The 115,343-nt window shown below is 54.7% G+C and carries 89 protein-coding genes and 1 tRNA gene (2 of these 90 only partly in view); 53 read left to right on the top strand and 37 right to left on the bottom strand.

What is annotated here, in order from left to right:
- A protein-coding gene (locus BQ8290_RS14245; RefSeq protein WP_108791390.1) for a TonB-dependent receptor domain-containing protein crosses the window boundary here: on the top strand, positions 1–1,286 show its 3' portion. Its footprint begins 952 nt before the window's first position; only the last 1,286 of its 2,238 coding nucleotides appear in the window; the start codon falls outside the window, past its left edge; it ends in the stop codon at positions 1,284–1,286.
- 197 nt (positions 1,287–1,483) lie between these two features.
- Here BQ8290_RS14245 and BQ8290_RS14240 read toward each other — a convergent pair whose 3' ends face one another.
- From BQ8290_RS14240 to BQ8290_RS14220, 5 genes are all read right to left on the bottom strand, one after another.
- Complete coding sequence (locus BQ8290_RS14240) at positions 1,484–2,155, bottom strand: septation protein IspZ (protein ID WP_108791388.1); 672 nt, start codon at positions 2,153–2,155, stop codon at positions 1,484–1,486.
- Positions 2,155–3,081, bottom strand: a complete 927-nt coding sequence (gene ftsY / locus BQ8290_RS14235; RefSeq protein WP_108791386.1) for a signal recognition particle-docking protein FtsY — start codon at positions 3,079–3,081, stop codon at positions 2,155–2,157. Before ftsY ends, BQ8290_RS14240 begins: the two co-directional genes overlap by 1 nt.
- Positions 3,078–4,268, bottom strand: coding sequence for a MiaB/RimO family radical SAM methylthiotransferase (locus BQ8290_RS14230; RefSeq protein WP_337661443.1), 1,191 nt, complete (start codon positions 4,266–4,268; stop codon positions 3,078–3,080). Before BQ8290_RS14230 ends, ftsY begins: the two co-directional genes overlap by 4 nt.
- Complete coding sequence (dapF, locus tag BQ8290_RS14225; protein WP_108791384.1) at positions 4,265–5,086, bottom strand: diaminopimelate epimerase; 822 nt, start codon at positions 5,084–5,086, stop codon at positions 4,265–4,267. Before dapF ends, BQ8290_RS14230 begins: the two co-directional genes overlap by 4 nt.
- An 82-nt stretch (positions 5,087–5,168) precedes the next feature.
- Positions 5,169–6,803, bottom strand: a complete 1,635-nt coding sequence (locus BQ8290_RS14220) for an EAL domain-containing protein (protein WP_108791382.1) — start codon at positions 6,801–6,803, stop codon at positions 5,169–5,171.
- A gap of 231 nt (positions 6,804–7,034) precedes the next feature.
- On the opposite strand from BQ8290_RS14220, the gene BQ8290_RS14215 reads away from it, so the two are divergent.
- Complete coding sequence (locus BQ8290_RS14215; RefSeq protein WP_108791380.1) at positions 7,035–7,457, top strand: EVE domain-containing protein; 423 nt, start codon at positions 7,035–7,037, stop codon at positions 7,455–7,457.
- Positions 7,458–7,472: 15 nt separating this feature from the next.
- Here the strand turns inward: BQ8290_RS14215 and BQ8290_RS14210 are convergent, their stop codons facing one another.
- A complete protein-coding gene (locus BQ8290_RS14210; protein WP_108791378.1) occupies positions 7,473–9,158 on the bottom strand; it encodes a thiamine pyrophosphate-dependent enzyme in 1,686 nt (561 codons plus the stop codon).
- Between the two features lie 133 nt (positions 9,159–9,291).
- On the opposite strand from BQ8290_RS14210, the gene BQ8290_RS14205 reads away from it, so the two are divergent.
- Entirely contained in the window at positions 9,292–9,558 is a 267-nt protein-coding gene (locus tag BQ8290_RS14205; protein WP_337661442.1) for a hypothetical protein, read from the top strand.
- A 25-nt stretch (positions 9,559–9,583) separates the two neighbouring features.
- Here the strand turns inward: BQ8290_RS14205 and BQ8290_RS14200 are convergent, their stop codons facing one another.
- A complete protein-coding gene (locus BQ8290_RS14200; protein WP_108791376.1) occupies positions 9,584–10,969 on the bottom strand; it encodes an MFS transporter in 1,386 nt (461 codons plus the stop codon).
- Between the two features lie 147 nt (positions 10,970–11,116).
- Here BQ8290_RS14200 and pgsA point away from each other — a divergent pair, with 147 nt between their 5' ends.
- Positions 11,117–11,725: a CDP-diacylglycerol--glycerol-3-phosphate 3-phosphatidyltransferase gene (pgsA, locus tag BQ8290_RS14195; RefSeq protein ID WP_108791374.1), complete on the top strand. Its 609-nt coding sequence runs from the start codon at positions 11,117–11,119 to the stop codon at positions 11,723–11,725.
- Between the two features lie 77 nt (positions 11,726–11,802).
- On the opposite strand, the gene BQ8290_RS14190 is transcribed toward pgsA, so the two are convergent.
- The 5 genes from BQ8290_RS14190 to rnd form a co-directional block, all read right to left on the bottom strand.
- Complete coding sequence (locus tag BQ8290_RS14190; RefSeq protein ID WP_108791372.1) at positions 11,803–13,767, bottom strand: sulfotransferase; 1,965 nt, start codon at positions 13,765–13,767, stop codon at positions 11,803–11,805.
- A gap of 74 nt (positions 13,768–13,841) precedes the next feature.
- Entirely contained in the window at positions 13,842–16,511 is a 2,670-nt protein-coding gene (locus tag BQ8290_RS14185) for a TonB-dependent receptor domain-containing protein (RefSeq protein ID WP_108791370.1), read from the bottom strand.
- Between the two features lie 354 nt (positions 16,512–16,865).
- Positions 16,866–18,572 (bottom strand): BCCT family transporter, encoded by a 1,707-nt coding sequence (locus tag BQ8290_RS14175; RefSeq protein ID WP_337661441.1) that lies wholly within the window; start codon positions 18,570–18,572, stop codon positions 16,866–16,868.
- A 115-nt stretch (positions 18,573–18,687) separates the two neighbouring features.
- Positions 18,688–19,584: a LysR substrate-binding domain-containing protein gene (locus BQ8290_RS14170; protein WP_108791366.1), complete on the bottom strand. Its 897-nt coding sequence runs from the start codon at positions 19,582–19,584 to the stop codon at positions 18,688–18,690.
- 12 nt (positions 19,585–19,596) lie between these two features.
- Positions 19,597–20,847, bottom strand: a complete 1,251-nt coding sequence (gene rnd / locus BQ8290_RS14165; protein WP_108791364.1) for a ribonuclease D — start codon at positions 20,845–20,847, stop codon at positions 19,597–19,599.
- 191 nt (positions 20,848–21,038) lie between these two features.
- Here rnd and aspS point away from each other — a divergent pair, with 191 nt between their 5' ends.
- The 9 genes from aspS to BQ8290_RS14120 all read left to right on the top strand — a co-directional run bounded on the left by aspS (position 21,039) and on the right by BQ8290_RS14120 (position 29,025).
- Positions 21,039–22,835, top strand: coding sequence for an aspartate--tRNA ligase (gene aspS, locus BQ8290_RS14160; protein ID WP_108792458.1), 1,797 nt, complete (start codon positions 21,039–21,041; stop codon positions 22,833–22,835).
- A gap of 101 nt (positions 22,836–22,936) precedes the next feature.
- Positions 22,937–23,941 carry a tetratricopeptide repeat protein gene (locus BQ8290_RS14155; RefSeq protein ID WP_108791362.1) on the top strand — a complete coding sequence of 335 codons (1,005 nt, stop codon included), beginning with the start codon at positions 22,937–22,939 and terminating at the stop codon, positions 23,939–23,941.
- 82 nt (positions 23,942–24,023) lie between these two features.
- Positions 24,024–24,782: a hypothetical protein gene (locus BQ8290_RS14150; RefSeq protein WP_337661440.1), complete on the top strand. Its 759-nt coding sequence runs from the start codon at positions 24,024–24,026 to the stop codon at positions 24,780–24,782.
- 88 nt (positions 24,783–24,870) lie between these two features.
- A complete protein-coding gene (locus BQ8290_RS14145; protein WP_108791358.1) occupies positions 24,871–25,107 on the top strand; it encodes an acyl carrier protein in 237 nt (78 codons plus the stop codon).
- Positions 25,108–25,303: 196 nt separating this feature from the next.
- Complete coding sequence (fabF, locus tag BQ8290_RS14140; RefSeq protein WP_108791356.1) at positions 25,304–26,563, top strand: beta-ketoacyl-ACP synthase II; 1,260 nt, start codon at positions 25,304–25,306, stop codon at positions 26,561–26,563.
- 4 nt (positions 26,564–26,567) lie between these two features.
- Complete coding sequence (mltG, locus tag BQ8290_RS14135; protein ID WP_108791354.1) at positions 26,568–27,551, top strand: endolytic transglycosylase MltG; 984 nt, start codon at positions 26,568–26,570, stop codon at positions 27,549–27,551.
- 11 nt (positions 27,552–27,562) lie between these two features.
- Positions 27,563–28,093 (top strand): 2'-5' RNA ligase family protein, encoded by a 531-nt coding sequence (locus BQ8290_RS14130; protein ID WP_108791353.1) that lies wholly within the window; start codon positions 27,563–27,565, stop codon positions 28,091–28,093.
- Between the two features lie 64 nt (positions 28,094–28,157).
- Entirely contained in the window at positions 28,158–28,814 is a 657-nt protein-coding gene (locus BQ8290_RS14125) for a cyclic nucleotide-binding domain-containing protein (protein WP_108791352.1), read from the top strand.
- A gap of 134 nt (positions 28,815–28,948) precedes the next feature.
- Positions 28,949–29,025 (top strand) — tRNA-Met (locus BQ8290_RS14120).
- A gap of 664 nt (positions 29,026–29,689) precedes the next feature.
- Here the strand turns inward: BQ8290_RS14120 and BQ8290_RS14110 are convergent.
- Positions 29,690–32,722 (bottom strand): tetratricopeptide repeat protein, encoded by a 3,033-nt coding sequence (locus BQ8290_RS14110; RefSeq protein WP_108791351.1) that lies wholly within the window; start codon positions 32,720–32,722, stop codon positions 29,690–29,692.
- Positions 32,723–33,039: 317 nt separating this feature from the next.
- On the opposite strand from BQ8290_RS14110, the gene BQ8290_RS14105 reads away from it, so the two are divergent.
- The 3 genes from BQ8290_RS14105 to BQ8290_RS15295 all read left to right on the top strand — a co-directional run bounded on the left by BQ8290_RS14105 (position 33,040) and on the right by BQ8290_RS15295 (position 37,359).
- Positions 33,040–34,326, top strand: a complete 1,287-nt coding sequence (locus BQ8290_RS14105) for a YadA-like family protein (RefSeq protein WP_108791350.1) — start codon at positions 33,040–33,042, stop codon at positions 34,324–34,326.
- A 264-nt stretch (positions 34,327–34,590) separates the two neighbouring features.
- Positions 34,591–35,643: a TIR domain-containing protein gene (locus BQ8290_RS14100; protein ID WP_108791349.1), complete on the top strand. Its 1,053-nt coding sequence runs from the start codon at positions 34,591–34,593 to the stop codon at positions 35,641–35,643.
- 192 nt (positions 35,644–35,835) lie between these two features.
- Entirely contained in the window at positions 35,836–37,359 is a 1,524-nt protein-coding gene (locus BQ8290_RS15295) for a tetratricopeptide repeat protein (protein WP_108791348.1), read from the top strand.
- A gap of 76 nt (positions 37,360–37,435) precedes the next feature.
- Here BQ8290_RS15295 and BQ8290_RS14090 read toward each other — a convergent pair whose 3' ends face one another.
- Positions 37,436–38,188, bottom strand: a complete 753-nt coding sequence (locus tag BQ8290_RS14090) for a cistern family PEP-CTERM protein (protein WP_337661439.1) — start codon at positions 38,186–38,188, stop codon at positions 37,436–37,438.
- 365 nt (positions 38,189–38,553) lie between these two features.
- On the opposite strand from BQ8290_RS14090, the gene BQ8290_RS14085 reads away from it, so the two are divergent.
- The 7 genes from BQ8290_RS14085 to BQ8290_RS14055 all read left to right on the top strand — a co-directional run bounded on the left by BQ8290_RS14085 (position 38,554) and on the right by BQ8290_RS14055 (position 45,717).
- Complete coding sequence (locus BQ8290_RS14085) at positions 38,554–39,066, top strand: tyrosine-type recombinase/integrase (RefSeq protein WP_108791346.1); 513 nt, start codon at positions 38,554–38,556, stop codon at positions 39,064–39,066.
- Between the two features lie 177 nt (positions 39,067–39,243).
- Positions 39,244–39,723 (top strand): MarR family transcriptional regulator, encoded by a 480-nt coding sequence (locus BQ8290_RS14080; protein WP_108791345.1) that lies wholly within the window; start codon positions 39,244–39,246, stop codon positions 39,721–39,723.
- Positions 39,720–40,475, top strand: a complete 756-nt coding sequence (locus BQ8290_RS14075; RefSeq protein ID WP_108791343.1) for an enoyl-CoA hydratase-related protein — start codon at positions 39,720–39,722, stop codon at positions 40,473–40,475. The genes BQ8290_RS14080 and BQ8290_RS14075 overlap by 4 nt, the downstream gene beginning before the upstream one ends.
- 14 nt (positions 40,476–40,489) lie before the next feature.
- Complete coding sequence (locus tag BQ8290_RS14070) at positions 40,490–40,900, top strand: DUF4345 family protein (RefSeq protein ID WP_108791341.1); 411 nt, start codon at positions 40,490–40,492, stop codon at positions 40,898–40,900.
- Positions 40,854–42,068, top strand: a complete 1,215-nt coding sequence (locus tag BQ8290_RS14065; protein ID WP_337661438.1) for an L-dopachrome tautomerase-related protein — start codon at positions 40,854–40,856, stop codon at positions 42,066–42,068. The genes BQ8290_RS14070 and BQ8290_RS14065 overlap by 47 nt, the downstream gene beginning before the upstream one ends.
- Before the next feature lie 352 nt (positions 42,069–42,420).
- Positions 42,421–44,475: a winged helix-turn-helix domain-containing protein gene (locus BQ8290_RS14060; protein ID WP_108791337.1), complete on the top strand. Its 2,055-nt coding sequence runs from the start codon at positions 42,421–42,423 to the stop codon at positions 44,473–44,475.
- Positions 44,476–44,721: 246 nt separating this feature from the next.
- A complete protein-coding gene (locus BQ8290_RS14055) occupies positions 44,722–45,717 on the top strand; it encodes a hypothetical protein (RefSeq protein ID WP_337661437.1) in 996 nt (331 codons plus the stop codon).
- 271 nt (positions 45,718–45,988) lie between these two features.
- Here BQ8290_RS14055 and BQ8290_RS14050 read toward each other — a convergent pair whose 3' ends face one another.
- Positions 45,989–47,842 carry a M1 family metallopeptidase gene (locus tag BQ8290_RS14050; protein ID WP_337661436.1) on the bottom strand — a complete coding sequence of 618 codons (1,854 nt, stop codon included), beginning with the start codon at positions 47,840–47,842 and terminating at the stop codon, positions 45,989–45,991.
- Positions 47,843–48,176: 334 nt separating this feature from the next.
- A complete protein-coding gene (locus tag BQ8290_RS14045; RefSeq protein ID WP_337661435.1) occupies positions 48,177–49,454 on the bottom strand; it encodes an alpha/beta fold hydrolase in 1,278 nt (425 codons plus the stop codon).
- Between the two features lie 167 nt (positions 49,455–49,621).
- On the opposite strand from BQ8290_RS14045, the gene BQ8290_RS14040 reads away from it, so the two are divergent.
- Entirely contained in the window at positions 49,622–50,266 is a 645-nt protein-coding gene (locus BQ8290_RS14040; protein ID WP_108791331.1) for a TetR family transcriptional regulator, read from the top strand.
- A gap of 38 nt (positions 50,267–50,304) precedes the next feature.
- Entirely contained in the window at positions 50,305–52,860 is a 2,556-nt protein-coding gene (locus BQ8290_RS14035) for a TonB-dependent receptor domain-containing protein (RefSeq protein WP_108791329.1), read from the top strand.
- A 346-nt stretch (positions 52,861–53,206) separates the two neighbouring features.
- On the opposite strand, the gene BQ8290_RS14030 is transcribed toward BQ8290_RS14035, so the two are convergent.
- Positions 53,207–54,370 (bottom strand): SRPBCC family protein, encoded by a 1,164-nt coding sequence (locus BQ8290_RS14030; protein WP_108791327.1) that lies wholly within the window; start codon positions 54,368–54,370, stop codon positions 53,207–53,209.
- An 858-nt stretch (positions 54,371–55,228) separates the two neighbouring features.
- Between BQ8290_RS14030 and BQ8290_RS14025 the strand changes: the two genes are divergently transcribed.
- The 3 genes from BQ8290_RS14025 to BQ8290_RS14015 all read left to right on the top strand — a co-directional run bounded on the left by BQ8290_RS14025 (position 55,229) and on the right by BQ8290_RS14015 (position 57,296).
- Entirely contained in the window at positions 55,229–55,570 is a 342-nt protein-coding gene (locus tag BQ8290_RS14025; protein ID WP_108791325.1) for an MAPEG family protein, read from the top strand.
- A gap of 89 nt (positions 55,571–55,659) precedes the next feature.
- Positions 55,660–56,184, top strand: coding sequence for a DUF1330 domain-containing protein (locus BQ8290_RS14020; RefSeq protein WP_108791323.1), 525 nt, complete (start codon positions 55,660–55,662; stop codon positions 56,182–56,184).
- 62 nt (positions 56,185–56,246) lie between these two features.
- A complete protein-coding gene (locus BQ8290_RS14015) occupies positions 56,247–57,296 on the top strand; it encodes a haloalkane dehalogenase (protein WP_108791321.1) in 1,050 nt (349 codons plus the stop codon).
- A 421-nt stretch (positions 57,297–57,717) separates the two neighbouring features.
- Here BQ8290_RS14015 and BQ8290_RS14010 read toward each other — a convergent pair whose 3' ends face one another.
- Positions 57,718–58,827, bottom strand: a complete 1,110-nt coding sequence (locus tag BQ8290_RS14010; RefSeq protein ID WP_108791319.1) for a GTP-binding protein — start codon at positions 58,825–58,827, stop codon at positions 57,718–57,720.
- A 5-nt stretch (positions 58,828–58,832) separates the two neighbouring features.
- Positions 58,833–60,062: a GTP-binding protein gene (locus tag BQ8290_RS14005; protein ID WP_337661434.1), complete on the bottom strand. Its 1,230-nt coding sequence runs from the start codon at positions 60,060–60,062 to the stop codon at positions 58,833–58,835.
- A gap of 564 nt (positions 60,063–60,626) precedes the next feature.
- Between BQ8290_RS14005 and BQ8290_RS13995 the strand changes: the two genes are divergently transcribed.
- The 6 genes from BQ8290_RS13995 to BQ8290_RS13965 all read left to right on the top strand — a co-directional run bounded on the left by BQ8290_RS13995 (position 60,627) and on the right by BQ8290_RS13965 (position 66,389).
- Positions 60,627–61,310, top strand: a complete 684-nt coding sequence (locus BQ8290_RS13995; protein WP_337661433.1) for an ABC transporter ATP-binding protein — start codon at positions 60,627–60,629, stop codon at positions 61,308–61,310.
- The gene (locus BQ8290_RS13990; protein ID WP_108791313.1) at positions 61,307–62,599 is read left to right on the top strand and encodes an ABC transporter permease; all 1,293 of its coding nucleotides are present in this window, start codon (positions 61,307–61,309) and stop codon (positions 62,597–62,599) included. Before BQ8290_RS13995 ends, BQ8290_RS13990 begins: the two co-directional genes overlap by 4 nt.
- A gap of 3 nt (positions 62,600–62,602) precedes the next feature.
- Complete coding sequence (locus BQ8290_RS13985) at positions 62,603–63,184, top strand: DUF3299 domain-containing protein (protein WP_337661432.1); 582 nt, start codon at positions 62,603–62,605, stop codon at positions 63,182–63,184.
- 627 nt (positions 63,185–63,811) lie between these two features.
- Positions 63,812–65,239, top strand: a complete 1,428-nt coding sequence (locus tag BQ8290_RS13975; protein WP_108791307.1) for a serine hydrolase — start codon at positions 63,812–63,814, stop codon at positions 65,237–65,239.
- Between the two features lie 273 nt (positions 65,240–65,512).
- Entirely contained in the window at positions 65,513–65,914 is a 402-nt protein-coding gene (locus BQ8290_RS13970) for a hypothetical protein (protein ID WP_108791305.1), read from the top strand.
- Positions 65,915–66,080: 166 nt separating this feature from the next.
- Complete coding sequence (locus tag BQ8290_RS13965) at positions 66,081–66,389, top strand: hypothetical protein (RefSeq protein WP_337661431.1); 309 nt, start codon at positions 66,081–66,083, stop codon at positions 66,387–66,389.
- 42 nt (positions 66,390–66,431) lie between these two features.
- Here BQ8290_RS13965 and BQ8290_RS13960 read toward each other — a convergent pair whose 3' ends face one another.
- On the bottom strand, positions 66,432–67,304 hold the full coding sequence (locus tag BQ8290_RS13960) for a LysR family transcriptional regulator (protein ID WP_108791301.1): 873 nt from the start codon (positions 67,302–67,304) through the stop codon (positions 66,432–66,434).
- A 102-nt stretch (positions 67,305–67,406) separates the two neighbouring features.
- Between BQ8290_RS13960 and BQ8290_RS13955 the strand changes: the two genes are divergently transcribed.
- Both BQ8290_RS13955 and BQ8290_RS13950 read left to right on the top strand, forming a co-directional pair.
- A complete protein-coding gene (locus BQ8290_RS13955) occupies positions 67,407–68,342 on the top strand; it encodes a sterol desaturase family protein (RefSeq protein ID WP_108791299.1) in 936 nt (311 codons plus the stop codon).
- Entirely contained in the window at positions 68,342–68,953 is a 612-nt protein-coding gene (locus BQ8290_RS13950; RefSeq protein WP_108791297.1) for a hypothetical protein, read from the top strand. Before BQ8290_RS13955 ends, BQ8290_RS13950 begins: the two co-directional genes overlap by 1 nt.
- Positions 68,954–69,048: 95 nt before the next feature.
- On the opposite strand, the gene BQ8290_RS13945 is transcribed toward BQ8290_RS13950, so the two are convergent.
- The 4 genes from BQ8290_RS13945 to BQ8290_RS13930 form a co-directional block, all read right to left on the bottom strand.
- On the bottom strand, positions 69,049–69,909 hold the full coding sequence (locus tag BQ8290_RS13945) for a hypothetical protein (protein WP_337661430.1): 861 nt from the start codon (positions 69,907–69,909) through the stop codon (positions 69,049–69,051).
- A 198-nt stretch (positions 69,910–70,107) separates the two neighbouring features.
- Complete coding sequence (locus BQ8290_RS13940; protein WP_108791293.1) at positions 70,108–70,356, bottom strand: hypothetical protein; 249 nt, start codon at positions 70,354–70,356, stop codon at positions 70,108–70,110.
- A gap of 44 nt (positions 70,357–70,400) precedes the next feature.
- Entirely contained in the window at positions 70,401–70,757 is a 357-nt protein-coding gene (locus BQ8290_RS15290) for a MerC domain-containing protein (protein ID WP_443112326.1), read from the bottom strand.
- Positions 70,758–70,837: 80 nt separating this feature from the next.
- The gene (locus tag BQ8290_RS13930; protein WP_337661429.1) at positions 70,838–71,440 is read right to left on the bottom strand and encodes a DUF1826 domain-containing protein; all 603 of its coding nucleotides are present in this window, start codon (positions 71,438–71,440) and stop codon (positions 70,838–70,840) included.
- A 389-nt stretch (positions 71,441–71,829) separates the two neighbouring features.
- Here BQ8290_RS13930 and BQ8290_RS13925 point away from each other — a divergent pair, with 389 nt between their 5' ends.
- Complete coding sequence (locus BQ8290_RS13925; RefSeq protein WP_108791287.1) at positions 71,830–74,832, top strand: hypothetical protein; 3,003 nt, start codon at positions 71,830–71,832, stop codon at positions 74,830–74,832.
- A 111-nt stretch (positions 74,833–74,943) separates the two neighbouring features.
- On the opposite strand, the gene BQ8290_RS13920 is transcribed toward BQ8290_RS13925, so the two are convergent.
- On the bottom strand, positions 74,944–78,576 hold the full coding sequence (locus tag BQ8290_RS13920; RefSeq protein ID WP_337661428.1) for a hypothetical protein: 3,633 nt from the start codon (positions 78,574–78,576) through the stop codon (positions 74,944–74,946).
- Between the two features lie 672 nt (positions 78,577–79,248).
- Between BQ8290_RS13920 and BQ8290_RS13910 the strand changes: the two genes are divergently transcribed.
- Positions 79,249–80,058, top strand: coding sequence for a DUF5522 domain-containing protein (locus tag BQ8290_RS13910; protein WP_108791281.1), 810 nt, complete (start codon positions 79,249–79,251; stop codon positions 80,056–80,058).
- Between the two features lie 61 nt (positions 80,059–80,119).
- On the opposite strand, the gene BQ8290_RS13905 is transcribed toward BQ8290_RS13910, so the two are convergent.
- The 3 genes from BQ8290_RS13905 to BQ8290_RS13895 all read right to left on the bottom strand — a co-directional run bounded on the left by BQ8290_RS13905 (position 80,120) and on the right by BQ8290_RS13895 (position 82,751).
- Positions 80,120–81,142, bottom strand: a complete 1,023-nt coding sequence (locus tag BQ8290_RS13905; RefSeq protein ID WP_337661427.1) for a hypothetical protein — start codon at positions 81,140–81,142, stop codon at positions 80,120–80,122.
- Entirely contained in the window at positions 81,118–82,062 is a 945-nt protein-coding gene (locus BQ8290_RS13900; RefSeq protein WP_108791277.1) for a tetratricopeptide repeat protein, read from the bottom strand. Before BQ8290_RS13900 ends, BQ8290_RS13905 begins: the two co-directional genes overlap by 25 nt.
- Positions 82,063–82,223: 161 nt before the next feature.
- Positions 82,224–82,751: a cyclic nucleotide-binding domain-containing protein gene (locus BQ8290_RS13895; RefSeq protein WP_108791275.1), complete on the bottom strand. Its 528-nt coding sequence runs from the start codon at positions 82,749–82,751 to the stop codon at positions 82,224–82,226.
- 51 nt (positions 82,752–82,802) lie between these two features.
- On the opposite strand from BQ8290_RS13895, the gene BQ8290_RS13890 reads away from it, so the two are divergent.
- The 5 genes from BQ8290_RS13890 to BQ8290_RS13870 all read left to right on the top strand — a co-directional run bounded on the left by BQ8290_RS13890 (position 82,803) and on the right by BQ8290_RS13870 (position 88,975).
- Complete coding sequence (locus BQ8290_RS13890) at positions 82,803–83,540, top strand: SDR family NAD(P)-dependent oxidoreductase (protein WP_108791273.1); 738 nt, start codon at positions 82,803–82,805, stop codon at positions 83,538–83,540.
- Positions 83,537–84,205, top strand: a complete 669-nt coding sequence (locus BQ8290_RS13885) for a TVP38/TMEM64 family protein (protein WP_337661426.1) — start codon at positions 83,537–83,539, stop codon at positions 84,203–84,205. The genes BQ8290_RS13890 and BQ8290_RS13885 overlap by 4 nt, the downstream gene beginning before the upstream one ends.
- A 157-nt stretch (positions 84,206–84,362) precedes the next feature.
- Positions 84,363–85,553 (top strand): acyl-CoA dehydrogenase family protein, encoded by a 1,191-nt coding sequence (locus BQ8290_RS13880; protein WP_108791271.1) that lies wholly within the window; start codon positions 84,363–84,365, stop codon positions 85,551–85,553.
- A gap of 220 nt (positions 85,554–85,773) precedes the next feature.
- The gene (locus BQ8290_RS13875; protein WP_108791269.1) at positions 85,774–87,318 is read left to right on the top strand and encodes an ATP-binding protein; all 1,545 of its coding nucleotides are present in this window, start codon (positions 85,774–85,776) and stop codon (positions 87,316–87,318) included.
- A complete protein-coding gene (locus BQ8290_RS13870) occupies positions 87,305–88,975 on the top strand; it encodes a response regulator (protein ID WP_108791267.1) in 1,671 nt (556 codons plus the stop codon). Before BQ8290_RS13875 ends, BQ8290_RS13870 begins: the two co-directional genes overlap by 14 nt.
- On the opposite strand, the gene BQ8290_RS13865 is transcribed toward BQ8290_RS13870, so the two are convergent.
- Positions 88,969–90,396 carry a WecB/TagA/CpsF family glycosyltransferase gene (locus tag BQ8290_RS13865; RefSeq protein ID WP_108791265.1) on the bottom strand — a complete coding sequence of 476 codons (1,428 nt, stop codon included), beginning with the start codon at positions 90,394–90,396 and terminating at the stop codon, positions 88,969–88,971. The genes BQ8290_RS13870 and BQ8290_RS13865 overlap by 7 nt on opposite strands.
- A gap of 279 nt (positions 90,397–90,675) precedes the next feature.
- On the opposite strand from BQ8290_RS13865, the gene BQ8290_RS13855 reads away from it, so the two are divergent.
- From BQ8290_RS13855 to BQ8290_RS13840, 4 genes are read left to right on the top strand one after another with little or no spacing between them, the layout of a single operon-like run.
- Positions 90,676–91,941 (top strand): oligosaccharide flippase family protein, encoded by a 1,266-nt coding sequence (locus BQ8290_RS13855; RefSeq protein ID WP_337661425.1) that lies wholly within the window; start codon positions 90,676–90,678, stop codon positions 91,939–91,941.
- Between the two features lie 11 nt (positions 91,942–91,952).
- Positions 91,953–92,894, top strand: coding sequence for a glycosyltransferase (locus tag BQ8290_RS13850; protein WP_108791259.1), 942 nt, complete (start codon positions 91,953–91,955; stop codon positions 92,892–92,894).
- Between the two features lie 21 nt (positions 92,895–92,915).
- A complete protein-coding gene (locus BQ8290_RS13845; protein WP_108791257.1) occupies positions 92,916–93,902 on the top strand; it encodes a glycosyltransferase in 987 nt (328 codons plus the stop codon).
- On the top strand, positions 93,899–94,903 hold the full coding sequence (locus BQ8290_RS13840) for a glycosyltransferase (RefSeq protein WP_108791255.1): 1,005 nt from the start codon (positions 93,899–93,901) through the stop codon (positions 94,901–94,903). The genes BQ8290_RS13845 and BQ8290_RS13840 overlap by 4 nt, the downstream gene beginning before the upstream one ends.
- A gap of 321 nt (positions 94,904–95,224) precedes the next feature.
- Here the strand turns inward: BQ8290_RS13840 and BQ8290_RS13835 are convergent, their stop codons facing one another.
- The 3 genes from BQ8290_RS13835 to BQ8290_RS13825 are packed head-to-tail and all read right to left on the bottom strand — an operon-like array spanning position 95,225 to position 99,137.
- On the bottom strand, positions 95,225–96,505 hold the full coding sequence (locus BQ8290_RS13835; protein ID WP_108791253.1) for an O-antigen ligase family protein: 1,281 nt from the start codon (positions 96,503–96,505) through the stop codon (positions 95,225–95,227).
- Positions 96,460–97,893: a hypothetical protein gene (locus tag BQ8290_RS13830; protein ID WP_108791251.1), complete on the bottom strand. Its 1,434-nt coding sequence runs from the start codon at positions 97,891–97,893 to the stop codon at positions 96,460–96,462. The genes BQ8290_RS13835 and BQ8290_RS13830 overlap by 46 nt, the downstream gene beginning before the upstream one ends.
- On the bottom strand, positions 97,890–99,137 hold the full coding sequence (locus BQ8290_RS13825; protein ID WP_337661424.1) for a polysaccharide biosynthesis/export family protein: 1,248 nt from the start codon (positions 99,135–99,137) through the stop codon (positions 97,890–97,892). Before BQ8290_RS13825 ends, BQ8290_RS13830 begins: the two co-directional genes overlap by 4 nt.
- A 251-nt stretch (positions 99,138–99,388) precedes the next feature.
- On the opposite strand from BQ8290_RS13825, the gene BQ8290_RS13820 reads away from it, so the two are divergent.
- Positions 99,389–99,919: a heme NO-binding domain-containing protein gene (locus BQ8290_RS13820; RefSeq protein ID WP_108791249.1), complete on the top strand. Its 531-nt coding sequence runs from the start codon at positions 99,389–99,391 to the stop codon at positions 99,917–99,919.
- The gene (locus BQ8290_RS13815) at positions 99,919–101,364 is read left to right on the top strand and encodes a sigma 54-interacting transcriptional regulator (protein WP_108791247.1); all 1,446 of its coding nucleotides are present in this window, start codon (positions 99,919–99,921) and stop codon (positions 101,362–101,364) included. The genes BQ8290_RS13820 and BQ8290_RS13815 overlap by 1 nt, the downstream gene beginning before the upstream one ends.
- An 80-nt stretch (positions 101,365–101,444) precedes the next feature.
- On the opposite strand, the gene BQ8290_RS13810 is transcribed toward BQ8290_RS13815, so the two are convergent.
- Genes BQ8290_RS13810 through BQ8290_RS13800 form a run of 3 tightly spaced genes read right to left on the bottom strand, consistent with a single transcriptional unit; the run spans position 101,445 to position 105,394 of the window.
- Positions 101,445–102,527, bottom strand: coding sequence for an S-methyl thiohydantoin desulfurase domain-containing protein (locus BQ8290_RS13810; protein ID WP_108791246.1), 1,083 nt, complete (start codon positions 102,525–102,527; stop codon positions 101,445–101,447).
- On the bottom strand, positions 102,524–104,101 hold the full coding sequence (locus BQ8290_RS13805) for a hydantoinase/oxoprolinase family protein (protein ID WP_337661423.1): 1,578 nt from the start codon (positions 104,099–104,101) through the stop codon (positions 102,524–102,526). Before BQ8290_RS13805 ends, BQ8290_RS13810 begins: the two co-directional genes overlap by 4 nt.
- Positions 104,102–105,394: a cytosine permease gene (locus BQ8290_RS13800; protein ID WP_108791243.1), complete on the bottom strand. Its 1,293-nt coding sequence runs from the start codon at positions 105,392–105,394 to the stop codon at positions 104,102–104,104.
- A gap of 185 nt (positions 105,395–105,579) precedes the next feature.
- On the opposite strand from BQ8290_RS13800, the gene BQ8290_RS13795 reads away from it, so the two are divergent.
- From BQ8290_RS13795 to BQ8290_RS13785, 3 genes are all read left to right on the top strand, one after another.
- Complete coding sequence (locus BQ8290_RS13795) at positions 105,580–107,571, top strand: S9 family peptidase (protein ID WP_337661422.1); 1,992 nt, start codon at positions 105,580–105,582, stop codon at positions 107,569–107,571.
- Between the two features lie 126 nt (positions 107,572–107,697).
- Entirely contained in the window at positions 107,698–109,446 is a 1,749-nt protein-coding gene (locus BQ8290_RS13790) for an amidohydrolase family protein (RefSeq protein ID WP_108791242.1), read from the top strand.
- A 57-nt stretch (positions 109,447–109,503) separates the two neighbouring features.
- Positions 109,504–110,961: an MFS transporter gene (locus BQ8290_RS13785; RefSeq protein ID WP_108791240.1), complete on the top strand. Its 1,458-nt coding sequence runs from the start codon at positions 109,504–109,506 to the stop codon at positions 110,959–110,961.
- Here the strand turns inward: BQ8290_RS13785 and BQ8290_RS13780 are convergent.
- Both BQ8290_RS13780 and BQ8290_RS13775 read right to left on the bottom strand, forming a co-directional pair.
- Positions 110,958–112,265 (bottom strand): HD-GYP domain-containing protein, encoded by a 1,308-nt coding sequence (locus BQ8290_RS13780; protein ID WP_337661517.1) that lies wholly within the window; start codon positions 112,263–112,265, stop codon positions 110,958–110,960. The genes BQ8290_RS13785 and BQ8290_RS13780 overlap by 4 nt on opposite strands.
- A gap of 186 nt (positions 112,266–112,451) precedes the next feature.
- Entirely contained in the window at positions 112,452–114,425 is a 1,974-nt protein-coding gene (locus BQ8290_RS13775; protein WP_108791236.1) for a DEAD/DEAH box helicase, read from the bottom strand.
- 296 nt (positions 114,426–114,721) lie between these two features.
- On the opposite strand from BQ8290_RS13775, the gene BQ8290_RS13770 reads away from it, so the two are divergent.
- Positions 114,722–115,343, top strand: the 5' portion of a protein-coding gene (locus BQ8290_RS13770) for a TIGR03084 family metal-binding protein (protein ID WP_108791234.1). The gene runs 188 nt beyond the window's last position; the window shows 622 of its 810 coding nt (coding positions 1–622); the start codon lies at positions 114,722–114,724; the stop codon falls past the right edge of the window.

The raw sequence follows: 115,343 nt of genomic DNA, 5'->3' as shown, positions 1-115,343 counted from the left end.
TTTTCGGCGTTACGGTAGAAGCCAACTGGGAAGTTGGTCCAGGGACCCTGACATCTGTGTCCAATTATCGGGATACAACTGATTTCAACAACAACGACACAGACGGCACGCCCGCCAGTTTCTTTGAAACATTGCGTGAAACGCCGCACGAACAGTTCTCGTCTGAATTGCGCTATGATTGGGACGTGAATGAGAACATCGATGTCATCGCAGGTGTCTTCTATTTCCGGCAGGAATTCTTCCTCCAGCGTGACACGTTTCTGGATATTACCAACACCGGCACCGCCACTGAGCTGCGGTCGCAGGGCGGCCAAACACATCGAAACTATGCAGCCTTCGCGCAAATTGATTATGAATTGACGGACCGATTGAGTTTGAGCTTAGGTGGTCGCTACACCTATGAAGAGAAAGAGTTTTTCTCCTCGCTCTTCCAGCCAGTTGCCCTTGGTATCGCGCCGAGAATCAATCTGAATGATGATTGGTCGAACTTCGGACCAAAAGTTGGGCTAGACTACCGCCTAACCGATGACGCGCTTATCTACGGCACATTTTCCAGAGGCTTCAAAAGCGGCGGCTTTAGTGTGCGCGGATCGACTGCAACCGCGCTGGGGCCGTTTGATGAAGAATCAGTCGATGCATTTGAGATCGGTTTGAAAGCCGATTGGTTCGACAACCGGCTGCGCACCAATATCGCGTTTTTCCAGAGCAATTATGACGATCTCCAACGGACCGTTATCCGGTCGTCGACCGATCCGAACAACCCGCAAGAGACAATCACGGACAACGCAGCCAATGCCACGGTCAGAGGTATAGAGATGGAGCTGACTGCAGTTCCAATCGATGGCCTGCAAATTGACTTCTCAATGGGCTACATTGATGCTCAATATGATGAATTCTTAGCTGATCTGAACAATGACGGCATTGTGACCGATAATTCCGCATTGCCGCTCTCACGGGCGCCAGAATGGACCTTGGGTGCTGGCGTTTCTTACAATGCCGATCTGGGCGATGCTGGTCAGCTAACGTTCCGCGGCGATTGGATCTATGTTGATGAGCAAAACTTGCTCGCCAATGGTGCCGCTATCGGCGAAATTCCGTCTTACAATGTGCTCGATGCGAGCATCAGATGGGATTTGCCCGATGACCGGTTCCACGTGACGGCATTTGTTAAGAACCTGAACGACGAGATTTTTGTGACGTCGCTGACAAACGTGGCTGCTCTGTTTAACTTCAATCAGATCAGTCCGCCGCGCCGCTACGGCATCACTTTCGGCTTTGAGCTTTAACGGCCCAGCCATTGCCATTTTTGGTGATATGAACTCTCCACGCCAATGCCTACGAAGTAGGTTGGCTAATTTATCGGAAATTGGTGCTCTCTTTCCGATATCACTCTGACTTGGGCGGGCCGCCATGTGCGTTCCGCCCATTTCTTTGTGCGCGATGTATGTCCGCTTTCACCCCCAATACTGGACCTTAAAACCGATCAATCCGCTGCCTTGTCTGCTGCTTCATCCCCGTCATCCAGACCAATATCCAGCCCATGTTTGAGCAGCATGGGGATGTTGGCGAAGGTGAACAAGAACGTCAGCGGTAAGAACACCCAGAGCTTTGCCCAGAGCCAACCTTCAAAATCCATTTGTGCCACCAGCACTTCGTTCAGGCCTGCGAGGATCAGGAAAAAGATCCCCCAATTGCGCGAAAGCTTAAGCCAACCTGCGTCATCGAGTCCTTCAAATGCCGCTTCCAAAAGGATTTTGAGCAATGCTCGGCCCATGAAGAAACCGATGAGCAACGCCACACCAAAGCCGGAATAGATGATGGTCGGTTTGAGTTGCACAAAACGCGGCTCTCCAAAGAAGATTGTCAGCGCGCCAAAGCCTACGATCAACGCGGTTGAGAACCACAACATCGGCGACACTTTGCCGAGCCGCCATTTTGAAATGATGAGCGCGGCAATTGCTGCGACCATGAACGCGCCGGTGCCGCGGATTATTGCTGCGATCTCTCCGGCGGGGTTAGGGTCTTCGGGGGCGTAATAACGATAGACGCCTAGAAACACCAAAAGAGGTCCATAGTCGACCGCCACACTAAGCCAACCTGATCCGGCTTTCTTGGCGTTGCTGGGGGCTGCCTCGTTTTTTACGTCTTGGGACATTACGCCACTCCTGCAATCACGCGTGCGACCAAATCCGGATCGAACGGACGCAAATCTTCCATTTTCTCACCCACGCCAATGGCATGGATCGGCAAACCATATTGTTCGGCCGCAGCGACCAAAACGCCGCCACGCGCGGTCCCATCAAGTTTCGTCATGATAAGGCCGGTCACGCCTGCGACCTCCTTGAACACATCGATTTGGGAAAGGGCGTTTTGACCGTTGGTCGCGTCCAAGACGAGAACAACGTCATGCGGGGCTTCTTCGTTGAGTTTGCCAAGGACGCGGCGGATCTTCGCCAGCTCTTCCATCAATTCTTTCTTATTTTGCAGCCGGCCAGCGGTGTCGACAACCAGAGCATCGATCCCCGTGTCAGTCGCCTGTTTAACAGCATCAAACACGATCGAGGCCGGATCGCCGCCCTCGGCGCCGCGCACAATGTCGACACCGGCACGTTCGGCCCATGTTGCCAATTGACCAATGGCTGCGGCACGGAATGTGTCACCCGCCGCGAGTAGGACGCCGTAATCGTCTTCGGTGAACAGATGCGCGAGCTTGGCGATTGTCGTTGTCTTGCCCGACCCATTTACACCAATCACTAGGATCACCTGAGGGCGAGGGAATGCCGTCACTTCCAAAGGTTTTGCAACCGGACGCAGGATCTCTGCGATTTCGGCGGCAACGGCTTCTTTCAGCTCGGTCGGCGTAATCTCCAAGCCAAAGCTTTTTTCCGAGAGTTTCGCACGAATACGTCCCGCAGCCGCCGGGCCAAGATCGGAGACAATCAAGGCATCTTCGAGATCGTCGAGCGTTGCATCATCAAGCCGCGTAGAAACGCCGGTAAGGTTGCTACCAATCCGTTCCGACGTCTTGCGAAATCCACCGAGGACCCGGTCGCTCCAGCTTCCTGTGGTGCCAGAACTCATCGCAACAACCCTCCTTCGATTGACCGAATTTCGATATCGACCATCGCACCGGCCGGTGTGTCTTTGGGCAAATCAACCCGCGCATAATTGGGCGCATAGCCGGTGCCATCGCGTTCGGAGAGGACAGGTAGAATTTCTCCCACAAGGCCGTCTAGCCATTGCGTGCGCCGCTGCGCGACCGCTTGTCTCAATTCGGCCGCACGCGCCTTGATGATCCCGCGCTCAACTTGCGGCATCCGCGCGGCAGGAGTGCCAGGACGAGGGGAGTAAGGGAAAATGTGACCGTGGACGATGTCCAGTTCCTCGATGATGGATAGATTTGCGGCATGATGGTCATCCGTTTCCGTCGGAAAGCCGGCGATCAAGTCGGCACCGATCGCGAGATCGGGACGACGCGCCTTCAGATCATGAACCAATGCCACGGCATCATTTCGGCTGTGTCGCCGTTTCATCCGCTTCAAGATCAAATCATGCCCATGCTGTAGCGAAAGGTGCAAATGGGGCATCAACCGCGTCTCGCTCGCGAAAAGTTCAAACAAATTGGGATCGATCTCGATCCCATCGAGTGATGACATCCGCAAACGGTCCAACTCGGGAAACGTCTTAAGGACAGCGCCCACAAGATCACCCAATGGCGGCGTGTTGGGCAAATCATGGCCCCAACTGGTCACATCGACGCCCGTCAAAACGACTTCGCGCGCGCCCAATGCCAAATGGTGCTCTACTTCGCGCAAGACGCCTTCGATTGTCATCGATCGGCTTGTCCCGCGCCCTTGGGGGATGACGCAAAAGGTGCAGGCGTGGTCACACCCATTTTGAACAGCAATAAAGGCGCGCGTCCGGGTGGGCGGCGGCGGGGCCACGGGCAGCGGCACGTTCCAACTGCGAGGGTCCAATTTTGATGCGTTGGCGATCAGGCCATCGACTTCGGGCATATTGGCGATTTGATCGCGTTCAATATCTGCCGCACATCCGGTTACGATCAAACGAGCATTGGGGCGCGAACGGCGCGCTTTGCGGATTGCTTGCCGTGTTTGGCGCACGGCCTCAGAAGTAACGGCGCAGGAATTGACGACGACAACATCTCCAGCATCCGCCAACATCGCTTTCATCCGTTCGCTTTCGGCGATGTTCAACCGACAACCCAGCGAGATAACCTCCGGCGTGACCGTGTCCGAATTGCTCAAGCGAAGTCATCCCATTCGAACGATCCACGATACGCTTCGGTGGCCGGGCCTGTCATGAGGATGGAATTGTCATCACGCCATTCGATCACCAAATCCCCGCCGGGTAGGCTAACCGTTGCAGAGCGACCGACCAAGCCGCGCTTCATGGCTGCGATCGCGGTTGCGCATGCACCCGTCCCGCATGCCCGCGTCAGTCCGGCACCGCGCTCCCACACATTAAGGCGCAGATGATTGTCTCCGACGACGCTGGCCACGTTGACGTTGATGCCTTCGGTGAACAACGGATCGTTCTCAATCTCTGGCCCAATCTGGCCGAGTTTTACGGTGTTGGTATCCTTCGTGAAAAACACGACGTGGGGATTGCCGACATTGACTGCCATCGGTGCATCAAGATCGCCGCTTTCATCGGACCAGCTCACTGGCATGTTCAACGTGTCCATTGCGAATGCCAGAGGGATCTTGTCCCATGCAAATTCTGGTGCGCCCATATCCACGCTTGCGCCGCCTTCTGCGGGTTCAAGGGTAATGGCGCCGCCGGCCGTTTCGATCTGGGCGCGTTCGCCGTGCAATAGGGCCACAGCCCGTGACGCATTTCCACACGCTTCGACTTCGCCACCATCAGAATTGAAGATGCGCATTTTGAATGCGTGACTGTCGCTTTCTTCGAGCAGGATGAGTTGGTCGCACCCAATGCCTTCGCGCCGATCGGCCAGTGCACGCGCAAGGCCGTTCGTCATCGGAGGCAATGCAGTTTCTCGCGCATCAAGCACGATGAAATCATTGCCCAGACCGTGCATCTTGATGAAGGGAACGCGCATGTTCGAGCATGTATGCATGCAGGCGGGTTCCGTCTAGTGCTCTGGTGACTGAAAAGTCCGCCAATCAGTACCCAGATGCGGCCTATTCGTTCACCGTTTTCGGGAGGGGCGCGTCTGTGTCGATCGATGGCGTGGTACGTGAGGGCGCGAGAACCAATTTTCCAGCGAGAGCCAAGCGTTCTCTGACCTGTTCACTGCTCTCAGGCTTGCCGTAGAGGTACCCTTGTCCTTTGAGCTTGCCCATGGACTTCAAAGCTTGAAGGATCGCTTCGTCTTCGATCCCTTCTGCTGTGATTGGCAAGTTCAAGCCCCGTCCAAGCGAAACGATCGCATCGACAATTTTCGAACTGCCGCTCGGCTCTTTGAGTTCGCTCACAAAACTACGGTCAATTTTTAGCCGGTCAAACGGCAATGTCCGCAATTGTTCGAGCGATGAATAGCCCGTGCCAAAATCATCCAAGCTTATGCGGACGCCTTGGTTGCGAAGACTGGTAATGATTGAGCGGACCGTGCCGATGTTTTCGTGCAGGCAGCTTTCGGTGATCTCAACTTCTAATCGCTGCGCGGGGAAGTTGTGGGTGACCAAGAGCTTGAGCAGCTTTTGTGCAAACCAAGGGTCGCGCAATTGGATCGGCGAAATGTTGATCGACAATGTGAGCGAGTCTTCCCAACTGCCCGCGTCGTTCAAGGCCTGATCCAGCAGTTGATCGGACAATTGCGTGATAAGGCCTATTTCCTCCGCGATCGGAATGAATATCTCTGGGCTTACCAAGCCCATCTGCCGCGTCCGCCACCGTGCGAGCATTTCAAAGCCGACCAACTCGCCAGAGTCGAGATCCACCTGTTGTTCGTAGAATGGAACAAATTCGCCATCGGCAACACCGCGACGGATCCCCGCTTCGAGTTCGTTACGGAAACGCAGTTCGTTTTCCATTGTGGGCTCGAACCAAAAATATCGGTTCTTTCCCTGTTTCTTCGCGGTGTACATCGCGATGTCGGCGCGCTGCATCAACGCATCGTGTTCGCCCAATTCAGGGGCAAAGCCCGTGTCGTCGTGATCGGTGGAAACCCCGATTGAAATAGTGGCTTCGATCGTCACATCATCGTGTTGAAATGGCCTTGCCATTTGTTCGAAAACGCGGACGATCAGGTCGTCGATGCGATCACGATTGACCGGTTCATATGACGCAACAAAGGCAAATTCATCTCCGCCCAAACGCGCAAGATTGGCATCTTTGGGCAATTGATCTTTGATCCTCTTGGTCAATTCAACCAACACAGAATCTCCGACAGAATGCCCGTGCATATCATTGATTTGCTTAAAGTTATCGAGATCGATCATGCAATAGGCAATGGCGTAACCACGCGCATTTGCATCCGCTCTTAATGTGTCGGTCGCCGTAGCCATGCTGCGACGGTTCAGGCAATTTGTCAGTGGGTCAATTTCGGCCAGCTCGCGCGCCAGCCCTTCTGCACGCCGACGTTCGCTGATTTCGGCCTGAAGCTCGCGATAGCGGCGCCATCCGAATATGATCAAAACGACGTTGAGCAACAACGCATTGATGAGCAGATGATCAGGAGCAGTGCCATCTGAAAAGACGGCATCGATGGCCTTGGGTAAGACAGAGCTGCCTGTGGCAACGAAGAGGATGATCGCAGCGGTTGCGATACCCAATGCGACCAAGTCGCGATCTGCATTTCCGAGTTGTCTTGCCACTTATTCGTCCGCCACCGATTGCTTTCCCCGTCTCATGCTCCACGTTCGCGCGCGTGTGCTGATTGATTTTGCATATGGGTTAGTCCGCTAAAGATAGCGTTAATTGCTTGGGAAATTATAGACCTAGGGGCTGGAAGCCCGCGCCGCGGGGCGATAGACATTGACCTAACAATTGCGGCAAAAATTCCGACTAGAAAACCGCATGACCTGACCCGATCAAGGAGAGCGCCTGTGACCAACAACCGCCCCAATTACTGGTTGGTGAAATCCGAACCGTTTAAATACAGTTGGGATGATCTTGTCGAAGAGGTTGAAGGCACATGGGACGGTGTACGCAACCATTCCGCAAAGCTGAATTTGCGTTCGATGACCGTCGGCGATGAGTGCTTTTTCTATCATTCACGCGAAGGGTTGGAGATCGTCGGCATTTGCGAGGTGTCGGTCGATGGGATTATGGATCCAACCGATGAGACGGGCAAATGGGACGCGGTTAAGGTCAAACCAAAGCGTAAATTTGATAACCCTGTTTCGCTTAAGCAGATCAAGGCAGAGCCCCGGCTTGCGGAATGTGAATTGGTCCGGTTGTCACGGCTTTCGGTCGCGAAAATCAGGCCTGATGAATGGGACCTCATTTGCGAAATGGCGCAGGGGTAACCCGCGAAAGGCGACCTAAGCTTTTGCTCTTAGACCGCTAATCGTCGCGCCGCTGGCAGCCAGTTGCTCAACGTCAATCTTCATATGGATCAATCGAAGACCTGCGCGGTCCTTCGCTTCCGATAAAGCGTCTATGAATTCTTGAGTTGTGTTTGCGGTTGCGCTCCACCCGCCAAAAGCGGCGCCCAATGCAGCGAAATCGGGGTTTGCCAAATGCGTGCCAGAAACACGCCCTGGATATTCGCGCTCTTGATGCATGCGAATTGTTCCGTAGGCGCCGTTGTCCACGACAAGGACCAAGAGGTTAGCGCCGTGTTGCACGGCGGTGGCTAACTCCTGACCGTTCATTAGGAAATCGCCATCCCCCGCGACCGCGACAACTGTGCGATCGGAATGGCGCAATGCTGCGGCAACGCTGGCCGGTACACCGTACCCCATTGCCCCTGCGGTTGGCGCTAACTGGCTGGGATAACCCGCGTATCGCCAGTACCGATGCCACCATCCGGCAAAGTTCCCTGCGCCGTTGCAGATGATCGTGTCACTTGGCAGCGCACTCCGCATGAATGCCACGCACGCCGCCATGTCGAGCGCGGGCGGGGCCGAAGAAGGTGCGTGCGTTGCCCATTCTTCCCAGTCTTGATGCGCTTCTTTTCCCGCATCAAACGGGATGATGCTCAAATCTTCCCACAGGGCGGCGGCTTCTGCGAATTCATCCACGCCTGCAGCAATGGCGAGATCCGCGCGATAGACGCGATTCAATTCATCAGGATCAGGGTGCACGTGGATCACGCTTTGATCAGGATGATCTAGGGTGGGGAACGCATAACCATCGGTGGTCGCTTCTCCCAATCGCGCGCCAACCGCGAGAATGAGATCGGCGTCTTTCACGCGCTGAACCAATGTGGGGTTGGGGCCATAGCCAAGGTTTCCGGCATAAACTGGCGATCCGGGATCGATAGCGTCTTGGCGACGGAAGGCTGTGGCGACGGGAAGCCCGATGGATTCGGCAAATTGTTGAAAGTGATCGCGCGCTTTGGCGTTCCAACCCGCGCCGCCAATTATGGCGATGGGGCTGGCGGCGTCTGCGATCATGGCGAACATGGTTTGCACGGCATCTGGGCACACCGATTGCGCGGGGCGTGTTACCAATGGACGCGGCGCGAGTGTGCTATCCACAAGGTCGCACAACATATCTTCGGGTAGGGCAATCACAACGGGGCCGGGACGGCCGCTGATGGCGACAGAATAGGCGCGGGCAACATATTCGGGAATACGGGCAGGGTCATCGATCCGAGCCGCCCATTTGCAGATCGGGCCAAAGAACGCTTCAAAATTGATTTCCTGAAACCCTTCGCGATCGCGCATCGGGCGCGCGACGTCGCCGACAAAAAGAATCATCGGCTGCGAATCTTGATGCGCCACATGCACACCGATGCTGGCATTGGTTGCGCCGGGACCGCGCGTGACGAATGCGACGCCCGGGCGACCGTCATCTGCCGCACCCATCGCACCATCCGCGCACGCCATAAAGGCCGCGCCGCCTTCCTGGCGACAGGTGACCGTTTCAATGTCGGTCCGTTCGTGGAGAGCATCGAGAACGGCAAGAAAACTCTCGCCCGGTACCGTAAACACCCTCTGCGTGCCTTGTTCAGACATGCAATCGACCAACAATTCGGCGGCGGTTTGAGTGGATTGAGTCACGCTGTTGATTCTCCCGTTAAGCGGGCGCTTAGGTCCAATAGAGATTAACCACAACCCGGGCTTACTGTCCCTTTTTTGGGCAGGGGATAGGAAGCGCTGGGCAAGAGTTAAGAAATCGTTAACTCATCATCGCATGACCTATGCGACACTTACCAGCGAACATGTGGTGCGGCCAACATATCAGGCAGCCAGCAACCCGGGTGCCAAACGTCGGCGGAGCCTCGTTCTTACCGATGAACGCGCGCGTCATCCATTTCGTGCCAATTTACCGCCGCATGTGCGCAATGATCTTCACAATATTCCGGCGGAAAGCCTTTGGCGGCTAACGACCGACGATGTTCGCGGTTTTGCCAGCACCTATGTTGCTGCAACCGCTGCCATCCTCGTTTTTATTATGTGAAACGATGGAAATGGCTGCGTTAGACTTAGTTGCTCGACGCCGCTCTTTCCGCCTGTAGCAAGCGCCAGCCCAGCCACGCGGCCACGACCGACATGGCAGCGGCGAACAGCAATTGATCGACAACCAGTATACCGAACGATGTTAGGCCTATCGCAATCCCCGACCCCACAACCATCGCAAGAGAATTGACGATGTTGTTGGATGCGATTGTGCGCGATGCGGCGTCGTGCGCGCATCGAGTCGTCAGAAAAGCGTAGAGCGGCACCACGAAAAATCCGCCCGCCGTGGAAATGCCAAGAAGCATAAGAGACAGCGGGACGGCCAAGGGTTCCAATATCCATGTCTGAACCGGCAGCAATTCGCCAGCTTCATTTGGGATCCAAGCTTTCGCCACGAGGTAAAAGCCGACGAGGAAAAACCCCATCATAATCACTGAAAGCGGGGAGTAGCGGGCGGAAACTTCGCCTTTTAAAAGAGCGTTGACCCCAACCGATCCAATCGCGATCCCGACGGAAAAAATGACAAGGAACAGGCTTGCGACCTCTTTGCTGGCCAGCAATTGGTTTTTGGCAAGCGGCGGGAATTGAATGAACAAGACCGCGCCAATGGTCCAAAAAAAGCTGATCGCGACGATCGACAACCAGATTTCGCGATTGTGCATGGTTTCACGAACCAATTTCCAACTCATCACAATCTGATCCGCAACCGCAACAGCCGGGTAACCGATCCAGCGCAGGACCCGATTGTCGACCGTGCGCGCATAAGGTTCAAGCAGTGGGTAGTGCATCTCGTAATCGCTTTGCGGCGGGGCGTCGGGCACCGAAAGACTTACGAAATATCCCGCGATCGCGGTCAAAACGATCAAGATGATCGCCACCTCAATTGCGATAAAACCGGCAAGGATCGTTCCGGCCAAGATGGCGATATATGTTCCGGCTTCGACCAATCCTGTTCCGGGAAGAACCTCTTCCTTTTTAAGATGTTGCGGAAGAATAGCATATTTGATGGGACCCAAAAATGCTGATTGTGCCGCGGCCAAAAATACCACGAACAACAAAAGTGGGATGGCGATTGTGTGAACCGCAATCCCTTGCCAAGCCATAAACAGGCCAATCGCCCCTAGCGACGCCCAGCCAATTTCGCACAATTTGACGATGCGAATGATTCGGGCCTTGTCATGCGTATCGGCCAATTGCCCGGCCAATGCCGACATGACGACAAACGGAACGATAAAGATCACCGACGCAAGGCCGCTAAAAAGCGCCTCTTGTTGTTCGTCATTGTAGACCGAATAGACCACGAACAGGACCAGAGCGGTCTTGTAGAGGTTGTCGTTAAACGCGTTGAAAAACTGCGTTACCATCAAAGGCAAAAAGCGTTTTTGGCGCATAAGATGCGTCGAAGTGGTCATACGAATAAGCGGCGCCCGGCAGTTTCCCCTAGGTCACTGACATAGCGATGACTGAGGCGTTCACAAGCTTTCTCGACACCATCATAATAATAGTGTGATCGATAATGTTTTGATTGCGGCCCGGACGCGCTAAGGCGGTTCGTAGCTATGTTGACGCTGCCAAACATTTTGACGCTTTCGCGAATTTTCGCGGTTCCTCTGCTCGGGTTCTTCCTTTGGTGGCCCGATTGGCAATTGGGGTATGCGATAGGGTTCGTCCTATACACCCTGATTGCGGTCACCGATTATTTCGATGGCTATTTGGCCCGGGCACAAGGGACCGTGTCGAAATTGGGCATATTCCTCGATCCGATCGCGGATAAGATCATGGTCGCATCGGTCATCTTGATCTTGACGGCGCAGGGATACTTGCGGGGGCCATATGTCGGGGACATGCATGTCATTGCAGGGACGGTGATCCTTATTCGAGAAATCGCCGTGTCGGGCTTGCGCGAATTCTTGGGCGGCATTCAGGTGTCAGTTCCAGTTTCAAAACTGGCCAAATGGAAGACTACGTTCCAATTGATCGCACTTGGCGCTTTGATTTTGGGCGGTGCGGTGCACGGCCAACCGTGCCAAGCCCCTAGCGCCGATTGCCAGACTATCGCCGAAAGCTGGATCCATGTCGTCGGATTGGGCAGCCTTTGGGCGGCGGCCGTTTTGACCTGTGTGACAGGCTGGGATTACCTGCGGGTCGGATTGAAACACATGGAGTGACCGGTGATCCTGGACGGGATTTCTCTCCAATCGCTTATGGTTCTGCCTTCGACTGAAGCGATTAGAATTGTAGGGTTTTAAACCTCATTGCCCAATGCGACCTTTAAGTCGTCCAACCAAGGTTCAAACGGCTTCCAAGCATCTTGCCCCTTGCGATTGATCGGTTCGCGCACTTGTTCGCTGGACGCGGTCCGCACAGCTCGATCTGTTTTGTGGAATGCGAGGCATTGTTCTTCGAATGGGACCTCCAAGAAATCCAACATTCGCCGCGTTTCCCCTTCCAAGTCGTCGAGCACATCCTCGTGTTGAACGCGAAGCACTTTGCCGGGCAAAACAGCGTCCCAATGCGTCATCAGTTCGACGTAGTCGGAATAATATCGCCCAATTTCGGTTAATCCATAGGTGAACTCCTGCCCTTCGGCGAAGAGTTGTTTGAAGCCGGAAAAGCAGCAATCCATCGGTGCTCTGCGGGCGTCGATGATCTTTGCATTGGGCAATATCAAATGGATCAGGGCGATATGCCGGAAATTGTTCGGCATTTTATCGATAAAGAAGGGTGCGTCGGCGCGATGGATGCGGGTGTTTTCAATAAAGTCTTGACCGAATTTGGACAATTGATCTGCATCCAAGTCATGCAGGATTTCTGGGTAGCGTGAATGGCCCGCTTTGCGTCCGCGCAGTCGATGCGCCAGCGCAAGAATATTGGGCAATTCCAAGGTTCCATCGATTTGTGAATGGCTTGCCAAAATCTGTTCAAGCAATGTCGAACCCGCGCGTGGCAGGCCCAAGATGAAAATCGGATCAGGTGCGTCAAAGCCGGCATCTTTGTGCTTTGCAAACAATTCGGCGTCGCACACGTCGCGTTGCTTTTGCAGTTCATTCGTCATTGCATCGGCGCTGTAGCGGGTTTGCGCCCGCTTCAATGCGTTGCCTTCGTTGTAGCATGCAAAACTTGCTTCGAAATCGCCGGCGTCCTCATACGCTTTAGCCAGCGCAAAGTTGAGATGCACTCGATCCATAAACGCCAGGTCACCGCGAGTGATCTGTTCGCGCATGGCATCCAATTCTGATGCATCAAAGCGGTAGGTTTTTAGATTAGCGAGGGCGTAATATGCATCTCCATGGCCGGGCTTTGATGCGATGGCCGCGCGATAGCTTGCTTCGGCCTCGGCTCTGTCGCCCTTGGTTTTCAAGGCGTGACCGCGGCTGGTTAGACTTGCGGGATCACCCGGAATTTTGTCCAGCACACTGTCGAACAATTCTAGGCCGCGATCATAGTCACCCGTTTGAATGCACTCGATCGCCAATCGAGATTGAAATAGGGCATTGTTGGGGTCGCGGACGTACAGTTTCTCGGCTTGTTCGCGGGCCTCGGCGGATTTTTGACGGCGGCGCAGCGCGTCGATGTAGTCAAATCGCAATTGAATGTCATCGGGCGCAAACGTCACGGCGCTTTCAAGCAGAAATTCCGCATCATCGAGGATCCCAAGTTCGATCCCGATTTTTGCAAGCAGTCGCATCCCTTCGATGTTTTTCGGGTTCTGACGCAGGAAATGTCGACAAATCTCTTCGGCGCGGATCAAACGCCCTTCGGCCAAGTGGTTGGTGACCGCGATTAATTCTCTAGGGAGACTGGAAAGCCGTTGGAGTTGGGCGTTGGCGGTGGCGGCTTCTGATGTCAGACCGGCAGCTTGGTGCAATCGGGCTTGTTCGCGCCAACTGGCCTCCAATCCGGGATTGAAGCGCGTTGCGCGGATGAAAGCATGAAGCGCGCCGGCGGTGTCACCCTGCGCCAGCGACAGGTGCCCTTGTTCCTGCCATGCCCGACCATATTCGGGCATCGCGTTGTGGAGCGATTTTAGATAATCGGCCGCGTCGCCCATTCGTTTGAGATACCGCGCCGCAACGGCCGCCATATACAACGCTTCGCCATCGGATGGATTTTCCACCAACAATGCGCGTGCATGGGTAAGGCCGGCTTCGAATTGCCCGGATTGCAGCGCGGATTGCGCTTGTTTTAATTGTTCTTCGCGGCTTGCCATTGATCTGCCTTAGACAGCAAAACGGCGGGAGTGAACACACGCCACTCCCGCCGCTTTGAATGTTTGCGTTCGGCTTAGTAGCTGAACGAGACCCGTGCGCCGATTGTGCGCGGACGGTTGGTGATGATGCGTTCGCGGTCATTACCAAAGATGCCGGAGACTTCTGCGCGTTCGTCGGAGAGGTTCTCACCGAAGATTTCAAAGCGCCATTGCTCCGCAACCACGCCCACCGACAGATCGAACAAGGTGTAGCTGTCGAGCTTGATCTTGTTGATTTCAATGATGTCGGTGAATTTCGAACCCGAATAGGTCATTTGTGGTTGGATATACGCCTCAAGACTGTCCGACAGATCCCATTCGTAACGTGCACGAATGTTACCTTGGAAGCCCGGAGCATAGGCAAGTTCTTCGCCTTCGATCACGTCAGTCGTTGGAATCAAGACTTCGGTGATCTCAGTGTCGAGGATTGAGAACGCACCCGAAATCGAAAGACCCGGGGTGGAATACGGGGCAATCGTGAAGTCGGCTTCAATACCATAAATCTCTGCATCCGCCGCGTTGGAAGAGAAGAAAAGGTTGGTGATCGATGGGTCAAAGATCTGCGTTTGCAGGTTTGAAATGTCCACGAAGAAGGCCGATCCGTTGAAACGGAATTGACCATCAATCAGGTCCATTTTCCAACCCAATTCGTAGTTCTTCACTTCATCGGTTTCGACTTCGAATGGTACAACAAAGCCGGTGCCTGGTGCCACGGCGCCGCCAGGACGGTTGAGAAGACCCGGACGGAAACCTTCCGAATAGGTTGCGTAGAACAACAGATCCGGGGTTGGCGTCAAAGTGACGGTGCCTTTGTAGATCAGACCATCGGTTGATGCGGTGTCTGGCGCTCGCACAGCGTTGAACACTTGTTGTGCTTGCGTTGCAGAAAGACCTGCAGCCTGGATGTCAGCGAGGCTGTCATCGAGGTCAAAGGTTTGACGCAAAGCCGGGTTGCACGAGCCGATAAAGGTGAATTGACCATCGCCGTTGTAAAGGTCGCTGATGTCGGTTCCGAATGCGTTTTGATCGGTTCCGCCAGAGTTACAGAACGAACCGTTGGCACTGCCTTCGAAATCGACTTCGACGTCGTAATAACGCGCGCCGAGTGTGACGGTGAGCAAGTCTGGCACAAGGTCGAAGGTTGCTTCGCCAAAGATACCGTATTGTTCATCCGTCCGGCGAATATCGTTGCGGAAGATCGTCGATGCAGGGAATGGTCCCGGATCGGAAACAAAGCCCGTTGTTTGCGGGAAGTTTGCCGGGAACGGACCGAATGGTTGTGCGATTGTGTTGCCAGGATAGGCGAAATCGACGCGCTCTTCGAGGCTTAGGTCGGAATAGAAACCGCCGCCTTGGAACCGGATGCGCCAGTCATCAGGAGTGCTGAAGCGTAGTTCCTGTGTGAACACTTCGGTTTTCGAGAAAGAGTTCACGAACAGGTTTGGTGCCTGACATGTACCGGTTGGGTTGTTGCCCGCACCGGGATAGCTGACCGATCCATCACAGATATAATACGGCAGATATTGGCCGGCAAACAGATAGTCGGTGTAGTCGGCGCGCTGATCGCTTTCGCGATTGGTGTATGCACCGGTGTAGACGACATCAAGCATCGCGATCCGTCCTTCGACGGTCCAGCTTGTGTTGGAGAAATCGTCTTCAAGGCTGTCTGTTTCGAAACGTTCGATCTCAAGATCATCAAGCCCACCCAGTTCAGGATCGGCAAAAAAGACGCCGTCCGATTCAAGGCTCTGGCGTTGATGCGATACGTTGACGGTCCAATCGGGTGTGATTTCCCAAAGGGCACTGACCCGGAAACCGGCATATTGCGTGTCATTGAAATCGTCTTCAGCGATCCCGGAATTGTCGGCATCAAGGAAGGTAACGCCGGAAAGGTCGGCCGTGGATTGGAAGCCGGCACGGTTCGCGTTGACCGGAACACCGTTTTCACGAACAAATCCTTCAGGACGGAACCGCGCGCTCTCTGTAAGATTGCGAGTGCCCTGAACGTTGTCGATGTAGCCGCCTTGATCGTCGAGATAGGCAACCGCGCGCAATGCGAACGTTTCCGTGACGGGGACGTTGATCATCACTTCGCCTTGATAACTCGCTTCGCCACCGCGGGTGAACGACACGCCAGCCGATGCCGCAGCATCATAACCGGAAAGATCAGGTTTGTTGGTGATCAAGCGTACAACGCCCGCTTGCGAGCTGGCGCCGAACAATGTGCCTTGCGGTCCCGACAACACTTCGATCCGCTCAAGGTCAGCGGCGTAAACGTCGAGGTTACGGCCTGGCTGCGAAAGCGGTTGGTCGTTGAGGTAAAGTGCAACGTTTGGCGCAAGACCCGCAACACCAGCGACGGTGATGTTTGGTGTGGTTGAGGCAAGACCGCGAATATAGATCGTGCTTTGACCCGGACCGTTGCCGCCAGCGGTAACGGTTGGGATTTGGTCGAGGTAGTCCTCAAATGTATCGATGTTCAATTCGTCGAGTTGTTCTGCGCCGATGGCAGAAACAGAGACAGGAACGTCTTGAAGGTCTTCGCTGCGACGTTGCGCGGTGACGACGATTGTACCGACGCCACCCTCGCGGACTTCGGGGGCCGCTTCAGATTGAACGGAGGTGTCTGCTGTTTGAGCCATAGCAGGTGATGCAATTGCGACCGCGAGTGCGCCAATCGACGCCCCGCTTATGTACTTTGACATTTAATGCCCCTTTGAGCTTTCTTCAGGGTCGCGATGCGGAACTGCATCAGCGTTTACCCAAGAAATGCGCGCGCGAAGATAAAACCTTGCGGTGCACGGGCGGGCATTACCAAGCGGTCAGCTTGGTGGCCACAGTCAAACTGTTAGTTTTCAAGATGGTCTGTTGCCTTGTTGCAGAATAACAACACGGAAGTTTTTCTGAATTAAATCTGTAGTAATAGGAATTCTTACTTATTTAATCCTGAAATATACTTTTATTTATACTGCGAACCTGAAGGTTTTGTCCAATGATACTCAAATCTATATAAGTGCAACCTTCTTTGTACTTGTATAGGTCGGTGTTGCATAAAGTCATCAAGTCGTGGCTTGATCCTCTGCCCACTCCAAACACGCCTCTTCCGTTGTGGGAACGCCATGGCGTTTGCGGATCAGATCGAACACGACAGCCTTCAAGATGGATACGCACATCAACGTCACCACGACCGAGAATGGCAAAGCGCCGATAATCATGGTGATCCTGATCGCCTCGATACCGCCAAGGATAAGCATCGATCCCACCACAAATGAAAGCGCAACACCCCAAAACAAGATGTGATAGCGGCGGGCACCTTCGTCTTCGCCTGCGCCATTGATCGTGTTGACGATCAAAATCGCGCTGTCGACAGATGTAATGAGGTACGTCATCAAAAGGATGACGACGAGCACGGAGACGATGAATGCGGCCGTTGGGTTCAACAATACAGCAATGGTCGCATACAACTGATCAGAGATGCCTGTTTCAAGGATGCGCCCTTCGGCAACACCGCTCAATTCCAAATCGATGGCTGTTCCGCCGGCCAAACCCATCCATAAAAAGCACATAAGCGCCGGGACGAGCGCAACGCCAAAGACATATTCGCGGATCGTCCGTCCGCGCGAAATGCGCGCTATGAACATGCCAACAAACGGGGCAAATGCGATCCACCACGCCCAATAAAACACCGACCAATCTAGCTGCCATTGCACCAAAGCGTCTGCGCTCTCGCTTCCGTCGCTGGTGAACAATGTGAGTGAATTGACCGGCAGGGTGACGACGTAGTCCCAAATGCCAACGCCCAGCAATTTCAGGCCATACAGTCCCGATCCAGCCACTGCGAACAATGCAAGCAGGCCAAATGACAAACCCATATTGATGTTGGACAGCCATTTGATCCCGCGGCCGACCCCGGATAGCGCGCTAACGGTGGACGCTCCCACCAAAACGAGCAGTGCAACAACAATCGCTGTGGCGGATGCCGTCATGGTGCCATCGGAACCTTGAACCATCAACCAATCGCCGAAACCAATACGATGTAATCCGGCGACAAATTGTTGAACGCCAAGGCCCATCGTCACTGCGACGCCCAAAATTGTTGCTACTACAGCCACAATGTCGACAAGATGGCCCGACATTCCCGACATAGATTTGCCGAACAATGGGACAAGGCTGGATCGGATCGTCAAAGGCAATCCACGGCGATGCGCAACATAACCGATCGCCAATCCGACTAAGGAATAGGTGCACCATGCGCCAAAACCCCAATGCAGGAATGTCCACATATAGGCTGATCGAACGGCTTCGGGGGACGCGGATTCGATGGTGCCGCGAATGATGTCTGGATTGTTGGCAAAATGCGCCAGAGGTTCGCCAGTTGAATAAGTCAGCATCCCGATGCCAATTCCCGCGCCAAAAAGCATCGAGAACCAAGAAAAACGTGAAAATTCTGGCTTTTCGTCCGGGGCACCAATCCGCAACGAGCCCGCTTTGGGATACAGCGCAAGTGCACCGCACACCAGAATCAGCACCGCCACCAAATAGATGTACCATCCGCTGAACGATGAGATGATCGTGGAATTCGCGATTTTGAGCGTTTCCATCGCGCGTACAGGGAAGAATATCGCCCACATGATGATCAGCGAAACGATGATCTTGCCGGGAATTGTTACTTCGCGGCTGAACCCGTTGTAAAACCCGCGATCATGCGTGGGTATCGGCAAATCGACGACTGGCGGATCGATTGGCAGGTCGGCCTCATTGGGCATGGTAGAATGTGAGATTGGTTTTCCCGAAATTTTCTAGTTTTGGATGCGTGTCTTACCGAATGGTAGTGCGCTCAACCGCCACCATAGGGTGTTGCATCGAGGATGCAAATGCGGGCTATCCAGCCTTCAGCTCATCTGCAAGCAGACGGAAATCCGCTTCTCTTGGTGAATTTTTGCGCCACACCAAGACGATTTTGCGTTTTGCAGTCTCGCTTTGAACTGGGCGGGCGACGACTTTCGTGTTCGCCAAAATTCCCGCTTCAATCGCCATTTCGGGTAACATGGTCAGGCCCAAATCATTGTCCACCATCTGAACCAATGTGTGCAGACTCGTTCCGATCATGCTGGCGCTGGCACGCAATTCGCTGCGGTTGCAAGCGGCTAGAGCGTGATCGCGCAGGCAATGACCATCCTCCAACAACAACAACCGCCCTTGGTCGATCATTTCTGGCGGGATCTGTTCGGGCGGGTCGCGCGGATCATCCTTGGGAAAGGCCACGAACAGGGCATCATCGCTGATGTGTTCGTATTCAACATCCCCGGTGTCAAAGGGCAGGGCAAGCAGCACACAATCGACGCGCCCGTGTTGAAGCGATTCGATCGCATCCTGGCTGGTCTCTTCCCTCAACATCAGCTGCAAATCGGGCCGTTCTCTGCGCAGGCGCGGCAATATTCGCGGGAGCATGAAAGGCGCGATGGTCGGGATCACGCTCATACGCAATTGACCCGAAAGTGGTTTGCCAGCGGCTTGGACCAGATCGGACAATTCTTCGGCTTCGCGCAGCAAGCGATTGGCCTTTGCGACAACGGCGTCGCCCAAAGCGGTAAAGCGGACAACTCTGCGAGAGCGTTCGACCAACGTCACACCCAAAAGCGATTCAAGTTCGCGGATGCCCGCCGACAAAGTTGATTGCGACACAAAGCTTGCATCGGCGGCCCGCCCAAAATGACCCTGTTCGTGCAAAGCTACCAAGTATTGAAGCTGTTTGATGGTGGGCAGATAGGTGCTCATCGCATGAAGGGCCTATTCGGACGCCTCTTCTGAAACTTCCTCGGGAACATCCGCTGGCGTCTCTTCGGGAATCTGCGATTCCTGCATGCTGGCCTGCATATCATCGATATGGGTCATCGAAAGCTTACCGCCTTTGACTGCAAAGCCTGTGCGACCTTCGACCAATTCAAGCGCGTCTTTGCCGAAGACATCATAGCGCCAACCGTCCAAAACTTTTAGGTCGCGAACACCTGCGGCCAAAGCCTCCAGCTCATCCGCGCGGGTTAGCAATCGTGCCGCAACGTCAATTTCTCTGGCGCGAATTTTCAGCAACAATTTGAGAAGATCAGCGACCAATGCGCCCTCTTTGCCAAGCGGTGCGCCGCGCTTCATTTTTTCGGGCATTTCCGATTTGGGCAACGGCTCTGCATCCTCAATCACTTTGAGCAGGCGTTTGCCGATATCGTTGTCTTTCCAAGCATTTGAAAGGCCGCGCACTTTCGCCAGATCGCCTTGTTTCTTAGGCGGATGAGAGGCGATGTCGGCCAAAGTTTCATCGCGCATGATGCGACCGCGTGGGATATTTTTGTGCTGGGCTTCGCCTTCGCGCCATGCCGCAAGCGCTTTCAATCGGCCCAAAGCTTGTGGATTGCGGCCCGGCTGGCGGATGCGTTTCCATGAGGTTTCCGGATCGACTATGTAGTTGGATGCGTCGGCGAGCTTTTCCATTTCGGCATCAAGCCACGCGCCGCGTCCGGTTTTGATCAATTTCTTGAGCATTTTCGGGAATATCACCGAAAGATGCGTGACGTCGCCAATCGCATATTCGATCTGACGATCGGTGAGAGGGCGGCGGCTCCAATCGGTAAAGCGTGCCCCTTTGTCGACTTGGATGCCCAACCAGTGATCGACCAGATTCGCATAACCGATTTGCTCCGACTGGCTGATCGCCATCATTGCGATCTGTGTGTCGAAAATAGGGAAGGGGGTCTTGCCGGTCAGATTGACGATGATCTCGACATCTTGACCGCCGGCGTGGAAAACTTTGAGGACGTCATCATTCTCACACAACAGATCGAGCAGCGGCGTTAAGTCGATGCCGTCCGCCAAGGGATCGATCGCGGCGGCCTCTTCTGTGTTGGCGATTTGTACCAAGCACAATTCTGGCCAGTATGTGTTTTCACGCATGAATTCGGTGTCGACTGCCACGAATTCGGATTTTTCCAGACGCTCGCAAAGATCGGCAAGCGCGTCGCTGGTTGTAATCAGGTCATGTATTTTCATTTTTCTTCTTATCGTTGTTGAGCGGAGTGCCGCTCGCGGGGCGATTGTAAAATCTGCCCCAAGAATGGAGAGGTTAGCACGGCTGTATTACCGTGCTCAGGCCGCCTTTAGCGCGATCAATGCCGTTAAGGAAAGCCATTCGTTGCGTCGCCACGCTTGCCCAGCCTGCGCAAACCGCTATGAGCGCGCGCATGCATCAATATCGCTCTCATACATGCGCCGCTCTCAACGCTGAGAATGTCGGCGACTCCGTGCGCCTCTCAGGCTGGATCCACCGCAAGCGCGACCACGGCGGCGTGCTCTTTATCGACCTGCGTGACCATTATGGCATCACACAGGTTGTAGCCGATGAAGATTCGCTCGCTTTGCCGGTCTTGGAAAAATTGCGTTCCGAATCGGTCGTGACGATCGATGGTGAGGTTAAGTCGCGCACGCCAGAGACGGTGAATGGCGATTTGCCGACTGGCGCGATCGAAGTGTTCGCACGCTCCATCACTGTTCAAAGCGCGGCCGAAGAATTGCCGATGCCAGTCGCTGGTGAACAGGAATATCCTGAAGACATCCGATTGAAGTACCGCTTTCTCGATTTGCGGCGCGAAACGATGCATCGGAACATCGTGCTGCGGTCCAAGGTCATCACATCTTTGCGCCAGCGGATGGTCGATCAAGGTTTCACAGAATTCCAGACACCGATCCTTACGGCGTCTTCGCCAGAGGGCGCGCGCGATTTCCTCGTGCCCAGCCGGATGCACCCCAACAAATTCTACGCGCTTCCCCAAGCGCCGCAGATGTTCAAGCAAATGTTGATGGTCAGCGGTTTCGATCGTTATTTCCAAATCGCGCCATGTTTCCGCGACGAAGATCTGCGGGCCGATCGCAGTCTGGAATTTTACCAACTCGACCTCGAGATGAGCTTTGTGACGCAAGAAGACGTGTTCCAAGCTTTGGAGCCGGTTCTTGCCGGGACGTTTGAGGAATTTTCGGGCGGCTTTAGCGTTACGCCATCGGGCAGCTTCCCGCGCATCCCGTATGCCGAAGCGATGTTGAAATACGGCAGCGATAAACCGGATTTGCGCAATCCGTTGATTATCAGCGACGTAACCAGTCATTTCGAAAAATCGGGCTTTGGCCTGTTTGAAAAAATCGTTGGCGGTGGCGGCGTCGTTCGCGTTGTTCCTGCACCGAAGACCAATGAAAAGAGTCGCAAGTTTTTTGACGACATGAACAACTGGGCGCGCGGCGAAGGGTTCGCCGGGCTTGGCTATGTCACTCGCAAGGGCGGTGAATTTGGCGGTCCGATTGCTAAGAACCACGGCCCAGACCTCATGGCTGAGCTGTATGACGAATTGGGCCTTGGCCCTGATGACGGTCTGTTTTTCGCGGCTGGTAAAGAAAAAGATGCAGCAAAACTCGCGGGGGCCGCACGCACGCAAGTGGGCGAACAGCTTGGACTGATCGAACAAGGTTGCTTCAAATTTTGCTGGATCGTCGATTTCCCAATGTATGAATGGGACGAAGACGCGAAGAAGGTCGATTTCTCGCACAACCCATTCTCCATGCCACAAGGCGAGATGGAGGCGTTGGAAACGATGGATCCTCTCACCATCAAAGCGTGGCAATATGACATCGTCTGCAACGGTTACGAATTGTCTTCGGGCGCCATTCGGAACCACCGTCCCGACATCATGTACAAAGCATTTGAACTTGCCGGATACACGAACGACGATGTTGACCGCGAATTTGGCGGCATGATCGAAGCGTTCAAGTTGGGCGCGCCGCCGCATGGCGGATCGGCACCGGGCATTGATCGGATCGTCATGCTCCTCGCGGGCGAAGAAGCCATTCGCGAAGTGATCGCTTTCCCAATGAACCAAAAGGGCGAAGACTTGATGATGAGCGCGCCTTCGAAAGCGGAGCCTGCTCAATTGCGAGAATTGCATTTGCGTTTGGTTGAGCCTCCTAAGAAAGAGGGCCAGCCGGGCGGCTGATCCTTGGTTTTCTTGCCAGACCCTTGGCAAGACATTCACAGGCGATACATTGCCGCCCAAGCATTCTTGTGTTCAACAGACACAGAAGTTCGGGGGCGGTAATGAGTTCTTTGAAGAGGAGCGCGGCGCGCGCCTGCCTTGGCGGTACGGCGTTGTTTGCGACATTGCCGATGGCGGTGGGCGTCAATGCGGAAACGATCCAAACGCGCGGCGTTTACGCTGCCGATGCATCTATTCCAGCGGACGTCCAATTGATCCTAGTTGATCGTTTTCGCGGCGACTTGGGTCAGGATGTCGAACTTGCTCTAACCAACCTTTTGGATGGTGTGGTCATTCGGGGTGAACATTACTTCGACCTCATCACACCTGGTGCTTTGCGCACGGCGCAGGTTGAAGTCGAAGGGCAGGACGGAACATTCACGACGCGCCCATTGGTTGCGGATGCCGAATTGCGGGGCGCCGTGCGCAGCGAAGAGTTCGACCGCCGCATAGAACCCAGAATTAGGCGGGAATGCGTCGCCCGAGATGACGATGGCGATTGCACCGAACGCCGCGAAGTGCGCATTCCATGCCGTGAGCTGACCGTTAGGGTCGATCCCAGAATCGTATTGACCGGAATGGATGGGCGACAATTCTATTCGTATTCATCGGCGCAATCTCAATCGGAACGCTACTGCGCGGAAGACGGATCTCTCCCTTCCAGTTTGGAAATGGCGAACGGTATGGTTGATCGGATCGTCGACGAAATTCGGCGGGATTTGGCGCCAGTCGAAAGCGTTCGAGATATTCGAGTTATGGAAAGCCGGCGAGATTTACGTAGAGAAGACCGAGGCGCCTTCCGCGATGCAGTGCGCGCCACGGAAAGCGACGTAAAAGCGGCTTGCACCGGGTTCTTGGCGTTGGAGGAGACGAATCCAGACAATGTCTCTGTTCTGTTCAACATTGGGCTGTGTTTTGAACGTAATGCGGAATTGAACGACGCGGCAGACTATTACAGCAGAGCTCTCAGCATTGATCCTGGACGCGATTACCCCACACGAGGAATGAATCGTGTGAACAGCAGAAGCCGGGCTGAGGCGGATTTGGCGCTGCGCGAAAATCTTTGATGGTGGGCGATGAAACCCCTTTGTGGTTTTGAACGAACACTCCTTCGTGGCTCACAATATCATCTTCTCAAGGCGGTCTTTCTTGGTTGCGTCACTTGTTACAGGCGGGACGAGTGTGCCCTTGATCGGATGCGATGCAGCGGAAACGTCGAAGACGAACCTTACCCAAGTGTATGTTTTGGGCACAATCCATTCGAATCATGTGGATAGCGAGACCTATTCGTTGAACGTTCTGGAATCGGCCATTCGTGCAGCGTCGCCCGATATTGTGCTGACCGAAATCCCGCCAGATCGCATAAATCAGGCGATTACTTCGTTTCGCGAGACCGGCGTTGTGGATGAACCACGGACGCAGGTTTTCCCCGAATACACCGATGTGATGTTTCCACTGAGCTGTGAAATGGGTTTTCGGATGGTTGGAACGGCGGGGTGGACGCGCAAAATTGCGGATGATCGAAGGGTGGCATTGGAGCGTATCCGAACCGATCCATCGCGTTCGAGAGAGTGGGCGGACTATCGCAATTCGCAACGCGAATTCATAACAAAGCTTGCCGGGCGAGGTGATGATCCGCGCTTCATTCACACGCAAGAATTCGATGATCTTATTGAAAATTCGCGATATTATTATCAGGAATACTTCGACGATGATTTGGGTGCGGGCGGCTGGACGCAAATTAATCGCGCGCACACCGAATTGATCAATGCAGCGCTCGATTCGATCAAGGGTCAGGGCCTAACGGCGCTCATCACATTTGGAACCGCGCACAAATATTTGATCCATCGGGCCCTTGCCAACAGGGCGGATGTCGAGGTGAAAGACGCCGCTGCGCTCTTCAACTGAATTCGATAGTGCATCTTGACTTGCGCTCTTTCGAACCGACCTTTAGGGCCTCAATGGTATTTTTAACCCCAATGTAAGAGGGACAAACATGAGCGATACTGCCGACCGCGTGCAGAAAATTGTCGTCGAGCATCTCGGCGTCGAAGGTGACAAGGTCACCCAAGAAGCAAGCTTTATTGATGATCTGGGCGCTGACAGCCTCGACATCGTCGAACTGGTTATGGCTTTCGAAGAAGAATTCGGCGTGGAAATTCCCGACGATGCTGCTGAGAAAATCACAACCGTTGGCGATGCGACCAAGTTCATCGAAGAGAACAAAGGTTAAATTGAAGGGCCTTTTTCGGCCCACAGCCGCCTCTTGCGCTGTTGCGCTTGACGGCTAACCCACAGGCCCGAGCCCTGCTTTTTAGCAGGGTGCGGGCCTGTAGCGTTTGTGGACCTCGTTTTCTGACGTTCAATCCCATTGGCTTTGGCTGATGAAACGGTCCATCCTGCGCACACAATTCGAAAGGGATATTTGAATGCGCCGCGTAGTTGTCACCGGACTTGGTCTTGTCACTCCACTTGGGGGCGACGTTGAGACCTCTTGGAAAAACCTGATTGCGGGCGAAAACGGAGCTGGGCAAATCACCAGCTTCGATCCTGAGGGGCAGAAATGCACCATCGCATGCGAGGTTAAAGACAAGGATCACCCATGGGGTTTTGACGCCGACAAGCGCGTCGATCACAAGGTTCAACGCCAAGTCGATCCCTTTATCGTTTTCGGCATTGATGCCGCTGGTCAGGCTCTCGAAGATGCCGGCCTAACCGATATGACGGACGCCGAAAAAGAGCGGACCGGTTGCTCAATTGGCGCGGGCATCGGCGGATTGCCCGGAATTGAACGCGAAAGCATCGTTTTGAAAGATCGCGGACCGGGCCGGGTGTCTCCGCACTTTGTTCATGGCCGCTTGATCAATTTGGTCACCGGACAGGTTCAGATCAAATATGGATTTATGGGCCCTAATCATGCGGTCGTTACCGCATGTTCAACCGGCGCGCATTCCATTGGTGATGCCGCGCGCATGATCATGATGGACGATGCCGACGTGATGTTGGCGGGCGGCGCGGAAAGCACCGTCAATCCGTTGGGTATCGCTGGCTTCGCTCAAGCGAGGGCGCTCAACACAAGTTTCAACGACCGACCAACAGAGGCCAGCCGCCCCTATGACAAGGACCGCGAAGGTTTCGTGATGGGCGAAGGTGCGGGCGTTGTCGTTCTAGAGGAATATGAGCGCGCCAAGGCTCGTGGTGCGAAAATCTATGCCGAAGTAACCGGTTACGGCCTTTCGGGCGATGCGTACCACGTCACAGCGCCGCATCCCGAAGGGAAGGGCGCAGAGCTCGCCATGCGTATGGCATTGAAGAAATCCGGTTTAGGACCGGGTGATATTGACTACGTCAACGCCCATGGGACCAGCACGATGGCCGACACAATCGAATTGGCAGCAGTGAAACGCGTTTTGGGCGATGATCTAAGCGGTGCTTCGATGAGCTCAACCAAGAGCGCGATTGGGCACCTTTTGGGAGGAGCAGGGGCGGTTGAAGCTGTCTTTTGTATCCTTGCTATGCGCGACGGGGTGGTTCCACCCACGCTCAATTTGCACAATCCTGATGATGGCACCGAAGGCATTGACCTCGTGCCCTTGACCGCCAAAAAACGCGAAGTGCACGCGGTATTGAACAACAGCTTCGGGTTTGGCGGAACCAACGCCTCGATTGTCATGCAAAAGGTCGATTGATCACATGAGAAGGCCCTTGCGGCTGTTTGGCTGTCTTGCCGGATTTGTACTGGCGCTTGTTGCGGCGGCGGCTTTGCTGCTGGGTGGGGGAGTGTTGGGTGAAGCAACGATTAAGCAAGAGACCCCATTCCTGATTCCAGCTGGGTCAACGCTCACATCGGTTGCGGGAAATTTGGAAACCGCCGGTCATATTTCGTCGGCAGACGGGTTTTTGTTGCGCGCGCGTTTGTTTGGATCCTCCGATCCCATTCAGGCGGGCGAATTTTCGCTATCACCCGACATGTCGCAAGGGGATATCCTAGCCGCTTTCCAATCCGGTGATGTGATCCGCCGCTTTGTAACCATCCCCGAAGGCATGCCGTCGGTGTTGGTTTGGGAACGGTTGATGGCGGAGGAATTGCTGACCGGCGAAATTCCAGTTCCGCCGGAGGGGTCGATACTGCCGGATACTTACGCGTTTGAAAGAGGGCAAGATCGCGCCGAATTGGTCGAACAGATGCAGGGCACCATGGATCTCTATTTGGCCGAAGCATGGGCAGAACGATCCGACTCAATCGCGGTGGACACGATCCGCGAAGCACTAATTCTGGCGGCCATTGTCGAGAAAGAGACTGGGACACCCGAAGAACGCAGAACGGTGGCTGGATTGTATTCGAACAGACTGCGCACAGGCATGATGCTTCAGGCCGACCCCACGATCATCTACCCCATCACGCAAGGCAAGCCGTTGGGCCGCCGCATTCGCCAATCAGAGATTGCAGCGGTGAATGGGTACAACACTTACACCATGTTGGGCCTTCCAAGCGGCCCTATCACCAATCCGGGGCGGGAAAGCATCGCCGCCGTTCTTAATCCAGAGCCACACGATTATGTGTTCATGGTTGCGGATGGCACAGGCGGTCATGAATTCAACGCGACATTAGAAGGGCATAACGAAGCCGTGGGTCGTTGGTTCGAATTGCGTCGGCAGCGCGGCGAGATGGAATAGGGCCACATTGCGTGCCGACCCCATTTATCCTCACGGCATCACTGCCACCGAAAATTCAAAATTGGGCGGAGCACCTTCGTCAGGAACACTATCCGGCCCACCGCAACCACCTGCATGCACATGTGACGCTGTTCCATTCATTTGCCCCGTCATTGGTGGATGAATTGGTTGATTGGCTGCCGTTGATTGCGCGCGAATTTGTTGCCCCCCAGGGCGCTGTTTCGGGTCTGTTAGATCTGGGAACGGGTACGGCGATCGCGCTGCGCAGCGAACAACTGCTCACGCTGAGGGAAATGATCGCCGAACATTTCCATGGCAGTTTGACGGCTCAAGATCTGTATGAGCCGCGACCACATATTACCATTCAAAATAAAGTGACAAAACGCGAAGCACACGCGCTTCAAGCCGATCTGCGATCAACAATCGAAGAAAAGATAGCATGGGGAAGCTTTGTCTTTCCGCGACTTGAGTTGCACTTATACAAGGGCGGACCTTGGGAGTTGGTCAAACACATTCCTTTCAGGGGCAAGGAGCGCTTGTAGACTGCGCCTATTTGCGTAGATAGGGCAGCATTGATCGACCGAATTGGGGTAGGGGACATTCGGCATGAGCGTATGGATTGCGATTTTCGGACTTTTGTCCGGCTTGGTGTTGATGGCGTCGATGATACCCCATCAAGTTCGCCATATCCGTTTGTTGAGCCTCGTGGCTGGCGTGCTTGGCATTGTCTATTTTGCTTTGTCTGAAGGATTGGGCGCTGGGCTCGCTTTCACCACCGCCTATGTCCTTGTGAATATCGGCAGGCTGTTTGAACTGCGTCGCCGGGCACGTGATGGGATGATGACGCGCGAAGAACGCGAATTGTTCGATCATGTGATGCAAATCGAAGAGCCTGCGCAGCAAAGTCGGCTTCGAGATTTGATGATCTGGCAAGATGTGGGCGTCGGTTCGCAATTGATCACACAGGGAGAGGCGGATCCGCCCCTAATTTATATTGCGAGCGGGCGTGCAGAGATTGAGCGTGATCTTGCCATCGTAAGCGAGTGTGGCGCAGGCGAATTTTTGGGTGAGATGAGCCACGTTTCGGGTGACCGGGCTAGCGCCACGGTAACCGTAACGCAGGACATGCGTATGGCGCGTCTGGATCGCGACGCTTTGGGGCAATTGGCGCGCGGATTGCCAGAGGTTGGCAAAGCTTTGGACCGCGCGTTCAATCGCAGCCTTGCGGTTAAGGTTCTTCGGATGAACGAAAGCTCACGATAGGTTCTGACGACTTGCCCAAAAACTTGGCTTGACCCAAGCTAAGCAGGGTCCTAAACGCGCCGCTCATCACAGCCCATTTGGCCGTTGATGATTGCGTCACATCGACCGGACAACACCCGTCGATTGCCTTTCGGGGCGGAGTAGCTCAGCTGGTTAGAGCAGCGGAATCATAATCCGCGTGTCGGGGGTTCAAGTCCCTCCTCCGCTACCAAATTTCGATTGTGTTACCTGAAAACGGACCGCTGGCTTTCGGCCCAGTTGCGGATGTTAGATTTTAGCCTGCAAATAACCGTTCAATCCGGCCAAACAAACACCGTTCGCAGATCGCAATTCGAAAGTTCCTCGCCTTCTTGGAAAAGGCGCACTCGCTCAATTGCTGCGCGTTGCTCAATCGTGAAGCTATGGGGGGATTCAAAATATGCGGCTCCTTGCCGCCCGTTCCATATCTCTATGGTATACTTCCCGTCTCGCTTTTGTTCAGCAAAACGACCGGGACTCCCGTCAGATGCCTCGACGACAAGTCGACCTCTCGGACGACTAGCCCAACCAATCCCAGGGACAACCAGGGAACCGGAAGCGCCATCCCATCGGAAACTACCGCCATGTATGCCACCCGTCAGCGTCGTAATTGTCTCGTCTGGCTGCAAATCAATGATGGGGGAAAAGCCGCAAAATCTGGCCGGTCCTTCAAGCTCTGACGCTGCGGCTGGTCCAGCCACCATGCAGAACAGAAGTAACGTGAATGGGACAGCCTTTTGCATGGCATTGAGACTACCCGTTACGATGTCCACTTCCCACCCCAATTGCGGATATTCGCAGATGCATTCCTGCGACCAAGGTTGATCGCGCTGCGTAAAGTTGAGCGATTGCCCTAACTAGCGCCAATTGCCCATGATAACGAACGGAGCCCAGAAATAGGGCTCTGCGTAATCTTGCGAGGTAATCATCTGCATCTGGGCTTCTCTGATGGCGCCAGCTTTCGACAGGTCGTCGCGCAACAATCCTTGGTAGAAATTGCGCATCATATCGGGCGTCGCATCGTCTGAAACCTGCCACAAAGTCGCAATGACGCTGCTCGCACCCTTGTTTTGAGCAAGTGCGCCAAACCCTTCGAGTTCCATTCCGGTTCCACCCGCGCCCAGCGCCGTTTCACACGCTGAGAGGGTCAGCAATTCTACCCCGTTAAAGTCGTATCGGAAGGAACGATTTATCGCTGCGATTGAGATGCGGTTGCCATCCCCAAGGACAAGATATGATGACGCCTCGTCACCGGGCATCAGTTTGAAATGCGTTGCGATGTGAAGCACCGATGGAGGGGAGAGCATCACATCTTCAAAACTGGCTCTGGAGAACCCGTCATCAAGGAAATACTGCCCAGGCAAAATGCCGGGCTCATTCTCGGAGCCGATTACATACTCAAGCTCCTTGGGAACGCTGGGCAAGGGGCTGAACCCCTCGATCGCGAGGCTTAACCCGAACCCTTGCGCATTCGATATCGGGCCGGGCTCATCATAGCGGGTGTTGGCCGCAGGGGTGTAGAGCGCAAGTTCATAGCGCTCAGTGAGATAGGTTTGGCCATCCCACAATGCGGCAAAAGGCAGATACCGGATCTGACCCTGAAGGTTAAGCATGAGCGTTTTCGTATTGGCCGCGCGAAGCTCATCCTCGATCGGCGCGACAAGCCAATCGTGGAGCTGCCCCAGCGGCTCACGCAGTTCCTGATTGCGCTCTTCGACATCTAGGAATTCGTATATCCGCGCCTGATCGATGACCTCTCTTGCATCAAAGATGGTGTTGAACAGATCCCTGCGCGAAACGGGGACTTCCTGATGTACGAAAGTCTCTCCCGTTATGAGAAAAAGGTGCAGGCTTTCCTCGAAAGCTACTGCCTGAAGGAGTGCGACATCTGGGCCGATATTTTGGAGTAGCCGGCTTGCCATGCGTGATTCTTCGAGCGCGAGCGCGCGCGTTTCGTTTGCCACCTCTTCGCTGTCAAAGGCTTGCACTTCCGCTGTCCAAGCAGCGATCAAACCAAAGAACGCCTCGTAAGCATCGCCATGTGCAGCGTTGAGATCGGCCAATTGCTGCTCTTCGAGGGCAGAAAGAGGGCCCTCACGGCGTTTTTCAACAAGGGTAGATCGTTCCATTGCAAGTCGGTTTGGCGTCTCCACCCATTCTGAAAGCTGTGCCTGCCACGCGCGTTCTTGTTCGCTCAGTGCCAGCTCTTCTCCGGGTTCGGCCGCGCCTGCCCCGCGAACGAAGGCGGTGTATTCGACATCCTTCAACAGCCGCCCGACCAGTTCCGCTTCTCCAAAGCGTCCCAGATCGACCAGAATTTCCTGCAAGGTGAGGTAACTCGCTTGATGTTTGTCGAGGAAGGAACGCTGCGTCTCGCGATCGAGATCGGACATGTTCTGACGCACGCCTTGAAGCGAGTTGACTGCTTTCTTGAAGAAAAATACCGCTTTGGACGGGAAGTTCTCTCGTTCCAAAATTGCATGCCCAATTGCACTGTAGCTGTCGGTAAGGGCGGGGTGGTGCTCGGTCAGGACCACCATGCGTGCGCTTAACACGCGCCAATGCAGAGCTTCCGCTTCGGATAGCCGGCCCTGAAGTTCGTAGAGCCTTGCAAGATCGTGTGTGATATTCAGAGTTTGTGGGTGCATCTTGCCGAACACCGCCTCGCTTGTGGCGACGCCTCTTGCAAATAGCGCCTCTGCCTCGACCAGCTTGCCCGACGCGCGCAGAACCTCGGCAAAGTCGGCAAGAGTTACGAGCGTGTTGGGATGATCTTTGCCGAACACGTTTTCCTGCAAGGAGAGCGTATCACTGTAAAGTGATGCAGCGTTTTCGAGCTGGTCCATCTCGCGATAGACCCCTGCAAGATTGGCCATCGCAATCAGCGTGGTTGGATGTTCATCACCTGATAAACGCCTCTGGCTGGCTAACATCCGGTCAAACAAAGCCTCACTTTCTTCAAAGCGGCCCTGTTCCTTGTAGAGGACGGCTAGGTTGTTAAGCACTTCGAGCGTTTGCGGGTGCTCGGCTCCCAAACTCTCCTCGCGGGCTGATAAAACGCGCAGATACAGCGGCTCTGCTTCGCCGAAGCGCGCTTGCCTGCGATACAGCAGCCCGAGGTCGTTGAGCACCATCAATGTTCGCCGATCGTCGCTGCCGACACTACGTTCATACCCGTCACGCGCACGCAGCAGGAACGGTTCGGCTTTGCGATATTGGCCTTGCAGCATGTAAAGCCGGCCAACAGCGTTCAGCGATGAAATCGTGTTGCGATGGTCAGGCCCGCGAAGACGTTCATCCGCTTCGAGCAGACCCAGGACCATCGGCTCTGCTTCGGAATACCTTCCCTGAAGTTGGTAAAGACCAGCAAGGTTGAAGCGGACCGCCAGTGTATGGCGATGATCGCTGCCAAGAAGCCGCTCTCTTGCTTCCAAAGCGCGCAGATAGAGCGTTTCGGCCTGTTCGTATCTGGCGTTATCCCGATAGAGGCCTGCCAGCCGATTGATCAGCGAAATTGTATCGAGATGCTCGGGGCTAAATTCGCGTTCACGGATGGCCAAGACTCTGAGGAAAAGGGTTTCTGCCGGGGCAAAGCGTTCAAGCGAACGATACAGTCGCGCAAGCTTTTCCATTGCCTCCAGCGTGTCGGGGTGCCCTTTGCCAAGAAGTCGTTCGCGCAGGCTTATCGCGGCATCCAAGCTGGAAATGGCGCCGTCGAATTCCCTTTGTTCGATAAGGGTTTGCGCGTTTTCAATCAGGCACGAAGCGACGCCTAGATCTTCATGCGATGAATCGACCTTGCAAGCAGATGCCGCGACCTCAGTATCGCTCGACATCGCGCTGGTTGAAATCAGAATAAGCGCAAGCGCGCCTGTGATCCCTGCTTTCATTACGCTCGCCCCCCCCAAGCAGTGCCAATGTCGGCAATCGAATGCCCAATTTTTAGCTCTCGTTGTGCGACTGCCGCTCTCGAATTTTGCAATCCAATCTCAAAAACCTTGCGAACGTACCTTACGCACACGCGAAGGCGCAGGCAAACCTCTTGAATTTGCTGGTCTCAAGCAATGTGCATTTTTTATTGGAAAAAAACTGTCCTCTTTCTGGACGGTGCGCCCGGTTACATATTTCGGTGCAGGCGGGTCTGGTAAGCGCGATCAATCACGCCTCAGTGTTTTTGACGCTGCGCCGGCATTCAAGGACCGATACTATGCTCAAGCTCTTACTCATTGCATCCTGTGGTGCCTTTGCGATAGCCGCGCCTGTGTCAGCGCAGTCAATCGACTATGATTTCAGCAAATTTCAATCTGTCGAGGGCGCGGATGAAAGCGGCGAGGCGCTTTTGCCGGATGAAGCGATCGCTGCTTCGATCCCGGCACTTGATGTGCTGGAAACACGGCCCCAAGCCAATTCACCGATAATCTCTAACAACGCCAAGGGCAGCGGATCAGAAATCCTAAATAACACCGATGGTGGCGGCGGTGACGGCGGCGACGGTGGTGATGGTAGCGGCGATGACGATGATGATGATGATATGCGAGAGCCGATCACAGTCGCGGACAACAGCGGTGCTTTGTTTGACTTCGGCCCCAACGGCGAAGGCGCAGTCCAGATCGAATTGAGCGGAGCAAACGGAGATGCTGCGATTGGCATCGGCCGGCTTAACAGTGCCACCGGTGATGCATCCTTGGCGATCGGTTTCCGCAACACAACACAAGATATCGGCAGCGTTGCAATGGGCGCGAGAAATACAGCGGCCGGTGATGGTGCTCTCGCCATCGGTGCAGACAATTCCGCCAACGGCGTCGGCAGCGTTTCGCTGGGCGCAGACAACATTGCCAACGGAGAGGGTGCCGTCGCCATTGCAAGCGGTGCCCAAGCAAATGGCGAAGGCGCGGTTGCGCTTGGCAATGACGCTGTTGCAAGCGCGGATGGCGCTGTCGCGATCGGTCCGGGCGCTATCGCCGATGAAACCAATCTTATTGCGCTTGGAAGCTCTATCGGGCGAGTGCGCGTTGCGAGCATTCCATCTGAACTGAGCCGCGCTGCCCAACAAGGCGCGCTTAGCCTTGTGACGACCGATGCGTTCGGCAACCTTGCTTCGCTGAGCATTGACCCGAATGGGCTTGTTGGCCTGCAGGACCGGTTGGGAGGTATTGAAGGTCGGTTGGATGGCGCCGAAGGCCGGTTGGACGGCTTGGACAGCCGCCTCGACGGCGTTGATGGACGATTGGGCGCACTTGAGCTTTCGAGCGCACGCAACCGTCGTTACGCAAGCGGCGGCATCGCGGCTGCAATCGCATTGTCGGGCACGACGATCATTCCGGACAAGGATGTGTCGATGTCGTTCAACCTTGCGAATTTTGACGGAGAGCAGGGCTTCTCGACCTCAATCGTGACCAGAATTACCGATGAGGTCTATATCTCTGGCGGTGTGACCGGCTCGACTGTCCGCGGGACCACGGCTGGCAGGGTCGGATTGTCCTTCGGTTTCTAGATCTGGCGGGGCAGGGGGCAGCGATCTGCCAAGCCGATGATATGCGCGCCATTCTTTGAGCTGTCGTAGAATATTGTTGCTGCATCTATGTAGGGACATCCACCAGCCATTCCCGCCTCAATCATAATCCGCGTGTCGGGGGTTCAAGTCCCTCCTCCGCTACCAAACTTAGCGTGACCCGCTCTTTGCGCTACTCGCACCTGCCCCTGCTTGATTGACATGCAACTCTAGGAAGTCGATGCTCCAACAAAGGGGTATTGCGAAGTGGCTATTGGAGAAGAAGATAGTCCCTCTTGCGTATTCATTAGCCACCACAGCAGCAAGGCTGATGAAGCTAGGCAGCTGAAAGCCGCCCTTCACGACGCAGGCATCTCGGGTTGGATGGCACCCGACGATATCGGACCGGGCATGGCTTTTGACGAAGCCATCGTGGACCAGATTAAGCGATCAGATGCGGTCATCTTAATGCTGTGTGAGCGCGCGGATCAATCCCGCCATGTCAAACGTGAGCTAATGATAGGGGAGGACAACAAATGTCCGGTTTTTCCTCTCAGGCTTGAAGATATTATCGCAAAAGGCCTCACATACTGGCTTCAAGATTATCAGTGGCTCGATTGGATCGACCGCTCCAACGAAAACACAAATCGCCTTGCAAATGACATCCGGCAACAAATTGACCGGAAATCAGGCCAAGGAGAGGACTCTCTGTACCCGCGCAGCATAAATCGAGTGGCCAAATCTGATGACCCCGTCAGGAATCCAACTGAAAAGCGCGAGCGGCACGCTGTCGGCTGGAGTTCCACTTGGGTCAAAGCGGCAGGTTTTCTGGCATTGGTAGGCGCCGGATTGACAATATGGTTTCAGGTTCAACCGGGCGAAGATGTAACGCCGCTAGAACCTGGCAGTTGGGAGTTGGGAGTGAGATATGACTCCATTGAGGCTCCCAGCGCGCCAGCCATCCTCCGACCAGGAATTCTCGCGGCGTTGAACAATTACAACATGAATCACACCGTTTGCTTCTCTTCCGAACTGTCGGCCGAACCCAGCCTGGTCATGTTAAGAACGCTCAATCGCGGAGAATTGGGGTATGATTGCCGCGTGACCGAATCCATCTTTCAAGATGGTGCTATCAAGATGCGAGCATTGTGTGAGAGCCCAGAATTCGAGATCGAAGAACCCATACAGGTATCAATGGAGGGCACGTTTTCACGCACTACGGTGGACGCGGAGATATCCACTAGATCACAAAGCGCGACTTTAGGGACGTTAGAAGCTTTTGGCACCGTGCGCTTTCGCCGTGTCGGGCATTGCCGTTAGCGTCGATGTTCTCGTTTGAGTCATAATCCGCGTTTCGGGGGTTCAAGTCTCTCATGTTCGGCCAGCCGTATTTGCATTCCCAGCAACTCTGTGTGCAGGCGGTCAATACCGTTGCGGGCGGATGAGCTCACTCTTCGACAGACATTAGCCGATTTAGAAAAAATTGTAGTTATTGGGCTAACTCTTGCAGCCATGAAGATTGTTAGCCGTCCATTCTTGAGCGTTTCGCTTGTCGCCGCTTTGAGTGCTTGCGCGCCTGCGCCTGAAACTCTTTTTGCAGATGGGAAGGCTGCGTTTGAGGCTCATGAATACCGGACCGCCTGGATCCTTTTAGAGCAGGCCCTAGATCAGCGCCCCAACAACACTGAGATGCAGTTTCTCCTTGTGGAGAGCTTGCTCAAGCTTGGTGATGGTGAGCGGGCCAATTTGAACCTTCGAGAAATATCGCCGGAAATGCGCGATCAGGAACGCTTCAGGCTCTTTCAAGCCGAAGCGGATGTCTTGCGCGGGCGGTTTGATGAAGCACTGGCCGGCATTGAGAATATGGAGAGGGCCTCCGCACATCGCCTCAGAGCGCTCGCGCATATTGGTAAGCGTGACATGGAAAGTGCGGTGGAAAGCTTCGAGTCTGGAATGAAGCTGGAGCCGGCTTCTCCGCTCTTGCTTGCAACATATGCCCGATTTGAATTTGAACGCGGCAATTGGAACATTGTGGATGAGCTTTCCAGTGAAGCGCTCGAACTTGAGCCGCAGCTCATCGATGCCTTGTTGATCCGAGCGGAGCTTCTTCAGCGCCGTAATGAGCTGCCGCAAAGCCTCGCTGCGTTCGAAAGAGTTATTGCCATTCACGGATCCAATTTTGAGGCCCGGCTCGGTAAGGCGCGCGTCTTGGCTGAGATGGGGATGGGGCAGGAAGCGCTTGAAATTGCGAAACGCCTTCAGGCTGAGCTGCCCGATTCCCCTGAGGTCGCGGCAATTCGAGCTGGCGTTGCGGCGCAAAGTGCCGATTGGGAAACCGTGCGCACCACCTTGCAGCCTTTTGAAAGAAATCTGCCGCAGATGCCGGACGCGGCGATCCTCTATGCGGAAGCGTTGATCGAACTTGGACTGCCGGGCCAAGCGGTGATCTATTTAGCCACGCAATTTGAACAGCAACCAAGCTGGCGTAAGCTGCGAGTGCTTTATGCCACTGCGTTGAGCGAAAGCGGCAACCCCAATGATGCTGATGCGGTGCTAAGCCCACTGGCCGCGAGACCCGATGCGGCGCCGGATGAGTTGCGGCTTGCGGCTGAGATTGCTGATCGTGTGGGCGCTTCGGATGCGGCGCGTTTGGATCGGCGAAGCGAGGCTCCGACGCCAGAATGGGTAGGGGGTCAGATTGCGCAGGCAGACCGGGCTTTGCGCAATCGCCAATGGGTGCAGGCGGAAACAGCCTATCTTGGCATCATAGAGCGCCTTGGACCCAGCAACGCGATGGTTCTCAACAATCTCGCCTTTGCACAAGGCGAATTGGGCAAGACAGAACAAGCCTTGGAAAGCGCGCTGGCTGCTGCACAATTGGCTCCAACCAACGCATCCATCTTGGATACAGCCGGAACATTGCTGATCGCGAATGGGCAGTCTGCACGGGGAATTGAGATGCTTCGCGAAGCCGAGAAGCTCGCGCCGGATAATCCTGCGATCAAGCGACATCTCGCCGAAGCCGAAGCCACTTGATCCGCGCCACAACGAAAAAGGGACCCGGACATTGTCCGAACCCCTCTTAGGATTGCAACAATTTTAGGTTGCGCGACTAAGCGCGAGAGGTTGTAAGTACCTCATTTCGAATCGGAAAAGCGACCTTACGCTGCTGCGAAAAAAGCTGGCGTGGGAAAAAGAGCGCCGCCAAAGCCACCGCCAAGATCAAGAGCATGCCTGGTGCGGGCACGTCTGTACCGCCACTCGACGTTGAGCTGGCCACTTCACGTCCACTGGCTGATGTTACGCCATCAATCCCGTCGATCGATTGGTAGCGCACAAAGAAATCATCAAGCGTCAAAGCTGCAATGGCACCGCCGAAATCCAGCGAAAGTGTGCCCGCTCCGGTGTTGCCATCGAGCACTCCACCTGAGCCGCCGCCGGCGCAGCTGTTCGTATCGGAGCCCAAAAAGCACACATCAACGCGGCCAATTCCATTGGGGAAATTTCTGTCTAGATTGCTGAAGCTGAACGCCCCGGTGCTATCTGCTCCGACGATTTCAGGGTCCGTATTGAAAGCAAAGCTAGAAATGCGCGAGGATACCGCATCGCCCGTCGCACCAGTGTTGGTTAGCGAATAATCAAAGTTGTAGACCCCGTTCACGATGCTGTTCAAGGTCAGCTCAAGTTGGCCTGAGAGGCCATCGAGCGCTGGGCCGCCATCGACGAAACCATCGAAGCTAATGACAAAATCTTCGCCAATAGTGTTTCCATCTAGCAGGATGGGTTCTGCTGCCGCAGGTGCAGATAGGCCAATGCCCATGGCCGCCGCGAGTGTCGCAACCGACTTGCTTAGAAATTCCATCATCCTATCTCCGTGCAGATTTGCTTAATGCGAGATGCCTGATGATTGCTTTCCTGAATAGGATCACAGCCGGCCTGTCTCAGATTGGCACGGGAAGGGGAGCGACGTGCTTGGATTGGTCATCCACCGGAGGCCATCCACGATTTAGTCCATCGGTTTGCTGCAAAACGCACTTAGACGTGCGGTCATCACTGGAAGCGGGTCGCGTTTCGAGCTTGCAGGTGTGCTCAGATGCGAGCCAAAAGCCGCAGTGTTTCAACCTGCATCTGAAGCGGTTCCGGCACTCCAGCCCGGCGCAGAGCACGAACCCCATGCGACCGAGCGAGGACATTCGACTTCGCTGGAATAACGCTTAACAGGTTGAGCGAATGCGCATGTCAGAGCTACGAGGACTTACATGGGACGCAATCGACTTCGAGCGCTGCATAATTACCGTCAGGAGGCGTGCTGATCGCTATTGTGAGATGGGCAACACAAAAAGCAAGTCAGGCCGACGTGAAATCCCGATGGGGCCGGGGCTGGCCAAGGTGTTGAAGAATTGGAAGGTCGCTTGTCCGAAGGGTGAGCTTGACCTTGTCTTTCCCAATGGTGTGGGGAACGTCGAGACGCACTCGAACATCTACAACCGCATATTCACGCCGCTGATGGTGAAGTGCGGCATCGCGGATGGGGAGGGCAAGCTGCGCTTTTCGCTCCATGCTCTCCGCCACGCTGCTGCATCGCTGTTCATTGAGCAAGGATGGCCACCGAAGCGCATTCAAGTGATGCTGGGCCACTCGTCGATCACCATGACCTATGACGTCTATGGGCACCTGTTTCATGATCCCGCGAAGGACGTGCACCTAATGGGCGAGATGGAGCTAGGGCTGCTGGCTGCTTAGCAGCCCAACAGCCTAAAAGCTGACATTCCGCTCACGACCCAGTAGCTGCCGTGCCCATGACCGAGCATCTCCTGCATAGCACTGTTTAAGCGAATGACAGGCCGGCGCCCAATCCAGACTTGCGTCATTCAATTATTTCGCATACGAATTAATTATAGTTCATACACGAAATAACTTATGACCCATAAATCACCTCGCATCTTCCACCTGCTTCAGCAGGCGCACAGCGCTCTTTTCCGCGCTGCTGACCGGTTCTGGCGCAAGGAAGAGGGCTTATCAGCATCGCAGCAAGCTGTGCTGTTCGTTCTGTCCAAGGAAGACGGATTGCCCATCACACTGATCGCGGATCAATTGAAGATGGGAAAATCAAGCCTTACCGGATTGGTAGATCGCATGTCCGAGCGCGCGCTTGTTCGCCGCGAAGTGAGCGCGAAAGACGGACGAGTGCAGCTCGTCTACATAGAGCCAAAGGGCAAGGCGCAGGTCGAACAATCCCTGTTTCGCGTCAAGCGATACAATGAACGCTTATTGGATTCCTTTTCACCTGACGAACAGAAAGTGATCGAGCGCTTTCTCACCCATGTCGCGCACAATGCTGAGGATATAATCAGCGACGCCTCCGAACGGAGCGATGCTAAAAGAAAGGAAGAACTGTGACTGACCTCGTAGAATGCTCCCAATCAGGCCGAGTGCTGACAATCACGTTTGATCGTGAACCACAGCTCAATGCTCTCACGCATGACATGTATGCGGCAGTCGCCGACGGATTGGACCTGGCTCAGACTGATGAAACCATACGGGCAGTTGTCATCACCGGCAAAGGCGAAGCTTTTACAGCGGGAAACGATCTGGGTGAATTTGCCAAACCTATGCCCGCAGGCAAGCCGCCTGTTGTCCGGTTCCTCGAAACTTTGCGAGATATTGAGATTCCCGTCCTCGCGGCAGTAAACGGGCCTGCCGTGGGTGTTGGCCTGACGATGTTGCTTCATTGTGATTTGGCGTTTGCCAGCGAGACAGCGACTTTTAGCGCGCCGTTCACTCGGGTTGGTCTGGTACCCGAAGCGGGCTCATCGTTATTGCTACCGCAAGCAGTCGGGATGGCGATGGCGAACGACATTCTACTAGCAGGGCGCACGCTTGATGCGGATCAAGCGTTGTCTGCGGGACTAATATCGCGCGTCTTCAAAACTGAAGAATTGCTCGCCAGTGCCGCCTCGACAGCACAAGATATGGCTGATCTTGCGCCCAACGCCATGAAGAAGTCGAAGCTGCTGGTTCGATCTTCAAGAGATCTTGTTATCAAGCAAATGGCTGACGAATCCCGCCATTTTGCTGACCAACTGAAATCGCCCGAATTCACAGAGTCTGTCGCCGCCTTCTTAGAAAAGCGCTCACCTCAATTCAGCTAAGCCGGAGAACCTTCATGTTTCAACGCGTTGTTTTGGTGCTCGGCATCATCGTCGCCACCTATATCTCCGTGAGAGCGCTGACCGCCCCACAAGACGTGCTGTCGAACTTTGGTCTGGTTGTTGAAGGTGCAGATGGCCGCAATGAAATTCGGGGTCAGTATGGCGGGTTCTTTGGCGCGGTTAGCCTCGCGCTGATCGCTTGCCTTTTCGATCGTCTGCCAAGGCGATTTGGTCTGGGACTGTTGCTGGTCACAGTTGGCGGTGTGCTGTTTGGACGCATTGCCAGTTTGCTGATCGAAGGGCCGACAATCTGGGCGAGTTACTCGACAGGGATCAAAACCTTTATTGTCCTCGATATTGTCATTGTCGCTCTAACGCTTGCAGCGCTGCGACAGCCTTCAGCACCAACAGAAGACGCCGGATAGGGGCATAAGAATGTTGAAATGGACGCTTCGCCTGGCCATCATTCTGATTGTTCTTCTGATCATCTTTCTGGTGGCGTTCCGGCTGCGGTTCGGTGGCGGCGAATATTATCCAGATATCAGCAGCTCTCCCACAATTGCGGCCGAGCGAATATCGGCGCCGATCCAGCTGCCGTTTCCACCGGGAATGGTCACGAGCTCTCCCGACGGACGAATTTTCTATACCTATCACATGCTTCACCAGCCAGAACGCTTTGCCGATGCGACGGTCTTTGAGTGGGTCGATGGCGCAGGAGTGCCTTTCCCCAATCAAGCTCTGCAAGCCGAGTTTGAAGGCGCTATGGGTATCACCGTCGATCAGCAAAAGCGGCTATGGATCATCAAGCCAGGTGCTTTGGAAGGAAAGCGAACCCGGTTGCTCGCATTCGACATGGAAAGCGGGCAGCTCGCGCTCGACCACACGTTTGCCGAAGGCGAAGCAGGTTTCGCACAGGATATGCGGGTCTCTCCCGATGGGAAAACCGTCTTTCTGGCGGATACTGGCCTGTTTGAATTCACCGAGCCCGGACTCATCGTCTTCGATATTGAGAGTAAAACCGCGCGCACGGTCCTAGCAGGGCATCCAACGGTCAGCCCGCAAGGGTGGCTGATGCGCAAAACCGATGGCGATCCCTACAAGCTGGCGTTTGGTCTGCTTAGCTTTGTCGTTGGCGTTGATGGTATTGCGATCACCCCGGACGGCGAAACTCTTTACTACGCGACCATGTCTCATGACAGTGTCTACAAGATCCCAACGGCCGCCTTGCTTGATGAAAGCCTGAGTGAGAATGACCTGGCCAATACCATCGAGTTTGTGGGCAAAAAGCCGCTGAGCGACGGCATCGAACTAACTACTGATGGTGACATCATCATCACGGATGTCGAAAACGGAGGTCTCGCAAGATTGTCGCCAGACGGCACGTTTTCCACATTGACTAAGGACAGCGCCGTTGACTGGGCGGACAGTGTTACCGTCGCGCCTGACGGCGCCATTTGGTTTACTGACAGCCGCCTGACTGATTTGATCGACCAATTTGCTGTTCCCTCGGATGAAGCCGAAATGAAGGATAAGGGCCCTTATGCGATCTATCGGATTGCGCCACTTCAGGAAGCCAATGCAGGCGAAGACTAAGCCGAGCAAAAAAGAAACCGCTCTGAAATTGCTTCCGCCTTCACTCCCACAATCTGTCGCAGCGCGGCCATGTAGCGTGTTCTGCTAGCCGACTGGCAGCTAGATTAGTTTTCACGCTGAGAGCGGTCTTTCTGGCAACGACCCATTCGCTGCCGCTATCGGTATTCAGAATGGGTTTGTTCAAGCGTCTTTCTTGAACTCTCTTGTCAGACGCTTGTTGAAACTAAAGAAATAGTTGTAGGAGAATGCTTCAGAAGAGGCTGGCTAAGGGCCTGGGGTGGAACAAACAAACCTGAATGAGATCGGCATAGTCCTTGCCGAGACGGAAGATTTCCGAGCTGGACGAGCTCTAATGTCACCAGCGAGATGTGAAATCCGTGACGGTGAACAGGTATTCCGTCTGCAACCCCGCGTTATGCAGGTCCTAGTGCTGCTCCATTCGCGTAAAGGGCAGGTCACCACGAAAGAGGATTTGATCCTTCATTGCTGGTATGGTGCAGCGGTTACAGACGATTCCATCACCCGCGTGATCTCGCAATTGAGAAAGCTGTCCAAGGATTTGGGTGGAGACGTGTTTGCGATCCGCACCATTCCCAAGGTCGGCTACGCGTTTGAGCTTGGGGATATCGTCATTGAGGACGGTGAGGATCAAGGCGTTGCATCCGATCAGCCAGTGCAAGATGCGCCGCGTAGCAATTGGCGTCCTGCGCTTCTCGCCATTCCGCTTGTGATTGTAGCGTTGGTGATTGGCTGGTGGCAATTTGGCGCACGTGACGCTTGGAGCTTTGGCACCTTGCAGCCGCTCAACCTTGAAGGTGACATTCAATCGCACCCCGCGGTTTCCGCTGACGGGTTGTTTATCGTCTATTCCGCGACCCGGGGCAGCGACAATCGCGATCTGTGGATGGCGCGCTCAACTGGCGGTGTTGCAACCCGGCTGACCACGCATCCCGATATCGACCATCAGGCCGCTTTTTCGCCTAGCGGTGATAGGCTTGTGTTTGTGCGAAGCACTTTTGATGATGCGGCGAGGCCGTGCCGGATCATCGTCTTGGACTTGTCTGATCTTCGCGAGACAATTGTTTCGCGTTGCAAGAGTGCCAGTTTCAGAATTTCAACCCCGGCATGGAGCCCTGATGAAAAGTCGCTTTACCTCAGCGAAGCCGTAACCGCATCGCCGGATTCGGTGATCCGGCTGGTCGAACTTGATCTGGAAACGGGCGAACGCACGCCCTTAACCGAACCGCGCGAAGCGATCCGGGGGGATTATGATCCAAAAATCTCACCCGACGGCACAAAACTGATTTTCAGGCGCGCGACGGATTTTCGTTCTGGCAAGCATTTCATGCTGGATCTGACGGACAATTCACTGGTCAAATTGACCGGGGAAGGTCGTTTCAGAGTTTACGAATGGACGCCTGATGGTGAGCAAATCCTATTGCTGGCGCCTGATGAGGGCGCGGGCCTGACTGCCTATACTGCCGAGGGTGAGCTAATCGAGCAAAGGTCCTCGGGCCTGCTGCACCCACTGTTGCGCATGTCACGCGGCGACAATCTCTTGGCGGCAGAGGTGTCGATCCAAAGTTCAGTAATCATCGACCAACGCGGCGGCAGTACCACCGAGCTTGCCTCTGCTAGAAACAACCAGCGGTTGTTGACGATCTCTTCGCAAGATGTGCTCGCATTCATGACCGCGGATGAAGAGAGTTCGACAGTCTGGTTAGTGGAAGATGGCTCACCGCCGCGCCGATTTGTCGATCTGCCCTCGATCAATGTACTGACATGGTCGCCCGATGGTACGGAACTCGCTTATGCAACGGTTGAGGGCGATAAGCTGGGTGTCATCAATATAAATGATGAAAAGCCGCGTGAGATGGCATGGGATGGCCGTATAATTGGCTCAATGGCGTGGAACCCGGATGGGCAATCGCTGATCTTTGCCGTCCAGACAGACGCTCAATGGCACTTGTGGACTGTTCCTGCGAGTCTTGAATCACAAGCTAACCAATGGAGCGCCCCCGGATGGTGGGCTGTGCGGTCAAACAGCAATGCGATCTTTGCAACGCGCGCTGATGAGCCAGGCATTTGGCGCATGTCGCAAAGCGGCGAACCCATCGATCAGTTCGAGACAACCTTTGCCAGTGGCCAGTCGATCGGCCGCACGATTGATACGCGCAATGGTTTTGTGGTGACTGAGACGCAAGTTTTCTTCCATCGCAACGGCGCCGATGTGGGAGCAAACGGTTCGATTATGGCAATGCCCATCGGGGCTGGTGACTCGGCTGTCAGACAAGTCGAACTGGAAGATGCTTTCTCCGACTTCAGCGCCGGACAAGACGGCAGGATTGTCCACGCCAAGAGGCTGCGTGACCACTTCATCGTTACTCTCCAGCTGGAAGAGCGATAGACAAGGGCACAATTGCCGCATCTCAGCTTGGCGCTTGGGTTGACCGTAAGTATCTGCTTACAAGTAGCTTCTTGATTTCTCAGGGCCTGATCGGGAATTAATCAGAAAAAGATCAGCCTGTGATCGGGACAGTCTGCTGATCCAAGAATAGCCATGGCCTCCTCTACCAACCAAGGGGGCAATACAATGAAACTTACATCAACTTCACTTCGACATGCGATGCTGCTGAGCGCAGGAATCGCATGCATGGCCATCGCTGCACCGGCTGCGGCTCAGTCGACCAGCTCTGTTACGCAAGGCGGCGCTACTAACGCGGCAACTGTGACTCAGATTGGCTCAAATACATCGGACATCACGCAGTCCGGCACCAATGGCGTCATCTTTGCCGACCAAGACGGTGCAGACCAAACCTCGGTCATCGACCAGTCCAGCGTCGCTACTGATCCAGCGGTGATTGCCGGGATTGACGTTATTCAATCTGGCGCGGGCAACTCTTCGACCATTACCATGTCTGGCACCTATGATGACACGTCGACGGACTCTACTTTCAATGGCGCTCGTCTCATTAACTCGTCGCCAGGAGCGCTCGTCAACCAATTCGGAAACGACAACACCTTGTCGATCAACCAATCTGGCATTGATGCTTTTCCAAGCGTTTTTCAGACCGGTGACCGGAACGATGCCAGCATCGTTGAAGGCGGAGACACGGGTACGCCGTTCATCCAGCAAGTGGGTAACGACAATATCGCTTCCATTTCGAGCTTTGCCATCCATGAGGCGATCAATGTAGGCGCCGTCTTCCAAATCGGAAATCGCAACACGGCGAGTTTCTCCCGCAATGGCACGACAACGGGCGGTGCACCGTTTGACTTCAACCTGACCATCCAACAGATCGGCGAGGATAACATCGCCGATGCCACGCAATCGGGCAACAATGATCTGGCTGTTATCGATCAAATCGGAAACGGCAACGTCGCCAGCATGGTCCAGAGCGCAGGGGGGGATGGCAACTCCCTGACTTCGAACCAGACCGGACTGAACGGATCATCACTGGTGACACAGGCAGGCCTGTCCAATGTGGCGACGCTGATGCAATCCGGCGAAAGCAACGCCTCCACCATCCTTCAGGACGGCGCATCGAACTCAGCTTTGGTTACACAAGGCGGCATTGGCGACACGTCGTTTGTATCGCAAACGGGTCTCTCCAACACAGTGACTGTGAACCAAAACTCAGCCCCCTAATCGCATCGATATTTGGGTGCGTTGGGGAACCGGGGAGGCGTCTTGGCGCGTCCCCGGTTTTGCAAACCAAAAGAGATGTCGGATTTCGCTCCCAAAAAGCGGCGCTAAATTTGTAGTAAACATTATCCCGAAAGCGGTCTGGCAGCTTTGCCACCTAATCTAAGAAAAGCGGCTGGTCGGCAAACAGCCCAACTCTAGGCATTTGGGCGTGAGTTCAGCCTCTCCTGACTCTCCCAATTTGAGGCAAAGGAAGTCAGTCAGACAGCACCGTTTACGAAGGCGCTTCATATTGAAGTGTCTCGTCCACATTGCCACGTGTATAGGCGTGATAACCACTCCGCGTTTCAGCATAGATGCGCTGAGCGATCGGTTTGCCCCAATCTGTTTCGTTGAGTGCTGTGAACAATGGGCTGACAAACTTATTTCGACCCACCCTGGCTAAAAAGCGCTCGGCTTGCGGGACAGCGGGATCGTATTCGTTGCTCAGAGCCGCCTCCAGCCAAAGGAACAGCACTTCATTGTTGGCAGTTTGCGAAAGCCCCAAGGTGGTATCGAGGGCCAAGAGTTGCTCGCCTGACAATTCTTGCGGGATTTCGTCTAGGAAGCGTCGCTGTTCCGCAGCGGTCCAGCCGCGCCAAGCATCGGCATCGGGAAGCGTTCCCGCGCCCGCATAGGCAGAGATCGCGCCGTCCACTTCGGCAAAGGCTTCGCTGTCAGGCTTCCAAGCGTTTTCCGGAAGGCCCGTGCCATAAACCCATTCGTCGAGCATCAATCGGTTTTCCAGTTCATCATCATCGCCGATCAGTTTTGCGCGCAGATCGGCTAGGAACATCTCGGACGTCACTGGCTCGAATGCGTGAGAGTCAAACCATTGGGTAAGCCAGGCATCGAACTTTTCGCGGCCGATGATATTCTCCACGGTGCGCAGGAAGACAGTTCCTTTGTCATAAATCGCGAAACCACTCGTATCGAAAGGACTTATTGTATCGGGGGTACGCATAGCTGTGGCGGGATTATCCGCACCTGAATCGTCGATGCCGCCGACCAAGCCGGCATAGCTGAGAGCATATTCCTGCTCGGCGCGCTCTTTCCCATAGACTTCCTCGACGATGCGGTTCTCGAAATAGGAAGTGACACCTTCGTTGAGCCAGCCATCGCGCCAGCTCGAATAGGTGGTCAGATTGCCGGACCAGCTGTGTGCGAGTTCATGGGCAACCAGCCCATTGTTAGAGCGATCGCCTGCAATGAATGTCGGCGTGAGAAAGGTCATCACCGGGTTTTCCATCCCGCCATAAGGGAAGGCTGGCGGGAGGACGATCATGTCATATCGGCCCCAGCGATAGTCGCCAAACAGCGCAATTCCGGCGTCGATCATCGCTTCTGTATCGCCAACTTCTTGCGCAGCAGCTTCGATGACTTCGGGTTCGGCCCAGACACCTGAACGCGGGCCAAGCTCGCGAAATTCAATATTCCCCGCTGCAATGGCAATCAAATACGGAGGAACTGCGTTGTTCATCACGAAGCGAAAGTCGCGGCGGTTTCCGTCCTCTGCTTCGGGATCACCCTGCAGCACACCGCTCATGACGACATTGAGGGGTTCAGGCGCCGAGATGGTCGCCTCCCATGTCTGGCGAATGCCGGGGCTGTCCTGAGTGGGAATCCAGGTGCGATTGTTGATCGCCTGCCCCTGGCTGAAAAGGAATGGATGTTCGCCGCCAGCTGTCTGCTCAGGGCCTAGCCACTGCAAGGCCTCGGCCTCCGGGGCTGACATATATTCGACCACAATGCGGTGCGTTGGAGCGAGTTCTCCCTCTGTAAGTTCGGAATTTCTTTCAAGTTTCTGAGCCGGAAGCTGGATGGTCAAGGGTTCACCCTTACCCTCAGCTGTCTCGCCAAGATTAAATTTCAAAGCATTGCCAGCCTCATCAGTGACCGCAGAGACACGAAGGCCGTTGGAATCGAGGATAATCTCGCTTGCCTCTGCCGCCGCCAGGATATCCAGGGTGGCCGTCCCGCCGATCGTGTTCGCATCGAAGTCCATCGCCAGATTAAGGTCAATATGCGTAACGCGCGCCTCTTGCGGCTTCGCAAAGGTCTGATCATCAGATGCTTCTTCACTTGTCAATATCGGTGCAATTTCGCCCCGTTTGTCCGTGTCCTGCGAGACCAGGTCGCCGCAACCGGCCAGGAGGAACAAAAACGGTAACACAAGAAATGAGACATAAGCGCGCATCGGGATTTCCTGACCAGTGAGTATTTGGGTAGAACTACATGATAAGAAGCGGGTTGCCAGCCTCTGATCTGATACACTGTCCCGGTTAGCATTCGAAAGACTGGAGAATTAGAGATGCATTTGCAGGTCTGCTGTTGCAGCCCGCACAGCCATAATTAGACATCCCGCTCCCGGCCCAATTGCAGACACTACGAATTCTATCATTGCGAGGCATTTTTCCCTTAGTTTAGGTCGGCATTTGAAATGGCAGACTATCGCAATTGCCTGCAATGTCCTCACCAGCAAATGCTGTTCGAACGAAGGGTATAGAATCCTTGGGCGAGTAGGGTACCACTTCTCGGTGGTTGAGCTCAGGGTAAAGAACTGAGGTTACGCTGGTTCCCGCATCGCATAAGTCGCGTGCCAAACTGGCTTGCATCCGTGGCGGCGTATCTCTGTCACGACCACCGGTGCCAAGGAATACAGGCGCGTCGACTTTGAGTGTCGGATAACCCATTCGCGCGAATCCCTGCCGCAAGGCAATGCTGGGGGTCTGCGAGAAGCTTTTGCGTCTGGTCAGCTGAGCATCGCTAACCAGAGACTTTATCTCTGCGTAACACGCATCGCTCACCCTGCTAGCAATCGGCCATGCTTCATCCGTGATGTAATCGCGCATCACAAACGAGGCATCAACCTGCTGCACCAGTGTCATAGCCAAGAAGGTATAGCCAAGCAGCGGATCGATACGGTCAGGTTGCTGCAGCCTTTCAAGGAATTGCACAACCTGCGGCGTGAGATACGGCGCGCCAGTGGCAACAACGGCAACAATGTTGATCTCAGGCGCATAGGTTGCCGCATAATCAGCCGTTGCAATTGCAGCGCTTGCTCCTTGCGACTGCCCGAAAAGCGCGACTTTATCCGAGATGGGAAAGTCACCAGAAGTGACTGCGCGGATGATATCAAGATTACTGTAAGCAGCGGGGCGCGTGGCGAGATAGGGGTGCGTTCCTTTGGTGCCAAGCCCCTGATAATCGCTAGCGACCACCGCATATCCTTCGGCTAGAAACCGGTTGAGGTAATCCTCATCCTGCGCCTGACGACCGTTCCATGACGGTGCGCAAATGTCGGCTACACCAACGGTGCCGTGAGTCCATGCCATCAGCGGCCAACCGCCCTCTGGTGCCTCCCCTTTAGGCAGATAGAGGGCGCCGGAAACAGGCAAAATGGCCTCTTCATCACCTTTGCGCATCAAACCATCAGTCGCGGTGTAAAGCAGCCGAAGGTTCGTACCAGCGTTGTCTAGCGACTGTTTCGCTTCCAAGGCTTCCTGACGCAGCAACTTTCCAGGACCTTCGGAAATTGGCCCAGCAACTTGATAGAAATCTGACAGCTTGCTGTCACCAACGGTTGCGGGGTCATATGCGCTGACATCAGAGATTGGTGAAGCGGCGTCTTGTGGCGGCATGGTAGAACACCCTGCGAGCGCAGCCGCCATTCCCAACAGGGCAAATTGAGTGAGTTTCATGTCGGACTTTCTCCCAAATTACAGGCCGGTTTGTTCAAGCCGTCTTTACATATCTCACACGACGCGCCATAAAACCCGAACATGCGTTCGCTTTTGTGGGTCGAAAGCAGAACAAGTCAAGTTGATCTTGAAAAGGCCGGTCGTCGAAGGGGAGAGCGAGACTGACAATGGAAGTGCATCCTTTTCCCAAAACAACAGGTGGGCGGCGGAAACCGACCCAGGCTCGAGCTATTGCGAGCCGTGCGGCTATTGTGGACGGTGCAAAACACCTTTTGAGTGATCAAGGTGTTGCCGAATTCAGCATGCGGAAGCTGGCTCAGACATCAGGCGTTGGTCTGGGGACGATCTATGACTATTTCCCAAGCTGGACTGATATCGTGCGCGTCCTACTTGAAGAACGGTTTGCGTTGCGCCGAGAGATTTTGGCCCTCACACTAAAAGACATTTCGAGCGAGGATGGTCTGGCTGTGTTCGTCCCTGCCTACCTGAAACGCCTTTCTCGAAAAGGTTTTTGGCAAAGATATGACTCGCAGTTGCGCGCTGCCGCGTATGCTGAACCCGCTTTGGCGCAATTGTTTGAGTCACAAGAAGATCAGATCGCGCAAAGCTATGTCAAAGAGATGCGGCACGCAGGGTCAAAATGGGCCGATGCTGCGCTGTTGCAAATGGCTCAAGCCAATATGAGCGTTTCGCAAATGCTAGCAGAAAATACAGATCGAAAACCGGAGGAGCAAGACCTCCAGTTGATAATGGTCGCCAATATGATCTTGGCGAATTTGAAGATGGCGTTGAGACCGCTAAAGACCAATTAATAGGCGCAAAGCCTAGTGTTTAAAAGGGAGAGAAAATAATGAGAAAAATCGCAGGACTTTTGACCGGGTTGGCATGCTCAACCGTGATGATGCCAGTGGCGGCATTCGCCCAGGATAACGATCAGCCAGAAGTTGAGACCGATGACAGCGTCATCATCGTGACGGCAACCCGTCGGGCGCAAGACGTGCAGGATATTCCTGTGGCTGTGACCGCCGTCAGCCCCGTTCAGCTGGAACGGCAGGGCGTCACAAATGTCACCCAAATCTCGCAAGTCTCACCCAGCTTTTCTACGTCCAACGCGCAAAACACCGCGGGCACTAATGTGCTGCGCATTCGTGGTGTCGGCACGACGTCCAATAACATCGGTTTTGAGTCTGCAGTCGGCATCTTCATCGACGGCGCATACCAATCGCGCCCCGGTGTCGCGCTCTCCGAATTCGTTGACATTGAGCGCGTTGAAGTTCTGCGCGGCCCGCAAGGGACATTGTTCGGTCGCAATACATCTGCTGGTGCGTTGAATATCACGACAAAGCGTCCTGACCTTGATGAGTTTGGTGGCTTTGTGAATGCAAGCTACGGCAATTTTGACCTTTACAGCATGCAAGGAGCTGTGAACGTTCCGATTGTAGAAGGGACATTAGCCGCGCGCGTAACGGGCGCCTATCGCAAACGCGATGGCTTCGTCACTGTCGTCAATGAGACAGGCGTAATCGGCGACTCAAACGAACTCGACCAATTCCTGATCCGCGGTCAATTGGGCTTTGAAAACGACGCTGGCCTAAGGGTTCGCTTGATCGGCGACTATTCCGAGATCAACGGAAATTGCTGCGCCCCGGTTGAACTACTGCAATCGGGATTAGAAACTGGCGGCGTGTTCGGGCTTGCAGGATTGGGCGCGACCGGCGGTAATTTCCAACCGATCGTCAATGCAAATGCGTTCGACAATGGCGCAGCTGAAGACATTTTGGATGCGCGCGTTGCATCGCAAAGCTTCGTGCCGACAAATGCGCTCGATCAATGGGGCGTAACGGCAGAGATTGAATTCCCGATCAGTGACAGCGCAGATATTATCTACATCGGTTCGTACCGGCAATTTAACGCTGCTAGCACCTCGGATTCCGATTTCACAGCGCTTGATCTATTCAATGTCGGCACGCAGGCAGGTTCACAGCCCAACGGCACCAACATCGACACGCTGACGCAAGAATTGCGGATTCAGGGTGAGGCGTTTGGCGGATCATTGGAATGGATGGTCGGCGGCTATTTCTCCGACGAATCCATTGACCAAATTGCGACCTCAACCTTGGGGTCACAGTGGGATCAATTCATTGGCGCGTTGCTCTTGCCATCGACGGGCGGCGCATTTGGCGCTGCTCCGCTGACTTTGTTCTCTGGCGGGATCAATCCTGCTGGGACAAGCTCCAGCAACCGCTTTACGCAAGACAGCACCAGCTGGTCGCTGTTCACGCATAACACTTTGGAAGTGGCGGACGGTTTGAAATTGACCATCGGGCTTCGGTATTCCGACGAATCCAAAGATGGCGGTTTCGATCAAATTGATTCCACTCCGGGCGCTTGTCCGGCGATTGTGAACAATATTCTGGGCGCTCCTGCTGCGGGTGCTCCGGGAATACCGGGTGCATTGGTGCCGACGATCTTGATCACAGCGTGCTTCCCATTTGCTGCACCGGCCGACTTGCCTGGGGCTGCGTTCTTGCCGCTGCCGCGCACATTCGACACCAACTTTAGCGATGAGGAATTGATCTACACCGGTAAGGTCTCCTACGAATTCGCAGCCCCGATCAACGTCTATGCCAGCTTCACACATGGATATAAGTCAGGCGGCATCAACTTGGATGCAACTGCTGCGATTGGAGGAGGCGACCCGCGGTTCGCATCAGAAGAAGTCGATGCCTATGAGCTCGGTTTCAAAGGGCGCTTCCTCGACAATGCAGTAACGCTCAATGTTGCGGCCTTCCATGAAGAGTTTTCGAATTTCCAAGTGCTCGAATTCACCGGCGCTCAATTTGAAACATTCAACGTCCCGGTTGCTGAGTCCACTGGTCTGGAGATTGAATCTGTCATTCGGCCAGATAGCAATCTGACCATTACCGGCGGCTTGACCTATGTTGAGGCACGCTATCCGAGTGATTGCGCGACGGCATCAGATGCTTTGCGGGTGCAGAACCTGTGCGGTAATCCGCTGACGAACGCGCCAGAGCTGGTTGGTATTTTGGGGGCAAACTACACCAATGATATTGGCGATAACCTGTCCTTTTTCCTCAATGGTCAGGTCCGCATGGAAAGCGATCGCCGTACGTCGACGCAGCCTTCTACGCCGCCTACGACTGCCGCTGATTTGGGCAATACGCCGCTGCTGCCGTTCGATATCCAAGATGGCAGCGTCAATGTAAACCTGCGCGCAGGTATCGGCGACATTGATGATGCTTGGGGCATTGAGCTGTGGGCGACCAATCTCACAAACAACACCACACGCGGCGTTACCTTCAGCACGACTTTGCGGTCCGGCTCTCGTTCGGCCTTCCCGCAAGAACCGCGCATGTATGGCGTAACGCTTCGTGGTCAATTCTAAACGGGATCGGTTCTAACCCCATCTCTTCACGGGGTTATGAAACTTGGCGGGTGGCCTTCGGGCTGCCCGCCATTTTTGCTTTTGACGCAGCGCAATATGGGTGAGCTGCACTGTACAAAATGAAACGAGGCCACATTGCCATGGCCGCTCCCACTCCCAAGAGTGGAAGCAGTACTGTGCCGTCCATCATGCCAAGAGCAAACCGCGACGCGAATTCACGTCTACATAGACGCGTCTACCGACCAATCCCGTTGGAATCATAATCCGCGTGTCGGGGGTTCAAGTCCCTCCTCCGCTACCAAACTTTCGGACAGTCTGGCAGATCCCGTTAGCTTGATGGGTTCGACTAATTGGTGGCGATGTCCAGTTCGTGCGTTAGCGCTGAATGGAACCGCGCAATTGCGCTTTCATACAAGCCGAACTCCAGGAAATCATTGGCTTCGCTTTTCAGCCCGCGCTGCGCCGATAGGACGATATTGCGGTCTTCGATCGCGCCAATTGCGGCGAATTCCTGCCCCTTGTGAACTTCATCCAGGGCATCGCTCCCCTCCTCAGCCGCAGACAGAAGGAACATATGCTGGCGGGTAAGATCAAGCCCAATTGGCTCAATCACAACGACCTGCATGCAATCAGGGAAAGTGGAGATTATGACATTAGGATAGAGGTGATAAACTAGGGTGGCGCGCCCATTGATTGACCATTGTGATCTGGGTTTGTCACGTAGGCCTTCGATCGCTTGATAAGGAAAGGTGATGCGGCTGTTTTTACCGAAAGCCTCGACCACAGTCAGATTGTCATATTGAAGCGGAAAGAACGTCGTCTGGTGGGTGGACCGGATGTGGTAACCTTCAAGCGCGCTTTCTAAATGGAGCTTCCAATTCGCCTCGATCTCCAAGGCTTCTGATTTGATAACACGGTAGTCGTCTGGGATAATGTTTGGGGTATCGCAGGGCTCATGTTCGTCAGCTTTTCCTTCATCCTGCCTGACAAAAACCAGTCCGTTTCGCTCCAAGCATTCCAATGGAACCAGACCGCGCGTGTTCTTTTCAAGACCAGGAAATCCTGCGCGATGCGGGACACTGCGGAGCGATCCGTCAGTGCCATACGACCATCCATGATAAGGGCAGACAAACACGCTGGTACAGCCCTGACCCTCTGCGACTTGAACGCCTCTGTGGCGGCAAGCATTGCGGAAGGCGCGAACCGTGCCGTCCGCGCCTTTGACCGTGATCACAGGGACACCAGCGGTATCTCTTGCGATGTAGTCCCCTGACTTTTGCAATGCGGCTGATGGACAGAAAACAATCCAACGCTGCTTTAAGAGGTTCAATTCTGCGTCGAGGCGACGGGCCGAACGATAATTTGCTGTCGGCTCCTTCCAGGTCGCGGTTCCATAATCGGTGGACTGATTGTCGATGTGTTCGAAAATACGATCAATGATAGCTTCATCGGGCATCAAGGCATTGTGGGTTGTCTTCTGACCCGATTTAGAAGTTTCACCTGATGTCATCTATTTTCCTTTGATCTAGCCGCGCAGCATAAGAGGGTCAGCTCATACTCGGATCAAGCAAATTCGTGGGCCAACGATGCCATTTGCCCCTTCTTGGGGCTTCTCTTGGTCTCTAACATGTCGATCCTAATTTGGATGACATATCTCTAGAACACGCGTTTACGCGCTGGTTCCGTTGGAATCATAATCCGCGTGTCGGGGGTTCAAGTCCCTCCTCCGCTACCAAATCTCTGGTTTTAAAGGGCAAATTGCGAATTCAAGGAATTTTCCGTTTTTGCTGAGTCCTTCGACGCGCTGAGGACACTTGTGACAGAGCTATTTCCCGCCATCCACTTAGACGTTGTGAAAGCGACCTCTACATTAGTTCGATCTGATTTTTCGGCGCTCAATGGCTGCTATGCGCCCCAGTTTGCGACGTTCGATTTACTCGAAGCAATGTCCAAAAGCAGCCGTCAGTCCTTTGTCGCGCAACGTCTGGAGTTGGGGGCGGAAGCGGACCAAGAGAACATTCGATCCACCCCAGGGCACCTCCTGCCGGGTCGGTCTCGAGGTTCAGACCATTGAAACCCTATCAGCTCAAAACAAAACCTGGGAAGTTGTTCTCGACCTCGTGAGCCAGCATCGCATGATAATTCGGATTGCCGCCGAAATATGCCAGGAACTGTTTCGGCCGGTGTGCTGCGTGAAGCGGAACCAATGTTTCAGGGCATCCGCCAGCAACAAGACTAGGTCTCCGGGTATGGCGCATTAATGCACCAGCTAGGTGCGCAATGGCCTCGTGACATCGCATTAATGCACCTCCACCAATGCTCATGAATTCTGGCCAAAGCGAATAGGGGCCAAGGGAAAAGAGGCAGCATGGTTTATCCATACACCGCGGCGCTGGTCGGTGCATTCCTATATATCCTTCAGCAAGGGCTGATGATGAACACTGGCGCATATCGCGGCAAGGCTGGGATTGGTGTCGGGTTTGGCGATGACCGTCACCTTGAGCGTAAGATCCGGCGGCACGGCAATTTGGCTGAGAGTGCAGCCGTCTTTATTGTTGTTTTGGCATTGACTGAAATGTTGGTTGGCACTGGCTCGGTCGTGATTGCCTTTGGCGCTGTGTTTGCGATGGCACGGGTTTCCCACGCATTCGCGTTCAACTCGCTCGGCGGCTCGCACGAGAAGAGCGAAAGCACGCGAAAGTACCTATAGGCTCGGATGCTAGGCGCGGTTTTCAGCGGGCTAACCGGTATCGCGCTCAGCCTGTTCCTCATTTGCTCGATCATCACTGGAGCACTAAGATGAATTCTACGCGTTACATTCTGACAAGAGCCGGTATCGCGTTCGCGACATTGCTCGCTTCCGCACCTGCGCTCGCTCAATCTGATCCGCAAAACGAAGCCTCAGCGGTCTATGTCAATTCCACCCCGGAGGCTTATGCGGCGATGCAGCAACTCCCGGCTGATGAGCCAATCTTGATGCTCAACCTCATACGTTTTAATGACCAAGCCGAATATGAAGAGGGCAATGAATTTGCCGAAAAGGGATGGACAGGTGAACAAGCCTATGCCGAATATTCTCGTTTTTCCGGCCCCATTGCACAGCGTGTCGGTGGCACTGTTGCGTTTGCTGGCCTTCCGCAATTGACGCTGATTGGCCCTGATGACGAAGAATGGGATGTTGCCTTCGTCGTCGCCTACCCTGATCTTGGCAGTTTTCTGTCATTGGTAAGCGACCCGGTGTACCAAGAACATGCCTTTCACAGACGCGCCGCTGTCGCAGATTCGCGGCTGGTTCGCATAGCATCTCTCCCTATGCCGCAATAGCAGACCGCGCGATCCCAATTGGGCAAGGTAGACCAGTCAAGAATTAGAAAGATGAAGCAGAAATGTTCAAACGTATATTAATCGGTCTAGCTCCGCTCTTGGTCATCGCGGCCGGGGCGGTTTTCCTGGCGCAGCCTTCAACCGAATGGACCCCCGGCGAGGTCGTTCGAACCCCTGACAGCCAGTTTGAGAACCTGCCCGACTACAATTTTGAGCCCAACTACACAGAGGTAGCAGGCTATAGAATTCACTATGTCGATGAAGGGCCAAGGGATGGTGAGGTCATTCTGCTCATGCATGGCCAGCCATCATGGAGCTACCTTTACCGCCACATGATCCCCCTGCTTAGCGAGGCAGGCTACCGCGTCATTGCTCCGGATAATGTAGGGTTTGGCAAATCCGATAAGCCGGTCGATTGGTCATCTCACACCTATCAAATGCATGTCGATGTGATGACAGGTTTTGTGGATGCGATCGAAATTGAGAACGCCACCTTGTTTGCGCAGGATTGGGGCGGCTTGATTGGGCTTCGCGTCGTTGAACAACGACCTGACCGTTTCGCTCGAATAATGATGTCCAACACGACCTTGCCCGCGGCAGGCGGTGTCCAGGGTTGGCTTGGCTATCCGTTATTCCGTTTGTCAGTCTGGGGTGAAGGCGATGTGCAGGAGCTCAATTTTGATGACGAGGATTTTTCCTTCGCAACATGGGTCGCCTATGCACGGACGAGCGATGAATTCGACTTCGCGGTGCTATTCCAGAACGGCACTTCGCGCGGGATGTCAGAGGCGGAACTTGCCGGATATGCCGCGCCATTTCCAACCGAAGAGACGATGGCTGGCGTTAGAATGTTCCCAAGTTTGGTCGCGAGCCAGCTTAGACAAAACCAAACGATCATTGATGAGTTTTACGCCAATTGGGACAAACCTCTCATCACCGCCTTTGGAACTGATGACGCGATGATGGCTGGGCGCGATAAACAATGGCAGGAGCAAGTGCCGGGCGCAGCGGGACAGGCACATAGCCTGATTGAGGGCGGCGAGCACTTCATTCAAGAGGACAAGCCAGAAGAGCTAGCCGAGCTGCTGGATCAGTTCATTAGATCGAACTAGCTTAGAGAAATGCGTATCGCATAAGTCATTGTCAGTGCGGCAAAAGCATATTGGAGAGCCCGTCCTGCAGGTTGGCTGTTCAGGAGAAAATGCCAAGAAGGTGGCCCTATCTCTGCTCCCACCCCCAGAAGTGGACGCTGCGTTGGGCTATCCGCCATTCCAAAAGCAGACAGATGACGACATTTTCGCGTCTACGTAGACGCGTCTACCAGCCGTTTCCGTTGGAATCATAATCCGCGTGTCGGGGGTTCAAGTCCCTCCTCCGCTACCAACCCTCTGATTTTACAGGGGTGTTTTGGAGCTCAAGCCAATTTCAGTATTTGTAGCTTCATCCGAGGCGCTGCGGACACTTGCGACAGAGCATTCTCCCGCCATCCACTTAGATATTCGAAGAGCGACTGCTCAATAGCCGTTCGTAGCCCTAAAGGGCCTCAACCGCCCCAACGAGACGCGCGCTTTCGTACTTGTCCATCACAAAGCCGAGCGCATTGCGCAGATCGCCCTCTTCAATGTCGCGTAGGATGAACACGATTCGCGATCGCCGGTCATCGGACGGCCATTCGGCAAGCATCGCCGGTGGGTGCCAGATGTGCTGGACGCCGTGGATCACCAGCGGTTTGTCGATGCCGATCAGGTTGATAAGCCCTTTTACTCGCAACATGTTTACGCCGTTTAGCATAGTGAGTAGGCCGAACCATTCATCGAACACCTCCGCTGGCAACGCCTCGTCTAGCGTGAGGCACACCGAGCTGATCCGATCATCGTGGCGGTTTACGTCATGGGCGTGCCCATGACCATGATATCCATGGTGACTATGATGATGCGCGTGATCTACGAAGGCCTCTTCCTTGAGCCACGCGATCACCTGCTTACCCTTCAATTCTGGGTTGAAGCTGGCGCCGCCAAGCAGCTCCTCTAAATCATCCTGCTGATCGGCCACAGACATGATCCGCGCCGCAGGGTTGATGGTGCGGAGACGCGTTCGCAGAGCGATCATCGCCTCAGGGGACGCCAATTCAGTCTTGCTGATCAACAATGTGTCCGCGACCGCCGCCTGCTTTAACGCCTCTGGCTGAGCATCAAGCGTCGCATTGCCGTTCACTGCATCCACCAGTGCGATGACCTCAGCCAAACGATAGGTTTCGATGAGCGTCTTATCTGCCATCACCGTGTGAACAATCGGAGCAGGATCAGCTAGGCCCGTCGTCTCAATTATGACCCGGTCAAACCAACGCTTCCCATCGCGAGCATAGCGCCACGGCGCGTCTTTCAGCGTCTTTTGCAGATCGCCTTTGATAGTGCAGCACAAGCACCCGCTCGCCATCTCGATGATAGTGTCGTCTTCATTGCTGTGCGCGACGAGATCGTGATCGAGACCGATTGAGCCAAACTCATTGATGATCACCAACGCATTCGACAGCGCGGGATCGCGAATAAGGCGGTTGAGCAGCGTCGTCTTACCAGCGCCGAGAAACCCCGTCAGCAAGGTAACCGGCACGAGGCCCTGAGAATTGTTCGCCCGCTCAGGCATTTGGCTCAAGCAGTCTGCAAGACTTGCTCAGCCTCGCCCCATGCCGGGAATGGATCGTCGAGACCGCTCCACGCGTCTGGCGTGAATTCTTCAGCAGCGATTAGACAGCCATCAAGCGCCTTGATGATCGCAGTTTCGTCCATTCCTATGCCTATAAACACCAATTCCTGACGCCTGTCGCCCCAAACCGGGTCCCAGTGTTTCAGGACAAACTCTTCAAAGCTGCCATCTTCGGGCCAGCGGTTCTTTGGCACCGCCGCCCACCACCGTCCCATACGGCTCACACTTTTCTGCCGCCCGGCCAGCGCCATTTCGCCGAGAAAATCAGTACGGGTGGCTAGCCAGAAATGTCCTTTGGCGCGGATGACATTGTCCAGTGCCTCGCTGGTTAGAAACCTATAGAAAGACGCCGGATCGAACGGTTTACGAGCGCGATAAACAAAGCTCTCCACGCCGTATTCTTCGGTCTCGGGGCGGTGGCTGGCGTAGTCATAGAGCTCTTTTATCCAGAGCGGGTGCTCCTCGGCCTGCTCTTCGTCGAACAAGCCGGTATTTAGGATCGTGTCGAGCTCAACCTTGCCGTAATCTGCCTCAATTATCCGCGCATCACCGTTTAAGGATGCGGCAACTTTCTTGACCATGGCCAATTGCTCTGCACTCACCGCGCTCGCCTTGTTCACGATGATGACGTCTGCGAATTCGAGCTGTTCAACCAGCAAGTTGACGAGGCTTCGATCATCCCCTTCACCAGCAGTTTCTCCGCGCGTAGAAAGCAAGTCGTCGCTGGAATAGTCGGCGAGCAAATTCACTGCATCGACAACTGTTACCATCGTATCGAGCCGCGAGACATCACCGAGGCAATCGTCATTTTCATCGCGGAACGAAAAGGTTGCGGCGACCGGCAAGGGTTCGGATATTCCCGTGCTTTCAATCACCAGATAATCAAACCGTCCATCTTCGGCGAGGGTGCGGACCTCTTGCAGCAAATCATCACGCAAGGTGCAGCAGATGCAGCCATTGGTCATTTCTACCAATGTTTCTTCGGAACGGGAGAGTGCGGCTTCCCCGCCGCGTACAAGGTCTGCATCGATATTCACTTCGGACATATCGTTGACGATGACCGCAACGCGCTTTCCCTCTCGATTGGCCAGGATGTGGTTGAGCAAAGTTGTTTTGCCCGCTCCTAGAAAGCCGGAAAGAACAGTAACAGGCAGACGTTTGTCGGATTGAGGCACAGGCGTTCCAATCATGTTTCGCCGAACGGGTCAGAGACCACGAGCAAGGGAGTGCAAAGCGCATTGCAAAGGCGCGGCATTGGGGGTAGTCACGCATTCACGAAATGATACAACATCACATAACCTCTAGCCATGGATAGACAATGCTGCAAGCCCGGCGATCAAATGACCGGCGAAAACGGCGCAGGTCCAGTGAAACGGACGCGCTCGTCCTCGCTCATATTTCAGCGCCAGAGTTTCCAATGACCGCTTACGAGATCGTGAGGGCGTCCGGTGAAACGGGCGAACGCCTTCTGCCCATACAAGTCTATCGAAGTTTAGAGCGGCTTATGCGCAATCGGCAGGTTGAACGGATCGCGACAATCGGTGCTTTTGTTCCAGAAGCTGGGGCAAAATCGCTTCATTTCCTTTGCATTGAATGCGGCACACATGACCCAGAAGACGCAATCGAAGCGCACCGTCTGCTTGATGCAATCTGCAAATCGAACCGCTTTGCACCCCGAGAAATCCATTTAGAGATTAGCGGGCAATGCAGCCGGTGTGCTGGATGACTGAATCAGGCTCATGACAGGCAAGCCAATGCAGCTTTGTGTTCGCGGTGTCGGATTGTCCTATGGCGACCGGCCGGTGCTCCGCGATGCCAGTTTCACACTTGAACCGCGCGGGCGCTCGCTTTTGCTTGGACCCTCGGGATCGGGCAAATCGAGTTTGCTCAACATCATTTGCGGATTGCAAACGCCGAACACCGGAGAGGTCGCGTTGGGCGAGCATCTGATCGCCTCTACAACCAACAAAGTGCGCCCAGATGCGGTGCGCAAACGCCATATGGGCATCATTTTCCAAACCCTTCGGCTTGTTTCGGCGCTGTCGATCCGGGCAAATCTACTTCTGGCACAGCGGCTTCAAACTGGGGCGGTTGACCCGGCTCTGGTCGATGCGACGCTTGAACGACTAAGCATCTCTGGTCGCGCCAAAGCACGCCCTTTCGAATTGAGCCAAGGTGAGGCTCAAAGAGCCGCAATTGCCCGGGCGGTGATTGTCAAACCATCCATCTTGATCGCAGACGAACCGACTTCCGCACTGGACCACGAGAACACGCGCATCGTTGCACGGCTTCTTATCGAAGCGGCTGGAGAAGCAGGAGCGAGCCTCTTGATCGCAACGCATGATGACAGGCTCTTGCCCTACTTCGAAAACACACTGAAATTGGCGGATGGCAGATTGATTCACGACGGTGTGGCCGCATGATCTCGCTCGCTCTCGCTTATCTCCGGGACCGTCCTCTGACAACCGTACTCAATGTGTTGTTGCTCGCGATCTCTGTCGCATTGCTCGTGCTGTTGCTGCAGTTCGGCAATCAAGCCAGCGAACGGTTTGAGCGTGATGCAAGCGGGGTCGATCTTGTGGTCGGTTCGAAAGGATCACCGATGCAGCTAATCCTTTCCAGCATATTCCACATTGATCAGCCGACCGGCAACATCCCCTTAAGCAGCCTCAATCTGCTGCGCCGCAATCCAGCGGTCGCGCGGGTGGTCCCCTTGGCTTTGGGTGACAATTTTGAGGGGTACCGAATTGTCGGAACTGATGGCAGTTTCAACAATCTCTATGCCCTTGAGCTTTCGCAAGGCGTGACATTCGATGCGCCGATGCAGGCTGTGCTTGGTTCAACGGTCGCTGAAAATACCGGCGCGGGACTTGGACAAAAGTTCATCGGCAATCATGGGTTCGGCACCGCCGAACAGGGCATGCAGGGCCACGATCATGCGCCGTTCGTAACAGTAGGCATTCTCGCGCCAACCGGCACCGTTGTCGATCGGTTGATACTGACACCTTATCAAAGTGTGTGGGATGTCCACGGGATCGAACACGAGCATGATAGCAACGATTCTGCGACTGATGATCACCCGCACAACCATGAGCCTGCGGCAACAACTGCTCTTACCGCTGTGTCATCGCCTCACGCTACTGTTCAGTCGAATAGGTCCGACTTAGAGCCAGAACTCACCGCGTTGCTCGTCACTTACCGCAATGCATCCGGTGCCATCCGCATCCCTGCGTTGATTAACCGCCAGACCGAAATGCAAGCCGCCGTTCCCGCCACTGAAACTGCGCGCCTGTTTGAACTACTCGGTGCCAGTATTGAAGGGATACGGGTGTTTGCTTGGCTTCTTGCCATGACGGGCGGGCTCGCCATCTTTGTCGCACTGCTCAATATGGTGCGCAGTCGTGAGAGCGACCTTGCCTTGTTGAGGGTAATGGGCGCGAGCCGACTACAGGTTTTCGTCACGGTCATTATCGAAGGTGTCGCCACTGCGGCTCTAGGCGCTATCACGGGCTGGTTGGGTGCGCATGTGCTCATTTCCGCCGCACGCGCAAACTTCGCACAACTTGCAGACCTCGGCCTCAGGACATGGACACCCATAGCGGGTGAAATGCTGCTCATCGCGGCGGTTCTTGCAATCGGCGCGTTGGCTGCGCTCATTCCTGCTCTGCGAGTGTACCGGATAGACCCAGCCCGCATTCTGGCGAGGAGCTAACACATGAAACGAAGGGAGTTTATGGAAGTGACGTTATGGAGGGTGTGCCTGCTGGTTCTTGTGTCGCTAATTGGGGTTCACATCTATGCAGAATTCACGCCCCAACGTGCGACTGCACTGCCTTTGGCTTTCTCCACGCAGGCCAAAGCCCAGTCCCCCGACCCGAAGACCGGACGAGAGATTGAGGACATTTGGCAGCCCGCTGCAACCCCGCGCGGGGGTATTTCATGGTCAGTGCTCGAAGCGACAGGTGAAACGACGCGAACCGACGCAGAAGGCTACATAGTTTCGCGCCCACGTTTTACCTCGCAAGTCCGCGAACTTGAAGGGAGGCGGATCAAAGTCGCTGGTTGGATGATGCCATTGGATAGTGCGACAACGCAGCGGCGCTTTGTCCTTTTGGCCTATCCGCCCGGATGCCCATTCCACTTCCACGCGGCCCCCAATCAATTCATCGAAGTGATTGCAGCAACGCCGTTTCCAACCAATGAAACAAATGTATTCACAGTCAGCGGAGTGCTGGAGTTGACCGGACAGGATGAGAGCGGAATATTCTACAAGCTGACCGCCGCGCGGCCGGGCTGACATGAGCGCCGTAGCCAGACCATTTTGGCAACTGCTGTGAAGTTGTTCCGACGAAGTCCGCGAAATGCATGGCCAGCGACGACTCAAATTGCTTGAAGCTAATGTCTGCTTTCACCTCCAAGAGCCGCCCATTATAGCGTTGCAATCGCCGCTTATCAGCGGTCTGTCCGCTTAGTCCGGTCGTTACCGAAAAGCCGACCGACTGGTCACGACCCATAATCGGACGGGAGGCAAAGACTTAGGATATTTCTCTGCGACTCCACGAAATTCGGTCTATGATGATAGACATGAGCTTTTCACCTACACGATTTCTAGTCTTCTCGATTGTCGGCCTGCCGATTGGGTTTATTTTGACGGCCCTTGGTTTTGCGGTTTCAGAACGAGCTATTGTCGCGGGACAGATATTTCCTTGGGCGCTCGGTCTAGCCGTTGTCGTTGGCCTTCTTGGAGCGTTTTGGAAACAGCCTGACTAGCGTCCGTTCCCGACCCAATGAATGGACCATGAGTTTCGGCTTTTTAAGCGAACACAAGTGACGCGTCAGCCCTCTGAAACCAAGTGCCTTTTGTACAAAGGTATTTCGCCAGCTCGCACAAGCACCTAAGATAGCTCCTTCAAGGGGATCAAGCATGCGATTTGGAAGGGTGCTAGCGGCTCTAGCGTTTATTGCTTCGGGATTGTCCGCCAGCACAGTAAGCTCTGAGATTGACGCGTTCATCGAGACAGAGCTTCCAAACAGCGCGGCACCGGGTCTCGCCTATGCGCGGGTAGAGAACGGACAAATTACTGCAAAGGGGTCTGGCGAACACACAAAGGGTTCGAGCGAGACAGTTACATCCGATACTCTCTTCCCTATCGGTTCGGTCACAAAAAGTTTCACTGCGCTTGCCATCATGCAGCTGGAAGAGGCCGAAAAGCTCAAGCTGGACGACCCGGTCTCGCAACATTTGCCAACCTTTGCCGGAGGCCCCGCGAGTGCAGTGACGCTGCGCCAGCTTCTCAATCATACCAGCGGCTTTTCAACCGTTCAGGGAAACAGTCAACATGGCAACGCTGACACCTCAACGCTCGGTTTAGTGGAGTACGCAGGACAACTTGCCCAAGCCGCACCCGTACATCCAGCAGGTGCGGTTTGGGAGTATTCCAACGCGAACTATCAGATTCTGGGCGCGGTGATTGAGCAGGTGAGCGGGGAGAAGTACGCCGACTATATCGAACGTCACATATTTGAACCTATTGGCATGACAAGCAGCTTGGTGGTTATTGGCCCTGATCCTTCTGATCGAGTGACCGGACATCGCCCCTGGTTTGGCGGTGTCCGCGCCTCTTCAAGCGGAGATGGGGTTCCGATCAACGCACCAGCTGGTGGAATCGTTGCTAGCGCTCAGGACATGGGACGCTATCTCGCTATGTGGCTCAGCGGCGAGGACGATATTGTCACGGCCAACACAAAGGCGATGATGATTACATCTTCTGGTCCCGCCTCGCCCTCGTACGGCTTGGGTTGGTCAATCGATACGCAGCGTGGAACCGCCTATCACACGGGCCTTGTGCCCGGAGGCGAAACGCTCGCCTCGTTCAGCCCTGATGAGGGGAAAGGCGTGGTGGTAATGGTCAACGCTAATGGCGGGTTGGGTTTTGCTGATACCTGGTATCTTATCGGCGGCGTCGGTGCGCGGGCCATGGGTCAGGCCCATGAGGATGATGGATCGCGATGGGGGCCGCGAGTGGCCTATCTCTCGATCGTGATCCTTCCGCCCCTCTTTGTACTCCTTGCGACCTTCTCCTGGAGGGGGCGGTCGGCTTTGCGCGCTAAACGAGAAAGCGTGCCGGGCAAGATGAGTCTCTGGTTTCCGGTCGTGGCCATGCTTGGTCTTGCTTGGTTCGTTATCGCTCTGCTGCCGAGTGTTTTTGGGGGTTCTATTGCAACCCTTCAGCTCTACCAACCCGACTTCGCGTGGTGCCTGATCGCGACAGCAACACTGGCACCAGCATGGGCGGTGTTTCGGTTAGTGCTTGCATACTCAGGCGGCAATGGCCCGGTTGCGACCGGATAAGGACGCATTGGTTGTATGTCGGCTCTCACCCCCAGAAGTGGACGTTGCGTTGGGCTATCCGCCATTCCAAAAGCAGACAGATGACAACATTTCCGCGTCTACGTAGACGCGTCTACCAGCCAATCCCGTTGGAATCATAATCCGCATGTCGGGGGTTTAAGTCCCTCCTCCGATACCAATTCAACCAATCCACGGAAAATAGAGTGCGTTGAAAGCGTAACTGCTCTATGCCCGTCTGCTAGGGCTCGTAATTGTAATTGGGGGGATTAGAATATGCGTAGAATTGTTTTACTTGCCGCGCCTTTGGCGCTCGCCGCTTGCGCTCAAGAGGCAGAAGTTGAAGAAGCCGTCGTCACCGAAGAGGCCGAAGTGGAGGCAGTTACAACGGCAAATGGCACAGCCACGCCAATGACCAGCGAAGTCTCAAGCGCAGATGGTCCGCAAGGTCTGTCTACCCTTAACGCAGACGGCACCTATCAGGATCTCGATTCTGAAGGCGAATTGGTTGCTGAGGGAACTTGGGCAGTTGTCGATGGAAAGACTTGCTTCACACCGACGACCGAAGGGGCTGAAGGGGAGTGCTGGACGGAAAGCGCGCCTGCCGAAGACGGTTCGTTTACAGCAACCTCTGATGGCGGCGCTGAAGTAACCGTGACGCCGGTGGCAGCAGAGTAAGAGGCTTTTTAGTCTCTTTAACTCGTATTGATTTTAAAAGGGCGGTCGATTTGGCCGCCCTTTCTTTTGCATCGGTTCGATTGGAATCATAATCCGCGCGTCGGGGGGTCAAGTCCCTCCTCCGCTACCAAACACCTCAATGATTGTTAGACGAAAGCCGCGCGATATGGAGCGCAAACGGGACACACTATTTGTCAGTGTGAATGGTGGCTTTAACCTGCATCCCGAACCTGCATTCTATGATCTGCCATGCGAGCCTGCACCGTGCCTCCTAAGAAGTCGAACCCAAGCCGATCGGCAGCGCACAACGATCGCTGGGAATATCAATGAGGCGCTCGACCTATGGCGAAACGACATTGCATTTGCCCCGGTTAAGGAAGGCGACGCGATCGCATTCATCAATGCCGGTGGCTATGGCTCTTTCATGAGTTCCAATCACTGCATGCGAGGCGATTTCAGCGAGATCGCAATTTAGTCGATCGCCACGCTGATGGTTGCAAGAATTTGAAGCGGTGCGTCACAAACAATCGATGAAGTGTTCAACTGTGGGCTCGCGGCTTGCATCATGAAGCACCGCGGCGCCGATGGAAAAGCGGAATCCTCCCGGATGCGGTGCGCCGTCTATCGCGCCGCTTTCAATCAATCTTCGGGCTTGCGATTGAGGAAGTGTGGTTAGAATTTCCGATTGTTTGGCAAGCTCAAGGCACGCCGCCTGACTGAGCAAACGGTAATGCGGTACACCATGGTCTTGTAACAGTTTTCGCATATCCGACGGCAAGGATTGCTCAAAAAGTCGGTCGTAGCCTGCCAGTGCCCAATCGTACCGTACCACTTCCTCAAGCGAATGGGCGCGCGAGGCGATGGCATGCCCACAGCGATGCACCATCCAATAGGGCTCATCCACCACATTGGTGATCCGCAAACGATCCTTATTCGGTAAGCCCGCAAGGCTCGCGTTGTGATAAAGCAATAGGTGAATGCGTCTTTGGATCAATTCCTCCGCCGCAAGGTGCGGGGGCATGGTGGATACATTGATCCGTGTTCGCGGAAATCGTTTGGCAAATTGCATGATTGCGGGGTGAATCATGCCTTCAATCACACCGGGTCCGCTGACGATGTTTAGTTCATGCTCACCAGACGAAACCGATTGGCGCACGGTGTCTGCAAAGGCCAGAAGTTCGACAGCCTTAGGGTAGAGCTTTTTTCCGGCCTCGGTCGCCACCACTGTACGGGTCGTACGGTGAAACAGCTGTGTGTCCCAACCTGTTTCCAGTGTCTTGATGCTCTTGGTCAGCGCAGAATGGGTCAGGTTCAATTCTTGCGCTGCTGCCGTAAAGCTGAGCAAGCGATAGACGGCTTCAAAATGCCGCATGAGACGTAGATCATCCATTTGTTCCTATTGGTAACAATAAAGCCAATATTATTCAATTCTGCTCAGACCAACTCTGCGCTATTCGCCCAATCACAGTTCAAAAGATTGGGGCGCTTGGCCATGACTCTCGAAACACTTATCAATTCGAACATCGCGCTGATCGTGATCCCTCTCTATTTCATCAGCATCTTTGCGGAATCGATCTTCAATCATTTCCATCATCGTGATGGGGTCGGCGACCTAAAAGACAATTTCGCATCAATGGGTATGGGCTTGGTCAGCGCGGTGACGAATGGCGTGACGGCCTTTATCACAGTGGGTGCCCTGTTCTGGGCTGCACAATATCAGTTGTTCGACATACCCCTGACTGTTGCCTCGTTAATCGCGTGCTTCATCCTCGATGATTTGCGGTTCTATTGGCACCATCGCGTCGCGCATCGTGTGCGTTGGGTTTGGGCGATGCATGTCACGCACCATTCAAGCACACAGTTCAATTTCTCCGTCGCTCTGAGGCAAAGTTGGACCAAGCATTTCACGGGAACGATGATGTTCAAGGTTCCACTGGTTCTCATCGGTTTTGACCCGATCGCCGTGCTGTTCTGCGGTGTGATCAATGCGACATATCAGTTCTTTCTCCACACCGAATTGGTGAACCGGATGCCGCGCTGGTATGAGTTCATCTTCAACACACCCTCGCATCATCGCGTACATCATGGGCGCAACCCAGAATATCTCGACGCCAATTATGCGGGCACCTTGATCGTATGGGATAGGATGTTCGGGACATTTGTCGAAGAGAAAGCGCAGGTTGATTACGGGCTGGTGAAGAACCTCGAAACGCTCAACCCGCTCATCATCGTGTTCCACGAATATTGGGCTATCGCCAAAGATCAAATGCAGCGCCTGACCATATGGCAACGGCTTTGTTATGTATTGGCCCCCCCGGGCTGGAGCCATGATGGATCGCGTCTTTCGTCAGAGCAGATTAAAGCCGATCACAGCGCAACACAGACGGAAGAGGTTGGGGAAATGCCTATGGGGTTGAGGCAAAACTGATGGTGCCTGGGCAACATTACGCAATATCAGAAGTATTTATCGTGGTCACCGCGATCTGGGTTGCGATCCAGTTCTTAAAGGGGCGCGCCATTTCTGGTGCATTGGGTGTTTCAATCTTTGGCGTTGCGGCTGCCATTGGCGCGCTTCGCTTTGGCGCTGAACTCGTGGATGAACTTGCCGCAATTCACCGCAATTTTTCACAAATCGGTGGGGCTGTCGCCATGGCTCTTGTCGCGGTCGAAATTCTGGCGACGCCCAAACGCGATTGGCCTTACGCAGCGCGTGCAATCGCATGGGGCGCTTGCCTTCTAACGATTGGCTTATCGGCGACCATTCAAACTCTCGCCCCGATATTGTTCACTGTGTGGCTGACCATTGCCGTCATGGCAGTGACCATGTGGCCTGCACACAGTTTTTGGCAAAGGGCGTTGCGCGGCGGACTGGTCGCAATTTTCCTCGTGAACGCAACTTTGGTTCGTCAATCACCATTGCTGGACGCAGGGGTCAGCTGGCACCTTTTCCATACACTGATTGCCATTTGGCTCATCGCTGTTTGGTGGATTTGGGACAAAGTCGACCGTGGGATGATGGTCAAAGTGGACCCCCGCTGAATCTTCACTCAACGAACCGGTGCAACGGCCAAGGCGGTGGCAACGGCAATCGCGACGCGACCGGAATTTCTCCCGGTCGCGTGCAGATTAGCCCATCAATTGTCGATCAATGTGACCGTGATATTGTTGAAAATATTGCCAAGATTTTGCGCTTCCATCCGGACGGTTTCGCACGACCCTCGGGCAGCTTGAGTGTTGAGCACAACGAACATGTCATCGTGCAAATCTGAGTCGCTGTGAACGAGAACACCTTGCCCGTCGAAGACGTTGTAATCGACATCTGTGTCGCCATCGCCGTTCACGTCAATCGTCACCGTGCCGGTACAAAGATACAGATCGATCACCATCGTAGAATTTGCTTGCACAGAATAGGTCTTCACGTCGTTTTCACGACTGGCGACCGTATCGCGCATCATGGATGTGGATTGTGTGAAATTGAGTAGGCGTTGAGCATTTTGGCGTTGCTGCAATGCTTGATTTGTTGGTGGTGCGGTACGCGAAGGGATATTGGGAGCGACAGCGCGTCGGATCAGGTTGGGGCGGTCAATTTCAATCCGGCCTGCGCGGTACAGCGCGCGGCAATCATTTGCATCGCGATTCCTGTCGGAATCGTTGACAGAGCTGGCCATTCCGGAACCTCTAAATCGCGGGTCGTCGCATTCCCCATCATTGGCCCAAGGGCTGGAATTGTTGCCAAACTCAATGAAATCAGCGCGGAGCCTGATCTGACCTCGCTGATACAGCCCTAGGCAGTCGGTTGCGTCCTTCGCGGTGTCTGCCGCGTTGGTGGAGTTTGCCATTCCGCGCCCTTCGAAACGCGGGTCATCGCATTCACCGTCATTGGCCCAATTGCTCGAATCGTCACCGAATTGTATATTGCGATTTTGCGCGTTCACCGGCGCAGCTGCCATTGCTGCGAGCCCCACGGTCGCCGCGATAAGATATCTATTTAGCATAAAGTTCCCCCCTAGTTGTCGATCCGCTTCGGCTGATCGCCGTCTCTAAGTCGCAGAATTAGCGCAGGGTGTAAATCACTCCCCCTAACGACCGGCTGGCGAAGCGATCACGATCACACGGGCTACGGACCACTCAACAGCGTCTTGATGGATACATGGGCTGTGACTTGGGACAGAGAATGGAGACCCCATCCGCAATCAATTGTCGAACGGTTCACGCTGCAGAATTTCGGCCACTTGATCGCTAATCCGCGGGTCATCGGCCAATTGCATCAACATTGTTCGCGCGATGGCGCGATTGCCCAACGCGATTTCGGTCTCCGCCTCTAACAGAGTGGCGGCAGGGAATGAACGCTTCCAATCCAAAGGGAGGCCTTGCAGCATATCACGCGTCTTGGTCCAATTGCGCACGGATGGCGCGTTCTCATCGGCACTGATGAAGCCCATGAAAGTGCGGCCCAGTTTAGATGCTAGACTTTCTTTTGCCTTAGCTATTTGTGTTTGATCAGGCGGTGGATGTGAGCCGCGGCGATTAAGAGTCCGCCGATTACGGTAGGCGGCGTTTCATCGATCCCGAAGGAGTCGGCAAACACTGCAAAAGAAATGAGAGTGATCCCGAACAAGACCGGCACCAGAAATACGGGCGATCGTCCTCCGTGTGCCCTCACGATCACCGTCCCAGAAGCCGCGATCGCCAATGCGGTTAGGGTCCAATGAATCCACTCGGCTTGTGCTAACGACCCGAAGAACGGCAATGATACCGCAATGATGGGCAGGGCGACACAATGCGCGACGCAAGAAAGGCTGAGCACTGTGGCGGCGCGGTCGAATGAAGAATAGGATTGCATGAGAGACCTTATTGGATGCCAGTACATATTCGGGCGGTGAGATTTTCCGTTCGCTAAACGCGGTCATCGGATTGTTTGGATTATCGTTCCTCCGGCGGATTAAGAACAAGCAACAAACGGGTTTCTCCCGACCCGCCGATGGGCGGTGAACGGTGGATTGCGGGCGTGTTTGTCGCGAGTTTCCCTTTGAAAATACCGACATCGCCGGCTTTCATGGAATGGACGTGGATGGGATCCAATCCCTGTTTCACTCGGATGGCGTCAGAGCCATCCAACCATTGCGTCCCTTGGCCGACATAGGTCGAAATCAGCCGCGCCCTAACATAGTCGGAATGCCATTTGCGACACGAGTTGGTTGTGACCAGTTCCAACCGGACTTCTAGTTCGTTGAGCGACAGGAGCGTGCAATAACGCGTTGCAAGCCCAATTATGTCAGCTTCAAACGCTGTGCGTGTCGCCGATCGCACAAAGCCATGGGCATCCATTTTCGACGGAAGAAGATCGGGTAAATGTGACTTGGGTGCGGTGAAGCGAAAGTCGGTTGGGGCGTTGTCTAGAACGGCGTCAAAGCCGGAGTTGTTGTCGCGCTTCCAAACGGCCAAATTGCGATCGGGTTTGAGAACGTCATCCAGAATCTCTGGCTCTGAGGAAATCGAGAATGAGCGAAAGGCGAGAGAGGTCATGGAGAATATGCGCTTATTGAATCGAATGTTACAACATAACATATAGAACGATTGCCGCATGACGCAAGGTAGGGAAGGCAGAGGGCACCGCGTAAGATCGTGCGAACGGTCTTTCAACGCGCATTCGATGCAATTTTCGGGATCGTCCCTGCGGCGTAGTGATCCTGCTCTGCGTCTCGATCTTTGACTAACCACGGTGCAAAATGCGTCGATGAGGGGTGTCGTGAGCCACGCGGCGTCGATGTGAGCGACGCTCGCCAACGCATGCGAATTGTCCATTGAGATTATTTGGTTGACGGTCGCTAAGTAGTCTTGCGTAGATCACAGTATCTGATTAAGACTTTCTCTAAATAACGCCCCGTCGGGCGTGGGTTGGGGGAAATTTCAATATGAAGAAATCCGCATTGCTTGGTGTGAGCATTCTTGCGTTGTCCACGGCAGCGCCTGCCTTGGCGCAAAGTCAGAGCACGGTTACGCAAACCGGCACGGGCAGCGCCGTCACAGTGACGCAAACCGGCCCTGATGGCGGCAACGATTCAACCGTCGATCAAAGCGCAAACGTCAGCAATGTGACCGTCATTCAAGAAGGCTTTGATGTTGGCGTGGTTGACGGCGTTACCAACACCAGCACCATTATCCAAGCGGGCGATGCGCAGGATGTTCAATCGACCCAAGTGGGCGATGATAACGTATCTTCCGTCACGCAAGGCGGCGTTGATATGGAAGTTGTGCTCACACAAGGCGGCGTCAACAACTCTTCAACCGTCAATCAGTCGAACACTGATAACATTGCCGATGTTTTCCAGGATGGCGATGACAACATCTCGAACATCACTCAGTCTTTTGAAGATGGCACGATCGATTCCGATCAAACAGGTGATCGCAACACCAGTACCATCCTTCAGGAAGTGCGCATCGACAATGATACGATCCTGATCCAATCGGGCAGCGACAACGTGTCGAGCGTGACCCAGCGCGCCTCTGATGGCACAGCGTTGGTCAACCAATCCGGTGACTTCAACAGCGCGACCTTGCTTCAAGGCGATGTCTCTGACGACCAAGACGCCACCATCACCCAAAGCGGCAACAACAACACCGCCGATGTTCAGCAAGGCACAGACAGCGTCGGCCCGCTCGACAATGACAATGTGGCCACCGTCACTCAATCTGGCGATGACAACACCGCAACGGTCCGTCAGATCAGCGAGCTGAACGTTGCGACGGTAACCCAATCGGGTAATGGCAATGAAGTGAGCCTCGTGGCGCAAGGCGATGGCCTTTCCAGCACGAGCAACCAAAACAACGCAGCGACCTTTGACCAAAGCGGCGATGACAACTTTGCGAGCGCCGATCAGCCGGGCCAAGACGCGATCCTTAATGTAACTCAGAGTGGGTTCGACAGTTCCTCTGTCAGCTTCCAAGACGGTGCAACCAACACTGCAACCGTCATGCAATTGGGTGAGTTTGACAGCTCGACCATCGAGCAAACAGGCACCACCGAGACGGCAACAGTCACCCAACAAGGCTTCGACCTTGATGGCAGCCTTGCAGCCAACTCCAGCACCGTGCTCCAGTCGGGTGACACCAACGGCGCGACCGTTGAGCAAGTGGGCGACAACAACAGCTCATTCGTGGCGCAAAGCGGGGCGAACAGCACGGCGTCTCTCGTCAGCGGCGGCGTTGGAAACTCATCGGGCATCACGCAAAGCGGCGGCGATGTGACCGCAACTGTCTCACAAGACGGCGATGACAACTCATCAACTGTTACTCAGTCCGGCGGCCTCAGCGATGTAACCGTCACTCAAAACGGCGATGGGGACACCTCCATCGTTGCGCAAACCGGTGCCGATCAACAAGCGACAGTTCTTCAAGCCGGCCTTAACGGCCGCAGCGAAGTCACGCAAAGCAACGACAGCAACGTAGCAGACGTGAACCAAAGCGGCGCTGAGAACACCTCGTTCATCACGCAAAGCGGCACGGACGGAAATGTAGACCTCGACCAGACCGGTGAAGACAGCTTCTCAAACGCGATTCAAGCTGGGCTTGAAGGCGATATCATCGTCAACCAAGCCGGTGATGACAACAGCTCGATCGTCAATCAGCAAGGCGATGCCACAGGGCTTAACTTCGCAACCGTCGACCAATCGGGCGATGGCAATACATCTGAGGTTGTTCAATTCCAGAATAACAATTTTGTAGGCGTTGATCAGAGCGGCGATGACAACACCTCGTTTGTGACGCAAACTGGCGCGAACGTTGGTGCCGGTGTTGTTCAAACCGGTGAAGGCGCCAGCTCGACGGTCAACCAAGGTGGTTCGAGCAACAGTGCATTTGTCGAACAAGAGGGCTTTGATTTGGATGGATCGGGCGCGACCGACACCAGCCTCATTGCGCAAACTGGAACCGGGCAAGATGCGGACGTCACGCAAGTCGGCGATGGCAATAGCTCAAGCGTTGTTCAGAACAATGCCGACAACGCAGCAATTGTTCTAACCGGCGGCGTTGGCAACGCATCGACCATCACGCAAAACGGCACTGTTGGATCGACTAATGTTGAACAGGACGGTGACGGCAACACCTCGCTTATCACGCAAACTGCGGCGAATGGCATTGCGGATGTTGATCAGCTTTCAGACGACAGCTTCTCAGAAGTCGCTCAGTTTGGTGCGGCCAATGGAGCGACGATTAGTCAAGAGGCAGAGGGCAACCGCTCGCAAGTGACGCAGTTCGGCGCAAGCTCAACTTCGGCTGTGACGCAATTGGGTCCAGTGGGCTTTAACAGCTCAACCATTACCCAAAACGCGACCGCGAGCGACGCAACAGTGACGCAGGAAGGGTTTGATCTGCTCTCACCCAACTTCTTCACCAACGAAAGCACGATCACGCAGGATGGCGATAACCAATTGGTGACCTCGACTCAGGTTGGTGATGAAAACGCGTCTACGGTTGCGCAAAGCGGCGTCAATCAGGAGTTTACTCTTACGCAAGGCGGCTTCGGAAACACGTCTACCACCACACAAGGCGGTGACGGCAACCAAGCCACACTGCTCCAGGATGGTGACGATCACACCTCGACCATCACACAATTGGGAACCACTGGCGTGGCGTTCGTTGATCAAATCGGCGCTGGCAATACTTCCACCGTGACTCAGTCTGCGGGTAGTTTGACAAATACTGTGGACGTCAATCAAGAAGGCGATGATGGCACTTCAACGGTTACCCAATCGGGTTCCTTGCACATGATTGAGTTGTTCCAGACCGGCGACATGAACGCGAGCACGATCTTGCAAGCTGGCACAAACAACATGGCATCGGTTACGCAAGCATCCGATGGCAACGCCTCTTCGGTCAATCAAAACGGTTCCGGCAACACCGCAACCGTTACCCAATAAGCTTCGGCTTCAACTGATTAGAAAAGGGGCGGGAAAGCAATTGCTTTCCCGCCCCTTTTGTTTTGGGTGCTATCCGGCGGCGGACCGTAGGTGTTCCTTCGCTTGAAAAGTCTAGCCAAAGAATTCGGGCTGGATCTCTTCTGAAGGGCGGTAAAAGCCATCTCTCTGCTGCATCGCCAACACATTGTCGAAATCACTCACATCGGCGTCGTATGCGAGGCTGAAGGAGTGTAACGCGACAAGGGTGGCGGGGTCTGCGCCCTGCTTTTCAATCTCGTCGTCGGCAACGAATGTCACAGTGTCTTCGGCACTTTCGGCGTTGTTGCCGAACCAATCGCCAAACGTTGTTTCGTCATAGCCATTGGCGGTGAGGTATTCGATCACCTGCTCTTCTGATTGATAATTGGCGTATTGAATGTTGCCATCGGCATGCATCAAGGCGCGCAAATACGCTGTTCCGTCGGTGAGTGCGAAATAGATTTCGGCAAAGCCATCGCCGTCATAATCTTCGGAGCCGAGGACCGTCCCAATGTTTCCAATGAACAGATCATTCTGAAACCGGCGCTGACTGTCAAAATCGCCGCCTTGTTCAACTTCACCGGCTTCGACCAGCGGATCGATGTAGATGCCAACCACGCGGGTGTCGCCACCTTGTCCGTGATTGTCGAACTGGACCAGGCCATTGGCGTCCACGCCGACTTCGGCAAAACGGCCGTTCTCACGGTTGACGAAGATGAAATCAACGCTGCCATCGAGATTGGCATCCGCCTCGCCAATTCTCACCCAGCTATCGGCCGCACCCAAATCGTTGCCATCAAAGTCGCGAATATTGACCATGAAGGAGGTGGGATCATCGGTACCAGGATCAATGGAAATGCCTTGTCCAAGATCTAACAGCACATCAACATCGTTGAAACGCAGCCGTTCGATCCCGGCCACATTGTCGATGCCTTCGCCAGTGATGGTGAATTCGCCGATCGCGCTCTCGCGCACATCGAAATCAGCAAAATTGCCCGCAAAGATTGCAGTGTCGAAGCCGTCGCCGCCATCGATCAAACCGGTGACGCTGCCGCCGTTGGTTTCGTATACATCGTCACCGCCGAACAAAGAGACATTGCCCGCAATCAGACCCGAATTTAGGATCGTATCATCGAGGTTTGAACCTTCGACATGGCCAAAAGCCTGACCGGAATTCTCAAACGCCAAAGCGAGGTCTTGTATAAGAAATTCATCGATCAGCAAAAAGCTGTGCACTCGAACGGCGACGTCGGCGCGGATTGTGCCGGTGTTAATGACCGTTTGCGGGCCCTCATCACCGGTGAATTGAAAACCCCCCCGATAGACGGTGATGCCAACAGACTCGCCTGTGCCGAGTTTATCGATGGCGGCTTCGATAGTGCCGTGATTTACAATCCGGCCTGATCCCACAATGCCCGCGGCGATGCCAAAGCCTTCGACCGAAATGATTCCGCCCAATTCGTTGACGAAATTGGTGCTGCCCGATGAGCCAAAAGCCTGAAGCTCGCCCGATCGCACGTTTACGGTGCCAAAGTTCTGGACCGAATTCACAGCGGAAAACAGGTCGAAAGAGCCGTTCGGATTCACAATAATGGCGCCCAATCCCTGGGAGATGCCGTAATCTCCGATCGCTTCAATAACTCCCCGATTGACGACTTCATTCGCCTGACGAATAGCGATCGCACCTTCGATCGTGCCGATCTGAAATTGCGTAAGCCTTTCGCCGGTTGTGTAAGCGCCGAGGAGGCCTTCAATGTTCACATTGCTAAGATTGATAAACTCTACCGCTGTCGCTCTGGCCGATATATCGTTGAGCGCGAGCAACTGTCCCTCAACAGTGAGGTGCGCGCCATCTACATCGCTGACCACTGCTGGAATGGTTGCATGGGTAGAGAACCAGATTTGATCCGCCTCAATGGTGGTTGGCTCCCGCACTTCCAGGCCTTGGATAAACAACTCAGAAGGCGTGAGTAACAACCCAGTGCTTTCGCCGGGCTCCGGCGCGGCTTCACCGTCTGGAATGGCGTCTAAGCCCCCTGCGGATATGCTTGGTGTGTCGGCCACACTGACTTGAGCATCGCCCGCGATCAGGACGGTGACCCCTGATAGCGTGAAGGAACGGAAATTGGTGCCGTCTTGGTCCACGGCATCGCCTTCTGTCCACGCGCCGATCAGTTCAATTTGATCGGTTTGCGTGGTGAGAATAGAAAGGGGTGCATCTGTGCCGCCTGTCAGAGCGCTGATGTCGCTCTCTCGGATGACGAGCCCGTGCGAACCGCTCAATTCGATTTGATCGAAACGCCCCAATCGTCCGCTTGCCAAAGCAGCAGATACATCGAGCGCGCGCGGACCATCGGCCAGCGCTAAAGTGTCGAAGCCGGTGCCGCCGCCAGCAAAGGCGAAAGTATAATCGCCAAGACGGATGGTGTCATCGCCCGCTCCGCCATCGGCATGATCGCCGCCTTGGGTGAGGATGGTGTCATCACCAAACTCGCCGTAAAGCCCGTCATTGCCGGTTCCACCACGCAAAATATCTGCGCCTGTTCCGCCCAACAGCAAGTCGTTGCCATCGTTGCCGTCGATTGTATCGGAGCCCGAATCGCCGGCGACCAAATCTTGGCCTGATGACCCAATGAAAGTGTCCGCACCAAGGCCCAAATCGACGATGCCGTTGATCGTGCCGATGGAATTGTCGATCAAATCGTCGCCATTACCGCCGAACACCTGACCATTGATAATTCCGGAGTTGGTTAAAGTGTCGCCGCTCTCGCTTAGGGACACGAAGCCATTGATTTCCCCCGTCGATCCATTGTCGAAAACTATGAAACCATTCGCGCTAACTGCACCATTCAAGGTGCCAAGATTGGTCGCGTTTCCAGAACCTACAAATGCGAACTCTGCTGTAACAACGCCGCTCTCTTGGTTGATGAATGTTGCCGCGATCGAGAGCACGCCAATGGCCGCTTGATCGCTTATGGAGACGGCATGGATTAAGCCGAAATTTTGCAAGCTTTCATCGAGTGTAAATTCGTTTCGTACGCCAAGCGCACCGGCGCCTTCGACCAATATTTGCCCATTGACCGTGTTGGTAATGTTTGCGCCATTTCTGGCGATTATGCCAAGCGCTTGCCCATCGACGGCGCTAACCACGAATAGCCCGTTGTTGATGAACTCCTCATCAAAAACTGAACTGGTCGCGAAGCCCGACGCTTCGTTGATACCGGCGCCATTCTCGACGGTATCGTTGTCTGAACGGTTGATCACATAGATCTCACCGTTGTTTTCAAATCTACGAAGCTGGTCGACCCCGTTGAAAAGCCGCAATTGTGCGTCGAATTCGATTGTTCCGGTGGTTTCGAGAACAACCAAGCCATTGTTGACGAAACTGTCGACGTTCATCGACAAGATATTGGTGCCAAAGCGTCCTGAGCCCGGGTCGATGCTTGACCAGATCACGCCGTCATTGGTGATATTCCAGAAAACGGTCAACAAAAGCTCAGGGTCCTGAACCGCCTCAAAAATTCGGTCCAAGTTCAGCGCAAAAAGCGTTTCGCCATCTGCGATCACATAGTCATAAATTTCTGAGCTTGGCGGTGAAGTCGGCTCAAAGATCGGCGAGGGGATAGGATCGGATATCGGTCGCGCGCCGGGGTCAGGAATAATTGACCCTTCCGAGTGTTCCCTATCTTCTTTGTCTGCAAGGCGTTCTGATTGAGGATCTTTCAATTTCGGCCTCGCGATTTCTGGTGCTTTATTTTTAGACGGCGGCGGGATTGCCCGCAAGTCAAATGTAGTATCGCTTTTTACCTTGGACCTAACTGTGTTTGAATTTGTGTTCGTGCAAACGGGCGGACAATGTTCGCCAATCGTCGTTGCGAAATCGATGATGTGTGATTGAATCAAAGCTGCGGGCGGTATGGCCACTCGGTGTTGATTGACGGCGGTGGTCTAAGGTATTCGAGAATTGGCATATTGTTCAATCGCTGAAACGCGGGCCCCTTGGGTGCATCCAATCGCGACGGTTTGCGGCCGCAAGTTCAACGGCCTTTGCAGATCTTACCTTCGTTGGAACGGTATTGTTGTGCCAACAGTTTTCCGGATCGGGATGGGGGGATGAAGCCAAAGAGCGATTGGGGTGCCGTTCGATAACACCATCCCCCCGCGACCCCGGAGGAGGGCAATGAAGAAGTCACTCAAAGGCGCCTTCTTCTTGGATACATATAGGGGGCGATATTCAACGCCTTGTAGTTCGAGCGACATCGCGGCGATCATAGAGCCATCTGCATGGTGGATTGAAGATCGCCGTTGCTCTGCGAGCTAAGGTCGCTATCTCCCTGTTTGCCCAAGCTCTTGCACCGATTGGCATGTGCTCGGATGCGGATGCGGAGTGAATGAAAATTGCCTGATCAAACCTATTGGCAGCGCCACGAAGAAGCGTGCGATCGTGGTGATTTCACCTATGAAGATCCCGAAACTGGCTACGTTGTTTTTACAAAGCTTGGCTTACTTGATCGTGACCGCTGTTGCGGCGCGGGATGTCGTCATTGCCCGTTCGATCATGACAACGTGAAATTCGAAGCCCGTGCGCGAAAAATCCAACAGGCCGCGTGGCTGACTGAGGTTAGACCTGACCCCGATCACGATGTGACTGTAATTTTTTGGAGCGGGGGCAAAGACAGCTATCTCGCCTATCGCGCTTTGTTGAAGGCAGGGCAGACCAATCTTGTGTTGCTAACGACGTTCGACGCGCGCAGCCGGATCATCGCGCATCAAGAATTCATGATCGACGATGTGGTGGAACAGGCAAAGTGTTTGAATGTGCCGCTTATCGGCGTGCCTCTTCATTCTGGTGTCGATCACACCGATCAAATTGTCCAAGCGCTCGATTTGGTGCCTCAATGCAGGCAGCTTTCCTTTGGCGATTTGCATCTTCAACATATTCGCAATTGGAGAGAGGAAACATTTGGAGCACACCCCGGAACATCGCGGCTTCAATTGTCGTTCCCTCTTTGGAATGCCGATTACAGTGCTTTGTTGGCCGATCTCTTGTCATCGGGCAGGGAAAGCATTGTCAGCGCGGTAAGTGCGGATGTGCAGGACGTTAAGGTTGGGGATCGGTTTGATGCAGCGTTCATAGCGCGATTGCCCGATCATATTGATGCATTCGGCGAGAACGGAGAATTCCACACCCGCATCGTCTTCGAATGATTGTAAGAGCGGGATACTTATCCGCCTTATGCATCTATGCGACGAGCATGGGGCAAAGAGTCTAGTCGGAACTTTCTAGACCTAGGCGTTCGATCAGTACCTTCGGATTGTAGAGGGATTGTGCCTCGATGGCCTCAAAATCGGGTTGGGTTTGAACCGTTTCGAGCCAAAGCGAAAAGGCGCGATCAACGTTACCAGCATGGCCGTTGGACGACACCCGTGCCTCTCTCATTTGTGATTGAATGTCACCGATCTTTCTGGATCGATCAATCAACCAAAGCTGTTCTTCGTGATGGTGTTCAGGGATCAATCGTTCGTGGATCATGGCCAGTTTATTGCGTGCCCCCGACAAGAGCAAATCGGCAAGTGCAAATTCCCTGTTCGCAGAGCGCAATTTAGCAACTTCAACTGTGGCAATTGCATCGCCAATATCGCGTGTGATTGATTGCGATTGGGTCTGCCTGTCCCAATCCGTTGGCGCCAAACGGAGTGCTCGGACGAAAGTGGCTAAGGCAGGGATGGCACCTTGCACGGGCCGCGATCCGGCAAACTCTTCCACCACGATCGTGGCTAAGAACCGCTCAAGGTCGCGGGATATCAGGTCATGCGAAACGTTACCCTGCTTGGTGAGATCGGGTATGGGAACCGGGTCAAACACACCATTGCCCAATGTCTCACTAAAGAAATTGTGCGTGGTGTCAGCGGTGCCTGGTTCGCCCGATATCGCTGGGAATTGAAAGCGGGGGTTGGCTCGACCGTTCACGTGGCAGGAATGGCAAGACAAACCCGCCTTTGCTGCCTGTCCGCCGAGTAAGAGCGGCGTTTCAAACAAGAACTCGCCCAGCAATAGATCAGCGGCCAAATCATCGACATTGTCGTAACTTTCACCGATTGAGCTGTCGGCTGCGACCATAAGCAAGGTTTGCCGATTGAATGCGGGCTTTGTTATTAAAGCCTCAACCTGACCATCATCGGACAGCCAGCCCAATTCCCTAATCGTTAGGGGTTCCTGAGCAAATGCGGAGGTTACGAATAGGCCCCACGCCGCACCAATCAGAATTAGAGATTGGCGTTGTCGATCCAAGCGCGAAGCTCCTCCGCTTCATAACATCCGAACGCACAGAGGTTTTCCAATCGGGCCAGATGTTCACGGGCGCCTTCAAGGTCACCGCGTTCAACCTTTAGCTCTCCATAATATTCGATCGCGCCAAGATGGTTGGGTGCAACGGCGAGGGCGCGATTGTAGTAGGCCTCTGCCCGTTCGAACTTTGCCAGTTTGCGATTGGCGAACCCCTGATACGTCATGATGTCGGGATGAGGGCCAAACGCCAAAGCCGCTTCGTCAAGGCTAAGCAGAGCCGCTTCGTACTCGCCGTCATTGATCAGCCCGACTGCTTGATAGTAAATGCGATCCGCGTTCGTCGCATCTGCCAGTAGGGTGGTGTTCGGTCCATACGATGCCTGAACCTCTCCGGCCATTGCAGAGTTTATGGCGGCAATCGCTTCGTCCAAACCGACCTTTTCGGCGCACGCCTCTCCACATTCCGCACGGCGCGCGGTCAGAGTGTCTAAAATTTCTTGCGCGTCATCCTCGCGCTCCAGTTCGATATAGGTGATTGCCAGATCGCGATGCGCGATGATCATCTCTGGTGCATAACGAACGGCAGATTCTAAGGGGCGTCTTGCTCGGCGGGCTTCACCGGCGCGAAGATACGAAACACCCAACAGATATTGGGCGTCTGCATTGCGACGGGCAACGCGGGTCACACGTTTGAAGTGATCGACGGCCGCATCGTAATCACCCGCATCCAATGCAGTGAGGCCGTCGCGATATTCCTGGGCTGGATCGTATCGCGGGGTGCTTGAGCTGGGCGCGCCGCCGCCACCACCGCCGCCGCCAGCAGCAGAAGCGAAGGAAATCGGCGTTGCGATTAGCAAACCGATCAACATGGCCGAAGCCAAATTGCGACGCGGCTTTGATCCGTTAGCTTTCGAAATGCTCATCACAAAATTCCTTTGCCGATAATCAATGTTGATCGAGTGAAGTCTTCACCTCAAAAGGCCCGGCGAAGCCAATGCTCCACACCGAAACGCGGGTCTCAAGCCAAACCGGGTCTTCCCCATCACTTCGTATGGCACGGCGAAAAGGTTACACGGTGCACAAACTACCGCAAGCGCCGTTTAATCCGACTAAGGGCTTGCGGTGTTATGCCGATATAGGCCGCCAAATCGGCTTGGCTCACCCGGTCTGCGATGTCGGGCATGGTTTCAATCATCACTGCATAGCGATCCTCTGCCGATAGGCTGAGCAATTGATATTCGCGCTGTTCCTTGCGTTTGCCGTATGTGGATAGGAAGCCCACCAATGCATTTGCCAACGTAATGTCGCTTTGCGCTGCATCGGATAATATCTTGTAGGGAAGCGCTATGGCTACAGTCGGCTCGCTCGCGACCAAGCTGAACGTGCACGGGTCCCCATCTGCCAAGGCCACCATGCTGCCGATGATGGCGCCTTCCGGTAGAAACGATTTGATGTGCTCTTTACCGTCCGCACGGATGTAATAGGCTTTCAATAGCCCCGATTTGACGAAATAGACGTTCGAATCGCTGTCGCCTTGCATAAAGGCATGATCGCCGGCTTTCAGCGTAACTTCACGTCCGTTCTTGACGACAAGTTCTTGAAATTGCGACAAATGAACCTCGGTTAATTACGGCGCGTTCGCGGATCGCAATACATTAGCGCCATGAAACTCGAAAACAAAACCATCGTCTTGACCGGGGGCAGCTCTGGAGTTGGCCTCGATCTGTTGCGCGCGCTGGGTGCGTCCAACACCGTCATAAATCTATCGCGCCGTGCGCCATCACAAGTTGCGGCGCAGAGTGCGCCCGACTTCGTCCACATTGCCACCGACCTGGCCGATCAGGAAAGCGTGACAGCGGCGATAGAAGCTATTGCCAAACGGTTTCCGGACGGGATCGACGGATTGATCAATTGTGCCGCGATCCAATTCCTGCCCCAATTCACCGATCCCGATTTCGATTCATCAAGCATCGCGACGGAGATCGCGATCAACCTGACAAGTCCTGTCCGACTGATCCACGGCCTGCTCCATAGCCTTCGTCAAAGGCCGGGAAGTTTCATCCTAAATGTAAATTCTGGCCTTGGGCTCGTGCCCAAATCGGAATCGGCTGTGTATTGCGCCACGAAGGCCGGGCTGGACAATTTTTCGTGTGGGCTGCGCGCGCAATTGGCGGGCACAGGCACGATGGTCGGTCAAGCGTTTTTGCCATTGGTTGATACGCCAATGACCACAGGGCGAGGAAGCGGGAAACTGCCCTCGCACGATGTTGCACAACGCATCATTCGCGGCATCGAACGCGGTGACCGTGACAATGATATTGGCAAAGTAAAATTGCTGCGCATGATCAACCGCCTTTCCCCGTCACTTGCCAACCGCATCATGCAAAAGGGGGAGTCATGAAAACCTTGATCAAGGTCATGTTGGCCATGGCAGTGATTTTCGCTTCGACCTTCATTCTTGGTCGATTGCTTGGCGTTTTGAGCGAGGACAACGTCCGCGCGTGGATCGAATATGCCGGAACTATGTCCGCGCTTAGTGTGCTGGCTCTGGTGGTGGGGTTGTTGGCGATTGATTTGTTTGTGGCGGTGCCGACGCTCACCATCGTAATTTTGGGCAGCTACTTCCTTGGGTTTGAATGGGGCTTTGCCGCGGCCATGGGAGGATCGGCGATCGCCGCCTTTGGCGGATACGCCATTTGCTGGCGTTGGGGGGAGGGTGCCCTTGCAAAAGTGATACGCGATGCGGCGCAGCGGGACGATATGCGTCAGGCGTTCAGTGCACATGGGCCGGGCATGATCATGTTGGCCCGTGCAGCGCCGATCCTACCCGAAGTAACCGCCTGCATGGCCGGTATGACCCGCATGCCGTTCTGGCGCTTTGCCGCTTTCTGGGCCGTGGGAACGCTACCCTATATGGGGATCGCGTCCTATGCCGGATCGATCAGCACGTTGGATGATCCGCGCCCTGCGATATTTGCGGCGTTGGGGTTGTATGCGGTGATGTGGGCGGGGTGGTTTGTCTATCGAAGGTATCGGATGCAGAGCGAAACCACTCAGAACGCCTGAACTCTAAATCCGGCCTCCATCGTTGCAGTTTTCTTGCCAAGAGGGCGTCGATTTGGGAACGTGGGCTCCGTTTCGATTTCGGGCTGTCATTCAAAGTGGCGTGCCGGCCCGCTACCACCGGCGTATCCGCAGTACCCCAAGCATAAAGAACCATCGCATGAACCTTGATCAATCTCCTGAGCTAAACGATTTCCGTGCGAACATTAGGTCCTATTTTGAAGAAGAATATCCGAAGGACATCCTTGCGAAAGTGGCTTGCGGCGCCAGTTTGACCACCGCCGAGGTGCGAAAGGCCGAAATGGCGTTGGGTTCAAAAGGGTGGTTGGCCAGTGCGTGGCCGAAAGAACATAGCGGCCCGGGATGGTCGATCGAAGAGCAGTACATCTTCGATGAAGAATTAGAGCGGGCCGGGGCACCCACAGTCACCCCAATGGGCGTCGTTTACGTTGGACCTGTTGTCTACACATTTGGGAGCGATGAACAAAAAGCCACGTGGCTTCCGGGTATCGCCGACGGTTCGGTCGGTTGGGCACAAGGGTACAGCGAACCGGGATCGGGTTCGGATCTTGCCTCACTACAATTTTCAGCGGTCCGCGATGGTGATGAATACATCCTCAACGGCACCAAAATTTGGACATCTGCGGCCAACCACGCGGATTGGATTTTCCTACTGACGCGCACCTCGAAAGAAGCCAAAAAACAGCTCGGCATTACGTTTATCTGCGCACAGCTTGATCAGTCCGGCGTGACGGTCAAACCGATCATCTCAATCGACGGCAAATATCACCTAAGCCAAGTTGAATTTGTTGATGTGCGCGTACCTGTGTTCAACCGCATCGGTGAAGAGGGGAAAGGGTGGACGTATTCGCAATATCTGCTTGGCAATGAACGGACATCCTATGCGCGGATAGGTGGCAAGCGGACGCAATTGGCGCATATCCGCGCCATCGCATCGCAGATACCGGCGGGAGGTAATCAACGTTTGATTGATGAACACGCTTTTGCCGCCAGATTGAGCGCGGCCGAAATGCGGGTCGATGCGTTGGAAATTACGGTTTTGCGCGTTTTGTGTTCGGTCGCGGATGGCGGTTCGCCGGGCAAAGAGGCATCGATCCTCAAAATCATGGCAACCGAAACCGCTCAGGAAATCACAAGTCTATTCTGTGTTGCGGCCGCCGAACATGGCATCCGCAAATTTGATGACAGTGTGAGCCCAGAATGGACCGGCATTTCGTCTTTCGCCGCGCCCGGAGTTGCCACCTATTTCGGCACGAGAGCGCAAAGTATTTACGGTGGAACCAACGAGATTCAGCGGAACATCATCGCCAAACACGTCCTAGGACTGTGAAGCCAACGCCTTAGCAATTCGAATGCAAATCCACTTACGCGTCGAAGCATGCGTCATTTGTTGGTAAAGCATCGGAATGTGCGGACATCCGCGCCTGACCCAGGGTTGGGGTGAAAGCCCACGGGATCGGTAGGTCTCTGTAAACTTACTTATCCGACAGTCTTTGTCATTCCGTGAAGGATTGTGATCATATAAGGCTTATCAAGAATTCACCGTTTATGTGACGTTGAAGTTGTTGGAACCGCAGGATTTGGCTTTGGATTCAATTTACGATCTAAAACAAAGAATGGCCTTGTTGGAACGCGCACATGCGTCTGCTGGCATGGGCCATTTCGTTTTGGATCCAAAACGCCAGACGATAGAGTTTTCATCGTGGGTGCGGGACAATATCGGTCTGAACGACATGCCAATTCCTCTCGACCGGCTTCCGGAAATCGTGGTCGAAGAAGAGCGGGAAGAGTTCATTCGCATTGTTGCTGAGGTAATCGAACGGAAAGAAGATTTTTCGTTTGAAACGGTTGTGACCACGGCCAACGGCAAGGCGCGAACCCAACGGATCAGCGGGATCACCGCGTTTGAGAATGAACACACGCGCGAAGGGGTAATTGGACTCTTCGGAATTCTTAAAGAAATCACGCATGAGAAACGCTCCAAGGAAGAATTGCTAGCTGCGCGCGATGCGGCGCAGGCCGAATTGGATGCACGCGCAAATCTGTTGGCCGTTGTTAGCCATGAAATTCGCACCCCGCTGGGTGGTATCCTTGGTATTATCGATCAGTTGAAACGCGAGCGATCGGCGCAAGAGAGGGAACGCGCGCTAACGTTGATTGAAGATTCAAGCGAGGTCTTGCTCGACACTCTGGATGCAATTTTGCAGCAGGCCCGGATCGGAGAAAACACCGAGAATTTGGAGACAAAGCGTTTTCGTCCACTGTCCGTTGCGCATCGGGTCGCGGAATTGTTCCGACCTCTTGCCCGGCGCAAAGGGCTAAGGATTGATGTCAGCGGTCCCAATAATGTGCACGCGATCGGCGACCCGGCGCGTTTGCAACAGGTCATTTCTAACTTCGTTTCCAATGGGGTGAAGTTCACACAATCGGGATCGATATCGATCGATGTCACTGCACCGATCAATGATAAAACCACCTGGGTCTTTGCGATCAAGGATACCGGATCGGGTATGGATGAAAGCCGCGTGGCCGGTATTTTTACGCCGTTCGGAACAAGCAGTTCCGATTCATTAGGGCGCACGGTTGGGGCGGGGCTTGGTCTTTCCATCATCCGTGAATTGGTCAAATCCATGGGCGGCACAATCGATGTGGAAAGCGAATTGGGTCGGGGATCAACTTTCACCCTCAGTGTCCCGTTTGAACACGCGCCGTTGGAAGGCAATGCAAAAGACGCCTCAACGCATCATGGCACCGCTGCCATTCTTGTGGAACGGGCATCCGACCGCGTTCAAGCGGAAGCGACCGCCAGCGCATACGGTTTTAAGTTGGCCGAGTTTGACGAGACTTTGCCGAAAGAGAATCCGGCCGATACGCGATCCATCTTGATTGCCGACGCAGGCTCGCTGGATAATCTTCGCGAAGATGTGCTTTCCCAGTTTGATCGCGTGATTGCGCTTATATCCGATGGCGGATCAGCGAGCACCGACCCGGCGCTGACAAAAATTTCAGAGACAGAAGTTGTTTGCCTACCTAACACTCAGATTGCACGATCGCTGGGTAAGGTTTTAGCGAAGGATAACGATGACGCAGCTTGAAGATCTGCCCATCGAAGAGCAGGCGCGCATTCTTGCCATTCGGTTGGATCGGGCTGAACGTGCTTTGGCCGATGCAGAGACAGCTCTCGAAGCGCGTATGCATGAGCTAGATAGCGCGAACAAAGATCTAAGCCGCCGCGAAAGCGAGCTTGTCGAAAGGTTGGATATCGAAAGCCGCCAACTTCTCGCGGCCCAATCTACGGCAAACATGGCCACAATCTATGGCGAAAAAGGTAAGGCGTTTAGCGTGTCGAGCGGCGCCGGGAATCTGTTGGGGTTGCCAAAAGACGCAATTCCAACAGCAGAAAGCCTGATTGCGGCGCTTCACCCTTTGGATCGCGATCGGATAATGCGCTCTGCGGTAGAGTTCTTTACTGAGATGAAGCCGGCCATTGATTATCGGTACGAGCATCGCATCAAACGATATGACAACGGTGCCACCCATTGGCTCAGCTGGGTGATCCGCCGCGATCCGGCGAACGCCACGCGTCCGTCATCTGTGTATGGAACCGTGCAGGACATCACGTTAAGCCGCGCGAATGAGCGGACAGTTCGATCGCTTCAATTGCGGGCCGAACGACGCATCAGAGAGCTTGATAGATTGAGCGCGCAGCTCACTCTAGAACAGCAGAAAACCGCCGACGCTTTGGCCGCAAAAACGCAGTTTCTGAGCGAGATAGCGCACAAAATTCGCACGCCTTTGAATTCGTTGAACGGTGGGATTGAGCTGCTGTCCGATGGCGATGGCGATGGCGCGAACAGCAAGGATTTCGAGGTCGTCCGCCTTGCGAGCGATCAATTGGTCGACATTGCGTCGCAGATGATCGAGCAAGCCGGGGTTGAGGCAGACCAAGAGGTTCTCGCAATCCAGCCGTCAGAAAAAACGGCCGCAACGCCAATACAAGGGAATGCAATCGGCGAAGCGCCGCGCGTGCTTTTGGCGGAGGATACCGAAAGCAATCGCTATGTGATTGAAAGGATGCTTTCCAGCATTGGATGCGAGACTGTTGCGGTCACCAATGGCGTGGAGGCGTTGGAAGCGCTGCGCGCCCAACCGTTCGACGTTGTTTTGATGGATGTGATGATGCCCATTATGGATGGAGAACAGGCGACGCAGGAAATCAGAGCGCTATCCGGGCCGACGTCGCGCACTCCGATTATCGGGGTTACGGCTCACTCGCTTCAAGCAGAACGGGAACGCCTGTTGTCGGCGGGTATGACAGCGTGTTTGGCAAAGCCGGTGCGACGCGATGCATTGGAAACGGCGATCAGGACAGCGATGATTGGCCGCGAAGCGGTTCAACCGCTCAATGCGCGATTTGATCATGAGTTGTTTCAGCGAGCGTTTTTTGACCTGCCCGCAGCGTATCGAGAAAGAATGCGCGAAGCCGCAAAAAAGGACATCAGTGATTACGGCGAAGAAGTATTGAGAGCCGCCAAAGACAAAGATGATGAAGGTTTGTCGCGCGCCGCGCACAGCCTCAAAGGTGTTTGTTTGAATGTTGGCGCAATCGGCATTGTTGAAGAACTAAGCCGATATCGTGAGACGTTGGCAAACGATCCAACATTCTCAAGCGCCGGTTTGCGTAGAGAGATCGCCTCAAGCCTTTTGGCTTTCGACGATCTCTTCAACGCCCTGGTTAGTGATCCTCAATAGGCGCCTTTCCCGCTCAATACGGCTGCTGGAGTGGACAGCAGCAACTTCAGATCGATCCAGATATTGGTGCGCTTTAAGTATGCGCGATCCATGATTGCTTGACGTTCAAAAGGGATCTCCGCGCGGCCACGAACTTGCCAAGTGCAAGTGATGCCAGGCTTCCCGCCCAATCGTTCCCATTGGCTTCCGCGATATTCACACACTTCGCTCGACAATGCGGGGCGTGGACCAACCAAAGACATGGAGCCGCCAAGCACGTTGAATAGCTGGGGCAGTTCATCAATGGAGAACCGGCGAATAAACCGCCCGGTGCGTGTGATCCGTGGGTCGTCTCGCATTTTGAAGCAGGTTCCCGTGCGGTCGGATTTCGCCAGCAGAGCCGCCCGGCGGGCTTCCGCATCGGTGAACATAGAACGGAATTTGATCATCGAGAACGGAGTGCCGTCGGCTCCCACGCGGATCTGACGGAAAAACACCGGGCCTTTGTCTTCCGATCGTATCGACAATGCGGTTGCGATGAAAATCGGCATCAAAGCCAAAATCGCCAAGCTGGCTCCGATGATATCCATGGAACGCTTCGCAAATGCGTTCATGCGTGACCCCAATTCTGCTATAGTGATTGCTTGCATGCAGGCGTGGGCCATGAATGTTGCATTGCCCCAAATGTATCGTTTCGCCATCCGGCGCGGTTCCATCGCGAGACGCCAGACCCATTCGCTTTTGCAAGTGCGTACAATTTTTGGCGCGCGGGGGATGCGGCCCGAGTAATAATCGAACAAGCCGCCAACGCCCATCACCACAGGCGCATCAATGCGGTGCCGATTGCGTGCAATCCACTTTTCTTGGAGCGGAACGCCCAATCCCACCAACACGATGCCCGCGCGTGATCGATTGATGCGTTCGATCAAGGCTTCTTCGTTCTCTGGCGCGTAATATCCAGAATGAACGCCCGCGATCCGCAATTCGGCAAAGTGAGTGGCCGCCCAATCAGCGGCGCCATTCGCGACACCGGGCATTCCGCCAAAGAAGAAGATGCCGGTTCCTTGATCCTGTGCGGCGCGGCAAATCTCTGGAAAGAGATCGGTGCCGTTAAGATTGTCACCTAGATCTTGGCCTACCAGTTTCGCCGCGATCTCCATGCCGATGCCATCGGGCAGGAGAAGGTCTGAATTGTCCAACGCATCTCGGTACTCTGGATCGTTGCGTTGGATGTTGACGCAATGGGCGTTTAAAAAATTGACCGTACTTTTCTTATTGGCACCCACTCGCGCCAAAATATGATTGGCGATTTCGCGCTGGTTCGATTTGATCAATGGCAGGCCGAACAAGTCCGTCGATGTTTGAGTTCTGTCCGCTTCAATACGGTATTCCAATTCGGCATCAGCGATTAGGCGGAATTCATTGAATGGTGTGTGTTTCACGGGATGGCCTCCATTGAGTGGTAGTGCCCCACATGTCGCAACCCGCGTGCCAAACTCATAAAATTCTGATAAATAACGATTAAAAATCCCTGACCGATCGGGAAGGGGATTTGCATTCCTGTTTTCGCAAATTGCGACGCCCGTTTTTCGCATTTCACAATAGGATTGATCGCAAAATCGAAAAACCCACCGGGCCTCAACTGTGAAACCCCAGAATTCAGCCGTTTTTTAAATTGGCACGGATGTTGAAACTGCATTTCCAAACGCAAACTCGAGGAAATGATGTTCAACACAGCACGTACATGGATGAAACCGGACCAATGGCCCGCTTTTGCCCGTGGTTTGCTGGCCTACGGCTCGGCTGAGGCTGCGACGCGGGTCGTGCGGCTCGGTGCGATCCTAGTGGTTGCACGTCAGATATCGCCCGAACTTTTGGGAACGGCTGCTCTCGCTTTGAGCCTGTTTGAAATCGTTCGCGTGTTGACCAGTGTCGGCGTGGGGCAACGGATCATCATTGCGACGGACGTTGAACTGGCGTCGATCTGCAACGCGGCGCACCGGCTGTTCTGGACCATCTGCTTGGCGGTCATGGCAATTCAATTGGCGGTGGCAGCGATTGCTTGGACTGTTTTCCAACTTGGCGATGTGGCCGCGATGTTGGCGGTTCTTTCGGCGGTGTATCTCTTTATGCCTGCCGGCCTGGTCCATATTTTCTTGGCGATGCGCGCCCAAAAAATGGCGGCGACAGCGCGTGTGGCAGCTTTGCAAAATATTGCCGATGCGGCGCTCACCGTTGCTCTTGTCCTCATCTGGCCTAGCGCATGGGCGATTGTCCTGCCGAAACTTCTTACGGCTCCGATCTGGTTGATCGCGGCGCGCGGCACCTATCAATGGAGCCCAGCAAAGGATGTGGCTGCGGCACCTACGCAAGAGTTTGCCAGTTTCGGACCTGCAATCTTGGGATCAGAAATGTTGAATGCCGCGCGCATTCACGGCGACAAACTCGTTGTTGGCGCCTTACTCGGCACCGAAGCGCTTGGTTTGTATTATTTCGCCTTCAACGCCGGACTGGGGATCACCCAATCCTTTGTGGCGGCATGCAACCTTGTGTTGTTCCCTCACTTGGCAAAGGCCGGCAAAGATCAAGTGGGTCAGGAGTTTCGTCGTTCATTCGGATTTGGCCTCACGCTTCTTTTGCCGGTGGTCATTGCCCAGGCCGTGCTTGCGCCGCTCTATGTCCCCATCGTCTTCGGTGAAAACTGGATCGAGGCAGTTCCTTATGTCGCCTTGCTCGCAGGGGCAGCGTTGCCCCTTTATGCTGGGGCCATTTTGGGCGCGCACTACCGGGCTCTTAACACCCCTCTTTCCGAAACAGTTTTGATGGCGGCCGCCACGCTTGCCGCTTTGATCGGACTGACTGTTGGCGCGTCATTTGGTTTGGCGGCGGCCTGCCTTGGATTTGGCGTCGGTCTTTCCATCATCCTTATTCCCGCAGCAGCGATCCAGCTGCTCACAGTATCCAAGCCCATCGCGGCAAACGTCTGAGGAGACTTTCAATGTTGAAACCAACCTTTTCTGTGATCATCCCCGCATACAACGCCGAAGCAACGCTTCGCACGACTGTGGCGAGTGTTCTCAATCAGTCGTTCTCCGATTTTGAGACCATCATTGTCGATGACGGTTCAACAGACGGCACGTTGCTGGCGATGTTGGATGCAGGTTGCATGGACTTTCGCGTTCGTGCCGTTTCCCAATCGAACGCCGGTGTTTCGGCCGCTCGGAATTTTGGTGCCTCGCTGGCTCGGGGTAAGTTCCTGGCGTTTCTTGACGCCGATGACCAATGGACTTGCGACAAACTTCAAAAGCATTTCGAATTTCACGAGGCGGATGCTTCGATCGATGGAAGCTTTGCTCAGATCGCATTTTGTGCCGATGGCAGCGGAGTTCTGCCGATTGGGCGCACTGTTTCGAAAGTCGATGCAGGCTATTCTATCGGCGCAAACAGCATCAACGATGTGGTCGTTCAAAACCCCGTTTGCACCACATCAAACTTCGTCATCAGCCGTTCGGCCTTCAACGCCATTGGCGGCTTCAACGAAGACCTTCGTTACGCCGAAGACCAAGAATTATTGACCCGTTTGGTCAGCCAAGGCGTAACGATAGGCGGTATCGACCAGACATTGGTGAAGTACCGGATGAGTGAAGACGGCTTGTCATGCGATTTCGAAGCAATGCTGGATGGCTGGCGCACATTCGCTGGTGATTGGCTGCAAGGTGACGATTTCGCCCACGCCGAAGCCACCTATTGCCGATACCTCGCCCGCCGGGCCCTACGCGCAGGTGCAAGCATGCCGACAGTGCGGTCCTATGTCCGCCGCGGCCTTGCTGCCCACCGATCAACTTTCATGGCGGCACGCTCTCGCAGCATCCTCACAATTTGCGGCGCCTTTGCCGGTGGCATGTTGCCAGTGTCGATGCGCCGCGCAGTTTTTGCATAAAATTCCCCAAGGAGACCACCGATGACCAACCCAAGAATGTCCGTCGTCATGCCGATCTACAACGTCGAGGCGTTTGTCGGCGAAGCCATCCAATCCGTGCTGAATCAGAGTTTCAAGGATTTTGAATTGATCTGTGTTGATGATGGCGGGACCGATGGATCAATGGATATTGTTCGGACCTTTTCGGACTCGCGTATCCGCATCATCTGTCAGGAAAATCGCGGTCTAGCCGGCGCGCGCAACACCGGGATTGCCCATGCTCGCGGTGAATTTGTTGGCCTGTTGGACAGCGATGACGTTTGGCATTGTGACAAACTTGCGCTGCACTACGTCCATCTTACGGCGAACCCAGATATCGGGGTCAGCTATGCCGGATCGCGGATGATTGATCGTGATGGTCAGGTGCTTTCCGTGGCGATGCGCCCAAAATTGGGCCGGGTGACACCGCGTGACATCATTTGTCGCAATCCGATTGGCAATGGCAGCGCGCCTGTCCTTCGCCGGTCCGCACTAAACCTCGCGCGTTTTGCCCATCCAACAGATGTAGGCCGGGTGTGTTGGTTTGACGAAGACTTTCGTCAATCCGAAGATATTGAAATGTGGATCCGTATGGCGGTGAAACACAATGTAACGTTCGCCGGTATTGCTGGCCTTTTGACCGATTACCGGATCATTCCCGGTGCGCTTTCCGCCAACGTTGTGAAGCAATATCTCAGCTGGACCAAAATGCTGCGCCAATTGCGTCGCTATGCGCCGGAATTTGTGGATCAACACGGTGACACAGCCCGGTCGTATCAATTGCGCTATCTTGCTCGTCGCTCCGTTCAACTTGGCAATTTCAAATTGGCTCGTGAGCTTCTTCAAAAGGCTTTGGGATTGAATCCATGGATCCTCTTTGAAGAGCCAATCAAAACCTCTGTGACCGGCGGAGCGGTGTTGGGCGGATCGTTGCTCGGCAAAGATCGCTTCACCGCGTTAATGCGCCCCTATCTGAAGAACGCAGCATGATTAAAGTCGCGCATCTCTTGGATGATTTTGCGATGGGCGGCGTGACCCGCGCACTCAACCTGTTCGAACAACCATCGCTCGCAGCGAAAGGGGAATCGCGGGTTATGCCGGTGGATCCCGGCGCGAGTCTTGCCCCGTCGATTGATGCCGATTTGATCGTCGATCACATGGCTTTGTCGTGGCGCAGGATTTCATTCCTATTGAGCCTGCGCTTGCGCAATCCAAGCGCGCGGATCGTGCATGTCGAACACAGCTACACCCGCAATTTCGAAGTCGATCAAGTGGCATCGCAGGGTCGGTTTCGGGCGATGTTGAAGATCGCCTCAATGTTGGTTGATAAGTTCATTTGCGTCTCCGATGCTCAACGTGATTGGCTTTTGACTGACGTCAAATTGCCGCCCTACAAATTGACGCGGATCTATCCATGGAGCGGGCGATTTGAATTGAACGCGATCGGCGCGGGGGCACCTAGAAAAGGGCGCCCACTGCGCTTGTTGGCCTATGGTCGATTTGCAGAGATCAAGAATTTTGCTGAGCTGGTTTTGGCGATGAGAAATTTCGCCACCGATGAAGTGGAATTGACTCTTTTTGGAGACGGTCCGGATCGCGAACGCCTTGCCAAGCTTGCGGAACCGCTGACGCATGTAAAAATTCTTCCACCGACCCAAGAGATCACTGGTCATCTTGCTGCTTGCGATGCGGTGATAGTCCCATCGCGGCGTGAGGCATTCGGTCTAGTCGCAACCGAAGCGCGCATGGCGGGGCGTGCGGTGTTGGCCGCGGATTCCGATGGCTTGCCCGAACAGGTGGGCAATGCGGGATTGGTCGCGCCGATGAAAACCGAACAGGACATCGCGGCAGCCATTCGATTGGCTCTCAAAGTGCCGACGGCTCAGATGGGCGAAATGGGACGACAAGAGGTCGCATCTCAGCATGATCGCATCCTTGATGAATGGCTTTACGTTTTCAAAGTTGCCGCCCGGAAAGCTGGCAAAATCTAACACACAAGATTGGTATCCATAGGCACGCGATAAACGTGCCCAATCGGTGCCAATATGGCCGTCGATCCTCTAAACGCGACCCGGAGGATCGGCGGTCATTTTGTTTGACTGGGTACGCCCCTCGTTCTTATTCGAACCACGCGTTGCGATCTGCTGACCTGTTGGTGAGTAAGCGTTATCGTTGCTCGCACTTGAGAGGTGGCGATGAATGAAGCGCGTCTAATGCGCATGGATGACGTTCGCCGTCGCCCGCGGGCAAGCCGCATAGGGCGAGCCCTTACCGACGCCAAAGGTCAATATTTCCTTGAGAATTGTTCAGTTTTAGGCGTTGTCGTTGGACGGCTTGGTTGATGCCAAGGCCACGCCGATAATGACCAATGCAGGCCAATAAAGGTAGGCTAGGATTTCTAGGTTCTCGCCAAAGGAATAGAGCGTCAAAACCAACACCATTGCGAGGCCCGTTTGAGCATTTTTGTTGCGCATCGAACGGGCGAGCAGCACGCCGAAGCTGGCGATCAATGGCACAGCCAATGCGATGGCGCCCAACACCCCTTTGACGAAGAGCAATCCAAACCAACTGTGATGGCTGCCAATGGGCATGTATTCGACGAGGTGCGGTCCATTTTCAACCACACCATGGCCAAACCAAAAGGCTTCGGTTTGCCAGCGATCAACTGCGATCCGCCCAAGGGCGGCGCGGACGCGGCTGGAATCGGCGCGGGCGGATGAAAATTCGTTCATGGCCGTATCGGCGATGTCGATGAGGGCTGGCCCAAAGATGCCAAGGGCCAAAACAACCGGCGCGGCGATCAACCACATCCACCACCGATCCATCCGTGCCACCGCCCAAACAAACGGCGCGATCACGATCAATGCGACAAGGGCTAGGCGCGATTGCGAAAGCACTGCCAAAGCCAATCCGCCCGCAATCCCGACAGATTTCCAACCCACATGCGGATCACGCGCCGCAAGCAAAACGCAGATTACGCCGATCATCCCCGCTGCGGGTGACCAGGGCGCAAAGAACTGCCACCGCGGAGTGCCTGCGCCAGGTTCGATCGTGTACAATTGCGCGGCGAAATAGTCTGGACCGGCACCGCCGAGGACCTTGAGAGGCGACACCCACAAAAGCTCGGGCAATCCGATATACGGCGCAGCGACAAACACCGGCACCAAAATGACCGTGTAGAGCCCCAATTTGCAGACCGAACGAAATATCACTTCGGGCCGAACCTTTAGGACAGCCCCGGCCAAAGGGAACAAGGCGATCAATGCCCAGCCTTTTGCCCAACCAACCGATGATTTGATTGTTTTTCCGGTGCCTAGATCGAAATTCGCGTGACCGACCCATAGAACGGTTAGCATAGCGACCATCCCGCCCAGCCATATCTTTATCGTAAGTGGAACCGGCGCCGGTTTTCCACCGTCACCAGGCAAACCGTCGAGGTACAAGGCAAGCGCAACCATCCCGGCAAGCGACCAGCCAAGGACGGGCCCTACAATGTAGAGCCCGCCGACCAGCCAAAGCGGCCAGGTCCACTCAATGCAGAGCGCGATTAGGCGTTCGGCAGGAGTTTGCGGATGATGGGCTGGCGCAGCCATAGGAGGAAAAATCCAATGATTATGAGGATCGTCGCGGCAAGCGCTCCGGCAATCACCAACAAAGGCGACGGCGCGGAGGTGCTGCGTGGCAAAGACGGTGCTTCGAGAGTTTGCACCAAGGGGTAGGATGCGAATGGATCGGACTTGTTAGTGTCGAGCTGCGCCAAAGCGGAGCTGAACACAGCCTCCGCAACGCGCAGGTCGCGCATCAAATCAGCCAGACGCGCCGCTTGTTCAACCTGACGTTCGGTGTCGGCGGATTGCTCAGCGATTTGTTGGCGCAATTCTGACAAGGCGGCTCCGTTTCCGGAATAGTCGCTGTCGCGCTCTGAGAGGCTGGCGAACAAACGCTCACGCGTGTCTGAGGCTGCTAAGTCGGCAAAGGCAAGAACCCGGTCGCCGGACAATCCGGTCAATTCCGTTCCTCGCGCGGCCAGGTCTGTTTCCAATGCGGCGCGTTGGGCCGCGAGCTCTTCCATCGCGCCATGGGCATCGCCTAACGTACCGCTTCGTTCGCTTCTTTCGCCGGTTGCGGCGGCATAGCGGCGCAGCAATTCCTGGAATTCCGGGTCAGCTTTCAGCTGCATCGCGCGACGTGCTTGGGGGAGGGTGATCGCTAGTGTTCGGGACAAACGCGATGTGGCAGCGCCGGTTTCCGCAAGGCGCACTCGGCGTTCGCGCTCGTTTTGCTTCAACTGATCAAGGGCGGTGATGCGGCCGGCAAACTGATCAAGCGACACCAATCCCGTCTCCCCTTGAAAATCCAACAGTTCGGCCTGGGCCTTGTCCACTTTGTTTTGCAATTCGGAGATCCGCCCAACGTCTGCGTCCTCGCGTGTTTGCGCTTCATCGGTGCGCAGATTGGCAACGGCGGTGTCGAATGCCGTCTTTAATGCGGCCATCCGTTTCTGTGCTATCTCGGCGGTCGCGCCGCTCATCCGCACTTCGATTAGGTTCGTTTGATCGATCAGTTTGATCGACGGCGCGGGAAAGTTGCCTTCGTCTTCTTCTGCAATGCGCGCTGCATCGCGCAAGACCAGATCGGACATCAATAGACGCTTATAGTTTTCAGTCGGGCTCAATGATGGGGATGAGAAAGCCGAAGACGAATTGCTCGATGCCTGACCAATGGATTCAAGGTTCATGCTGGCGCCGATGCCTGTTCCAGGAAGGATCAATGTCATCCGGCTGTCGTAGCTATCAGGGGCAAACGCGACGAAACCAATCGCCACAATCCAGATCAACGCCAAGGGCGCGGCCATTGCAGCGAAATAGCGCTTGTAACGGCCAACCGATGGCAAACCGTCGCGCACCATAACCCACATTTGGATCAGTAGACGCGGTGGCTTTTCGCCATGCGTTTCTGCGGAGATCGCAAAGGGTTTCATAGCGCGTTGTCCAACAAGATTGCTGGGGTCGCGGTGCTTACGCCTTGTGAAATCAATCCAACCGCTTCGCGGAAATTGCTCCAGCGGCTGTCGTAACAAGCGATTGCGTCATCTGGCATCAAATACGGGTTCAAGGAATCTCGGTTGGCATTGCGGACCAAGCGTTCGATATCGCGCTCCACAACGATGCTTTCGCCGTTGATGGGATTGCGCGAAATCAAGACCGCACGCCGATCGGATTGCATGTAGCTGCCGCCGACACAATTGGCCGCAACCAACCCTTGAAGCAGTCGTGTTCCGTAAGGGAGCGAACCGGTCTTTTCACCGATTGCTGCGCCGGCATTGTTGTTTGCACTTTGGGTGAGGTTGGACATGTAAACCCGGATACCCGGCGCTGTAAGGGGGGTAGGTCGCACGAGATCAGCGTCAAAGCACGTACGGCTGGGTACGATCACACGGTCTCCGGTCGCAATCGCCACATCCCGGCTGGTCCAGCCATGAATGAAGCCCGACAAATCGAATTCTGCGTATGTACGACCGCGGACAAGGTAGATGCGTTGCACATCTGCGTCGGGGCGAACGCCGCCTGCTGCGCGAATGGCACCTGCAATGGTCCGGGTCGTGTTGTCATCACCGCTAACGGCGCCTTCGCGCAGTCCAATTCGGCTTTCAGGGGTGCGGTCTCCTGCCCGGACTGCGCCGGGTTGAAAGACCGCACCACTGACCGCGACCGACGCCCCGCTTGCTTCGATCAGAGCGACCCGAACGGCATTACGGAGTGGGCGTACGATCCCGGAAGACACGAGCTGAGAACGCAATATGTTCGTCAGCTCATCGATGGATGAATTCGCAGCTTGGATTGAGGAGAGACCGCGCAATGCAAGCGAACCGTCGCTGTCGATTACGTAGGTTCCAGAGATGCGATCATCATCACCAAGGATGGAGATTTCTAAGCGATCACCAGCACCCAATGGGGCGGTGCGATCGAGAAAGCTTGATGGTGCGACCCGGCGCAGAGTGTCCAATTCGCGCGGGACGGCCCAATCGCAGGTTGGCGCGCCGCGACCGACGGGCGCTTCTTGGATCCAATCGCCTTGTGGTTGATGGCTACCATTGTACGCCACTTGTTGAGGGGCGTAGACAGACGACATGCGATTGGACGGGGCCGGGCCAGACACACAACCGGCAACAAGCGTCGCAGACATTGTCAGCGCCAGCATTGAGGCTTTGGTAAAGGTGGTCATGAATTTGCTCCGTTCATTGGGTTTGCCCCTTTCGATCCAAGGACCGTGCCAAATTTGCGAAACCGCAGAATTCCGGGCTTCACGCAAAGTGCGAAAATCCGAATTCGCAAAAAGCATCACCAATATTTGCAATTTGCGAACATTTTTGCATTATGGGTCAGAAGTGTATCGATCTGAGGGCGTCATCCCGCGAAATTTTCGGCACGGCTTTTGCATATTGCGATGCAGTACGAATTTCGGGGATTAGAAAAATGAAGGGTATTATCTACGCTGAGCTGGTCGGCTTTCTGGACCACAAGGGCGGACCAAGCTTCACAGAGGAAGTCTTGGCAGGCGCAGAGCTGCCTCATGGTGGTGCGTTTTCGCGCGTTTCCCAGTATCCATGGGAACAAGCGGTGCAGGTCGTGACATCCGCATCGCGCATAAGCGGTGCAGACGCCAATGATCTGTGTCAGGAATTTGGGCGGTTCCTTTTTGGTCGGTTTACGGTCTTGTACACAGAGATCGTCAATCGGTATCCGACCGCCGAAACGATGCTCGAACATGTCGAGGATCACATCCACCAAGAAGTCAAAGTCTTGTATCCCGATGCCGCCCCACCGACGGTAACGACACGCAAGGATGGCGATGACTTGGTGGTCGAGTACCAATCCCATCGGCCATTCGCTTTCATTGCCGCAGGCCTAGTTCAAGGGTGCATGAGCCATTTTGGTGATTCTAGAACAATGGAATGGGTCAATCCCGATCCAACCGGAAAAACCGCACATTTCAGGATAAATTGATGTCAAACGCACGGGTTCTAATTGTTGAAGACAGCGCGTCTCTTGCACTGGGCTATGCTGCCCAGCTTGAGGACGCTGGACACGAAGTGAGCCTGTGCGAAACCCTGGCGGAGGCGCGCCGCAGTTTGTTGAGTGAGACATTCGATGTCGTCCTGCTCGACCTGCAATTGCCCGACGGCGATGGATTGACCATATTCGATGCTTTGGGCGAAGCGGCGGGCAATCCGGGCGTCATTGTGGTCACGGCCGATGGTTCGCTTAACCGAGCGATCGCGGCGATGCGTTTGGGAGCGTATGATTTCCTGGTGAAGCCGGTGTCAGGCGCGCGTCTGATCACCACGGTCGCTGCCGCTGCGTTGCAAGGGGGCAACGCCAAAGAAGCGGATACAGAACCCGAACAGAGCGCTCACAACAGCGGCGCGTTTCATGGTTTCATTGGCAACTCGCCACAGATGAAGGCGGTGTTCCGCACGATTGAAAGCGTCGCCGATTCAAAGGCAACGGTGTTCGTCACAGGGGAAAGCGGCACAGGTAAAGAGGTCACAGCCGAAGCCATTCACGCCGAAAGCAAGCGGCGCAGCGGACCGTTTGTGGCGATCAATTGCGGCGCCATTCCTGAAAACCTGCTGGAATCCGAATTGTTTGGCCATGTCAAAGGTGCCTTCACCGGCGCCGTTGAGAACCGGATTGGTTCGGCAAAAGCAGCCGATGGCGGGACGCTGTTCCTTGATGAAGTGTGTGAGATGGATCTCAAGCTGCAGGTAAAGCTGCTGAGATTTCTTCAAACGGGCATGATCCAACGGGTCGGTTCATCGGCGGCAGAGCCGGTGAATGTTCGCATCGTATGCGCAACCAACCGGGATCCCGAACGAGAGGTTGCCGAAGGGCGGTTTCGTGAAGATTTGTATTATCGATTGAACGTCATTCCGATTTGGCTGCCCGCTTTGCGAGAGCGCGGCGAAGATATCGGATTGATCGCGGATAGCCTGTTAGAACGGATTGCAGCCGAAGAAGGGCGCAAGATCTCTGGCTTTTCAAAGGCGAGCCAAGACTATCTGCGTGAGCATCAATGGCCGGGCAATGTGCGCGAATTGCAAAATGCGCTGAGGCGGGCTGTGATCACTGGCACTGGCAAACAGGTTGATTTGGCCGGCTCCCCCAGAGGCGCGCCCAAGCCATCTATGGCCCCAATGCCTATGTCGCAAATGGCCGCACCGCAGGCCGCGCCCTCAACCATGCCGCCCGATCAATTTCGATATGCCGCCGAAACCGCTTCTGGTCAGAATGCGCCCTTCGATTTCTCCGGTATGACCTTGGATGAGGTCGAACGAACCGCGATTGAACAAGCGATTTCGCGAACCAGCGGGAATGTTGTCCAAGCGGCCAAATCCTTGGGGGTGAGCCCGTCGACTATTTACCGAAAGTTGGAACGCTGGTCCGATTGAGGCGAACCTTTCGGGGGCGAAAATTTGGTTACGCGATCGGGTGATGACCGTGTTCGGTATCCTATCAACGGTGGACCACTTTACCCGGTGAACGGCACATAGTCGTGTTCAAACCCAAAGTATCGCGGTCCCACAACCGTCAGAGCCTCTGGTGTTTGAAAGACTGCCGGTGCCCCGATCGCAAAGACCGCAACCCGTTGGCCATACCGCAATCGTTCCGCATTGATTGGGATTGAAGTTTCTGCATCGACGATCACAATCAGATCGGGAACGCTGGCGACAATGTTATCGCCCACAGACGCCAATAGATATTCGTTCTTGATCGTGATGGTCATCGGGGCGACGCCGGCATCGGCGCCCTCAACCACAGCCTCTCCGACATCATAGCCGCCCACCACGCGTGATGATTTTGCGCTGACCTTTCCGGAATACACCATCTTGCACGCGCCATAGATCGTGCCTTCGAAGAGGTCGGCCAATGGCTGTGCAATGGCGTGCGCCGGACCGCGATTGCGCTCCAACAAGCGTCCAAGTTTGAGCGCAAATGACAGCGTTCCTGGAATGATCGCTTCTTTGCATTGTGTACCCGACATGGGATGTTCAACGGCGGTGATCATGCCACCGGATTCCACGGCGCATGCGCGGATAATTCCTTCATATTCGAGTGGGTCTGGACAATCGAAATGCCGCACTTGTCCCAGATAATCATACGAGACGGAGGGAGTCGGCGGTATACCGGCCATGGCGTAGGTCATCATCTGCGCCTCCGGCAGAGCGCGGGCCATTCCATCCCCATCCAGCATCGGAATACTGCGACTGGCGGCCGCCAGTAACGGGATCAACGAATTGCCGCCGCCGATTTCAAACGCTGCTATCGCATCGACAGTGCGCCCCATACGTTCTTCAAAAGCCGCCAATGCGCCAGCCGCTTCGTCAATTGACGGCAGCAATTCAAGGCTGACCGTGGGTGCGCCGACCGATCCGATGGCGCAAACAAATGCATCATCACCAAGGTCAGTTGGGGCGATAACGTTGGCGGGCCCGTATTCGTCCAACGCGCGAGCCGTGATCAATTTTGGGATGTATGGATCGCCGCCGCCACCCGTTGCCAAGAAGACTGAACCAAGCGCGAGCGCGTCCAAATCGTCCGACCCGATGATCATCGGATGCCTCCTTTCGATTCAGGTTGCGGTTTCATCGCTGCCAATGTGCCTACGACCTTCACACGCAAACGCATGGCCCCCTCATCCATATAGGGGACCGGCGTTTCGGTAACATCGACCACCTGCAAACCGTGCGGATCACCACCCGCAGCGATCGCCGCCTTTTCGGCTTCTGCTGTGACCATGGCCAAAGCTTCGTCCCGCGGCGTGTCGCGATAGGATAGCATTTGTTCGGCTTCGCCACCGATCTGAGCGATCGCCGCGCCAATCGCGTTCGCCGTGCCGGAATTGTCCGGCACAATTGTCTGTGTCGCCGCATCCAATGTGGCGGTGACCAAGGCGGCACCACCGCCCACAAGGATAACGGGTAATTTCCGGCCGCCCGGCCGCATGGAATCGATCGCTTGGTTGAGCGATTGGTGCATGGTTTCGCGCGCCGTTTTGATGACCGCTTCGGGGATATGATCAACTTTGCTTGGGTCGCCCAATTGGAACGCTTCCGCCGCCACTGCGATATCGGTTAGGGTCAATTGCTGCCCACCGAAAATCAGGCTTTCCTGAGTTAGGCGATGGCCGACCGATTGCGGCCCAATTTGCGTACCGTCCTCGCGAACCACGCTGCCCCCGCCGACGCCAATCGCCAATATATCGGGCATTCGAAAATTGGTCCGAACCCCGCCAATATCGACAATGTTGTATGACTCTCTGGGAAAGCCGGATTGCAGGACACCGATATCGGAAGTGGTGCCGCCAATGTCGACGACAATTGCATCTTCTAAACCGGTCAATTTCCATGCACCGCGCAGCGAATTTGTCGGCCCGGATGCAAAAGTCAAAGCGGGAAATTGTCGGACGAAATCTGCGCCCATCAGTGTGCCGTCATTCTGGCTGACATAGAGCGGGCAATTCAAATTGCGCCTTTTCAAAGCCGCTTCGAATGATGACACAACCCGTTTGGCAAAGGGCAACAAAGATGCGTTGAGGATGGCTGCGTTTTCGCGCTCCAAAAGGCCCAAACCACCGATCGTGTGCGAACATGTGATGTTGGAATCTGGGATCGCCGCCTTGATCCGTGCGGCAACGGATTCTTCGGGATCCGCATTGAGCAGGGAGAAAGCAGAAGCGATCGCGATGTTGCGTATGGATGATTGCGCGATTTTCGCGATTGCTTGGTCAATCGCCACTTCATCAAGAGGGGCAAGCAATTCCCCGTCATAAAGGTATCCGCCCGCGACCATAAAAGACATGCCCGCGATTGCGGTTTCGATATCTTCCGGCCAGTCGGTGAATGGAGGCAGGCCTTTGCCAGAAGGCAGGCCGATGCGAATGGCCGCGACAGAGGCCAATTCGCGCCGTTCCACCACCGCGTTGGTGAATTGCGTGGTGCCGATCATGACGCATTGCACATCTTCGGCCGCGACGTTGCCTTCGGCCAAGACCGCATCAAACGCGTCGGTTATTCCGGTCGCCACATCCGCGCTGGTTGCGGCCTTAGTCGACGCAAGCAATGTGTCGTCGTTCAGCAGGGCGGCATCTGTATGCGTACCGCCGACATCAATTCCAATCCGCAGCATTCAACCCTCCTGCGGGGCAGAGCTGCTCGGCCGCACGCGGTCTATTGCGACCATCGCTAGATACACCGCCCCGGTTAGCAATGCCGCCTCCAATGCGGCAAAACCGGTTGGGGACGGGGCCCATCCTAAAATCTCGCCAATCGCAAACCCTGCGCCGATCAGCCAAGCTGCGAATGCTTTTGCGTTCACGGCGGCCCCCTTACCAAGGTTTTCAAGGGCATAATGATCCTGTCTGACGACCAGATAATCCGCCACCAATACCCCGGCAACGGGCACGAACACGGCCGACAAATAGATCAGGAACGTAATGAAACTGTCGAGGATGTTCATCAACGCAAAGATGACGCCGACCGTACCAAGGCCAATTGTTAGAGCGGTACGGTTCCAATTGGGGAAGGTCGCTTTCACGCTCAAAACAGTGCTGTAGAGATTGAGGGAATTGAGCGCCCAACTGCTGGCGATCACGATGATGATCGCGCCAAGGCCAAGGCCCAGATCGATCAATATGTCCAAGAATTCCGCATTGGGCGCAAGCGATCCGGCAAGCCCAGCCGCGCCCATCACCACGATTTGGATCGGTACATAGGCAATGAAAGCAGTCCCGACCGCGCCCTGAGTTGTTTTGGCAAATCGCGTGATATCGGGCAGTATGATCGCGCCAACGATGATGGCACCGACAATGGCCGACACACCAGCGCCCATTGTCAAAGTGGGTTCGACATCGGTCTGCATAATCGCAGCAAAGCTCTTTTCACCCAAGGCGCTGCTGATGAGCCATACGGTCACAAAGGCCAGCACCGGAACCATCAATGTCGAAAGCCAATTGATTGCGCGAAAACCAACAAGAGTGGTGATCGTCATGCACAGGCCGGCAATCGCTGCCATCGCAATTTCAGGAAGCTGTATATCGAACAGTGAAAACGCCAACCTGCCCATCGCCTGTGTGAACAGATTGATGTTCAGTCCAAACCAACCGAGCAAAGAAATCGCAAAAGCGATGTTCACCAAGCCGGCACCGGCATCGCCAAATGCAAGTCGGATGAGAAGATATGAGCTCATCCGAGTGCGGGCGCCGATCATCCCGATGATCCCGCCAATCGCAAAGATGATGAGGGAACCCAACAGAAGCGCGCCAAACGCTTCCCACGGAGGCAGGCCAATCGACACTTCCAATCCGGTCAGAAACGTCGGGAGGGAGAAACCCACCATCGCCGCGACCGCGGCGATCCGGGGCCACGGCACAAGGTTTTCAGCGTCGATCGTGACTTCTTCAAATTCGTTGCTGTCAAACATACTGTCACTCTTCGCCCGCAGATCACTCAACGGCTAAAGCAAAATGATGCGGATGCAATGGCCGTCATACATCGGCGTATTGGGGCGAATGTCGCGGTCAGTTTGGGCCCGAATTTAAGACATTGCACTCGGCTGACGATCTTTTAGGCTCTGTCGACCATGTCTTGATAGCCATTGAGGTGCTTGTGACCCGTCCACTTCCCTTTCTCCTCGCCACCGCGATTGCCGCGGCTCCCACTTTGGCTCTTGCCCAAGAAGAGGGCGCAACGTTCGGCGGGGCTTCTGGGCCGGATCTATCCATCGAAGCGGTTGAACCCGACGAAACGCAAGTCACAGTTGGCCGCGCGGGTGAACATCCGGCTGATATTGGGCGGTATTTGTTGGCATCTGGTGCCGGTGCGGCGAACCTATCGCCGGATGGGGAAACCATTGCTTTTTCATGGGATGTAACCGGACAATCTGAATTGTGGGTGATGCCAGCAAGCGGTGGGCAACCGCGCCAAATTACGTTCCAGACGGGCGTCTTTGCCCCGATCTGGACACCAGATGGGGGCGGTCTCTTTTTCTCCGCCGATCGCGATGGGAATGAGCAGCCCGGCTATTTCGCACTTGCCCCCGATGGCAATATGGAAATCGAAGTTTTGCCTGCTGCGGCCGGTGATTTTCGCGTCTTTGGTGACTTCGCAGCCGATGGCAGTTTCGTTTACGCCTCCACCGCGAGGGGAACTGGCGTGTTCGATATTTACCGCGGCACATTGGATGGCGATAGCGCCATGATCGCCGAAGCGGACCTTGGCCTGTTCGCGCAATCAGTTTCGCCCGATGGCAAATATGCGATCGTTATCGAACGCGTAGGTGAGGACGCAGACAACCTTTACTTGCTGAACCTCGCCACCCAACAGATGGTAACGATATCGGAACCGCCTGTTGAAAATCGCGCCTCACACACGTTGGGTGGTTTTGAATGGATGCCCAATTCATCGGGTTTCTATTTCTCGACCAATCTGGATCGTGAGTTTGGAACGCTCGCTTTCTACAGTTTGGAAAGCGGTTCGTTTGATCGCGTGTTCGAAACCGATCGCGACATTGAAAACCTTGAATTGTGCGGACCGGGGCCGGGCGGTTCGTATCTGTATTGGTCTCGGAATGAGGACGGGTTTGATACGCTGGGCGGGTGGCATACGGTTGAAAAACAACCAATCGCAATGCCGGATCTTCCCGAAGGGCGATACACCCTCGATTGCGAGGCCGACGGCGAGTTGATGGTGCGGATCAATGGGTGGCAAACACCCGGCGAGATTTGGATGACAAACCCCATCGAAGGCAAAAAGAACCTAGTCTTTGCCGCAAATCTCGCAGGATTGGATCCGGATCGATTGGTCCGTCCGGAAATTGTCCGATACACCGCGCGCGATGGGGTCGAGCTGCAAGGCTTGCTCTATCTTCCTCAAGGGGCAGGAACCGGGGCCGATGCGCCGCCCGTGGTGTTTGATGTCCACGGCGGACCTTCGGGTCAAAGTGTCGCATCGTTTGAACCGGTCGCGCAATATCATGTCGCGCGCGGGGTCGCCGTGTTTCAACCCAATGTTCGGGGCAGCACAGGGTTGGGGCGGACCTATTCCACCCTTGATGACCGCGAAAGGCGGCTCGATTCCGTGCGCGATCTGGTTGATTTGAAAGCCGCGCTTGCTGCCGATGGGTTGATTGATGGCGATCGTGCGGCGGTTATGGGCGGGTCGTACGGTGGATACGCCGTCAATGCAGTCTTGGCCGAATATCCGGGCGAATTTATCGCCGGCGTTTCGTTATACGGCGTTGCCGATTGGGTCACCGCGTTGGAGATTGCCTCTCCATTGCTTAAAGCGGCCGACAGGATCGAATACGGTGATATCACGCAGGAGCGGTGGCGCGAGTATTACACAGTGAATTCGCCCATTCGTAAAGCGGATCAGATCACCGTACCCGTCCTGTTTTCCCATGGGGCGATGGATCCACGCATTGATATTTATGAGACGGAAGTGATGGTCAAAACCTTGCGCGCCAACGGGGTTGAAGCGCCGTTTGTCCGCATCCCGGACGAAGGGCATGGTTGGCGGAAACTGTCGAACCAATTGTTTTATTACCGCATTCAAGCGGAATTTATCGAAGAGCAATTGGGCGTGTCGATCGCTGAATAAGTCTTCGCATTTCGGCGTATTGCGCAACAACGGTTACCCCGATCCATTTCGGGCGAGGATGCAGTTCTAAATCAAAGTTTGCTCTGATCGGGACATGCGCATAGCTTGATCCGGGAGAGGGTGAGTATGATCAAGAAATTTTTGGGCCTTTGCGGCGTTGTCGCGATGGCGTTTGTCGGCGCGACACAGGTTCAATCCGATACCGGATCGCCCGGGTCGCTGCCTTACCAAGATGTGACCGTCTACGAAGCGGCCACAATCATCACGATGGAGCCCGGCTATCCAGAGGCGAAATTCGTGGCGACATCGGATGGTATCATCCTTGGCGTTGCGGATACTCTGGAAGATTTGTCGGCATGGACTGACCGACGCAATGTGACGGTCGATCGCAGCTTTGCGTCAGAGACAATCATGCCCGGCTTTGTCGAACCGCACATTCACCCGATGCAGACGGTGATGATGTTGGCGATCCCTTTCATAAGCCCTGAAAGTTGGGAATTGCCCGGCAAATCATATCCAGCAGTCACCGGCGAAGCAGAATATGAGGCGCGCTTGCGCACCGTTTTGAGTGAAAGCGATGAGGAATTGTTCCTTACATGGGGGCATCATCGACTATTTCATGGCGATATGACGCGCACCAAACTGGATGAAATTGCCCCTGATCGCGCAGTCGTGATTTGGCAACGCAGTTTTCATGAGATTATTGCCAACACCAAGGCATTGGAATTGCTGGAGATCGGTACCAGCGAAGCGTTCGCCGCTGAATTCGACGCGCCCGGTATTGATCCGGATCACGCCGATTTCGAAACGGGCATCATCCATGAAACAGCATTGTTCAATGGGATCGGGAAATTGCGCCCGTATCTGTTCTCTCCTGAGAAGGTTCAACAAGGCCTGATTGAAATGCGCCAGATGATGTTGGAAAACGGCGTCACGACCAGTGCCGATTTGGCATTTGGCGGCTTTGGCGGGATCGCGGCTGAGGCGCCATTGTTCAAAAGCCTTTATGATCTGCCTTCCACACCATCGCGCATATTGGCCATTCCGGTCGCTCCTTTGGTGACAGGAGATCCGAACGAATGGCTGGCTCAAGTGCAATCCGAATATGGATCGGACAAATTCTTCTTTTCCAATCGGGTTAAGTTGTTCGCAGATGGGGCGTTCTTTGCGCAATATATGCAAATGAACCCGCCGGGCTACAGCGATGGTCACGAAGGAAAATGGATTACAGAGCCCGATGAGTTGACCGAACAAGCCCGGCGTTTTTGGGATGCAGGGTGGAACATGCACACCCATGTGAACGGCGACAAAGGGCTCGACGTTGTTTTGGGCATTTCTGAAAGCCTGCCCGTGCGCAATGGCCAAAGTATGGTGCTTGAACATCTGGGATATTCAACCGAGGCCCAGAACCGCCGCATTGCCCGATTGGGATTGATGGTGTCGGCGCAACCCAACTATATCCGCGTGCTTGGCGATGCCTATGCGCAAAGTGGGCTGGGCGCGGATCGTGCCGCTCAGATGAGCCGGCTTGGATCGCTGGAGCGCAAAAATGTTCCGCTTGGCCTGCACAGCGATTTCAACATGGCACCGATTGATCCGCTTTACCTTGCATGGGTGGCCAGCAATCGGGAAACCTTGGCAGGCAATGTGAAAGCTCCGCAGGAACGCGTTAGCTTAGACAAGGCGTTGCGAGCGATCACGATCGAGGCCGCTCAAGTGATTGGGATGGATGATCGCGTGGGCAGCATTGCGTCGGGTAAGAAGGCTGACTTTGTCGTGTTGGACCGTGACCCACGCATCGCAGGTGCCGAGGCGTTGCGCGATGTCGGCATTTTGGGCGTTGTGTTCGAAGGACGCTGGTTTGCGGCCGAGTAAATTGTTCGTCACCGTCACCGCGCGCCACGCTTTCGCAACCGCCTTAACGGCGACACTATGAACGACACCGTGGCAAGCTCGTCGGCTTCAACAAAACCATCATTTTGGACAAAGCTGGCCTATGGCATTGGCTCGGTTGCCTATGGGACGAAGGATGCGGGTCTAAAATTCTTCCTGTTGCTTTTCTATTCTCAAGTTGTCGGGGTGGATTCGCGGCTGGTTAGTTTGGCCATTCTGGTTGCGTTGGTATTTGATGCGATTAGCGACCCTGTTGTCGGATATTGGTCGGACAATTTTCGATCAAAATGGGGACGTCGACATCCGTTTATGTACGCCGCCGCGCTGCCGGTCGCGATCAGTTACTACTTCATCTGGACACCGCCAGAGGGGTGGAGCGATCAGGCGATGTTTTGGTACATCGTCGGCCTCGCGATTGTCATTCGGACATTCATCACCGTTTACGAAACACCCAGCACGGCGTTGGCGCCCGAATTGTCGAGTGATTACGACGAGCGCAGCAGCATATTAAGCTTCCGCTATTTCTTTGGCTGGGTTGGTGGCAATGCAATGTCCGTCATCGCGTTTGTTGTGATATTTCCGGCATTTGTGACGGCGTCTGTGTCAAATGGTCAATTCAATCCAGATGCCTATGCCCGGTACGGATTGATCGGCTCATTGGTGATTTTTGTAGCAATCTTGGTCTCCGCATTAGGGACGCACAATTACATTCCGCATTTGCGGCAGGCACCCGTCAAACGTGACCTGACGCTTAAGATGATATTCAAAGACATCTATAGAACGATTGCCGGTCGGTCATTTTTCGCGTTGTTCTTTGCATCGTTGATCGCATTCAGTGCGAGCGGCCTATCGGCAGGATTGGTGTTCTATTTCACAACCTATTTTTGGGGCTTTAGCGCCGAACAAGTTGGCGCCATCACGATCGGTGTGTTCTTCTCCGCCATGATAGGTGGATCATTGGCCCCAATCGTCACCCGTTGGTTGGGCAAGAAGCGTGGCGCCTTGATCGTCGGGGTGATTGCCTTTGTCGGCGCCCCAATGCCAATATTCCTAAGGCTGATTGACGTCTTGCCAGAAAACGGCACGCCCGAAATATTCTGGATTGTGCTGATCACACAGACGATCGATGTCGGATTGATCATTTGTTATCAAATCCTCGCTGCATCCATGATGGCGGATTTGGTGGAACAAGCAGAAGATCAGACGGGTAATCGATCCGAAGGGCTGTTTTTTGCCGCAGCCACATTCATGCGCAAATTCGGCGAAGGGTTCGGCATTGTTATCGCCGGTTTCGTTCTTTCTGTGGTCGGCCTATCGGCAGGGGCACAGCAAGGCGATTTGAGCGAAGACACGATCTGGATGTTGGGCGCGGTTTATGTGCCGGTGATCTTGACCTTGTTTATGACCGTGATCGCCATCGTCAGTTTTTACGACATCGATCGCGCCAAGCACGAAGCCGCATTGGAACGGTTGGCGGAACGCAAAGCCGTTTCTTAAGCGATGGTCAAACCGACGCTGCGCCAATCGCCGTTCTCAGCATAGGCGCTCAATTCCTGCCAATGGTTGATCGTGCATGCATCGGCGTCTTCGATGCTCACAATCGTCTCGGAAGCTTGGGCTTTGCCGATGGCTACTTTTTCCAACGCGTCCAATTCAACGTGTTCGGGATCTGTGAAAGCGATCGCGAATGGCTTCTCTCGACCAGTGTCGTTGCCCAGTAGAATGGCCAACCGATTGCTGGACAAAGTCACCAATAGGCCGGTTGGGTACATTGCGATCGCTTGCACAAAGCTGGCAAGAATGCGCCGGTCTAGATGGCCGTTCCACTTGCTCATTTCTGTAATGGCTTTGTGCGGGGTCCATGCTCTTTTGTAGGCGCGGTTTGATGTGAGGGCATCGTAGATGTCGCAGATCGCCCCCAATCGCGCCGCGAAAGAAAGTGTTTCGTTGTTCAACCCATCGGGATAGCCGGTCCCGTCCATTCGTTCATGGTGATGGCGACAAACGTCCAGCGCCGCGTCGCAAATTCCCGCGGAATCCAACAGCAATTGATGCCCCTTTTCAGGGTGCTTCCGGACCACCTTGAATTCATCATCCGACAACGCGCCTTGCTTGTTTAAGATCGCGTCGGGAACGGCCATCTTGCCGACATCATGCAACAGGCCAGCCATGCCGAGATCGCGGATGAAGCCCTGATCCAAATTCAGATATCGCCCAACCGACACCATCAACGCGCACACTGCGACGGAATGCAAATAGGTGTAATCGTCTTTGTTTTTGAGCCGCGCGACGGTTAGAAAAACCTGAGATTCCAACGTGATCGCGTCGATAACATCCTCCACCACGCCTGTGATAATCGGGGCGTGAATGGCGCACCCCAAGCGCGCATCATCAAAGACATTGCGCATTGCGTCTTTGGATCGATGCAGCAGACGTGCAGCCTCGCGGCTTTGGTGTTCGGTGCGGGGCGGGGTGGGCCTGGAATTGCGCCTCAATCCAGATTGGGATGCATTGTGACCGGTCCAACGATCGTGTGCGTTGTCGCCGATGCCAACTATGCCGTTGTCGGTGTGGCCACCGTCTTTGTCGTCTGCCGGACCGATACCTTTATCAATGTCGATAAAAACAAATGGCAGATTGGCGTTCCTAACCCGATCCACGTCGTTCGCATTGTCCAATAGGAATTGCCCGCGCCAAAAAGGGTGATCAAACCACGAGCCACCAAAGCCGGTGATGAACATCCCCATTCTGACATCATGACAGGCAATCCGTCGCTGCATCGCGAAGCTGGTCCCATTCACCCAATCCAACAGCAATTGTTCTCACCGCCAAACATCTGAGTGAGGGGGCATGGTGTCGGATTTTCAAGTGCAACGCGCCATACGCCGCAACCGCCAAAGCAACGGTGTCGGTTTTCAACGTGATTGTACTTAGACCGTTGGGGTCACTTTACGTCGTTCAATATGCCCGCTGGATGCGTCTCCAGCTTAGCTTTGCTTGAACGGATCCTTTGGCGCCCCGGATTTCTTGCCGGATTTCTTGAACGAGCCCGGCTTGCCGCGGTCTTTGCGATCACCTTTGGGGGCAAACTTGCCTCCGGGCTTCTTTTTGAATGGTTTTCCTTCGGGCCGACCCTCGGATCTGCCATCGTTGCGTCCTTCGTGTCGTCCTTCTGGCCGTCCGTCGGATTTACCGCCGAATTTTCCGGATGGACCGCCTGATTTATTGAAATGTTTCTTGCCTGGTTTCTTGCCATCGCTGCCGCGCGATGGTTGCACCTTGACGCCGGGTGGGCGCGGGCGGCTTTTGTGATCTGTTCGGCCTTTGCGATTCTGACGCGCGGCCACACGCGGACCTTCGGCGGACACTTCAAAGCGGATGGTTTCTTCCTCGCTTTCAGTGCCGGCAGTGCGTTGCGTCGCATCGGCGAACTTATCAGCAATTGTGCGCGGGATCTGAAAATGAGTTTCGTTGGCACCGATGCGGATCGCACCGATTTCATTACGGGTCACATGACCGCGCCGACACAAGAGCGGCAAGATCCAGCGCGGATCAGCGTTTTGTTGGCGTCCAATGTCCATGCGGAACCAAACGGTGTCTTCGAAACCGGGGCGATGCCTCTCTTTTTGGGCTTCGCGTCGCGCTTCCGGTGTGTTGGGCATCAGATCTTCGGGCGCGGGCATTTTTGATCGATGCGCGTGAACCAACATCGCGGCCAATTCGGCAGGGCTTTTGTGAGCCATCAATTTTTCCGCCAGTTCGCGGTCGCCATCGGTGACTTCTACCGGCTCCATTAGCTTTTCGAGCAAGCGTTCCCGATCTTGCGCCATAATGGCTTCGCGATCAGGCGCATCAGTCCAAAGCGCTTTGATGCTGGCCCGGCGCAGCATGCTTTCAACCCGTTTGCGGCGGGGGAAAGGCACAATCAAAACGGCCGTACCTTTCTTACCGGCGCGGCCGGTCCGACCGGAGCGATGCTGCAATGTTTCGGCGTCACGTGGAATTTCGACGTGCACGACCAAACTCAAAGACGGCAAATCGATCCCGCGTGCGGCGACATCGGTGGCCACGCAGACGCGCGCGCGCCGGTCCCGCAATGCTTGCAACGCATGGTTGCGTTCCTGCTGAGAGTGTTCGCCCGATAGGGCAACGACGCTGAACCCGCGCTCTTGCAATGTCGCGTGAAGACGCCGGACGCTTTCACGCGTGGCGCAAAATAGGATGGCGGTTTCCGCTTCGTGGAAGCGGAGCAGGTTCACCACTGCATTTTCTACTTCAGGCGGAGAAACGGTTACGGCCTGATAGGAAATGTCTTCGTGACTGCGCCCTTTGTCCACCGTCGCAATGCGCAAGGCGTTGTTCTGATAACGCTGCGCCAACGCTTCGATTGGGCGTGGCATTGTGGCGGAGAAGAGAAGCGTGCGGCGGTTTTCCGGCGCGGCATCCAGGATCGCCTCCAATTCATCGCGAAAGCCCATATCGAGCATCTCGTCCGCTTCGTCCAACACGACGGCAGCCAATGCCGAAAGGTCCAATGCGCCGCGTTCCAGATGGTCGCGCAAGCGGCCCGGCGTGCCGACAACTATGGTGGCGCCTGAACGCAGCACTTTGCGTTCTTGCGATGGGTTCATGCCGCCAACACAGGTCGCGACGCGAGCGCCCGTTGCGCCGTAAAGCCAAGCCAATTCGCGGCTAACCTGCAACGCCAATTCGCGGGTTGGAGCGATGATGAGCGCCAAAGGACCCTCGGCATGGCGTACGGTGCCTTCGTCGTTCAACAATTCGGCGGTCATGGCGAGGCCAAATGCGACCGTTTTACCAGAGCCGGTTTGGGCAGAAACGATCAAGTCACGGCCCAGAGCTTCGCTCTCAAGGACTGCGGCCTGAACGTCGGTGGGCTGGGAATATTCGCGTTCTGCCAAGGCATCGCGAAGGCGAGGGGGAAGGTCGGCAAAGGTCATGGGACGCTTTCAATGTTGGTGCGGCCGCGCATTATCAGCGGCGACGGGAATTAGGCGGTTGCGGATGAGCGCGTTGACCAATGCTAAAATCTGCAAAAGTCCGGCGTCAAAAACTGAGCAAAATGGGCGCGTTTGCGGCCCATAGGAGCATCATGCCCCGATTGGCCGCGCCACTAGCTTATTTGTGGCGTCACGCGCAACGATAATCGCTCATAGTGAGTTGCCCCATAGCCAATCAACTTGCCCCGCAACACAATGTAGGGCAGCAATTGCAGGCATGTAATGGAGAACGCGCGATGCAACAGGCCGAAGATTTTCGTTCGATTTGTGATCAACTGAATGATCTATTGGCCGATTTGGATGATAAGGATTTCGCGCGAACCACGGGGTTTAAGGGATGGAGCATAGATGAGATTCTGCGCCATTTGCATGTTTGGAACCGCGCCGCTCTGACCTCTTTGCAAGACCCCGATGGGTTTGGAGATTTCATGAAATCAGTCGCGGCGTCACGCGGGTTGAATTTTCGGATTTTTGAAAGCGAACAGACGGGCGATCTCAGCGGGCGTGCGTTGTTGGCGGCTTGGCGTGAATTCTACCCAGAATTGGCCGACGCCTTTCGCGCGGTTGATCCCAAACAGCGGGTTGCATGGGCGGGCCCGAGCATGAGCGCACGATCATCGATCACAGCGCGATTAATGGAGACATGGTCGCATGCTCAGGCAATTTATGATGAACTGGGCGCCGATCGCAGCGACAGCGACGCCATTGCAAACATCGTAGTCCTAGGCCTCAACACGTATGGATGGACCTTTATCAATCGATCCGAAGAAGTGCCTCAACCGGTGCCGCAATTGGTCATGACCATGCCATCTGGCGTTGTCCGGACCTTTGGCGAAGGGTCCGGTGATGGTGCAGCCG

The sequence above is a fragment of the Erythrobacter sp. Alg231-14 genome (assembly GCF_900149685.1).
GTDB lineage: Bacteria > Pseudomonadota > Alphaproteobacteria > Sphingomonadales > Sphingomonadaceae > Erythrobacter.
Note: the sequence above shows the minus strand (reverse complement) of the source record. Positions and strands in the feature narration are given on the sequence as shown.

Excerpts from the sequence above, each read along its gene's own strand:
- BQ8290_RS14240 (WP_108791388.1), bottom strand. The coding sequence starts at position 2,155 with ATGTCCCAAGACGTAAAAAACGAGGCAGCCCCCAGCAACGCCAAGAAA.
- ftsY (WP_108791386.1), bottom strand. The coding sequence starts at position 3,081 with ATGAGTTCTGGCACCACAGGAAGCTGGAGCGACCGGGTCCTCGGTGGA.
- dapF (WP_108791384.1), bottom strand. The coding sequence starts at position 5,086 with ATGCGCGTTCCCTTCATCAAGATGCACGGTCTGGGCAATGATTTCATC.
- BQ8290_RS14205 (WP_337661442.1), top strand. The coding sequence starts at position 9,292 with ATGACCTATGCGACACTTACCAGCGAACATGTGGTGCGGCCAACATAT.
- BQ8290_RS14200 (WP_108791376.1), bottom strand. The coding sequence starts at position 10,969 with ATGACCACTTCGACGCATCTTATGCGCCAAAAACGCTTTTTGCCTTTG.
- pgsA (WP_108791374.1), top strand. The coding sequence starts at position 11,117 with ATGTTGACGCTGCCAAACATTTTGACGCTTTCGCGAATTTTCGCGGTT.
- BQ8290_RS14190 (WP_108791372.1), bottom strand. The coding sequence starts at position 13,767 with ATGGCAAGCCGCGAAGAACAATTAAAACAAGCGCAATCCGCGCTGCAA.
- BQ8290_RS14185 (WP_108791370.1), bottom strand. The coding sequence starts at position 16,511 with ATGTCAAAGTACATAAGCGGGGCGTCGATTGGCGCACTCGCGGTCGCA.
- BQ8290_RS14175 (WP_337661441.1), bottom strand. The coding sequence starts at position 18,572 with ATGCCCAATGAGGCCGACCTGCCAATCGATCCGCCAGTCGTCGATTTG.
- BQ8290_RS14170 (WP_108791366.1), bottom strand. The coding sequence starts at position 19,584 with ATGAGCACCTATCTGCCCACCATCAAACAGCTTCAATACTTGGTAGCT.
- rnd (WP_108791364.1), bottom strand. The coding sequence starts at position 20,847 with ATGAAAATACATGACCTGATTACAACCAGCGACGCGCTTGCCGATCTT.
- aspS (WP_108792458.1), top strand. The coding sequence starts at position 21,039 with ATGCATCAATATCGCTCTCATACATGCGCCGCTCTCAACGCTGAGAAT.
- BQ8290_RS14155 (WP_108791362.1), top strand. The coding sequence starts at position 22,937 with ATGAGTTCTTTGAAGAGGAGCGCGGCGCGCGCCTGCCTTGGCGGTACG.
- BQ8290_RS14145 (WP_108791358.1), top strand. The coding sequence starts at position 24,871 with ATGAGCGATACTGCCGACCGCGTGCAGAAAATTGTCGTCGAGCATCTC.
- fabF (WP_108791356.1), top strand. The coding sequence starts at position 25,304 with ATGCGCCGCGTAGTTGTCACCGGACTTGGTCTTGTCACTCCACTTGGG.
- mltG (WP_108791354.1), top strand. The coding sequence starts at position 26,568 with ATGAGAAGGCCCTTGCGGCTGTTTGGCTGTCTTGCCGGATTTGTACTG.
- BQ8290_RS14125 (WP_108791352.1), top strand. The coding sequence starts at position 28,158 with ATGAGCGTATGGATTGCGATTTTCGGACTTTTGTCCGGCTTGGTGTTG.
- BQ8290_RS14110 (WP_108791351.1), bottom strand. The coding sequence starts at position 32,722 with ATGAAAGCAGGGATCACAGGCGCGCTTGCGCTTATTCTGATTTCAACC.
- BQ8290_RS14105 (WP_108791350.1), top strand. The coding sequence starts at position 33,040 with ATGCTCAAGCTCTTACTCATTGCATCCTGTGGTGCCTTTGCGATAGCC.
- BQ8290_RS15295 (WP_108791348.1), top strand. The coding sequence starts at position 35,836 with ATGAAGATTGTTAGCCGTCCATTCTTGAGCGTTTCGCTTGTCGCCGCT.
- BQ8290_RS14090 (WP_337661439.1), bottom strand. The coding sequence starts at position 38,188 with ATGATGGAATTTCTAAGCAAGTCGGTTGCGACACTCGCGGCGGCCATG.
- BQ8290_RS14085 (WP_108791346.1), top strand. The coding sequence starts at position 38,554 with ATGCGCATGTCAGAGCTACGAGGACTTACATGGGACGCAATCGACTTC.
- BQ8290_RS14080 (WP_108791345.1), top strand. The coding sequence starts at position 39,244 with ATGACCCATAAATCACCTCGCATCTTCCACCTGCTTCAGCAGGCGCAC.
- BQ8290_RS14070 (WP_108791341.1), top strand. The coding sequence starts at position 40,490 with ATGTTTCAACGCGTTGTTTTGGTGCTCGGCATCATCGTCGCCACCTAT.
- BQ8290_RS14060 (WP_108791337.1), top strand. The coding sequence starts at position 42,421 with ATGTCACCAGCGAGATGTGAAATCCGTGACGGTGAACAGGTATTCCGT.
- BQ8290_RS14055 (WP_337661437.1), top strand. The coding sequence starts at position 44,722 with ATGGCCATCGCTGCACCGGCTGCGGCTCAGTCGACCAGCTCTGTTACG.
- BQ8290_RS14045 (WP_337661435.1), bottom strand. The coding sequence starts at position 49,454 with ATGAAACTCACTCAATTTGCCCTGTTGGGAATGGCGGCTGCGCTCGCA.
- BQ8290_RS14040 (WP_108791331.1), top strand. The coding sequence starts at position 49,622 with ATGGAAGTGCATCCTTTTCCCAAAACAACAGGTGGGCGGCGGAAACCG.
- BQ8290_RS14035 (WP_108791329.1), top strand. The coding sequence starts at position 50,305 with ATGAGAAAAATCGCAGGACTTTTGACCGGGTTGGCATGCTCAACCGTG.
- BQ8290_RS14030 (WP_108791327.1), bottom strand. The coding sequence starts at position 54,370 with ATGACATCAGGTGAAACTTCTAAATCGGGTCAGAAGACAACCCACAAT.
- BQ8290_RS14025 (WP_108791325.1), top strand. The coding sequence starts at position 55,229 with ATGGTTTATCCATACACCGCGGCGCTGGTCGGTGCATTCCTATATATC.
- BQ8290_RS14020 (WP_108791323.1), top strand. The coding sequence starts at position 55,660 with ATGAATTCTACGCGTTACATTCTGACAAGAGCCGGTATCGCGTTCGCG.
- BQ8290_RS14015 (WP_108791321.1), top strand. The coding sequence starts at position 56,247 with ATGTTCAAACGTATATTAATCGGTCTAGCTCCGCTCTTGGTCATCGCG.
- BQ8290_RS14010 (WP_108791319.1), bottom strand. The coding sequence starts at position 58,827 with ATGCCTGAGCGGGCGAACAATTCTCAGGGCCTCGTGCCGGTTACCTTG.
- BQ8290_RS13995 (WP_337661433.1), top strand. The coding sequence starts at position 60,627 with ATGACAGGCAAGCCAATGCAGCTTTGTGTTCGCGGTGTCGGATTGTCC.
- BQ8290_RS13990 (WP_108791313.1), top strand. The coding sequence starts at position 61,307 with ATGATCTCGCTCGCTCTCGCTTATCTCCGGGACCGTCCTCTGACAACC.
- BQ8290_RS13985 (WP_337661432.1), top strand. The coding sequence starts at position 62,603 with ATGAAACGAAGGGAGTTTATGGAAGTGACGTTATGGAGGGTGTGCCTG.
- BQ8290_RS13975 (WP_108791307.1), top strand. The coding sequence starts at position 63,812 with ATGCGATTTGGAAGGGTGCTAGCGGCTCTAGCGTTTATTGCTTCGGGA.
- BQ8290_RS13970 (WP_108791305.1), top strand. The coding sequence starts at position 65,513 with ATGCGTAGAATTGTTTTACTTGCCGCGCCTTTGGCGCTCGCCGCTTGC.
- BQ8290_RS13965 (WP_337661431.1), top strand. The coding sequence starts at position 66,081 with ATGGAGCGCAAACGGGACACACTATTTGTCAGTGTGAATGGTGGCTTT.
- BQ8290_RS13960 (WP_108791301.1), bottom strand. The coding sequence starts at position 67,304 with ATGGATGATCTACGTCTCATGCGGCATTTTGAAGCCGTCTATCGCTTG.
- BQ8290_RS13955 (WP_108791299.1), top strand. The coding sequence starts at position 67,407 with ATGACTCTCGAAACACTTATCAATTCGAACATCGCGCTGATCGTGATC.
- BQ8290_RS13950 (WP_108791297.1), top strand. The coding sequence starts at position 68,342 with ATGGTGCCTGGGCAACATTACGCAATATCAGAAGTATTTATCGTGGTC.
- BQ8290_RS13945 (WP_337661430.1), bottom strand. The coding sequence starts at position 69,909 with ATGCTAAATAGATATCTTATCGCGGCGACCGTGGGGCTCGCAGCAATG.
- BQ8290_RS13940 (WP_108791293.1), bottom strand. The coding sequence starts at position 70,356 with ATGGGCTTCATCAGTGCCGATGAGAACGCGCCATCCGTGCGCAATTGG.
- BQ8290_RS15290 (WP_443112326.1), bottom strand. The coding sequence starts at position 70,757 with ATGCAATCCTATTCTTCATTCGACCGCGCCGCCACAGTGCTCAGCCTT.
- BQ8290_RS13930 (WP_337661429.1), bottom strand. The coding sequence starts at position 71,440 with ATGACCTCTCTCGCCTTTCGCTCATTCTCGATTTCCTCAGAGCCAGAG.
- BQ8290_RS13925 (WP_108791287.1), top strand. The coding sequence starts at position 71,830 with ATGAAGAAATCCGCATTGCTTGGTGTGAGCATTCTTGCGTTGTCCACG.
- BQ8290_RS13900 (WP_108791277.1), bottom strand. The coding sequence starts at position 82,062 with ATGAGCATTTCGAAAGCTAACGGATCAAAGCCGCGTCGCAATTTGGCT.
- BQ8290_RS13890 (WP_108791273.1), top strand. The coding sequence starts at position 82,803 with ATGAAACTCGAAAACAAAACCATCGTCTTGACCGGGGGCAGCTCTGGA.
- BQ8290_RS13885 (WP_337661426.1), top strand. The coding sequence starts at position 83,537 with ATGAAAACCTTGATCAAGGTCATGTTGGCCATGGCAGTGATTTTCGCT.
- BQ8290_RS13880 (WP_108791271.1), top strand. The coding sequence starts at position 84,363 with ATGAACCTTGATCAATCTCCTGAGCTAAACGATTTCCGTGCGAACATT.
- BQ8290_RS13870 (WP_108791267.1), top strand. The coding sequence starts at position 87,305 with ATGACGCAGCTTGAAGATCTGCCCATCGAAGAGCAGGCGCGCATTCTT.
- BQ8290_RS13855 (WP_337661425.1), top strand. The coding sequence starts at position 90,676 with ATGATGTTCAACACAGCACGTACATGGATGAAACCGGACCAATGGCCC.
- BQ8290_RS13850 (WP_108791259.1), top strand. The coding sequence starts at position 91,953 with ATGTTGAAACCAACCTTTTCTGTGATCATCCCCGCATACAACGCCGAA.
- BQ8290_RS13845 (WP_108791257.1), top strand. The coding sequence starts at position 92,916 with ATGACCAACCCAAGAATGTCCGTCGTCATGCCGATCTACAACGTCGAG.
- BQ8290_RS13840 (WP_108791255.1), top strand. The coding sequence starts at position 93,899 with ATGATTAAAGTCGCGCATCTCTTGGATGATTTTGCGATGGGCGGCGTG.
- BQ8290_RS13835 (WP_108791253.1), bottom strand. The coding sequence starts at position 96,505 with ATGGCTGCGCCAGCCCATCATCCGCAAACTCCTGCCGAACGCCTAATC.
- BQ8290_RS13830 (WP_108791251.1), bottom strand. The coding sequence starts at position 97,893 with ATGAAACCCTTTGCGATCTCCGCAGAAACGCATGGCGAAAAGCCACCG.
- BQ8290_RS13825 (WP_337661424.1), bottom strand. The coding sequence starts at position 99,137 with ATGACCACCTTTACCAAAGCCTCAATGCTGGCGCTGACAATGTCTGCG.
- BQ8290_RS13820 (WP_108791249.1), top strand. The coding sequence starts at position 99,389 with ATGAAGGGTATTATCTACGCTGAGCTGGTCGGCTTTCTGGACCACAAG.
- BQ8290_RS13815 (WP_108791247.1), top strand. The coding sequence starts at position 99,919 with ATGTCAAACGCACGGGTTCTAATTGTTGAAGACAGCGCGTCTCTTGCA.
- BQ8290_RS13810 (WP_108791246.1), bottom strand. The coding sequence starts at position 102,527 with ATGATCATCGGGTCGGACGATTTGGACGCGCTCGCGCTTGGTTCAGTC.
- BQ8290_RS13805 (WP_337661423.1), bottom strand. The coding sequence starts at position 104,101 with ATGCTGCGGATTGGAATTGATGTCGGCGGTACGCATACAGATGCCGCC.
- BQ8290_RS13800 (WP_108791243.1), bottom strand. The coding sequence starts at position 105,394 with ATGTTTGACAGCAACGAATTTGAAGAAGTCACGATCGACGCTGAAAAC.
- BQ8290_RS13790 (WP_108791242.1), top strand. The coding sequence starts at position 107,698 with ATGATCAAGAAATTTTTGGGCCTTTGCGGCGTTGTCGCGATGGCGTTT.
- BQ8290_RS13785 (WP_108791240.1), top strand. The coding sequence starts at position 109,504 with ATGAACGACACCGTGGCAAGCTCGTCGGCTTCAACAAAACCATCATTT.
- BQ8290_RS13775 (WP_108791236.1), bottom strand. The coding sequence starts at position 114,425 with ATGACCTTTGCCGACCTTCCCCCTCGCCTTCGCGATGCCTTGGCAGAA.